General features: G+C 70.2%; 87 protein-coding genes, 1 tRNA gene and 1 pseudogene. 48 read left to right on the top strand and 41 right to left on the bottom strand.

Annotated elements, in window-relative coordinates; all coding sequences use genetic code 11:
- Positions 1-167: 167 nt before the first annotated feature.
- From OU415_RS16125 to OU415_RS16115, 3 genes are all read right to left on the bottom strand, one after another.
- Complete coding sequence (locus tag OU415_RS16125; RefSeq protein ID WP_270949599.1) at positions 168-830, bottom strand: hypothetical protein; 663 nt, start codon at positions 828-830, stop codon at positions 168-170.
- 60 nt (positions 831-890) lie between these two features.
- Complete coding sequence (locus tag OU415_RS16120) at positions 891-1,706, bottom strand: class I SAM-dependent methyltransferase (RefSeq protein WP_270949598.1); 816 nt, start codon at positions 1,704-1,706, stop codon at positions 891-893.
- A gap of 82 nt (positions 1,707-1,788) precedes the next feature.
- Complete coding sequence (locus tag OU415_RS16115) at positions 1,789-2,694, bottom strand: EamA family transporter (protein ID WP_270949597.1); 906 nt, start codon at positions 2,692-2,694, stop codon at positions 1,789-1,791.
- Positions 2,695-2,756: 62 nt separating this feature from the next.
- Here OU415_RS16115 and OU415_RS16110 point away from each other — a divergent pair, with 62 nt between their 5' ends.
- On the top strand, positions 2,757-3,254 hold the full coding sequence (locus OU415_RS16110) for an Lrp/AsnC family transcriptional regulator (RefSeq protein ID WP_270949596.1): 498 nt from the start codon (positions 2,757-2,759) through the stop codon (positions 3,252-3,254).
- A gap of 48 nt (positions 3,255-3,302) precedes the next feature.
- Here the strand turns inward: OU415_RS16110 and OU415_RS16105 are convergent, their stop codons facing one another.
- The gene (locus tag OU415_RS16105; RefSeq protein WP_270949594.1) at positions 3,303-3,746 is read right to left on the bottom strand and encodes a hypothetical protein; all 444 of its coding nucleotides are present in this window, start codon (positions 3,744-3,746) and stop codon (positions 3,303-3,305) included.
- A gap of 93 nt (positions 3,747-3,839) precedes the next feature.
- Here OU415_RS16105 and OU415_RS16100 point away from each other — a divergent pair, with 93 nt between their 5' ends.
- Complete coding sequence (locus OU415_RS16100) at positions 3,840-4,499, top strand: TetR/AcrR family transcriptional regulator C-terminal domain-containing protein (RefSeq protein ID WP_270949593.1); 660 nt, start codon at positions 3,840-3,842, stop codon at positions 4,497-4,499.
- On the opposite strand, the gene OU415_RS16095 is transcribed toward OU415_RS16100, so the two are convergent.
- Both OU415_RS16095 and OU415_RS16090 read right to left on the bottom strand, forming a co-directional pair.
- Positions 4,489-6,444: a UvrD-helicase domain-containing protein gene (locus OU415_RS16095; protein ID WP_270949592.1), complete on the bottom strand. Its 1,956-nt coding sequence runs from the start codon at positions 6,442-6,444 to the stop codon at positions 4,489-4,491. The two genes, OU415_RS16100 and OU415_RS16095, sit on opposite strands and share 11 nt — an antisense overlap.
- Before the next feature lie 127 nt (positions 6,445-6,571).
- The gene (locus tag OU415_RS16090; protein WP_270949590.1) at positions 6,572-8,221 is read right to left on the bottom strand and encodes a DUF885 domain-containing protein; all 1,650 of its coding nucleotides are present in this window, start codon (positions 8,219-8,221) and stop codon (positions 6,572-6,574) included.
- A gap of 145 nt (positions 8,222-8,366) precedes the next feature.
- Between OU415_RS16090 and OU415_RS16085 the strand changes: the two genes are divergently transcribed.
- The 4 genes from OU415_RS16085 to OU415_RS16070 all read left to right on the top strand — a co-directional run bounded on the left by OU415_RS16085 (position 8,367) and on the right by OU415_RS16070 (position 12,663).
- Positions 8,367-9,188 (top strand): GNAT family N-acetyltransferase, encoded by an 822-nt coding sequence (locus OU415_RS16085; protein ID WP_270949588.1) that lies wholly within the window; start codon positions 8,367-8,369, stop codon positions 9,186-9,188.
- 471 nt (positions 9,189-9,659) lie between these two features.
- Entirely contained in the window at positions 9,660-10,913 is a 1,254-nt protein-coding gene (locus tag OU415_RS16080; protein ID WP_270949587.1) for an MFS transporter, read from the top strand.
- Between the two features lie 177 nt (positions 10,914-11,090).
- Positions 11,091-11,330, top strand: a complete 240-nt coding sequence (locus OU415_RS16075; protein WP_270949586.1) for a DUF6158 family protein — start codon at positions 11,091-11,093, stop codon at positions 11,328-11,330.
- Positions 11,323-12,663: an NAD(P)/FAD-dependent oxidoreductase gene (locus OU415_RS16070; RefSeq protein WP_270949585.1), complete on the top strand. Its 1,341-nt coding sequence runs from the start codon at positions 11,323-11,325 to the stop codon at positions 12,661-12,663. The genes OU415_RS16075 and OU415_RS16070 overlap by 8 nt, the downstream gene beginning before the upstream one ends.
- On the opposite strand, the gene OU415_RS16065 is transcribed toward OU415_RS16070, so the two are convergent.
- Positions 12,664-14,004: a phenylacetate--CoA ligase family protein gene (locus tag OU415_RS16065; RefSeq protein WP_270949584.1), complete on the bottom strand. Its 1,341-nt coding sequence runs from the start codon at positions 14,002-14,004 to the stop codon at positions 12,664-12,666.
- 150 nt (positions 14,005-14,154) lie between these two features.
- On the opposite strand from OU415_RS16065, the gene OU415_RS16060 reads away from it, so the two are divergent.
- Both OU415_RS16060 and OU415_RS16055 read left to right on the top strand, forming a co-directional pair.
- Positions 14,155-14,227: transfer RNA gene (locus tag OU415_RS16060), tRNA-Ala, on the top strand.
- Positions 14,228-15,071: 844 nt separating this feature from the next.
- Positions 15,072-15,944, top strand: a complete 873-nt coding sequence (locus OU415_RS16055) for a DUF1266 domain-containing protein (RefSeq protein WP_270949583.1) — start codon at positions 15,072-15,074, stop codon at positions 15,942-15,944.
- Between the two features lie 6 nt (positions 15,945-15,950).
- Here the strand turns inward: OU415_RS16055 and OU415_RS16050 are convergent, their stop codons facing one another.
- Together OU415_RS16050 and OU415_RS16045 are read right to left on the bottom strand one after the other, a co-directional pair.
- A complete protein-coding gene (locus tag OU415_RS16050; protein ID WP_270949581.1) occupies positions 15,951-17,192 on the bottom strand; it encodes a hypothetical protein in 1,242 nt (413 codons plus the stop codon).
- A 117-nt stretch (positions 17,193-17,309) separates the two neighbouring features.
- Positions 17,310-20,429, bottom strand: coding sequence for a BTAD domain-containing putative transcriptional regulator (locus tag OU415_RS16045; protein WP_270949579.1), 3,120 nt, complete (start codon positions 20,427-20,429; stop codon positions 17,310-17,312).
- Positions 20,430-20,582: 153 nt separating this feature from the next.
- Here OU415_RS16045 and OU415_RS16040 point away from each other — a divergent pair, with 153 nt between their 5' ends.
- Positions 20,583-21,770, top strand: a complete 1,188-nt coding sequence (locus tag OU415_RS16040) for a cytochrome P450 (RefSeq protein WP_408641857.1) — start codon at positions 20,583-20,585, stop codon at positions 21,768-21,770.
- Here the strand turns inward: OU415_RS16040 and OU415_RS16035 are convergent.
- A complete protein-coding gene (locus tag OU415_RS16035) occupies positions 21,767-22,813 on the bottom strand; it encodes an Lrp/AsnC family transcriptional regulator (RefSeq protein WP_270949577.1) in 1,047 nt (348 codons plus the stop codon). The two genes, OU415_RS16040 and OU415_RS16035, sit on opposite strands and share 4 nt — an antisense overlap.
- Positions 22,814-22,920: 107 nt before the next feature.
- On the opposite strand from OU415_RS16035, the gene OU415_RS16030 reads away from it, so the two are divergent.
- Positions 22,921-24,111: a M20 metallopeptidase family protein gene (locus OU415_RS16030; RefSeq protein ID WP_270949576.1), complete on the top strand. Its 1,191-nt coding sequence runs from the start codon at positions 22,921-22,923 to the stop codon at positions 24,109-24,111.
- A 21-nt stretch (positions 24,112-24,132) separates the two neighbouring features.
- The gene (locus OU415_RS16025) at positions 24,133-25,431 is read left to right on the top strand and encodes an MFS transporter (protein WP_270949575.1); all 1,299 of its coding nucleotides are present in this window, start codon (positions 24,133-24,135) and stop codon (positions 25,429-25,431) included.
- Positions 25,432-25,493: 62 nt separating this feature from the next.
- Here the strand turns inward: OU415_RS16025 and OU415_RS16020 are convergent, their stop codons facing one another.
- The 5 genes from OU415_RS16020 to OU415_RS16005 all read right to left on the bottom strand — a co-directional run bounded on the left by OU415_RS16020 (position 25,494) and on the right by OU415_RS16005 (position 28,472).
- Entirely contained in the window at positions 25,494-26,018 is a 525-nt protein-coding gene (locus OU415_RS16020; protein ID WP_270949574.1) for a putative immunity protein, read from the bottom strand.
- Positions 26,019-26,044: 26 nt separating this feature from the next.
- Positions 26,045-26,848 (bottom strand): SAM-dependent methyltransferase, encoded by an 804-nt coding sequence (locus OU415_RS16015; protein ID WP_270949573.1) that lies wholly within the window; start codon positions 26,846-26,848, stop codon positions 26,045-26,047.
- Positions 26,849-26,964: 116 nt separating this feature from the next.
- The gene (locus tag OU415_RS38245) at positions 26,965-27,063 is read right to left on the bottom strand and encodes a zinc-binding dehydrogenase (protein WP_333777937.1); all 99 of its coding nucleotides are present in this window, start codon (positions 27,061-27,063) and stop codon (positions 26,965-26,967) included.
- A 35-nt stretch (positions 27,064-27,098) separates the two neighbouring features.
- Positions 27,099-27,854, bottom strand: a complete 756-nt coding sequence (locus OU415_RS16010) for a glucose 1-dehydrogenase (RefSeq protein WP_270949572.1) — start codon at positions 27,852-27,854, stop codon at positions 27,099-27,101.
- Between the two features lie 6 nt (positions 27,855-27,860).
- Positions 27,861-28,472 (bottom strand): TetR/AcrR family transcriptional regulator, encoded by a 612-nt coding sequence (locus OU415_RS16005; protein ID WP_270949571.1) that lies wholly within the window; start codon positions 28,470-28,472, stop codon positions 27,861-27,863.
- Positions 28,473-28,589: 117 nt separating this feature from the next.
- Here OU415_RS16005 and OU415_RS16000 point away from each other — a divergent pair, with 117 nt between their 5' ends.
- Entirely contained in the window at positions 28,590-29,153 is a 564-nt protein-coding gene (locus OU415_RS16000) for a uridine kinase family protein (RefSeq protein ID WP_270949569.1), read from the top strand.
- Positions 29,154-29,210: 57 nt separating this feature from the next.
- Here OU415_RS16000 and OU415_RS15995 read toward each other — a convergent pair whose 3' ends face one another.
- Positions 29,211-30,671: an FAD-dependent oxidoreductase gene (locus OU415_RS15995; RefSeq protein WP_270949568.1), complete on the bottom strand. Its 1,461-nt coding sequence runs from the start codon at positions 30,669-30,671 to the stop codon at positions 29,211-29,213.
- 111 nt (positions 30,672-30,782) lie between these two features.
- Positions 30,783-31,694, bottom strand: coding sequence for an AurF N-oxygenase family protein (locus tag OU415_RS15990; RefSeq protein ID WP_270949566.1), 912 nt, complete (start codon positions 31,692-31,694; stop codon positions 30,783-30,785).
- A 153-nt stretch (positions 31,695-31,847) separates the two neighbouring features.
- On the opposite strand from OU415_RS15990, the gene OU415_RS15985 reads away from it, so the two are divergent.
- The 6 genes from OU415_RS15985 (at position 31,848) to OU415_RS15960 (ending at position 35,387) form a co-directional block, all read left to right on the top strand.
- The gene (locus OU415_RS15985; RefSeq protein WP_270949565.1) at positions 31,848-32,090 is read left to right on the top strand and encodes a hypothetical protein; all 243 of its coding nucleotides are present in this window, start codon (positions 31,848-31,850) and stop codon (positions 32,088-32,090) included.
- Positions 32,091-32,201: 111 nt separating this feature from the next.
- The gene (locus OU415_RS15980; RefSeq protein WP_408641856.1) at positions 32,202-32,630 is read left to right on the top strand and encodes a hypothetical protein; all 429 of its coding nucleotides are present in this window, start codon (positions 32,202-32,204) and stop codon (positions 32,628-32,630) included.
- Between the two features lie 40 nt (positions 32,631-32,670).
- Positions 32,671-33,030, top strand: coding sequence for a hypothetical protein (locus tag OU415_RS15975; protein WP_270949564.1), 360 nt, complete (start codon positions 32,671-32,673; stop codon positions 33,028-33,030).
- A gap of 73 nt (positions 33,031-33,103) precedes the next feature.
- Positions 33,104-33,550, top strand: coding sequence for a MarR family winged helix-turn-helix transcriptional regulator (locus OU415_RS15970; protein ID WP_270949563.1), 447 nt, complete (start codon positions 33,104-33,106; stop codon positions 33,548-33,550).
- 2 nt (positions 33,551-33,552) lie between these two features.
- Positions 33,553-34,272, top strand: a complete 720-nt coding sequence (locus tag OU415_RS15965) for a protein phosphatase 2C domain-containing protein (protein WP_270949562.1) — start codon at positions 33,553-33,555, stop codon at positions 34,270-34,272.
- Positions 34,273-34,370: 98 nt separating this feature from the next.
- Positions 34,371-35,387 (top strand): hypothetical protein, encoded by a 1,017-nt coding sequence (locus tag OU415_RS15960; protein ID WP_270949561.1) that lies wholly within the window; start codon positions 34,371-34,373, stop codon positions 35,385-35,387.
- Here the strand turns inward: OU415_RS15960 and OU415_RS15955 are convergent.
- Positions 35,364-36,236 carry a DUF72 domain-containing protein gene (locus OU415_RS15955; protein ID WP_270949560.1) on the bottom strand — a complete coding sequence of 291 codons (873 nt, stop codon included), beginning with the start codon at positions 36,234-36,236 and terminating at the stop codon, positions 35,364-35,366. The genes OU415_RS15960 and OU415_RS15955 overlap by 24 nt on opposite strands.
- A gap of 344 nt (positions 36,237-36,580) precedes the next feature.
- Entirely contained in the window at positions 36,581-37,741 is a 1,161-nt protein-coding gene (locus OU415_RS15950) for a cytochrome P450 family protein (protein WP_270949559.1), read from the bottom strand.
- Between the two features lie 140 nt (positions 37,742-37,881).
- On the opposite strand from OU415_RS15950, the gene OU415_RS15945 reads away from it, so the two are divergent.
- The 10 genes from OU415_RS15945 to OU415_RS15900 all read left to right on the top strand — a co-directional run bounded on the left by OU415_RS15945 (position 37,882) and on the right by OU415_RS15900 (position 47,083).
- Positions 37,882-38,817 carry a phosphate/phosphite/phosphonate ABC transporter substrate-binding protein gene (locus tag OU415_RS15945; RefSeq protein WP_270949558.1) on the top strand — a complete coding sequence of 312 codons (936 nt, stop codon included), beginning with the start codon at positions 37,882-37,884 and terminating at the stop codon, positions 38,815-38,817.
- A 231-nt stretch (positions 38,818-39,048) separates the two neighbouring features.
- Complete coding sequence (locus tag OU415_RS15940) at positions 39,049-39,780, top strand: GntR family transcriptional regulator (protein WP_270949557.1); 732 nt, start codon at positions 39,049-39,051, stop codon at positions 39,778-39,780.
- Positions 39,777-40,193, top strand: a complete 417-nt coding sequence (locus OU415_RS15935) for a phosphonate C-P lyase system protein PhnG (RefSeq protein WP_270949556.1) — start codon at positions 39,777-39,779, stop codon at positions 40,191-40,193. Before OU415_RS15940 ends, OU415_RS15935 begins: the two co-directional genes overlap by 4 nt.
- Positions 40,193-40,771, top strand: coding sequence for a phosphonate C-P lyase system protein PhnH (phnH, locus tag OU415_RS15930; protein WP_270949555.1), 579 nt, complete (start codon positions 40,193-40,195; stop codon positions 40,769-40,771). Before OU415_RS15935 ends, phnH begins: the two co-directional genes overlap by 1 nt.
- Complete coding sequence (locus OU415_RS15925; protein WP_270949554.1) at positions 40,771-41,880, top strand: carbon-phosphorus lyase complex subunit PhnI; 1,110 nt, start codon at positions 40,771-40,773, stop codon at positions 41,878-41,880. Before phnH ends, OU415_RS15925 begins: the two co-directional genes overlap by 1 nt.
- Complete coding sequence (locus OU415_RS15920) at positions 41,877-43,655, top strand: alpha-D-ribose 1-methylphosphonate 5-phosphate C-P-lyase PhnJ (protein WP_270949553.1); 1,779 nt, start codon at positions 41,877-41,879, stop codon at positions 43,653-43,655. The genes OU415_RS15925 and OU415_RS15920 overlap by 4 nt, the downstream gene beginning before the upstream one ends.
- A gap of 7 nt (positions 43,656-43,662) precedes the next feature.
- A complete protein-coding gene (locus tag OU415_RS15915) occupies positions 43,663-44,391 on the top strand; it encodes an ATP-binding cassette domain-containing protein (protein ID WP_270949552.1) in 729 nt (242 codons plus the stop codon).
- A 130-nt stretch (positions 44,392-44,521) separates the two neighbouring features.
- Complete coding sequence (locus OU415_RS15910; RefSeq protein WP_270949551.1) at positions 44,522-45,706, top strand: alpha-D-ribose 1-methylphosphonate 5-triphosphate diphosphatase; 1,185 nt, start codon at positions 44,522-44,524, stop codon at positions 45,704-45,706.
- On the top strand, positions 45,703-46,536 hold the full coding sequence (locus tag OU415_RS15905; protein ID WP_270949550.1) for an inositol monophosphatase family protein: 834 nt from the start codon (positions 45,703-45,705) through the stop codon (positions 46,534-46,536). The genes OU415_RS15910 and OU415_RS15905 overlap by 4 nt, the downstream gene beginning before the upstream one ends.
- A gap of 214 nt (positions 46,537-46,750) precedes the next feature.
- The gene (locus tag OU415_RS15900; RefSeq protein ID WP_270949548.1) at positions 46,751-47,083 is read left to right on the top strand and encodes a hypothetical protein; all 333 of its coding nucleotides are present in this window, start codon (positions 46,751-46,753) and stop codon (positions 47,081-47,083) included.
- Positions 47,084-47,267: 184 nt separating this feature from the next.
- Here the strand turns inward: OU415_RS15900 and OU415_RS15895 are convergent, their stop codons facing one another.
- From OU415_RS15895 to OU415_RS15880, 4 genes are all read right to left on the bottom strand, one after another.
- The gene (locus tag OU415_RS15895) at positions 47,268-48,089 is read right to left on the bottom strand and encodes an FAD binding domain-containing protein (protein ID WP_270949547.1); all 822 of its coding nucleotides are present in this window, start codon (positions 48,087-48,089) and stop codon (positions 47,268-47,270) included.
- Complete coding sequence (locus tag OU415_RS15890; protein ID WP_270949545.1) at positions 48,086-48,559, bottom strand: (2Fe-2S)-binding protein; 474 nt, start codon at positions 48,557-48,559, stop codon at positions 48,086-48,088. Before OU415_RS15890 ends, OU415_RS15895 begins: the two co-directional genes overlap by 4 nt.
- 84 nt (positions 48,560-48,643) lie before the next feature.
- Positions 48,644-50,902: a xanthine dehydrogenase family protein molybdopterin-binding subunit gene (locus OU415_RS15885; RefSeq protein ID WP_270949544.1), complete on the bottom strand. Its 2,259-nt coding sequence runs from the start codon at positions 50,900-50,902 to the stop codon at positions 48,644-48,646.
- A gap of 253 nt (positions 50,903-51,155) precedes the next feature.
- Positions 51,156-52,160: an LLM class flavin-dependent oxidoreductase gene (locus OU415_RS15880; RefSeq protein WP_270949543.1), complete on the bottom strand. Its 1,005-nt coding sequence runs from the start codon at positions 52,158-52,160 to the stop codon at positions 51,156-51,158.
- A 52-nt stretch (positions 52,161-52,212) separates the two neighbouring features.
- Here OU415_RS15880 and OU415_RS15875 point away from each other — a divergent pair, with 52 nt between their 5' ends.
- From OU415_RS15875 to OU415_RS15845, 7 genes are all read left to right on the top strand, one after another.
- Complete coding sequence (locus tag OU415_RS15875) at positions 52,213-52,869, top strand: TetR/AcrR family transcriptional regulator (protein ID WP_270949542.1); 657 nt, start codon at positions 52,213-52,215, stop codon at positions 52,867-52,869.
- Positions 52,870-52,992: 123 nt separating this feature from the next.
- Positions 52,993-53,277: a hypothetical protein gene (locus OU415_RS15870; RefSeq protein ID WP_270949541.1), complete on the top strand. Its 285-nt coding sequence runs from the start codon at positions 52,993-52,995 to the stop codon at positions 53,275-53,277.
- A 60-nt stretch (positions 53,278-53,337) separates the two neighbouring features.
- Complete coding sequence (locus OU415_RS15865) at positions 53,338-54,138, top strand: hypothetical protein (protein ID WP_270949540.1); 801 nt, start codon at positions 53,338-53,340, stop codon at positions 54,136-54,138.
- Positions 54,139-54,148: 10 nt separating this feature from the next.
- A complete protein-coding gene (locus OU415_RS15860; protein ID WP_270949538.1) occupies positions 54,149-56,047 on the top strand; it encodes a fumarate reductase/succinate dehydrogenase flavoprotein subunit in 1,899 nt (632 codons plus the stop codon).
- Positions 56,047-56,790: a succinate dehydrogenase/fumarate reductase iron-sulfur subunit gene (locus OU415_RS15855; protein WP_270949537.1), complete on the top strand. Its 744-nt coding sequence runs from the start codon at positions 56,047-56,049 to the stop codon at positions 56,788-56,790. The genes OU415_RS15860 and OU415_RS15855 overlap by 1 nt, the downstream gene beginning before the upstream one ends.
- A gap of 69 nt (positions 56,791-56,859) precedes the next feature.
- Positions 56,860-57,444: a TIGR03086 family metal-binding protein gene (locus tag OU415_RS15850; RefSeq protein WP_270949536.1), complete on the top strand. Its 585-nt coding sequence runs from the start codon at positions 56,860-56,862 to the stop codon at positions 57,442-57,444.
- Between the two features lie 125 nt (positions 57,445-57,569).
- Positions 57,570-58,508 (top strand): SDR family oxidoreductase, encoded by a 939-nt coding sequence (locus tag OU415_RS15845; RefSeq protein WP_270949603.1) that lies wholly within the window; start codon positions 57,570-57,572, stop codon positions 58,506-58,508.
- Positions 58,509-58,554: 46 nt separating this feature from the next.
- On the opposite strand, the gene OU415_RS15840 is transcribed toward OU415_RS15845, so the two are convergent.
- The 3 genes from OU415_RS15840 to OU415_RS15830 are packed head-to-tail and all read right to left on the bottom strand — an operon-like array spanning position 58,555 to position 61,601.
- Positions 58,555-59,163, bottom strand: a complete 609-nt coding sequence (locus tag OU415_RS15840; protein WP_270949535.1) for a hypothetical protein — start codon at positions 59,161-59,163, stop codon at positions 58,555-58,557.
- Positions 59,164-59,211: 48 nt separating this feature from the next.
- Positions 59,212-60,351, bottom strand: coding sequence for a tetratricopeptide repeat protein (locus OU415_RS15835; protein ID WP_270949533.1), 1,140 nt, complete (start codon positions 60,349-60,351; stop codon positions 59,212-59,214).
- The gene (locus OU415_RS15830; RefSeq protein WP_270949531.1) at positions 60,348-61,601 is read right to left on the bottom strand and encodes an ATP-binding protein; all 1,254 of its coding nucleotides are present in this window, start codon (positions 61,599-61,601) and stop codon (positions 60,348-60,350) included. Before OU415_RS15830 ends, OU415_RS15835 begins: the two co-directional genes overlap by 4 nt.
- A gap of 616 nt (positions 61,602-62,217) precedes the next feature.
- Here OU415_RS15830 and OU415_RS15825 point away from each other — a divergent pair.
- The gene (locus OU415_RS15825; protein ID WP_270949530.1) at positions 62,218-62,841 is read left to right on the top strand and encodes a VanZ family protein; all 624 of its coding nucleotides are present in this window, start codon (positions 62,218-62,220) and stop codon (positions 62,839-62,841) included.
- Between the two features lie 111 nt (positions 62,842-62,952).
- On the opposite strand, the gene OU415_RS15820 is transcribed toward OU415_RS15825, so the two are convergent.
- Positions 62,953-63,825, bottom strand: coding sequence for an SDR family oxidoreductase (locus OU415_RS15820; protein ID WP_270949529.1), 873 nt, complete (start codon positions 63,823-63,825; stop codon positions 62,953-62,955).
- 155 nt (positions 63,826-63,980) lie between these two features.
- Here OU415_RS15820 and OU415_RS15815 point away from each other — a divergent pair, with 155 nt between their 5' ends.
- On the top strand, positions 63,981-65,300 hold the full coding sequence (locus OU415_RS15815) for an acyl-CoA thioesterase/bile acid-CoA:amino acid N-acyltransferase family protein (protein ID WP_270949528.1): 1,320 nt from the start codon (positions 63,981-63,983) through the stop codon (positions 65,298-65,300).
- Positions 65,297-66,001 (top strand): hypothetical protein, encoded by a 705-nt coding sequence (locus tag OU415_RS15810; protein WP_270949527.1) that lies wholly within the window; start codon positions 65,297-65,299, stop codon positions 65,999-66,001. The genes OU415_RS15815 and OU415_RS15810 overlap by 4 nt, the downstream gene beginning before the upstream one ends.
- Positions 66,002-66,054: 53 nt before the next feature.
- Here the strand turns inward: OU415_RS15810 and OU415_RS15805 are convergent, their stop codons facing one another.
- Complete coding sequence (locus OU415_RS15805) at positions 66,055-66,663, bottom strand: DUF305 domain-containing protein (protein WP_270949526.1); 609 nt, start codon at positions 66,661-66,663, stop codon at positions 66,055-66,057.
- 366 nt (positions 66,664-67,029) lie between these two features.
- On the opposite strand from OU415_RS15805, the gene ctaD reads away from it, so the two are divergent.
- The 8 genes and pseudogenes from ctaD to OU415_RS15765 all read left to right on the top strand — a co-directional run bounded on the left by ctaD (position 67,030) and on the right by OU415_RS15765 (position 76,544).
- Positions 67,030-68,814: an aa3-type cytochrome oxidase subunit I gene (gene ctaD, locus OU415_RS15800; RefSeq protein WP_270949525.1), complete on the top strand. Its 1,785-nt coding sequence runs from the start codon at positions 67,030-67,032 to the stop codon at positions 68,812-68,814.
- A 352-nt stretch (positions 68,815-69,166) separates the two neighbouring features.
- Positions 69,167-70,396, top strand: coding sequence for a phosphoserine phosphatase SerB (gene serB, locus OU415_RS15795; protein WP_270949524.1), 1,230 nt, complete (start codon positions 69,167-69,169; stop codon positions 70,394-70,396).
- The gene (locus OU415_RS15790) at positions 70,396-71,220 is read left to right on the top strand and encodes an aminoacyl-tRNA hydrolase (protein ID WP_270949523.1); all 825 of its coding nucleotides are present in this window, start codon (positions 70,396-70,398) and stop codon (positions 71,218-71,220) included. The genes serB and OU415_RS15790 overlap by 1 nt, the downstream gene beginning before the upstream one ends.
- Positions 71,221-71,267: 47 nt before the next feature.
- The gene (locus tag OU415_RS15785) at positions 71,268-71,666 is read left to right on the top strand and encodes an SseB family protein (protein ID WP_270949522.1); all 399 of its coding nucleotides are present in this window, start codon (positions 71,268-71,270) and stop codon (positions 71,664-71,666) included.
- Positions 71,667-71,739: 73 nt separating this feature from the next.
- Complete coding sequence (locus OU415_RS15780) at positions 71,740-72,027, top strand: hypothetical protein (protein WP_270949521.1); 288 nt, start codon at positions 71,740-71,742, stop codon at positions 72,025-72,027.
- A pseudogene (locus tag OU415_RS38360) lies at positions 72,024-73,037 on the top strand (putative T7SS-secreted protein); the annotation flags it as partial. The gene OU415_RS15780 and the pseudogene OU415_RS38360, both read left to right, overlap by 4 nt.
- A 2,587-nt stretch (positions 73,038-75,624) precedes the next feature.
- On the top strand, positions 75,625-76,287 hold the full coding sequence (locus OU415_RS15770; protein ID WP_333777934.1) for an RHS repeat domain-containing protein: 663 nt from the start codon (positions 75,625-75,627) through the stop codon (positions 76,285-76,287).
- Positions 76,284-76,544, top strand: a complete 261-nt coding sequence (locus tag OU415_RS15765) for a hypothetical protein (protein ID WP_270949520.1) — start codon at positions 76,284-76,286, stop codon at positions 76,542-76,544. The genes OU415_RS15770 and OU415_RS15765 overlap by 4 nt, the downstream gene beginning before the upstream one ends.
- A 303-nt stretch (positions 76,545-76,847) precedes the next feature.
- Here the strand turns inward: OU415_RS15765 and OU415_RS15760 are convergent, their stop codons facing one another.
- The 9 genes from OU415_RS15760 to OU415_RS15720 form a co-directional block, all read right to left on the bottom strand.
- Positions 76,848-77,453, bottom strand: a complete 606-nt coding sequence (locus OU415_RS15760) for an energy-coupling factor transporter transmembrane component T family protein (protein ID WP_270949519.1) — start codon at positions 77,451-77,453, stop codon at positions 76,848-76,850.
- Positions 77,450-78,124, bottom strand: a complete 675-nt coding sequence (locus OU415_RS15755) for an energy-coupling factor ABC transporter ATP-binding protein (protein ID WP_270949518.1) — start codon at positions 78,122-78,124, stop codon at positions 77,450-77,452. The genes OU415_RS15760 and OU415_RS15755 overlap by 4 nt, the downstream gene beginning before the upstream one ends.
- The gene (locus OU415_RS15750; RefSeq protein ID WP_270949517.1) at positions 78,121-79,242 is read right to left on the bottom strand and encodes a thiolase family protein; all 1,122 of its coding nucleotides are present in this window, start codon (positions 79,240-79,242) and stop codon (positions 78,121-78,123) included. Before OU415_RS15750 ends, OU415_RS15755 begins: the two co-directional genes overlap by 4 nt.
- Positions 79,239-80,585, bottom strand: coding sequence for a class I adenylate-forming enzyme family protein (locus tag OU415_RS15745; protein WP_270949516.1), 1,347 nt, complete (start codon positions 80,583-80,585; stop codon positions 79,239-79,241). Before OU415_RS15745 ends, OU415_RS15750 begins: the two co-directional genes overlap by 4 nt.
- Positions 80,586-80,587: 2 nt before the next feature.
- On the bottom strand, positions 80,588-81,172 hold the full coding sequence (locus tag OU415_RS15740) for a biotin transporter BioY (RefSeq protein WP_270949515.1): 585 nt from the start codon (positions 81,170-81,172) through the stop codon (positions 80,588-80,590).
- A gap of 281 nt (positions 81,173-81,453) precedes the next feature.
- Positions 81,454-83,619, bottom strand: coding sequence for an ATP-dependent DNA helicase (locus tag OU415_RS15735; RefSeq protein WP_408641855.1), 2,166 nt, complete (start codon positions 83,617-83,619; stop codon positions 81,454-81,456).
- A gap of 56 nt (positions 83,620-83,675) precedes the next feature.
- Complete coding sequence (locus tag OU415_RS15730; protein ID WP_270949514.1) at positions 83,676-84,059, bottom strand: VOC family protein; 384 nt, start codon at positions 84,057-84,059, stop codon at positions 83,676-83,678.
- Between the two features lie 167 nt (positions 84,060-84,226).
- On the bottom strand, positions 84,227-84,796 hold the full coding sequence (locus OU415_RS15725; protein WP_270949513.1) for a nicotinamidase: 570 nt from the start codon (positions 84,794-84,796) through the stop codon (positions 84,227-84,229).
- 39 nt (positions 84,797-84,835) lie between these two features.
- Positions 84,836-86,131: a nicotinate phosphoribosyltransferase gene (locus OU415_RS15720; protein WP_270949511.1), complete on the bottom strand. Its 1,296-nt coding sequence runs from the start codon at positions 86,129-86,131 to the stop codon at positions 84,836-84,838.
- 145 nt (positions 86,132-86,276) lie between these two features.
- Between OU415_RS15720 and clpS the strand changes: the two genes are divergently transcribed.
- Both clpS and OU415_RS15710 read left to right on the top strand, forming a co-directional pair.
- On the top strand, positions 86,277-86,570 hold the full coding sequence (clpS, locus tag OU415_RS15715) for an ATP-dependent Clp protease adapter ClpS (protein ID WP_270949510.1): 294 nt from the start codon (positions 86,277-86,279) through the stop codon (positions 86,568-86,570).
- On the top strand, positions 86,571-87,134 hold the full coding sequence (locus tag OU415_RS15710) for a DUF2017 domain-containing protein (protein ID WP_270949509.1): 564 nt from the start codon (positions 86,571-86,573) through the stop codon (positions 87,132-87,134).
- 135 nt (positions 87,135-87,269) lie between these two features.
- On the opposite strand, the gene OU415_RS15705 is transcribed toward OU415_RS15710, so the two are convergent.
- The 4 genes from OU415_RS15705 to OU415_RS15690 form a co-directional block, all read right to left on the bottom strand.
- On the bottom strand, positions 87,270-88,178 hold the full coding sequence (locus OU415_RS15705; protein WP_408641854.1) for a TAXI family TRAP transporter solute-binding subunit: 909 nt from the start codon (positions 88,176-88,178) through the stop codon (positions 87,270-87,272).
- Positions 88,178-89,533, bottom strand: a complete 1,356-nt coding sequence (locus tag OU415_RS15700; protein ID WP_270949508.1) for a sensor histidine kinase — start codon at positions 89,531-89,533, stop codon at positions 88,178-88,180. The genes OU415_RS15705 and OU415_RS15700 overlap by 1 nt, the downstream gene beginning before the upstream one ends.
- A gap of 4 nt (positions 89,534-89,537) precedes the next feature.
- Positions 89,538-90,197 carry a response regulator transcription factor gene (locus tag OU415_RS15695; RefSeq protein WP_270949507.1) on the bottom strand — a complete coding sequence of 220 codons (660 nt, stop codon included), beginning with the start codon at positions 90,195-90,197 and terminating at the stop codon, positions 89,538-89,540.
- A 46-nt stretch (positions 90,198-90,243) separates the two neighbouring features.
- Positions 90,244-91,297 (bottom strand): MFS transporter (locus tag OU415_RS15690; protein WP_270949506.1); only part of this gene is annotated, 1,054 nt, incomplete at its 5' end.

Genomic DNA, 91,297 nt, shown 5'->3' with positions numbered 1-91,297 from the left:
CCCCCCGCCCCCCCCACGCCGGGGTCCCGACACGCCCGGGTATGCAGTTTCAATTGAAACTGTGGTCCCTCGTGCCTGGGGATTGCAGTTTCAATTGAAACTGTGGTTACCGGTGCTCAGATGAGCGGGGAGCTGGCCCGGGTTCTGGGGAGGAGTGCGCAGCACTGCTATGTGTTGATGACCGCTCGCGGCTGGAGCGCGCGTTGGCGGCGGATGAGGTGGGCGGTGAGCACGACGAGTTGGCAGAGCGGGGAGGGGAAGCCGAGGACGATGCCGGTGGCGATGTCGATCAGCGGGGCGGCGATCGCTGCGGCGAAGACGCGGTTCGAGGCCGTCGGCGGCTTTTGGGGTGTCGCCCACGGGGTGCGGGGCCAGGGCTTGGCGATCGACAGCCATGCCTGGAAGGCGATCGCCGAGGCCATCAGGGCCGTGCCGAGCAGCAGGGCCAGCGGCGGGGCTGTTGCGCTGGCCGAGGTGACGGAGTCCTGCAGTGCGCCGGAGAGGAGGAAGATCCCGGCGTAGAGCTGGACGACGGTGATCGCGAACTTCACCAGCACCCACCAGTTGCGGAAGAACCCCCAGGCCGTGGACGCGGCGAGCATGAACCCGGTGAACGCGGCGGCGTTCGCGAACGGGCCGAGCAGCCGCACGTCCACCACGTGCGCCATCGACGTCGCGCCGACGCGGACCGCCGGATCGTCGCTGGCGAAACCCGTTGCCAGCAGGGTGAAGAGCACCAGCGCCTGGGCCATCCAACCGACCGAAGTGATCACGTGCAGCCACACGACGGTCTGCCGCCACCGCTGAGAACTCGACTTCGCCACGACCACGAGAATCCGGCACGCACAGGCGCGGCGGATCCAGTGCTCTCCCCGAGAAAACCCTGAGATCTACTTGGTGGCCCAGGCGCCGTAGAGGAAGGGGCCGACCACCGTTCCGTTCTCGTCGGCGATCTCCGCGAGGAGGCGGGTGGTCAGGGTTTTCGGCTCTACCTCTTCGGTTTTGGCGATGCCGAGGCGTTCCATCAGGGGCAGGATCCCCTCGACCACGTTCGCCCAGCCGAACGCCGGGGCGTTCGCGCCGCCTCCGGCCACCGCTTCCATGCGCAACAGCGGATCCGGGGCGCCTGCTTCGCGGAACGTGGCGAACAGGGACAGGCCCATCTTCATGTCCGCGCCGACCGCGGTGAGCGTGTCCATGACCCAGCCGCGGACCTGGCGCCAGAGCGGCGAATCGACGCTGGTCCACGAGTAGGTGAGGTCCGGTTCCTGCATGCACAGCACGCCGCCCGGGCGCAGCAGCGGCAGTGCTCGGCGCAGCGCCTCGGCCGGGTCGGGGAGGAACAGCAACACCAGGCGGCCCACCACAGCGTCGAAAACGCCGTCGACGACGTCCAGCTCCTGAACGTCGCCCTCGCGGAACTCGATGTTGGTGTAGCCCGCCGCGTCCACCAGGCGCTGGGCGCGCTGGACGGCGTCCGGATCGCGTTCGACCCCGATGACGCTGCCTTCCGGCCCGACGATGTCGGCGGCGAGCCGCGCCACGTTGCCCGCTCCGCTACCGAGATCCAGCACCCGCATCCCCGGCTCCAGGCCGGCGGCGTCGAACAGGCGGCGCGTCAGCGGGTCGAGGACCACGCTCTGCTCCAGCAGCCGCCGTTCCTCGAAATCGCGGTCGTTCACGATGTACTCGTGGGTCTCCGACATGTCCACGCCCCCAGTGCGTCCATCCGGCCGGTTCGACCAGCCACTATCCACCGCTGATCGACACCGGGCAAGCATTTCCACACTAATGCTTGAAATTGGTGTCGGGGCGTTGGTGGAGGGCGACGCCCGCGATGACGAGGCCGATGCCGAGCAGGTCCTGCCAGGTCGGGACCTGGGCGAGCAGGAGCAGGCCCATCGCGGTGGCGACCGCGGGCAGCAGGGCGAGCATGAGGGCGAACGAGGCGCGCGGCAGCCGGGCCATGGCCAGCTGGTCGCACACGTACGGGATCACCGAGGAGCACACGCCGACGCCGATTCCCCACAACATCCACAGCGGATGGGTGAACGCGCTCGCGGCGTCGGCGAGGCCGAACGGGCTGATCGCCACCGCGGCGACGATCATGGCCATGCCCAGCCGGTCGATCCCGCTCCAGCTCGCGGCTCCGGTGTTCGCGATCCGGTGCCCGAGGACGACGTAGAGCACGAAACCCGCGCAGTTGGCGAAGGCCAGCGCGAATCCCCAGGGCTCGTCGACCAGCCGGAGCTCGGTCAACGCGACGACGCCACCCACCGCCAGCAGCAGTGCCAGCATGTTGCGCCGGGTGCGGGCGCCGGCCGCGGCGACGACGACCGTGCCCAAGAACTCGATCGCCCCGACCGTGGCGAGCGGCAGCCTGGCCAGCGCCAGGTAGAAGGCGGTGTTCATGGCGGCCAGCACGAGCCCCAGGCCCAGCAGCACCCAGCGCTGGTCGCGGGGCATGCCGCGCAGCAACCGCCACGGGCGTCGCCACGCGGCGAACACTGCTGCCGCTGCGGCGATCCGCAGCCATGTCACGCCCAGCGGGCCGACCTGGGCGAACAGCAGGACCGCCAGCGACGGGCCGAGGTAGTGGAAGACCGCGCTGGTCACGAAGAACGCGGGTGCGGGCAGCCGGCCGACCCAGTCGGCTCCCCGGTTGTCGACCAGTGACGCCGTGCGTTGTGCCATGTGACGATTGTTCGAAGGTGCAGGCCAGATCGGAATGGCCAGATGAAGGTTCAGGAGTCGGAATGCCTGGAGAACAACGGAGCAACAGCCGTTCGGCCTTCAACCGCCGGAGCGAGCTGCTGGACGAGATCAACATCCGACTGCTGGGCGAACTGCGCGAGGCACCGCGCATGAGCATGTCGGAGCTGGCTCGGCGGGTCGGCATGAGCGCCCCGGCCGTCACCGAGCGGATCCAGCGGCTGGAGCGCGTCGGCGTCATCACCGGCTACCAGCTGCAGATCGACCCGGCCAGCCTCGGCCTGCCGGTGAGCGCGTTCGTCCGGATCAGGCCTGCGCCCGGCCAGCTGCCGAAGGTGGCGGCGCTCGCCGAAGAACTGGAGAACGTCAGCGAGTGCCACCGCATCACGGGCGAGGACTGCTTCCTGGTCCGGATCCACGCCGGTGCGGTGGACGAGCTCGAAGAGCTGCTGGACCGGTTCCTGATGTTCGGCCAGACCACCACCTCGATCGTCGTCTCGACGCCCGTCCCACCGCGCCCGCTGCCGCTGCCACCGACGTAGTCCGATGTGGACGTTGCAGGTGTCGCGCAGCAGGGTGGCCTTCGCGGGTCATCGCTGCGGTTGGCGCCAGATCAGGACGACTGCGGCCAGGCCTGCGAGGGCGGGAAGTGCGCCGAGCGTGCTGTACAGCGGCGGGATGACGTTGGTGTACGCGCCGCCGGAGAGCGACATGTTGAGCAGCGCGGCCGAAGCGCCGAGGGCGAACATGATCGTGCCGACCACGCGCACCCAGCGGGCGTGCTTGCGGACTCCGACGATCGTCCACAGCCAGCCGGCGATGCCGAGCACGCCGATGGTCGCCAGGTAGCCGGCGATGGCGTTGCGGTCCATCGCGATCAGGTCGTCCGGCCAGTCGGGGTAGGCGCTGCGCACGTGGTTGCCGAGGCTGTCGACGGTCGCGACGTCGATCAGCGGCGCGAGGCCGGCGAGGACGGTGAGTGCCAGGCCGAGGTGCAGGACGCGGGTCGTCTTCGGCGTTGCCGTGCTGGACATGGTGGAGCTCCCCAGTTGATTCTTACGGTGTAAGTTTCTGCGACCACCGTAGGCTTACGGTGTAAGAAATGCAATCGACCCGTGAGGAGCGGCATGCCCACCAGTCGCACCCGCGGCCAGCGCGCCGGCCTGACCAGGCAGGACGTGCTCGGAGCCGCGTTGGCCCTCGTCGACCGCGAGGGGCTCGAAGTGCTGTCGATGCGCCGGCTCGGCGCTGAGCTCGGCGTCGAGGCGATGACGCTCTACCACTACGTGTCCAACAAGGAAGCGCTGCTGGACGGGCTGGTGGAGCAGCTGTTCGCCGAAGTCATCGCGCCGCAGGACAGCAGTGGCTCGTGGCAAGCGGATCTGCGGAACTACGCGCACGCCATGCGCGAAGCGCTGCTGGCGCACCCGAACGCGATTCCGCTGGTGGTGTCGAGGCCCGCGGTGACCTCGCGCAACCTGGAGATCGTGGAAGGCGTGCTGGCGACCCTGCACGCCGCGGGGTTCACGCTGGAAGTCGGGCTGGACGTGCTGTTCTCGCTGACCGGTTTCGTCCTCGGGCACGTCGTGACCGCGACCAGTCCCGGAGGGGAGCTCGTGGACGCTTCCGAGCAGGTGCGCAATCTGTCCGATGTGGACCCCGGCGAGTTCCCGCTGCTGGCCGCGGCGGCAGCAGGGGCGAGCAGTCAGGCCGGGGCCAAGTCGCGCTTCGACTTCGCGCTCGACGCGATGCTCGCCGGCTTCGAGCAAGCCCGGATCACGAGCTGAGGGTGGCGATCCAGAGGTGGTCGCGGGCCCGGGTCTGCGCGACCAGGCGGTGGCGGTTCGACGCTTCGACCTCGTCCCGGTGGCCGTTGAACTGCAGGCCCTCGTCCGGGAGGAAGACCGCCCGGAACTCCGTGCCCTTGGCCCGGTGCACCGTGCCGATGTGGATCGGACCGGACGTGCGGCCGTTCCAGCGGTCCAGGGAGCGGACGGTGAAACCGGCCTCGCGCAGCACCTGGTCCCAGTGCTGCGCCGCGCTGTTCGTCCTGGTCAGCACGGCTGTGTCGGCGGTGTCGCCGAGTTCGCGGAGCGCGGCGACCAGCGCTTCCTCCTGGTCCGCGCCCTCCCAGCGCACCACTTCGCCGCCGGGTAAGACCGGTAACGCCGAGCGCAGCGCGACCGCGGGACCGCCGTCGAGGTCGTCGAACCGGTTGATCGCGTCGAGCTCCCCGGCCTGCTGGACGATCGACGCCCGGTTCCGGTAGTTGCGGCGCAGCACTTCACCCCTGCCCTGCAACGAGATCCCGGCCTCGGACAGCCGCCAGCCGCCGGGGTACACCTGCTGCTGGCCGTCGCCGATGAGCAGCAGCTGATCGGGACCGTCGCCGCTGATCGCGTGCACCAGGCGCAAGCCGATCAACGTCAGGTCCTGGACCTCGTCGACGACCACCGCCGCGTACTGGCGGGGCAGCGGCCGGCGGTCGAGCTCCGACAGCGCGCGCATCAGCACGTCGTTGTGGTCGAAGGCGTCCCGTTCGGACAGCTCGCGCTCGTACTCGCAGTAGAGCTGCCAGGCGCGGGCGCGGAGTTCGGCCGGCAGCGGCTGGCCGCGGCCCTTGCGCGGAACCGTTCGATAGGTGTCCAGCGTGCGGATCCCGCGACCCTTGATGACCCGGTTGATCTCGTCCTTCCAGTAGCTGCGCGAGTTGCGGAACCCGCGCAGCGGCCCGGTCAGCTCCGAGCGCTGCCACACCGCGTCGAAGGCCTGCTCCACCTTCTGCTCGTCGACGTCGGCGGCGCGTCCGCGCTGGTCCAGGAAGTCCCGCGCCCAGGAGTGCAGGTGGGTGAACTCGATGCGCTGGACCAGGTGCGGGGCCAGCGAGCGGAACTGCTCGGCGGCGATCAGCGGCAGGTTGCGCAAGTGCGTGGTGAACAGCAGCTTCCCGGTCGTGCGGCGGGAGAGGTAGGCCAACCGGTGCAGGGCCAGTACCGACTTGCCGGTGCCCGCCGGGCCGGTGATCCGCGCCGGTCCGGAGTAGCGGCGCCGCACCGCGCCGAGCTGCGTGTCGTCCAGGAAGATCCGCCAGTCCCGGAACGGCCGCTCCAGCGCCCGCTCGACCCGCTCGCGGCGCAGGTCCCGCGTCCCGATCAGGGCGGATTCGCCGACCTGCCCGGGGATGCGCTGTCCCGGGATGCGCTGCGAGTTCCACATGAACGGGGCCAGGTCGAAGGTCCTGCTGTCCAGGTGCCGCGCGATGTTCAGCGCCTCAGCGGGTTTCAGCAGCCGTTCGCCGTGCCGCAGCACCCGGTCCAGCTCGGCCTCGGTGATGGCCAGGTGCTCGCCGGTGTGGCCCTTGCGGCCGCGGTGATCGGCCGGGTGCACCACCACCGCGCGGATCACCGCCTCGGTCACCGCGCCCGCGTCGGTCGACGCGCCGGCCAGCAGCTCCGCCGCCCAGACGAACGCCGCCCGGGCGTCCTCCCACTCCGGTTCGGCCTCCCGGAGCAGGACGACCAGCACGCCCTGCGGGCCCACGAGCACCGCGTCCGGGCGGTTGGCCGGGGTGTGCGGGGCGAACTGGTTGAGCAGCGGGTACCAGCCGCTGTCCTGCTCGACCCCGAACCGCTGCAGGACCCGGTGGTGCCAGGGCGGCAGCAGCCGACCGGCCAGCTCGGCTTCGGCTTCGCGGCGCAGACGTTCCTGGCGGTGGTGGAAAGTCCCGGTCACGGCGCCTCCTGTCTCCACTGGAACCGTCGCCGGCGGAGCCGACCACGCTCGGTATCGACAGTAGTGCGTTGAGTGTCGGTTTCGGGCGTGTGCGCAGCTCATCACCTGGATGTCGCAGGCGCGGAAATCACCGCCGGGGGAGCTCCTCGGCGACCAGCAGGTCCAATGTGGACATCGGTAGGGCGCCGTGGCGCAAGATCGCGTCGTGGAAGCGGCGGATGTCGAAATCGGCGCCGAGCCGCTGCTGCGCGGCGGCCCGGACCCGCTCGATCTCCAACTTCCCCACCAGGTACGACAGGGCCTGCGCCGGGTAGGAGATGTAGCGGTCGATCTCGGAGTCGACCTCCAGCTGCGGCAGGATGGTCTGCTCCCGCAGGTAGTCCACGGCGCGCTGCCTGCTCCAGCCGAACTCGTGCAGCCCGGTGTCGACCACCAGCCGCGCAGCCCGCAGCAGGTCCTGTGCGACCATGCCCAGCCGGGCCAGGTCGTCGGAGTACAGGCCCATCTCGTCGGCCAGCCGCTCGGTGTAGAGGCCCCAGCCCTCGGCGTAGGCGGTGATCGAGATCAGCCGACGCAGCATCGGCAGCTCGGTGCGCAGCTGCGCCAAGCTGATCTGCATGTGGTGGCCGGGCACGACCTCGTGGAACGCGATCACCTCGGAGTTGAAGCGCTGGCGCTCCTCGGCGCGTTCGGTGTTGGCGAAGTAGACGCCCGGGTGCGAACCGTCCAGGGCCGGGGCGTTGTAGAAGCCGATCGGCGTGCTGTCCGTGGTGGGGCCCGGAATCGCGCGCACCTCGCACGGCTGGTCGGGCAGCGTCGCGAACCACTGCGGCGCAGCCGATTCCGCGCGCGCGATCGCGTTGCGGGCGGAGGTCAGGAGCTCCTCGCCGTCCCGCCAGCGCAGTGCGGGATCGGTGCGCAGCCGGTGCAGCACCGCGTCCGGATCGCGTTCGTCCCAGACCCGCCCGCCGAGCTCGGAGAGCTCCCCGCGCAGCGCGGCGATCCGGGCCCGGCCGGTGTCGTGCAGGTCCTGCGGGGTGCGGTCGGTGCTGGTGTTGGCGCGCACGAGCCAGTGGTAGGCGTCGTGGCCGCCAGGGATCCAACCCAGTCCCGGCCGGTCCGCCGGGCGCGAGTGCGGGGCGATCTCGATGGCGAGGAACTCCCGGTACTCGCGCAGCGCCGGGTGGACCTCCTCGGCCAGCACGCGCTTGCGCTCCTGCTCCAGCGCCGGGTCGTGCAGCTCGGGAACGAGCAGCGGGTCCGGATTGGCCAGGTAGTCGCCGAGGTGGCGGACCGCGTCCTCGACCAGCACCCGCACCGGAACCCGGCCGGTCGCGACACCCTCGCGGTGCCGTTGCGCGGTGGCCGCGATGAACTCGGGGAGCTTGCGCAGGCGCTGCACGAAATCCGCGCCCTGCCCCGCATCCGCGACCGACACCTGCCCGAGGTGGAACAGCAGCCCGGCCACCGGCGCGAACAAGCTCCCGACCACGGTGTACTCGGGGGACCGGGCGTCGAACCGGGCGACCACGGCCTGCGCGTGGTGCACCACGGCCGCGATGGTCAGCCGCTGCTCCAGATCGGCGTGCGAGGTGTCCACCGCCATCGCGCGCACCCGGATGTCCTCGGCGCGCTCCCGGAGCGCCAGCTCACCCGCGGCGGAGATGTCGGGCAGCCGGTCGTCCCAGGTCCGGACCCCGTACAGCGAAGCGCTGACCGGGTTCGACTCGAAAATGACGTCCAGCAGTTCATCGGCGAGTTCTGTGGGAGTGCTCACACCCACCCATGTTGCCCCAGTCGACCGCTACTGCGCCGCTGCTGAGCGAACGGACCGTTCGTCCCGTAGAGCGAGGTGGACGGGCCGTTGACTTCATCCGCCCGGGCCTGGCGGACGGTCGCTGCGAAGCGGGGACAATGAACGCGTGGATCCACTGCACGACCCGGACGACGAGGCACTGCTCGACCCGAGGCAAGCTCGCGATCTCGCCGGGCTGGTCGAGACCGCGCGGCTCGCTTCTGCCGTCGTGCGCTACGGGCTGCGCACCAGGGTCGGTGCCGCCACGGTCGTGCTCAACCAGGACAACCCGCTGCCCGCCGCCAACCACGCCTGCGCGCTGTGGGGGACGCTCGCCGAGGTCGCCGGAACCCTGCTGGAACTGGAGCAGGTCTTCGCCGACGCCGGCCACGCCGAGGCCGTCGTGTTCGCCTCGCCGACCACCGTCGCGGAGATCGAGGGCATCGCCGACGACGCCGGATGGCGCGCGGTGGAGGAGCTCGTCGCGCTGCTGCACCGGGTCCGGCAGGACCCCCGCGGCCTGGCGCGACCGGCCGAGGACCGCGACCTGCCCGGCATCGTCGACCTGATCGCCGACGACGCCGGTCTCTCCGAAGAGGGCGAGCGGCGACTGCTGCGCAACCTGGGCCACCGCATCGACGAACCGCGCAGCGTCCTGCGAGTCGTGGACGACCCGGACGCCGACCGCATCGCGGGCTTCGCCCAAGGGTTCATCGAACGCCGCGTCGGCCTGGTCGAGCAGGTGATCGTGCGCCCCGGCCGACGCCGCCGGGGCATCGGCCGCGAACTGGTCGCCGACGTCATCGACGAACTCCGCGAACGCGGCGCCCTGATGGTCGCGGCCCAGAGCGAAGAAGGAGGCACGGCGGAGCGCTTCGCCGAAGCCTGCGGCTTCGACGTGGTCTACGGAGTCACGGCCTACGCCCGCCGAATCGACGACCTCCTCTGAACCTGTCTCCGGTGGTCGTTTTGCGTGGCGGTGCGGGTAGCGGAACCTCAGCGCCCGCCTGGACTCCGGGTGCCCGACTTTATGTATGCCAATACACGGCAGTCGGGCCGTCCTCGCCAGGCGAACGCTGAGAACCCGCGGCGGTGCAAGCGCCGAGGGCGGGCTATTCGCCTGGCGGCGAATCCAAGCAAAAGATCAAGAACCAGGATCAGCGACAGGCTTTGACCGGCATTTCGGCTGGTCAGGACCCGTGAGTACTTTGGGGCGCTATAGCAACCCAAAGTACTCACGGGTCCCCACCTGCGGAAAGGGACGCCCGTGCGCCACGGGTTGCTCGATCCAGGTGGGCGGATCGTCACATCTTCGGTCTTCGGCGGAATAAAGCTCCGGCGGTGGGGGTTCGGGTAGCCGGACCGACCCGGGCATGCTCCGGGCTATTCGTTTAGTTCGGCTAAGCATGGGAGGGCGACGGTGTCGAGCAGCTCGGCAACGGCGGAGAACACCGAGGGCACCGGCATCGGTTCCTTGCCGCGGGAGATCTGGATCCTGGTCACCGGCGGCTTCATCGTCGCGGTGGGGATGGGCATCGTCGCCCCGGCGCTGCCGACCTTCGCCACCAGCTTCGACGTCGGCGTCACCGCCGCATCCTTCGTGATCAGCGCGTTCGCCATGATGCGCCTGGCCTTCGCACCGGTCAGCGGACGACTCGTGTCGTTCTTCGGCGAGCGCTCGATCTACGTCCTGGGCATCACGATCGTCGGGGTGAGCACCGCCGCCTGCGCGTTCGCCGCGTCCTACTGGCAGCTGCTGATCTTCCGCGCCCTCGGCGGCATCGGCTCGACGATGTTCACCGTGTCCGCGGTCGCGCTGCTGGTCCGCCTGTCGCCGCTGCACCTGCGCGGCCGGGCGTCCGGGGTGTGGGCGACGAGCTTCCTGCTCGGCAACGTCTCCGGGCCGATCATCGGCGGCGTCATGATCGGCTACTCGCTGCGGCTGCCGTTCGTCACCTACGGCATCGCGCTGTTCGCCGCCGCGTTCATCGGCTGGCTGATGCTGCGCAAGTCGGAGCTGGCGGCGCCGCAGACCGACACCGGCGAGGCACCGGTGCTGACGGTGCGCCAAGCCCTGCGCCACCGCACCTACCGCGCCGCGCTGCTGTCCAACTTCAGCAACGGCTGGGCCGTCTTCGGCGTCCGCATCGCGCTGGTGCCGCTGTTCGTGGTCGAAGCCCTGCGCTCCACCGAGTCCATGGCGGGCGTGGCGCTGTCGGTGTTCGCGGTCGGCAACGCCGCGGTGCTGCTGCTGTCGGGCCGGATCGCCGACCAGCGCGGCCGCAAACCGCTGGTCCTCGTCGGGCTCGCGGTCTCCGGTCTCGCCACCGCGTCCCTGGGCTTCTCCGACTCCGTCCCGTGGTTCCTCGTCGCCTCGCTGATCGCGGGCATGGGCGCGGGCATCCTCAACCCCGCCCAGAACGCCGCGGTCGCCGACATCATCGGCGCGAAGGGCAAGGGCGGTCCGGTGCTGGCGTCGTTCCAGATGTCGGCCGACTTCGGCGCGATCCTCGGCCCGCTGGTCGCCGGGGTCCTCGCCGACACGCTCTCCTACCGAGCGGCCTTCGCCGTCACCGGCTTCACCGCGGTGCTCGGCCTGCTGGCCTGGGCCGGAGCCCCGGAAACCCGCCCGGCGGACAAACCCGCTCCCCAGCTGGCCGACGACGCCGCCTGAGCGCTCGCCTTCGACCCGCGCGGAACGAGCACTTCAGACAGAAGGTTTTCGAGTCGCCGCCCGGCGCTGCCGGTCGCAGTCTGGACACCCGAGCAGGTGTCCGGTGACCGGCCGCCGGGTATCCCGGCGTTGACCTGACGCGCCGGTTTCGCCTGCCTGCCGAAGCGGGAGGACGACATGAGCACGACGACCGGGATCCCCGGCCACGAGCTGACCGAGGACCTGCTGCTGCAGGAACTGCGCCACCTGCACCGGACCCGCCACGAGACCTTCCTGCACGGCTCGGCCGACTCGCTGCGCGAGCACACGGCGCGCACCTTCGAGCTCGAGCAGGAGTACCTGCGCCGCCACCCCGAACGCGCGGTCGACCCGCGGCGCACCCGGTCCGGAGCGAGGGGGGAGCCGCAGCATGCCTGAGCCGCGCATCGTGATCATCGGCGGTGGCCACGTCGGGCTGACCCTGGCGCTGCGGCTGCAGAAGAAGCTGCGAGCCGGCGAAGCGCAGGTCACCGTGATCGACACCCAGCCGCACATGACCTACCAGCCGTTCCTGCCGGAAGCGGCGGCCGGATCGCTGGAACCCCGGCACGTGGTGGTCCCGCTGCGCGAGGCGCTGCGCAAGTGCCGGGTGATGACCGCGCAGGTGTCGAGCATCGACCACGCCAACCACGAGCTGACCGCGACGCTCGGCGACGGCAAGGTCGAGCACTTCGGCTACGACGTGCTGGTCGTGGTCCCCGGCTCGATCTCGCGCGCGCTGCCGATTCCGGGCCTGGCCGAGCGGGGCGTCGGGTTCAAGACCATCGGCGAGGCGATCTACCTGCGCAACCACGTCCTGTCCAGGTTGGACATCGCGGCCAGCACGCGCGACGAGGAGCTGCGGCGCCGGCTGCTGACGTTCGTGTTCGTCGGCGGCGGGTACGCGGGCATCGAAGCGATGGCCGAGCTGGAGAGCATGGCCCGCGACGCGATCCGCAGCTACCCGCCGATCGACCCGCGGGAGATGCGCTGGGTGCTGGTCGAGGCGATGGGCCGGATCATGCCCGAGGTCAGCCCGCCGATGAGCGAGTACACCCGGCAGCGGCTGGAAGAACGCGGCATCGAGGTCAAGCTGAACACCACGGCCAAGTCCTTCGTGGACGGTCACGCGGTGCTCTCCGACGGCGACGAGTTCGACACAGACACCGTGGTGTGGACCGCGGGCGTCAAACCGCACCCGATGCTGGAGGACAGCGACCTCCCGCGCGACACCAAGGGCCGCCTGGAGTGCACGGCGAAGCTGCAGGTCCGCGGCACCCACGACGTGTTCGCGGCCGGTGACTGCTCCGCCGTCCCCGACCTGACCAGCAGCGACCCGGACGCCCTGTGCAGCCCGTCGGCGCAGCACGCGGTGCGCCAGGCCAAGGTCCTCGCGGACAACATCACGGCGCTGCTGCGCGGCGAACCGCTGGCCAACTACAAGCACCGCTACGCCGGATCGGTCGCCGGCCTGGGCCTGTTCCAGGGCGCGGCGGAGGTCTACGGGATCAAGCTCAAGGGCTTCCCGGCCTGGCTGCTGCACCGCACCTACCACCTGGCGAAGATGCCGACCGCGTCGCACAAGGCGCGCATCCTCGGCGACTGGCTGCTGGAGATGCCGTTCCGCCGCCAGGTCGTCGCCCTCGGCGAGCTCCACGACCCCCGGGCGGAGTTCGTCAAAGCGGCCAACACCCGAGGCCTGCCAGGCCCCAACGGCCGCGCGGCGGGCTAGTCACTCCAGCCCGGGGATCGGTGCGACGCCGTAGTCCCAGCGCACCAGCCGCCTCGCCTTGCCGGTCTCGGAGCGCGGGATGTGATCGGGCGGCAGCACCCGCACGATGCAGCCGAGCCCCAGCCGGGCGTGCAGCGCAACCGTGAGATCGCGCTCCAGCCCTTCCACGTCGCCGTGCGGATCCCGGGGTTCGACGGCGATCCGCAGCTCGGGCCGCGACCGGTCGCGCCGGTCCTCGACGATCAAGTAGTGCGGCGAGACCCGCGGATCGGCCAGCAGCACGGCCTCGACCTCCGACGGGAACACGTTGACCCCGCGGATGATCAGCATGTCGTCGGTGCGCCCCAGCACCCGGCTCATCCGCCGCAGCGTCCGCGCCGACCCGGAGGCCGGCCCGTGCAGCGCGGCGACGTCGCCGGTGCGGTAGCGCAGCAGGGGAGTGCCGGTCTTGGTGAGCGTGGTGAACACCAGCTCACCGGGCTGCCCGTCGGCCAGCGGCTGCCCGTCCGGACCCACGACCTCGGGGAAGAAGTGGTCCTCGGCGATGTTCAACAACCCGCCGGAATCCAGCGACTCGCACGCCACACCGGGCCCGATGATCTCGGTGAGCCCGTAGATGTTGAGCGCCCGCAACCCCAGCAACCGCTCCACGCCCTGCCGCATCTCCTCGGTCCAGGGCTCCGCCCCGAACACCCCGACCCGCAACGACAGCTGCTCGGCGGTGATCCCGGTCGAAGCGAACGCCTCGCCGAGGTAGACGGCGTACGAAGGGGTGCAGCACAGCACGTCCGGCCGCAGGTCCAGCAACAACCGCAGCTGCCGATCGGTGGCCCCGCTCGACACCGGCAGCACGGTGGCCCCGAGCCGAGTCGCCCCGTGGTGCACCCCGAGCCCACCGGTGAACATCCCGTACCCGTAGGCGCAGTGCACGAAACTGCGCCGAGTCACACCAGCCCCACCCAGCGCACGAGCCATCACCCGGGTCCACACGTCCACGTCGTGCGCGGTGTAGGCGACCAGCGTCTGCCGCCCCTGCGTCCCCGACGACCCGTGCACGCACACGACGTCCTCAGCAGCCGCCGAACGCAAACCGAACGGGTAGTGGTCCCAGAAGTCCTGCCGCGACGAGAACGGCAACCGGTGCAAGTCGTCGAGCGAAACATCAGCGCCCCGCCCCACCCCGCAATCCCGCAGCCGCCCGGCCTGAACCCCACCAGCGGCCAGCAACCGGTCCACCAACCGGCGCAACCGCCGCTCCTGCAACTCGCGCCGCCGCTCCGGCGCAGCCCCCTCGACTTCAGGAGCCACCAGCGGCGGCCTGACGCCCTGTGCCGTTGCCACGACTCTCGGTGTACCAGCCCCAGGTCAGAAGGGGTAGATCCAACTAGGGGTACCCCCCTGAAAACGCCCCCCGAGAGGTGTTGTACTGTTATGGCACACGAGATGAGCGGGACGGAAAAACGAACCGAACACCTCGGAACAAAAGAACAAGGGGCTGTGGCGCAGCTGGTAGCGCACTTGACTGGCAGTCAAGGGGTCACGGGTTCGAATCCCGTCAGCTCCACTTCAAGATTGGAAACGCCCTGCTTACGCAGGGCGTTTCGCTTTATCTCTCCGTCATGATTTTGGGGGAGCGACTCCCCCAAGCCCCCTACAGTGCGGTGGTCGGCTTCCGTCGGCTCCTGGCGTTGGGGAGCGTTCCCGGCCTGCTCATCGACCAGCGGTTCTGTGTTCGAGTAAGCCCCCCAACCTCCACGTATAGGTGGCGAGTGCTCGTTGAGCACTCGCCATTTACGTTTCGCGTATCTGTCGCGGGGGCCGAGCCCCCGCGGGCCCCCACGGAGCGGTGGTGGCTTCTCGGTGAATCGGTGCCTGGGGAGCGTTCCCGGCCTGGTCAACGGGTGGGGTCGTTTGATCGATGACTCGTCGCCTTGGGGGCGTTTCCGCACGTTGTCCCGGGGTGGGGGCTTAAGAACTTCGGGGTGAGGTTTTGCGCGGAAATTCTTTGTTCGCCTGTCCGGTGAATGGATCTGCTGCGGTCGTCCTTTGCGGTGGTTGGCTTCGGTGGGCTTGATAATGTTCGCCGTTGTGGTGGACATGATTGCTGGGGCTGGCGGGGCCGGGCCTGGGGGTTCGCCGTTACCGACCGACGTCGAACGTGCGCTGTACGCCGCGAAGGTTCGTGGTGACTGGGACGGTTATCTCCAGGTTCTGCTCGGCAACGAGATCTTCAGCTATTCGTCCAAGGCGCAGATCGACAGCAGCAAGCTGCAGCTGCCGCACTGGCAGTACCTCCGCAGGGCGGATGGTCGGAAGCTCCTCCCCGTGTACACCAGAGGGGAGCTGCTCCCGGCGCGCCCGGACGTGGTGCGCACCCGGTCGAACTCCCGTTGTGGAAGGTCGACGCGATGCTGGCGGAGTGGCGCGGTGTGGTGGTCAATCCGGGGACACCGACGGAAGCGCACTTCCCGAACGTCCACAAGCAGCGCAAGCACTGGAAATCCCTGAAGGAAAGCACCCCGCGGGCCGGCGCGGACGCGATCCTGCGCACCAAGTACACCGGGCCGCTCCGCGGTCCGCTCGCGCACGGCCTGGCGTGCGGCGCCCTCCTCGCCACGCACAACAAGGTGATCTGGAACGACATCGGCGACAGCTACGACCACTACGCGGAAGACGTGCTGGTGCTGCGCGACGCGTGGGGCGTCACCGACCGGGACGGTTGCCTCGAGCAGTTGTCCTTCCTCCTGCGAGGCATGAACAGCCCGGCGGAGATCGAATTCCTGCTCGGCGTTCGCGAGGCGATGGCGCAGCGGTGGCCAGGCACGCAGGACGACGCGGAGGCGTGGCGGAAGATCAGCGCCGACCAGTTCCTGGCGCACGGCAACGACCCCTGCGGGATCCCCGCCATCCAGGAGCTGATCGGGCGAATCCTGCGGTACGAAGCGCGTTTCCGCGCCGACGGCGTGTTGCCGCCGGACGGCCGGATCACGTCGACGCTGGCGTACGACTACGGCCGGGCGGTCAACTTCGCCCGGTTCGGACTGAGCGCCCGGTACCTGACCTCCGCCGAGGCCGAGCAGGCGATCCTCGAAGCGGGCGAGTTGAGCCGGAAAGCGCACCGCACGTGGGCGGACTTCTCGGCCGGCTACATCCTCGGCCGGGTGCTGCGGTTCGACGAGGAGGCGTACGGCGAGTTCTACCACCCCGTGGTCGCAGCGCAGCGGATCCTGCTGAACGAACCGTCCAGCCCCTGGCGCAACATCCCGTTCAACGACGACTGACGGAACTCACGACCGGTTGTTCTGCTGGTCCGGGGGTTGGGGTTTTTGGATCGGGGCCAGGACCTTGTCCAGGGCTGCCGTTACCGGGGGTGGGGGTGGTACCACTCCGCTCAGCAGGGTTATCGCCGCTGAGCCCCACAGGATGAGCTGAGCGTTTCCCGCTACCTCGTCGGAGACGTGGAGGGCGGGGATTCGGACCAGGAAGCCCAGTGCGGCGAGCACCAGCGCCCAGAACAGGTGGCGGAGCAGGGGGCGCAGGCGGTCTGCCGGGGTCACCTCCGGGGAGTTCTGGAGCAGCGCGTCGATGTCGCCCTTCGCCCAGGTGCCGAGCCAGGCGGACAGGGCTCGGCCGACCTGGTCGAGCTCGCTGCTGGTGCCTCTGGCCATCGGTGCCTTCTGCGCGCGGATCGTCGCTGCTAGGCGCATGCCCTCGCGTCGGGCCTCCCGTCGAGAGGCCCTGTCCAGCAGGGGAACCTGGTGCACGGAGAAGGTTTCCGCGGTGCGCGCGGCCCGCTCCAGACCGGCGCTCGCCCTTCGCAGCAGGCGGCGGTTGACCGGTCCGCTCGCGCACTTCCGCACCAGCACGGCCACGGTTGCCAGCTGGCACGCGGTGAGATCGAGCGGCTGCGGGCGGCCCAGCACGCGGCGTTGTTCGCGAGTGCTCGCATTGATCCGCTGCAGCCACATGGGGCCGGTCACCAGGAAGGAAGCCGCCAGCGCTGCCAGGTCCTCGAGGGGCGAGTACGGCAGCCAGAAATAGGGTTGGTGGTACACGGCTGCGTAAACCGGCCAGCCGGCGCAGGCGAGGGCGAGGAACACGGTGGCCGCCCGCCTCGGCACCCAGGCCAGCGCGAACTTGCCCTCCAGGTAGAACGTTCGGGTGTCCACGCCCCAGCGGCGCGCCGTGGCCAGCAGCGTGGCGCCGCAGGCGAGGATGAAACCGGCGAAGATCGAGGCCGTGGTCAGCACGACGGTCGGCGACGAGTGCCCCACCATCTCGTTGACCCGCCACGCCAGCACCGACGCCACGCAGAACATCAGCACCACGCCGAACAGCTGGTTCTTGGCCAAGCTCCACCAGTGCCCGGCGTGGGCGGCATCCCGGCAATACGCTGCGGCAATCCGTTCGACCACCCGTTTCCGGGAGAAACCCCGCATCGGCGGCAGACCGTCCCGCAGCGATCGTCCGTAGTCGGTGTCCAGCCAGTCCCGGACGACCTGGTCCGCGGACACAGCGCTGTCGTCCATCTGTCCCCCAGCCGAGCGCGCGACGGTGAACAAGATCGTAACGGCCCGCCACCCGCGGCGTTCGCGAAAACCGAGCACTCACCGGGAATTTCCGTTTGGCGCGGTTCTTCGGGGGCCTCAGAGAGCGAGGGTGTTCTCGGCGAGGTCTTGCCAGTTCGCTTGGGCGCCTTCTCGGGTTGCTTTGGTGAAACTCGTTTCGCCGAGGGCTTTTTGCGCTGCTTGGTTGATTCGGGGGACGTCTGGTTGGGAGTGGTCGACCAGGCCGCGGACCGTCGCGCTCGCCGAGAGGAGGCGGGTTGCTTGTTCGTGGTTCTGGGTTCGGAGAGCCAGATCTGCCAGGCCGATGAGGATTTGGGCGATCGTGGGGGCGTAGGCCGCTTCGGATGCTGCTCGGTAGGCCGCCGTGTGGTGTTCGCGGGCTTCGGCGAGGTCGTTGGTGAGGTAGGCGCGGAGGTGGTTCGTCATCGCGCGGATGATCGGGCGTTCCGCTTCGTCGCCCAGCACGGTTGTCGCGACGTCGAGTTGGTGGTGGGATTCCTCCGCTTTTCCTTGCCAGCGGGCCAGTTCTGCCTTTGCCAGGGCTAGTTCTGCCAGGGCGTCCGGCCAGGTGACCCGGTTCGCGCAGCGCTGTGCTTCGGACATGGCGGCTTCGCTGGCGTTCTCGTCGCCCAGGAGCCAGTGCAGTTGGGCTTGTCGGGCGCGCATTCGGATGATGTCGTCGGTGGCACCGATTTCAGCGATCACCGCGATTGCTTGGTCGTAGTGGTCGCAGGCGGTGGCGAAGTCGCCGCGGGTCGCGATCCGGTCGGCCAGTTCGCTCAGGGCCAGGGAGATGCCGAAGCGTTCGCCGATCGCGCGGAACTCGGTGAGCGCCGTTTCGAGGTGCTCGTCCGCTTCCTGGCCGGGCTCGCCGAGCGCGATCCGCATCTTGCCGAGGTGGAATCGGGCCAGGGCGCGTGCCCAGGGGTCTTCGTCGTCCAGCAGCGGTTCGAACGCGCGGACGTCCGGGGCGCGCAGCATGCGTTCCAGCGGGGCGACGAAGCCCAGCAGCGGGTGGTAGCGGGACCGGCCCCGATCGCTGAGCCGGTACGCCTGGTGGATCCAGTCCTCCGCTTGGCGTTCGTCGCTCGGGCCGGAGTTCACGAACTGCACTGCGAGCGCGCACACCGTGGCCCGGATCTCGTCGGCCACTTCGCCTGGAGCGCTGGCGGCCGCGGTGATCAGCTCGATTCCTTCGGACTTGTGACCGGCGAGCCACCAGTACCAGCCGGCGCCCGCTGCGAGCCGCATCGCTTCGGGGGCCTCTCCTGCCGCGAGGGCGCCGCGCATTGCGGAACCGATGTTGTCGTGCTCGGCCTCGAGCGTGGCGAGCCATTCGAGTTGCTCCGCGCGGCGGAGGTGCGGTTCCGCGGTTTCGGCGAGTTCGGTGAAGTACGCGAGATGCGTGCGGCGGGCGAGGCGCGATTCCCCCGCTTCCGCGAGCCGGTTTCCGGCGTACTCCTGGATCGTGCCGATCATCCGGTATCGCGGCTCGCCGTCCCCTTCGGCGATCAGCAACGACTTCTCGGCCAGCGCCGTCAGCAGCTCCAGCACCTGATCCGGCTCGACCGCATCACCGGCGCAAACCCGCTCGGCCGCCTCCAGACCCGCCCCGCCGGAGAACACCGAGAGCCTGCGCAGGACCGTGCGTTCGGCGTCGGTGAGCAGTTCCCAGCTCCAGTCGACCACCGCGCGCAGCGTCCTGTGCCGCGGCAACGCGGTGCGGCTTCCGCTGGTCAGCAGGCGGAACCGGTCGTCGAGCCGGTTGGCGAGCTGATCGAGGGACATGGTGCGCAGCCTGGCCGCGGCCAGTTCGATCGCCAGCGGTATCCCGTCCAGCGCCCGGCAGACGCGCGCCATCGTCGACAGCGCGGGGACGTCGACCGCGAGATCGCTGCGCACCGCGCCAGCACGGTCCCGCAGCAGCTGGACAGCCGGTGCGGACTCGATCTCGTCCGGTCCCGCGTCCGGTCCGGGCAAGGCCAGTGGCGCGACCGGCCACAGCGCCTCACCGGTGATGCCGAGCGGTTCCCGGCTCGTCGCCAGGACGCGCAGCCGCCGGCACTCGCCGAGCACGCGATGCGCGAACACCGCCGCCGACTCGATCAGGTGCTCGCAGTTGTCCAGGACCAGCAGCGCTTCGCGGTCGCGGATCGCTGCGACGAGCCGGTCCGCCGGTCCGGCGTCCGGTGCCCCGCTGAGCAGGGCGTCCCGCAGTCCGAGCGCGGCCAGCGCCGCTTGCGCCACGTCAGCGTCCGTGTCGAGGGCGGCGAGTTCGACCAGCCAGGCCCCGTCCGGCAGGTCGTCGAGCATCGCGCGCGCGGATTCCGCGGCCAGCCTTGTCTTCCCCGAGCCACCCGGCCCGATCAAGGTGGTGAGCCGATGTTCGGCGACGAGTTCGCGGACCGCCTCGACATCGGCTTCCTTGCCGACGTAGCTGGTCAGCTCGGCGCGCAGGTTGGTCTTCCGGTTCTCGTCCCGCCGCCCCAATTCGCCCCGCAGCAGCGCGACGTGCAGCGCGGACAGCTCGGGCGAGGGGTCGACGCCCAGTGCGTCGGCCAGAGCCTCCCTCGTGCGCTCGTAGACGAGCAGCGCCTCGGAATCGCGGCCGGTCGCGACGAGAGCGCGCATCAGCGCAGCGGCAAGACGTTCTCGCGTCGGGTGCGCTGCTGCCGAATCGGTCAGTTCCGCGATCACCCCCGCGCTGCGGCCGAGGCTGATCTCCGCGTCGAACCGGTCCTCCACGGCATTCAGGCGCAGCCCTTCGAGCCGGTTGACCGCCGCGTTGAACGCCGCGCTGTCCGGCAGAACGACGTCCTGCATGGCCGCACCGCGCCACAACGCGAGCGCCTCGTGCAACCGCTGCGGATCGTCGCGCGCCTGATCTGCGAGGCGTTCGAACCGCACGGCGTCGACGGAGTCTGGTTCCACGGCCAACAGGTAGCCGTTCGGACGGCCTTCGACGGCTCCGCCCGGTAGCGCCTTCCGCAGCCGGGAAACCAACCGCTGCAAGGCATTCGCCGCATCGGCGGGCGGGTGCTCGCCCCAGATCCAGTCGACGAGCGCCGCTTTCGGGACCACCCGACCCGGTTCGAGCGCGAGGGCGATCAGCAGGCCGCGCAACCGGTCGCCCGAGACGTCGGCCAGGACGCCGTCATCAGCGCGAACCTCGAATGGACCGAGCATCCCGATCTGCACCCGGTCGATCCTGCCACGGCGCCGTTCCGCAGAAGGCCGGAACGTCAGAGCCGTGTCAGCCGCGTGTCAGGTCCGTCGGCGAACGTGGTCGCAACCACGGACGAGAGAGGAAAACCGGTGAGCGAAACGGTTTCCACCCCGCACGGACTGCCCATGACGCGCGATGCGGGCCCCTTCGACCCGCCCCGCGAGATCAGCCGGCTGCGCGAGCACCGCCCGGTCAGCCCCATGATCTTCCCCGACGGCCACGAGGGCTGGCTCGTCACCGGCTACGACGCGGTCCGCCGGCTCATGGCCGACACCCGGTTCAGCTCGCGGCAGGACATCGGCGTCCTCCACGTGCCGTACGAGATCCCCGGCATGCCCACCAGCACCGAACCGTCCCCGCAACTGCCGGGCGTGTTCATCGCCATGGACCCGCCGGACCACACCCGGCTGCGGCGCAAGCTCACCGGCGCCTTCACCGTCAAGCGGATGAAGGTGCTCGAGGAGCACATCACCGACATCGCCGAGCGGCAGCTGGACGAACTGGCGCGCCGCACCCCGCCGGTCGACCTGGTCGAGGCGTTCGCGCTGCCGGTTCCCTCGCTGGTGATCTGCGAACTGCTCGGCGTCCCCTACGCGGACCGGGCGGACTTCCAGGCCAACTCCGCCAAGTTCATGGTCAAGGACCAGCCGATCGACGAGAAGATGGCCGCCTACGGTGCGCTGAACGCCTACCTCGCCGAACTGGTCACGAGCAAGCGCGCGGCCCCCGGCGAGGACATCCTGTCCGACCTGGCCCGCCAGGACGACCTCACCGTCGACGAGCTGACCGGCATCGCCTTCCTGCTGCTGCTCGCGGGCCATGAGACGACCGCCAACATGCTGTCGCTGGGCGCCTTCGCGCTCCTGGAACACCCCGAGCAGCTGGCCGAACTGCGCGCCGACCCGGACCTGATGCCCGGTGCCGTCGAGGAGCTCATGCGTTACCTGTCCGTCGCGGACATCTTCTACCGCTATGCCACGGAGGACATCGAGCTCGGCGGCGAGACGATCCGCGAAGGGGCGACCGTCGTCGTCTCGCTGCTGGCCGCCAACCGCGACCCCCACCGCTTCGACGACCCCGACACCCTGGACGTCCACCGCAAGGCGCGCGGACACCTGTCCTTCGGCCACGGCATCCACCAATGCCTCGGCCAGCAGCTGGCCCGCATCGAGATGCGCGCCGGTTTCGACGCGCTGCTGCGCCGTTTCCCGACCCTCGAACTCGCCATCCCCGCCGAGGAGGTGAAGCTCAGGACCGACATGAACATCTACGGCGTCCACGAACTGCCGGTCACCTGGACGCCGGGGCGCTAGCGGGTTGCGACCGGATCCGCCCAGATGTCCATCGGGACGACCCGGGTGGTCCGGCCGAGGGGGTCGAGGACCCGGCCCATGCGTTTGACGAAGCGCAGGACCACGGTCCGGTCGAGGACGGCGAACTGCGGGACCAGTCGGGCCACGCGGGATTCCAGGGCGCGGGTGTCCTCCAGCGAGCGGGTCCAGACGCTGATGCACAGGTTCGCCTTCGAACCGGTCAGGCTCGCGCAGGCGCGGATCTCGGGGACCGCGCGCAGCAGCGCCGGGACGACCTCGCGGTCGTCGGCGGGCACCTGGCCCCAGAGCCAGGTGGTCACCGGCCAGCCCGACAGCGACTGCGCGATCTCGCAGCGCAGGATGAGGTCCTTGCTGGTCAGGAGGTCGTCGAGGCGACGGCGGACGGTGCTGATGCTGAGCCCGACGTCGTCGGCGAGCGCGGTCAACGACCGCCGGCCGTCCGCGCCCAGGTGCCTGATCAGCTGCTTGTCGAGTTCGGTGAGCTCGCGGCCGCGCGAAGCCTGGCGGTTGCGGTCGCCGGTGCCGAGCTGGCCGCGCTGGTCGGCGTCGAGGGTGCCCAGCTGCCAGTCGCAGCCCTGCGCGTGGACGTGGCTGACCAGGTGGATCCGGGTCGCGAGCACGCCGGGGACCGCACCCATCGACTCCTGCGCGTACCGGGACAGCGCGGCCAGATCGGGCACCGCGATGGTGAGCAGCAGGTCCCGGTCGCCGCTGGTGTGCTCGATGGTCAGCACGTGCGGCCAGTCCGCGAGGACCGCGGCCACCTCGAGGGCGCGACCGGCTTCGCAGTCCAGCTCGACGAACGCGCGGCACAGCTGACCGGCGCGGCAGCTCAGCTGCGCGGTGATCCAGGCGGCGCCGGAATCGGTCAGCCGCTGCCAGTGCCGGGCCGCGGTCACGGGATCGATCTCGAGGGCTTGGGCGATCCGCTTCCACGGGGCTCGCGGGTCGATCTGCAGCGTGTTGATCAACCGGAGGTCGAGTTCGCAGAGCGGCGCAGATTTCTGCAAATCATCGGGCATCGCGAAAAAATCCTGCGGTTCGGGAGGGGGCGGTGCGGGGGCTGCTCATTATGGCTCGAACCCACCGGAGATCGGTGGTGTGGAGCCAGTCGACGAGGAGGCCTTCGTTGTCGGTCCGAGACGATTCCCGAAGCCTGCACGGTGACCTTGTCCAGCTGCGGAGGGACCTGCACGCCGAGCCGGAGATAGGCCTGGACCTGCCGCGGACGCAGGAGAAGGTGCTGGCGGCGCTGGACGGGCTGCCGCTGGAGATCACGACCGGCGACCGCCTGTCGTCGGTGACCGGGGTCCTGCGCGGCGGTCGGCCCGGGCCGACGGTGCTGCTGCGCGGCGACATGGACGCGCTGCCGGTCACCGAGCGCACCGGGGTGGACTACTCGTCCCGCGCGGACGGGCGGATGCACGCCTGCGGGCACGATCTGCACACCGCGATGCTCGTCGGCGCCGGGCACCTCCTGTCGGCCAGGAAGGACGAACTCGCCGGTGACGTGGTGCTGATGTTCCAGCCGGGCGAGGAGGGCTTCGACGGCGCCGGGCACATGATCGCCGAGGGCGTGCTCGACGCCGCGGGTTCCCGGCCGGTCGCCGCCTACGCGCTGCACGTGTCGTCGGCGATGTTCGGCAACGGCATGTTCACCACGCGGCGCGGGCCGGTGATGGCGGCGTCGAACGTCCTGCAGGTGGCGGTGCGGGGCGCGGGCGGGCACGGCTCTGCGCCGTTCAAGGCGAAGGACCCGATCCCGGCCGCGTGCGAGATGGTCAACGCGCTGCAGACGTTCATCACGCGCTCCTTCGACCCGTTCGACCCGGTGGTGATCACGGTCGGCTCCTTTCACGCGGGCACGACCAGCAACGTCATCCCGGACGAGGCGCGCTTCGACGCCACGGTGCGGTCGTTCTCGAGGGCCGCGCACGCCCGCGTCAAGGACGGGGCGGTCCGCGTCTGCCGGGGGATCGCCGAAGCCCACGGCCTGGACATCGACGTCGAGTTCGTCGAGCAGTACCCGGTCACGGTGAACGACGACACCGAGGCCGAGTTCCTGGCCGACGTGGTGCGCGAGGTGCACGGCGAGGAGCGGTTCACCTGGGGTCCGCAGCCGGTCACCGGCTCCGAGGACTTCTCCCGAGTGCTGGAGGAGGTGCCCGGTGCGTTCGCGTTCCTCGGCGCCGGCCCGCCCGGGCAGGACCTCGAGAACGCCCCGTACAACCACTCGCCGCTGGCGCTCTTCGACGACGGGGTGCTGGGCGACGGCGCCGCGCTGTACGCCGAGCTCGCCCTCCGCCGACTCGCGGTCTGACGTGCCGCCAGGGAGGTTCTCGTGACTGACATCTCGCAGTCGACGCAGGTCGACGCGCCCGCGCGGGCCGGTGCGGGTCGCTGGCGCACCGTTTTCGGCACCGGCATCGGCAACGCGCTCGAGTGGTACGACTGGAACGTCTACGCGGTGTTCGCGCCGTTCTTCGCTTCCCAGTTCTTCCCGAAGAGCGACGCCACTTCGGCACTTCTGTCCACTTTGGCCATCTTCGCGGTGGGATTCCTGATGCGCCCGCTGGGCGGACTGTTCTTCGGCTGGCTCGGCGACCGCAAGGGCCGGCGGACGGCGATGGTCGCCTCGATCGCGATGGCGGCCGGGGGCAGCCTGGTCATCGGGATCGCACCGACCTACGACACCATCGGGATCGGGGCGTCGCTCCTGCTGCTCCTGGCCCGGCTGGGCCAAGGCCTCGCGCACGGCGGTGAGCTGCCGGCCGCCCAGACGTACGTGTCGGAGATGGCGCCGCCCGGGCGCCGCGGTCGCTGGTCGAGCTTGATCTACGTGTCCGGCACCATCGGCATCACGGTCGGCACGGCCCTCGGCGCGGTGCTGGCGTCCGCGCTGGTCCCGGCCGAGCTGGCGGCGTGGGGATGGCGGATCCCGTTCGTGGTCGGCGGGATCATCGGCGTCTACGCGCTGGTGATGCGGATGCGGCTGGCCGAGACCGAAGCGTTCGAGCACGACGACGCCGCTCGGACGAAGATCTCGCTGTGGCAGGCGTTCTGGCAGAACCGGATCGCGTGCCTGAAGGTGATCGGCCTGACGCTGGGCGGCACGGTCGTCTACTACACGTGGTTCGTCGCGGCGCCCGCGCAGGCGATCAGCGTCAAGGGGTTCGACCCGTCGGCGACGCTGTGGGTGGCGGTGGCCGCGAACGTGGTGTTCATCTGCGCGCTGCCGTTCTTCGGCGCCCTGTCCGACAAGATCGGCCGAAAACCGGTCCTGCAGTTCGCCTTCATCGGCGGCGCGGTCCTGACGTTCCCGCTGAACTGGCTGGTGCAGGACCAGGTGTGGCAGCTGGCGGCGGCGATGTTCATCGCGATGCTGTTCATGGCCCCGGCCTCGGCGATCCTGCCCGCGGTGTACGCGGAGATGTTCCCGACGCACGTCCGCACCACCGGCGTCGCGATCCCGTACGCGATAGCGGTCGCGGCCTGCGGAGGCAGCGCCCCGTACCTGCAGACCTGGCTCACCAAAGCCGGAGCGGGCAGCGTCTTCCTGACCTACACGGTGGCCCTCCTGCTGCTCGCGGTCCTGGTGGTCCGCGGAATGCCGGAAACCAAGGACGTCGACCTGACCTGACGGTCCAGCTCTCGTGAGCGGCGATGGTGGTTCTAACAACCATCGCCGCTCACGAGTGCGGTTCAGGGGCGGAGGCGGGCGTCCAGGGTGCGGATCAGCTCGCCGATCCGGCCGCCGCCGGACGGGGCCTGGGGGAAGCGCTTGAGCACGTCGACGACGTCGGGCGTGGCAAGCTGGGCTGTTCGTTCGATGTGCTCGGCACCGACGGTTTGATCGTCGTCGGCGACGAGTTCGGCTGCCCTGGCTGCGTGGGCCGCCGACCCGAGGATGTGCTTGACCTGGGTGGCTTTGGCCAGCGGATGCAGGTAGGCGGCGCCTGCCGCGGCCATCGCTGCCCACGCCGCTTCGCGCGCGGCCGCGCTGTTCGTGCACTTGGCGGCTTTGAGCGCTGCCCAAGCCACGTCGCGCAGGGCCTTGCCCCGCTCGCCGCCCCGGGCGAACTCCCACGCCGCACCGATCGCGTCCCGAGGCCGCGTGTCGTCCGGCAGATCAGCCTCGAAGATCCCGAGAGCCCTCTCCGCGCACTCCGCGGCAAAGCCGGTAACAGCACGAAGATCCTGCACGCTCAGAACGATTTCGCTGCCCATGCCCCCATCTTGGCCCACTGCGCTGGTCAGGGTTTTCGGGCTACTGCTGCGTACATGGCTATGTCGGCGTCGTTGGCCTGCGGGGTGGTGTCCGGGCGCCACTTGTGCATTTGGACCAGGCCGGGGTCGACCAGGTCGAGGCCTTCGAAGAAGCGGGCTGCTTGGGCTTTCGTGCGGAAGCGGAGGGTTTCGCCGTGTTCCCGGTAGGTTCGGCGGACTCCTGCCAGGGTTTCCGGGGCGAAGTCGTCGGTGGCGATGGTGGCCGCCAGGTAGCTGCCGGAGGGGAGCACGTCGACGATCCGGCGGGTGGCGGTGAGGGCTTCTTCGTCGTCCTCGATGAAGTGCGCGATCGCGATCAGCATCAGGCCGATCGGCCGGTTCGGGTCGAGGGTTTCGCGGAACTCGGGGGAGTCGAGGATCGTGTCCGGGGCGCGCAGGTCGGCGTCCACGTAGGCGGTGCGGCCCTGCTCGGTGCTGGACATCAGCGCGCGGGCGTGCACGAGGACGATGGGGTCGTTGTCGGTGTAGACGACGCGCGATTCCGGGCGCACCTCCTGCACCACCTCGTGCAGGTTCGGCGAGGTCGGGATGCCCGTGCCGACGTCCAGGAACTGGTCGATGCCGCATTCGGTGGCCAGGTAGCGACCGGCGCGGTGCATGAACTCGCGGTTGGCGCGCATGTGCACCGGGAGGGCGGGCCAGATCTGCAACGTGGCTTCCGCGGCGGCGCGGTCGACGGCGTAGTTGTCCTTGCCGCCGAGGATGTAGTCGTAGATCCGCGCGCCGTGCGCTCGCCCGGTCTGCAGATCGACGTGGGGCCCGTCGTTCATCCTGTTCCTTCCGATCGCGGTGCCGCCATGCTCCCAGCGATCGAGGTCCCCCGTCATCAGGGGTGGACCCGGTGAATCGGACTGTGCCGCCCGATTCACCGGGTGTTCACCGGATTTCAGCGCTGGAGGACGAGCTTCCCCCGGACGTGGCCTTCGGCGGACAGGTCTTGGGCTGCGGCGATGTCCTCGAGCGGGAAGGTCCGGGCGATCGGGATCCGGACTGCGGAGGTCCTCCCGTCGTGGTGGTCGCTCAGTGGCCGGGCATGGGCGGGCCGGCCGTCCAGCCGCCGTCGACGGCGAGTTCCGCGCCCGTCGTGTAGCTCGCGATGTCGCTGAGCAGGTACGTGACCGCTCCGACGAGCTCCTCCGGGCGGCCGACCCGACCGGCCGGGGCGGCGGGGTAAGCGCCCTCGTCGGGGCTGATCCCGGTCTGGGCGGTCATGGGGGTGAGCACCATGCCGGGGTGCACCGAGTTCACGCGGATGTGCTCCGGCGCGAGCTCGACGGCGGCGACCTTCGTCATGCCGCGCACGGCCCACTTGGACGCGCCGTACGCGCCGGTCAGCTCCATGCCCACCAGGCCGGCGGCCGACGAGATGTTCACGATCGATCCGCCGCCGGCGCGCCGCATCGCGGGCACCACGGCCTGGAGTCCGATCTGGACGCCCACCAGGTTGACCTGGATGACGCGCTGGAAGGTGTCCAGCGGCTCGTCGACGAGCTTGACGCCCGATGCGACCAGACCGGCGTTGTTCACCAGCCCGGTCACCGACCCGAACGCTTCCTCGGTCGCGGCGACGACGGCCTGCCAGGACTCGGGATCGGTGACGTCGAGGTGCGTGGCGCGAGCGGCATCGCCCAGGTCGGCGGCCACCGCGGCGGCCTCGGCCTCGAGGACGTCGCCGATCATCACCTTGCCGCCCGCTGCCACGATGCCGCGCGCGAAGGCTTCTCCGAGCCCGCGGGCACCACCGGTGACGATGACGACCTTGTTCGACAGATCCATGATTCCCTACTTCGTCGTAGTTCTCGCGGCGTCGTGCGGCGTCGCGGTCCGGGGTTGTGAGAGCGGGCCGAACAGCGCGGCGGCTGCGGCGCGGGCCGTGTCCGCGAGCGGGGTTTCGTCCCGGATCGAATGCTCGAGGGCGACGATGTTCAGCAGCGCTGCCTGCCCGCACACCGCGGTGGTGCGCAAGTCGTCCGCCGGTGTGCCGAGCAGTGCGGCGACGCTCGGCCTGAGCAGTTCGGTGATCTCGTAGGTGGCCTGCAGCCAGACCCTCCGCAGGACGGCATCGGCGAAGACGACCGCCATGAGCGCGCGCGCCTCTTCATCGCTGCTCGTCGAGTAGGTCAGGTCGAAGGCCCGGAGCATCGCGTCGGCCAGTGCGGTGCCGGGCGGCTGCGCGGCGAGCGCGTCGGTGAACGCCCGGCTGCCGCCGTCGAAGAGCGGCCGCAGGCACTCCTCCTTGGTGGGGAAGTACCGGTAGAAGCTCCGCTGCGACATCCCGGCCGCCTCCGCGAGCCGCGCCACGGTGGGCGAGGAATCGCCGGCATCGGCGAAGACCGCTGCGCAGCGGCGGGAGATCACCAGCAGTTCGTCCTGGTCGAGAGCTTTCCTGGCCACGGATCCAGCGTAGCCCCTTAGTGGCAGAAACTGCCACTAAGGTACCGGGTCGGGGTGGTCACACGCCGGTGGCGGAGAATCCCGGTGCAGTGCTGGAACGGTCGTGCGGAGTGCCAGGTGAGCGTTGGTCCTGACGTGCTGGAAGAGCTCGTCCAGCGGGTGCGGGAGGCGGCTCCGCGGCTCGGGCGCACCCGGCTCGTCCTCATCGACGGGCCTTCGGGTTCGGGGAAGACGACGCTGGCCGACCAGCTCGCGGAGGCGTTGCCCGCGCAGGTCGTGCACATGGACGACCTGTACGACGGGTGGAACGGGATGCTCGCCGGCGTGGACCGGGTCGGTGCGCAGGTCCTCGAGCCGCTCGCGGACGGGCACGACGGTCGGTACCAGCGGTACGACTGGTACGCCGGGGATTACGCCGAGTGGCACGACGTTCCGCGTGCTCCGTACCTGGTCGTCGAGGGCTGCGGCTCGGGGGCGCGGCGGTTCGGCGAGCTCACCGCGCTGCTGGTGTGGGTCGAGGCGCCGGACGACGAGCGCCTCGCGCGGACCTTGGCGCGGGACGGCGAAGGCGCCGAGGAACACTTGCGGGCCTGGATGGCCGCTGAGCGCGTGGTCTACGAGACCGAGGGGACCGCTCAGCGGGCCGACGTGCGGCTGGACGGCCGGGGTGCGATCACCTGACGTGCGAAAAGCCCCGGGAGGGGGCAACTCCCGGGACTTCTCGCTGGGGTGCGTCGGTCATCCCATGACCGCGCGCGTCTTCCCGATCCGCCCGGCGACTGCGTCGTCCAGGAGCGTCCCGACGGTTTCCTGGGCGCAGGTGCGGTTGGCGCCGATGCCGCCCGACGGGCCGCGCTTGATCCAGCCGACGACGTAGGTACCCGGCCGCACCCGACCGCCTTCGTGCGGGATGGTTCCGGTCTCCGCGTCGAACGGCAGGCCGGGGAGTTCGGTGCCGCGGTAGCCGACCGCGCGGATCACGCGTCCCGCCGCGATCTCCACACCACCGGTCACGCGCAGCGCGCGGACCTGCGTTTCGCCGAGGACCTCCTGCGGGGCGGAGTTGAAGCGGAGGACGACGCGGCGGCGGGCGTGGCTCGGCGGTGCGGACCAGTCGACCGATTCGCGCTGGATTCCCTGCAGCAGCGCGGCTTTGGTGCCCGGTTCGGCTGCGTCGATGGTCGCGGCGACCTGCGGGTCGTGGGCGTCCACGACCAGGTCGACGTCCTCGCGCTGGGCCAGGGCGAGCAGCTCCGGCGAGGTGTAGGCGGCCGCGTCCGGGCCCCGGCGGGCCAGGAGCACGACCTCGCGGACCTTGCTGGCGCGCAGCTGGGCCAGGGCGGTGGGCGAAATCGTGGTCCCCGCCAGGGTTTTCGGGTCCGAGGTGAGGATCCGGGCCACGTCGAGCGCGACGTTCCCGTTGCCCACCAGCACGATCCGCTCCGCGGACAGGTCGATCGCGTCCGCCGCGACGTCCGGGTGGCCGTTGTACCAGGCCACGACCTCGGTCGCCGGGACGCTGCCGGGCAGGTCCTCGCCCGGGATGCCGAGGCTGCGGGCCGAAGACGCGCCGACGGCGTAGATCACCGCGTCGTGCTTGGCCGCCAGCTCGTCCACCGAGACGTCCTTGCCGACCTCCACGCCCAGGCGCAGGCGGAGGCGCGGGTGGGTGTGGAAGCGGCGGAAGGTCTCGCTGATCTTCTTCGTCGACGGGTGGTCCGGGGCGACGCCGTAGCGCACCAGGCCACCGGCGACCGGCAGGCGGTCGATCAGCGTGACGCGGGCGTTGGTGTGCAGCAGCAGGTCCTCGACCGCGTACATGCCCGCCGGTCCGGTGCCCACGACCGCGACGTCCAGCGGCGCGAAGTCGCTGGGGATGTTGCGGTGGAACACCGGCGGTCCCCAGCGGTGGAAGTTCGGCGCCGGGTCGTGGTGCTCGACGCTCCGGTCCGCGTAGTAGGCGGCGTTGACCTCGGCGTACGGCTTGAGCTGCGCGGTCAGCTTGTCGACCGGGAAGATCGCGTCGACCGGGCACGCATCGGCGCAGGCGCTGCAGTCGATGCAGGTCGCCGGGTCGATGTAGAGCATCTCGGTGGTGCCGAAGTCCGGCTCGTCCGGAGTCGGGTGGATGCAGTTGACCGGGCAGACCTTCACGCAGGTCGCGTCGCTGCAGCAGGTCTGGGTGATCGCGTACGGCATGGGGTTCGGGGGTCCTTTCGAAGAGCGGCGCGATCCGCACGCGGTCTCCGCCTGCCGCGGAACCTCAAGCCCCCTCGGCCTGAGGTTCCGCTACCACGCAAGACGAGAACTTCAGATCAGGTTCGCGCGCTTGTAGAACCAGTGCGACGCCTTCGTGAGGAGTCCCGCCGAGTTGAGGAACTCCATGAGGCCTGCGCAGCTGGAGCGGAGCATGGACTTGTGGTGCTCGTTGGCCTTCGCCTCGCGGACGGCGCGCTTGACGTCCAGACCGGCGTTCTCGTACACCTTCTTGTTCCACATGCTGGTGACGATGAAGTAGGACGCGCCGGCGACCACGACGGCCTGGATCTGCCGCCGCAGCCAGCTCGCGCCCTCCAGGCGCGCCTTGGTCTCCTCGCGGGCGAACTTCATGTGCCGCGATTCCTCGACGACGTGGATGTTGTTGACGGTGCGCACGAACGGCACCACCCGCTCGTCGCGCATCCAGTCGCGCTGCATGACGTCGAGGACCTCTTCGGCGACCAGGATCGCGGCGTAGGCGGCTTCGCCGAAGGCGATCGTCTTGAACACCCGGCCCAGCTCGACGACCGTGCGCGTCGGCCGGTAGGCGGGGGCGCGCAGCTTCGCGGCGCCGCGGGCGAACATGATCGAGTGCCGGCACTCGTCGGCGATCTCGGTCAGCGCCCACTGGAAGGCCGGGTCGGTCGGGTCCTTGGCGTAGAAGTCCCGCAGCACCATCTGCTGCAGGATCATCTCGAACCAGATGCCGGTGCTGGCCACCGACGCGGCCTCCTGGCGCGTCAGCTCGCGCTGCTGCTCCGGCGTCATCTCCGCCCAGTACGCGGTCCCGTACAGCGTGCTCCACTCCGGGCTGGTGCCGTGGTAGTCGGTGTCGAGCGGAGTCTCCCAGTCCACTTCCTGGACGGGGTCGTAGGACAGGACCTCCGATGAGCGCAGCAGCCGGTCCGCGACGTCCTGGCGGTCGGTCGGCTGCTCGTCGCTCTTGGCGATGCTGCTGGTCATGGGACGCTCCCTGCGGGGGTGATGACGTCGGCGATCCCCACCCGGTGGGTAGGTGTTACCCGAGGTAACGGATCCCAGCATCGGTGACATCGGCGATCGTGTCAATGGTCATTGGCAATATCGGGTCGCCGCGAACCTGGTTGGATGACCGGTATGGGGCTTTTCAAGAACAGCGCGGCCGAGCTGGCCGAGATGGCGGTCGAAGCGCACACCGGCGGGCGGACCAGGTTCGTCGTCCGCCTGATCGCGTTGAGCAGCGGGAAGGACGAGGCGATCGATCCCTGGGCGGAGCGGATCGAGGCGATCGAGGCCGCGGGGTGGGCGGTCGAGCACTTCTCGGTCACCGCCAACGGCAGGGGCGGTGTGGAGGCGTACGTCCTGTTCGCCCGGATCTGATCTCCCGGCGGTCACCGGTTGGGCGGAAAACCGGCCCGGGCGACCGGGCGCCGTGGCACGATCACCGTCGGAAATCGCGCCGGGAGCGCGCTTTGCGACTGGGGAGGTTGCGTGGCGACCTGGGAAGACCTCGCCGAATTCGTCCGGGCCGAGTACGCGGTGGCCGAGGACGCGGAGACCGAGACCGAGTACCGCATCATCGAGGACAGCGGCGACGAGATCCGCGTCCTCGTCGAGTACGAGGACGACCGCAGCCAGATCGTCATCATCGGCCGCGAGGAGCTCGACGGCCGCGAGGACTGGGTGCAGGTGCTCTCGGTGATCGGCCGAGCGGCCGAGGTGGACCTGCAGAAGCTGCTGGTGGAGCTGGGCCAGGTCTCGGTGGTGTGCGGCGCGGTGATCGTCGGCGAGCACGTCCTGCTCCGCCACGCGGTCCCGCTGCTGAACCTGGACATCAACGAGTTCACCGACCCGCTGAACTTCATCGCCGAAACGGCGGACCACCTGGAGGAGATGTTCTACCGCCACGACGACCACTGACCCTTGATCTCCACCGCGGTCGAGGTTGCAGGCTCGGTCCATGACTGAGCCGATCCTGTTCCGGAACCTGATGCAGATCGCCGACGGGCACCTCGAGGAGTTCAAGGCGGCGGTGCGCGCGGCGGTCGACTTCGCCTGCGAGCACGGCCCGCAGCTCCTGGTGGAGGTGTTCATCGACGAGGACCGGATGGAGTGCACCAGCTTCCAGCTCTACCGCGACTCCGACGCGGTCCTCCGGCACTGGGAGCTGGCGGACCCCCACATCCAGGCCGTGATGGAGCACTGCACCGTCAAGGACTTCGCGGTCTTCGGCGACCCGGACGCCCGGGTCCGAGCCGGCCTGGGCCCCGACGTCCCCTTCACCCCGCACCTCACCGGCTTCCACCGCCTGGCCGGCTAGTCGGCGGGCGAGGAGTATTTGCGGGCGCTTCTTGTGGGCGCGCGTTGGTAGGCTTTGGGGGCGGAGGTGCGGGATGGGTATCGGTGACGACGCCGTTGAGGTCCGGGCTCGGGGCTGGCGGACTCTCGCCGCTCTGCACGGCCGGCTCGAGGCTGAGCTGGAGAAGGCGCTGCAGGCCGAGCACGGGTTGTCGGTCGTCGAGTACACGGTGCTCGACGCGCTGAACCGGCAGGACGGGTGGCACATGCGGATGCAGCAGCTCGCCCGCGCCACCGCGTTGAGCAGCAGTGCGACGACTCGGCTGGTCAGCAGGCTGGAGGACCGGGAGCTGCTGACGCGGATCCTGTGCAAGGACGATCGCCGCGGCATCTACACCGAGCTCACCGACGCCGGCCGTAAGCTGCTGGAGAAGGCGCGCCCGACCCACGACGAGGTCCTGGAGAAGTCGCTCGCCGAAGCGGCGGAGACGCCGGAGCTGGCGCCGCTGGTGTCAGCGCTGCACCAGCTCCCGGGCGCCTGAGCGTGCAGGCGACCTGCGCGACGCTGGCAACGCCGGGCCGGGCGAACGAGGACTACTTCGCCGTCGGCCCGAACTGGGCCTTCGTCCTGGACGGCGCCACCGCACCGTCCGGTGTGGACAGTGGCTGTGCGCACGACGTTCCGTGGCTGGTGCACCGCCTCGGCGCTGAACTGGCCGCACGGCTCGTGGCGTCCGGAAAGCCGTTGGCGGATCTCCTGGCCGAGGCCGTCGAGTCGACCTGCGCGGCGCACGCGGACACCTGCGACCTGTGGAACCCGTCCAGCCCGTCGTCGACGGTGTCGATTCTGCGGGCGGGCGACGAAGTCGAGTACCTGGTGCTCGCGGACAGCCCGATCGTCTTCGACCACGGCGCGATCGTCGACGACCGCCTGGACCACCTCCCCAGCTACACGCAGGAAGCGGTGCGAGACCTCCGAAACCACCCGGACGGCTTCTGGGTGGCGAGCACGAAACCGGAAGCGGCCTACGAAGCCCTCCAAGGCTCCCTGAACGACGTCAGCCGAGCAGCCCTCCTGAGCGACGGAGCCTCCCGCTACGTGGAGATGTTCGCCCTGTCCGACTGGCCGAACCTCCTGGACCTCCTGGAACGAGAAGGCCCGACCGAACTCCTGACCAGAGTCCGAAAAGCGGAATCCACCGCCCCGAAACCCGCCAGGGGCAAACCCCACGACGACGCCACCGCGGTGTTCCTGACTTTCTAGTGCTCTGTTCGAGCGCAAATGCGGTTGGACTGTTCGCAGGGGTCTTCGCACCCGGTAATCAGTTGGGTGGCAGCCAACCGGTGTGTGGAGGGAACGGGATGAATCGGGATCAACGCACCGCCGTCAAGGTCGTGTCGGTGATCGGGGCGCTGATCTGGGTGGTGCTCGGGCTGCGCTACGGGTGGCCCGCGTGGTTGTGGATCGGGTTGGTGGGCTTGACGATCGCCGGTCCGTGGGTCGTCAGCTGGTGGTTGTTGGGGCGGGTGGGGCGCAAGGACGTGCCAGCGGCAGAAGTGCCGGTCGAGCAGCCCGCGCTGCCGCAGCCGAGCGAGCAGCAGGTGTCCGGTACTCCGCTGCGCAGCGCTCATCCGGAGTACCGGTTCTCCTTCTCCGGTGCGGTTTTCTGGTACGTCAAGCCCGATGCTCCGGGGTTGCCGCACGCGAATCCGGCCGGGCTCGCAGTGGATATGGTGCTGGAACAGGCCGGGCAGATCGCTGCTGAGACTTCGCCGGAGGACGGGGATCTGGCGCAGTACCGGCTCAACGCCGTGCTCGGGACACCGCGTTCGGACCCGTCCGGGCACGTCGTGGCCTGGGCGAGCGCGGTTCGGTTGGCGCTGCCGGACGCCGACGAGGAGCGGTTGCGGCAGTTGGCCGCCGCTCGCAAGGACGAGGAGCTCTGGGAGCGCCAGCGCGCTCACGAGCGCAACAAGCGCACGTACTTCGCGGAGGACGTGCTGCAGTCGCCGGGCAGTGCTCTGGTCTGGTGGCTCGCGCGGCACGAGGACGGTGACCTGGACGAAGCCGTCCGCCAGATCAGCAACCTGCGCAAGCTGTCCGCCGCCGCGCACGACAGGCAGATTCCGGACAGCGATGCGCCGAACTGGATCCACCCGGTGCACTCGTTCGTCGTGGACGGGTTCGAAGTCGGGGCGGAGCAGCACGTCTTCGCCGCGATCGAACGCCTGGCCACCGGTGACGAACGAGCCGCGCTGGGCCACCGGCTGGCCGAGGCGCTCGACTCCCACGGCCACCGCGACCTGGCGCAACTCGTTCGCGACCGGTTCGGCGACCGGCAGGAGCTGCCCGGTTCAGGTGCAGCGGTCGGCGAGTGACAGGGCGTCTTCCGGTGCGTGCGCCTTCACGTCGTTGTCGAAGTAGGCGTAGATGTCCCGGCGGCGTTTCGAAGCTCGAGGTGGTGGGGCGATCGTGCGGGGTGTTCTCGGGGCCTTGCCCTCGTGCCAGGCGCGGATCAGTTCTGCCCAGCGGTCCAGGTCTTTCGACGAGTAGCCGCTGGCGTAGAGCTCTTCCGCGCCGTGGAAGCGGAGGTAGACGAAGTCGGTCGTGACGTCTTCGAGGTGCGGCCAGTCGCCTGCCGCGTCTGCCACCACCAGGGCGATGCCGTGGGCGCGGAGGAGCTCCACCGGTTCGCGGGCCGCGAAGCTCGGGTGGCGGACCTCCAAGGCGTGGCGGAGGGGGCGGTCGGCGTCGGTTTCGGTGAGGGCCCGGCCCTCCAGGCGTTCGTCGTGGCGAGCGGCGAGCTCGGCCGCTGCGCCGGTGGTGCGGGGGAGCAGGCTGAAGAACTCCGCGAGGCGGTCGGCGTCGAACGGCAGCGACGGGGGGAGCTGCCAGAGCAGCGGGCCCAGTTTCGGGCCCAGGGCCAGGACCCCGCTGGCGAAGAAGTTCGCGAGCGGGGTTTCCGCTTCCCGGAGCTTCTTCATGTGGGTGATGTAGCGGCTTCCCTTGACCGCGAACAGGAAGTCGTCCGGGGTCTGCTCCGCCCAGCGGGCGTAGTGCTCCGGGCGTTGCAGCGAGTAGAACGATGCGTTGATCTCGGTGGAGTTGAGGCGTCGGGACAGGTATTCGAGTTCGGCGCCCCGGCGCAGGTCGCGCGGGTAGAACGGGCCGTGCCACGGTCCGTAGACCCAGCCGGACGTGCCGATCCGAATCGACGTCGAGCGCATCACTTCCCACGGTACGCGCGGCTCCGGGGCGGGGATGACGCAAATTCCATTGAAATCGGACCTTCGATTGAGCCTTTTTCATCCTGTCTGGTCGCGACTGCGAAGCACGACCGGCGCCGCGCGGTGAGGGTCGCATGCGCCGCAGGCGCATAACCCACCTTCGCAGCTGGCACCGCCGCGGGTTCTCAGCGTTCGCCTGGCGAGGACGGCCCGACTGCCGTGTATTGGCATACATAAAGTCGGGCACCCGGAGTCCAGGCGGGCGCTGAGGTTCCGCTACCCGCACCGTCCCGCAGGACGAGGATGGAAAACCCTCATTTCAATGGAATTTGCGGCGGAACCGGTCAGCGGAGGGTGACGGGGAGGGTGCGGAGGCCCCGGTTGCGGAAGGAGTTCCGCCAGTGGAGCTCTTGTTCCGGGACCGCCAGGGCCAGGTCCGGGAAGCGGCTGAGCAGCGTGTTCAGGCCGATCTCGGTTTCCATCCGGGCGAGTGCGGCGCCGAGGCAGTAGTGCGGTCCGTGGCCGAAGGCCAGGTGCGGGTTGTCCGCGCGGTCGAGGTCCAGGTGCTCGGGATCGGCGTAGCGGTCGGGGTCGTGGTGGGCGGAGACCAGGGACAGCAGGACGGTTTCGCCCGCGGGAATGGTCACGCCGCCGATTTCCACGTCCACCAAGGGGAATCGGCGGATCGCGAGCTGCGGTGGCGGGTCGAAGCGCAGCAGTTCGTCCACTGTGGACGATGTGATGCCTTGGCGCGCCCTGGCGAGCGCAGCTGGGTTGGTGAGCAGTGCGGCCAGGCCGTTGCCCAGGACGTTCACCGTGTTCTCGTAGCCCGCGAAAAGCACGAGAAACGCTGCGGCGGTCAGCTCGTCCTCGGAGAGCCGGTCCTCCTCGTCGCGCAGCGAGACCAGCGTGCTGAGGAAGTCCGCGCCGGGGTTCGCGCGCTTCGCCGCGATCAGGTCGAGCAGGTAGCCGTGGAGCGCGCCGAGCGCGTTGCGGGCCTGGTCGGGGGTTTCCGGGGCGAGCAGGTGGTCGGTCCAGGAGCGGAAGTCCGGCCGGTCGGCCTCGCCGACGCCGAGCAGCTCGCAGATCACCGCGATCGGCAGCGGCCCGCAGTAGGCCGGCATCAGGTCCGCTTCGCGCTCGGTCAGGTCGTCCAGCAGGGCGTCGGCGAGCTGCTGGACGCGGGGGCGCAGCGGTTCGATCCGGCGCGGGGCGAAGGCCTTGCCGATGATCCGCCGCAGCCTGGTGTGCTCCGGGGCGTCCATGTTCAGCAGGTTCGCGTCCAGCGCGGGCGGCAGCGAGAAACCGCGGTAACCGCCGGCGGAGTTCTTCTTGTCCAGCGACAGCCGCGGATCGGCCAGCGCGGCGCGGACGTCGGCATAGCGCGTGACCAGCCAGATCGACGTCCCGTCCGGGGCGGTGGCGCGGTGCACCGGGCCCTGCTCGCGGAGTCGGGCGTAGGTGGCGCGCGGTTCGGTGACGAAGGAGGAGTCGATCTCGATCACGTCCCCGGAACCTACCCGAGTTGTGGGGTCAGCTGCCCGAGACCGTCCCGCAGCGTTCCGCCGCGCTTAACCCGAAGCCGACGACTCCTCCACCTGTCGTCCGCACGCTTTCCGCGCAACTTCGCGATCGGAGGACCTGCATGTTCAACGTTTCCCGGCGACTGCTCGCCGTTGTCGCCTGCGCGGTGCTGCCGCTGGGTCTCGCCGCCTGCGGGCCGAGCGCGGCCAGCGACCAGGGCGGCGCGCGCAACCCGGACGAGCTGGTGTTCGCCTCGATCCCGTCGGAGGACTCCACCAGCCTGGAGCAGGAGTTCAAACCGCTGGTCGACATGCTGGCGAAGGAGACCGGCAAGAAGATCCGGGTGGAGAAGGCCACCGACTACGCGGCGGTCATCGAGGGCCAGCGCACCGGCAAGATCGACATCGCCATGTACGGTCCGCTGTCCTACGTGGTGGCGCGCAACAGCGGGGTGCGGATCTCACCGCTCGGCGCGCAGGTCGAAACCCCGGGCACGGCTCCCGGCTACCGGTCCTACGGGCTGGTGCGGGCGGACTCGCCGATCCAGCGCCTCGAGGACTTCCGCGGCAAGCAGGTGTGCTTCGTCGACCCGAACTCGACCTCCGGCTACCTCTACCCGAAGGCGGCGCTGCAGACCGCCGGGGTCGACTTCGAGCGCGACGTGAAGCCGGTGATGGCGGGTGGGCACGACGCGTCCGCGCTGGGCGTGCAGAGCGGGCAGTGCGAGGCGGGGTTCGCCTACGACGCGATGGTGGACAAGCTGCTGCCGGAGAAGGGCAGCGTCAAGCCGGGTGAGCTGCGGGTGGTGTGGCGCTCGGAGCTGATCCCGGGCTCCCCGGCGGCGATCTCCGACGACCTCGACCCGGCGCTGAAGGCGAAGGTGACCGAGGCGTTCCGCACCAAGGCCAACGCCGACTACCTGAAGGCGAACGGGTTCTGCACCGACAAGTGCGACATCGGAGGCTACTGGGGCTTCGTCCCGGCCGACGACAAGACCTTCGACAGCGTCCGCCAGGTCTGCGAAGTCACCCGCGACAAGCAGTGCACCGAGGGCTGATCGGCCCTGGCTGGGGACCGCAGTTTCAATTGAAACTGCGGTCCCCGCTGTGTTTCTGCTGGTCAGGTCCCGTGAGCACTTTGGGTTGCTATAGCGACTCAAAGTGCTCACGGGTTCTCACCTGCGGAAACGCGGACTTTGTGACAAGTGGGCGGGGTGTTCACCTGCGCGGTCCTCGGCGTTGGGTTGACCGAAGTTGTCCGGACAAGCCGGGCGCGCAGGCTTCCTGCCGTGGTCAGGAGCCGGTACGTGGAAATGGCCGATGTGCTCGCCGCCGAACTCGCCGGGCTGCCGGCGGGCACCCGGATCGCCGGTGAGCACGAGATCGCCGCGCGGTTCGAAGTGGGCCGGGCGGCGGCCCGGGCCGCCGTGCAGGAGCTGGAGAAGCGGCTGCTGGTGCGTCGGGTGCGCGGGTCCGGGACGTTCGTGAACAAGCGCATCGACTACGTGATCTCACAGCGCCGGGCGCCGTCGTGGCACCAGACGGTGCGCGAGGCCGGGGCCGAGCCGCGCTCGGTGGTGCGGGACGTGCGGCGCGCGCCGCTGCCCGCCGAGGAGGCGGAACGGCTGGAGCGGCCGGTCGGCAGCGACGCCAGCCTGCTGATCCGCCAGTACCACGTGGACGACCTGCTGCACGGCTGGTCCAACGAGTGGATCCCGGCCGACGTGCTGGCCGACCTCGACATCGCCGTGCACCGGGTCGAGTCGGTCGACGCGATCCTGCGCCAGATGAGCCGCGTGCAGCCGGTCCGCTCCTGGTGCCGGGTCAGCTACGCGCTGCCCGGACCGGACGTGGTGGCCGGGCTGGAGATCGAGTCCGGCCGGCCGGTGTGGCTGGTGGAGAGCGTCAGCCGGGACGCGGGCAGCGGTCGGCCGGTGCTGTGCAGCCGCTCGTGGTCGCGCCCGGATTCCGCCCGGATCGTCGTCGAGATGGACGGGCCGTACCAACCGGAGGACGAGTGAACAGGGAACAGCGGACCGCGTTGCTCGCGGTCGCCGAACCGGACGAGCTGATCGAGCTGGCCGACGCCTGCCTGGCCGCCGGCCCGGCGCCGACGGTGCTGGTGGCACCGGAGGTCGGTTGCGTGTCGGTGCAGGTGAGGGAGCCCATCGTGCGGGACCGGTTCCTGCTCGGCGACGTGCTCGCCTGCCGCGCCGAGGTGGAGCTGGACGGATCGCGGGGCTGGTCGATGCGGCTCGGCGACGACCGGGCTGCCGCACTGGCCGCAGCGATCTTGGACGCCGCGGTGGAGGCCGGACGGGCCGAGGCCGAGGTCGACGAGCTCTGCGCGCGGGTCGCGGAGAGACAGCGCGCGGCCGAGCACGCCGAGTGGGCCGAGCTGGCCCCGACGATCGTCGAATTCGAGGAACTGTGATGACCGCGTCCTTGGCGCCCCAGCAGGCGCAACAGGTGTTCCGAACGGTGCTGGACGCCCTCTCCCGACCTGGCGAGGTGCTCCGGTTCCCCGCAAATTCAATGGAAATCGGACCTCGAAATTCCATTGAAATTGCGGAACCCCGAGTCCCGGCGGCGTTGTTGCCGGTGTTGGCGCTGGCTGATCTCGAGACTCCGGTGCACGTCGACGGCTGGGCCGATCTCGTGCGCACCCGGACCTCCGCGCCGATCGTCGAGCGCGCCGAGGCACGCCTGGTTGCGCTGCTCGATCCGGTCGACGACCTGGCGGGATTCCGCGTCGGGAGCGCCGGTGCGCCGGAGGAGGCTGCGCTGATCGCCCTGGCAGTGCGGGGGTTCGAGGACGGGCCGCTGCTGCGGCTGTCCGGGCCCGGGGTGCCGGGGCGCCGCGAGCTGCGGGTGTCCGGGTTGCCCGCGGACTTCGCCGCGCAGCGGCGCGCCCTGATCGCCTTCCCCGCCGGGTTCGACCTGCTGCTGGTGGGGCCGGGCGGCGAGGTCGTCGGGCTGCCGCGTTCCACCCGAGTCGAGGAAGGTGCTTGATGGGATATTCCGGAGTGCGCGGTGGGATGGAAGCCATCCTCGCCGCCGAAAGACTGGTGCGCCGCTCGCGCGACCACGCGCCGGCGGAGTGGGCCAGCACCGAGCAGATCGTCCTGCGCTTCCGGCTGGCCGTCGACCGGATCATGGGCGAGGCCGGGCTCTACCACGCGCCGACCGCCGCGCACGCGTTCCGCCAGGCGGAGGGCGATGTGCTGGAAGCGGCGCACCTGGTCCGGGCGCACCGCTCGACGTTGCCGCGGCTGGCGGTCACCGAGCCCGTCGACACCGACGAGATGGTGGTGCTGCGCCGGATCGTCCCGGCCAACCGCACCCCGGACGGCCCGCAGCTGCTCGGCCGCACCACCGACTACACGGGTCGTCTGCTGGAACGACCGGAGAACCGCCCGGAACCCGAACAATCCACTGTGGACGAATGCGCCGACCGGACGTCCGAGCAACGGCACCCGCGCCGCTTCTACCAGTTGCTGCGCGACCTGGACCTGGTCGTCGAGCACGGCGAACCAGCCGAGGACCCGGAACCGTTCGACATCACCCGCCGCGCCGCCCGCCCGCCGGCCCCGCGGTCGGCCGTGCTGTCCAGCATGGCCCGCGCCGAAACCGGCGCGCTGGTCGGGCTGTGGTACCGCTCGATCCTCGGCCCGGACGGCGACGTCCACGAGATCACCCTCGGCGACACCCGGCACGGCCGCGTCCCGCTGCGGATCGCCCACCCGCACACCGGGAACCCGGTGGAGATCGGGGAGATCCGGGTGACCGAGGTGGAAGGCATCGAGGACCTCGACGGCGCGGAGGAGGACCGCACCCGCTTCGACGTCGGGTACGGGCTCTGCTTCGGGCACAACGAGCGCAAGGCGATCGCGATGGCGAACCTGGACATCGCCTGGCGCCGCGCCGACGAGGGCAGCCCGCTGGAGCAGCTGCTGCTGCTCACCACCGACGGGCTGGACTCCGGCGGCTTCCTGGAGCACCTCAAGCTGCCGCACTACGTGACGTTCCGGTCCATGGTGGACCGCAAGCTCGCCCGGCGCGAAGCGCGCGGCTCGACCGAGCCGCGCGTGCCGGAGCCGTTCGGGGAGGAGTGCCGATGAGCACCGCGGTGCGGGATCTGCTGGCGGACGACGAGAACGCCGCCGGGATCCTCGACGAAGGCGCCAAGCGCGAGATCCGCCGGGCCGCGCTGGTGGCGGTGTGCGTGCCCGGCTACCAGGTGCCGTTCGGCTCCCGGGAGATGCCGGTGGCCCGCGGCTGGGGTTCCGGCGGGCTGCAGGTGACGCTGGCCGTCATCGGCGAGCCGGACGTGGTGAAGGTGATCGACCAGGGCGACGACGGCGGGGTCAACGCTGTCAACCTGCGCCGGATGATCTCCTCGACCACCGGCTGCTCGGCCAGCACGGACACCCGCGAGGCGACGGTCATCCAGACCCGGCACCGGGTTCCGGAGGAGAGGCTGACCCGGCAGCACGTGCTGGTCTACCAGGTGCCGGTGCCGGAACCGCTGCGCGGCGTGCAGAAGTCCGTCGTGGAGTGCGCCCGGATGCACGCCGAGAACGACTACTCGGCGATGTGGGTGAGCTTGTACGAGGACATGGTCCGCAACGGCGTGATCACCAAGTCCACCGGCTACCCGGTCCTGGTGGACGGCAGGTACGTGCTGGCCACCAGCCCGGTCCCGCGCTGGGACGTGCCCAAGCTGCACCAGTGCGAGCACCTCAACCTCTACGGCGCGGGCCGGGAGAAGCGGATCTACGCGATCCCGCCGCACACCGACGTCGTGCCGCTGACCTTCGACGACATCCCGTTCGAGGTCGAGCAGGTGCCGGGTGCGAGCTGCAAGTACTGCGGCTCCACCACGAGCTTCCTGGTCGACGGCGGCGAGGGCGAGTACGTGTGCAGCGACTCGGACTGGTGCTCCCGCGTCGAGGCCGGCGACGCCGATGTGGCGGGGCACCGGCTGCCCGCCGAGCTGCTGCCGGAGGTGGACCGGCGCCCGGTGGAGGTCGTCGAGCTGTCCCGCCCGGTCGACGGTCCAGAGTGGACGCTGAAGGTCGAGGGCATCGGTCGCGTCTACGGCCCGGGCGGCGCGAATGCCGTGGCCGGGACCGGGCCGGAGCACGGCACCGCGATCAGCCCGAGCACCGGCGCGGTGGTCGCGGCCTGGGACGTCTCCTTCGACGTCGCGCCGGGCGAGGCGCTCGGCATCATCGGCGAGTCGGGGTCGGGCAAGTCGACCGCGCTGCGCTGCGTCATCGGCGACGAGCCCGCGACCAGCGGCAGCGTCCACCTGGCCGGGGTCGACGGCGGGGCGACGGATCTCCTGCGGATGGACTCCGCGCAGCGGCGGAAGCTGCGGGTGGACACCATGGCCGTGGTCTACCAGGACCCGGCCGCCGGCCTGGACCTGCGCGTCACCGCGGGCGGCAACGTCGCCGAGCGGCTGACCGCCGCGGGCTGGCGCGGCTACCGCGCTATCCGCAAGCGGGCCGCTGAGCTGCTCGACCGGGTGGAAGTGCCGCTGTCCCGGATGGACGACCCCGTCGCCACCTTCTCCGGCGGCATGCGCCAGCGCGTGCAGATCGCCAAGGCCTTGGCCACCGAACCGCCGGTGCTGCTGCTCGACGAACCGACCACCGGCCTGGACGCCTCGGTGGCCGCCGGGGTCCTGGACCTGCTGCGCGGGCTGCTCGACGAGCGCGACATCGCGGCGGTGGTGGTCAGCCACGACTTCGCGGTGATCGAGGCGCTGACCGATCGGAGCCTGGTGATGCAGCTCGGCAGGGTCGTCGAGCGGGGCCTCACCGACCAGCTGTTCGCCGACCCGCACCACCCCTACACCCAGCGGCTCGTCGCGGCCGCCCGGAGGTGAGTCCACAGTGGATCCAGTGCTGACCGTCCGAGATCTGCGCAAGACCTTCACCCTGCACACCATCGACGGCCGCACGGTGGTCTCGCTGCGCGGCGTCGACCTCGACGTGCGCGCGGGAGAGCACGTGGCGATCGCCGGACCGAGCGGAGCGGGCAAGTCCAGCCTGCTGCGCTGCACCCAGCGCAGCTACCTGCCGGACGCCGGTTCGGTGGTGCTGCACACCGACGACGGGCCGGTCGACCTCGTCGGCCTGCCGGACCGCACCCTGGCCCGCCTGCGGGGCCGGCAGCTCGGCTACGTCTCGCAGTTCCTCTCCGCGCCGCCGCGCACCGGGCCGCTGGAGGTGGTCGCGACGGCGGCCCGCCGCCGCGGGCTGGACCGGGCCGAGGCGCGGGACGCGGCTGCCGAGTCGCTGCGCCGCCTGGCTCTGGACGAGGCGCTGTGGGACGTGGACTGCGGTGTCCTGTCGGGCGGGGAGCGGCAGCGGGTCAACCTCGCCGCCGGGACTGTCCGGCCGCCCCGGTTGCTGCTGCTGGACGAGCCGGTTTCGGCGCTGGACCCGGAGAACCGCGAACGAGCGCTCGAGCTGATCGCGTCGCTGACCGATCAAGGGGTGGCCGTGCTGGCCGTGTTCCACGACCTCGACGCGATCCGCCGCCTGGCGACCCGCGTGGTGGAGATGGCCGACGGCCGGATCGTCCGCTCCGGAACGGCAGAGGAGGTGCTCGCGGCGTGAGTGCACGGGGTCGTGAGTGCATAGCAGTGCTCCAGCACGGCTTTGCGCTCACGAGGGCGAGTGCAGGTGGTCGTGAGTGCACAGCAGTGCTCCAGCACGGCTTCGCACTCACGAGGAAGGTGGTTCCGGCATGAGCAGTGCAGTTCAGATCCAGAGCTGGCCGCTGGCCAGGACACCGCGGGACTACGTGCTCGGGCACGTGCGGGCCGTGCTGCCGGATCGGGTCATCGACGACAGTCGGGTGGTCGTGCGCAACGGGCGGATCGAGGCGGTCGAGGACCACCCGGCGGGCGCGTCGTGCGACGTCGACGGCGGCGGATTGCTCTGCATTCCTGGGCTGATCGACGTGCACAGCGATGCTCTGGAGCGCGAACGCGCGCCTCGGCCGTCCGCCGTGCTGCCTTGGGACTTCGCGTTGCTGTCGCTGGAGGGCAAGCTGCGCGCGGCTGCGGTCACGACGGTGTTCCACGGCGCGGCGTTCCAGCACAAGACGTCGCGGGGGATGGAGCGGACGGTCGGGAGCGCGGCCGAGCTGTGCGAGACCGTGCGCGCCAGGGGAACCGGGCCGGTGGACCACCGGGTGCTGCACCGCCTCGACGTGCGATCCGAAGAAGGCGCGAAAGCGCTTGCCGCGCAACTCGATTCGGCGGAAACGCCGGTGCTGGTCTCGCACGAGGACCACACGCCGGGCATCGGGCAGTACGTCGACCGTCGGCAGATGGAGCGCTACCTGGTCGGCGCCGACGGCATGACACCGGACGAGGCCGAGCAGCACGTCACCGACATGATCGCCGACCGCGGCGAGCTGCTGGACGTGCGCGAGGAGAACCTGGCCTGGCTGGGCGGACTCGCCCGCGCCGGGCGGATCCGGCTGCTCGGCCACGACCCGGAGTCGGCCGCGGAGATCAGCGCCCTGTGCACCAGGGGCGGCGCGGTGGCGGAGTTCCCGACCACCGAGGCGGCGGCCGTCGCAGCGCGCGAGCACGGCTTGCCGGTCGTCGCCGGAGCCCCGAACGTCCTACGTGGACACTCGCACGCCGGGAACGTCTCGGCCCGCGAACTCGCTTCCCGCGGTCTGGTCACGGCGCTGGCCTCGGACTACCTGCCGTCGGGCCTGCTGGGCGCGGTGTTCCGGCTGGTCGGCGACCTCGGCCTGCCCGCAGCGATCGGCCTGGTGACCTCGGGTCCGGCCGAGGTCGCGGGGCTGACCGACCGCGGCCGCCTCGAACCGGGCTTGCTCGCGGACCTGGCGCTCATCGCGCCGGGAAACCCCTGGCCCCAGGTCCGCGCGGTCCTGCCGGGAGGTGCGGAGTGATCAGGTGGTCGGTACCGGATCCGGAGATCCCCACCGCGGCGCACGCGGTGCTGGCCGGCGCGGTCAAGGCGGCGTCGGCGGCCTTCCGGGACGCTCGCGCGCAGTTCGACCGGGCGCAGCTGGCCGAGACGTCGTCGGTCGGAGCGGACGGCACCGCGTCGATGCGGTTGGACCTGCTGGTGGAGGCCGCGATCGCGGAAGTCGCCGAGGCGCACCGGATCAACCTGCTCAGCGAGGAGGTCGGGTTCGTCGACAACGGTTCGGCGATGACGCTCGTGGCCGACCCGGTGGACGGCACGGCCAACGCCGCGGCCGGGGTGCCGCTCTCGGCGTTCGCCGGGGCGATCGCGGTCGACGGGAAGCCGGTGGAGGCGCTGACCTGCTGGCTGGACACCGGCCGGTGCTGGCACGCGGTTTCGGGCCAGCGCGCGGAGTTCCGCACCAGCGGTCGCCGCGAGCTGGACGGCGCGGCGGTCAGCCTGCTGCGGCCGCACGAGCGCAGCGCGGACGCGTGGTGGCGGGTGACCAAGCGCGCGGCGCGGGTCCGCATCCTGTCCACGTCGTGCCTGGAAGCGATGCTGGTCGCGGAGGGTTCGACGGACGCCTTCGCGGACGCGGACTCCGACACTCACCGGATCGTCGACCTGGCAGCAGCGATGGTGGTCCTCCCCGAAGCGGGCGGCGCGGTCCTGGACGTCCACGGCCGGCCCCTGGAGATCGACCCGGACCTCCGCCGCCGCTGGTCCGGAGTCGTGGCGGCGACCCCGGAACTCGCCGAAGAACTCGCCGAGACCATCAGGGGCTCCGTTGCCGCAGGTCAAGCCCCGTGAGTCTTTTGGGGCGCTATAACACCACAAAAGACTCACGGGTCCCCACCTGCGGAAATGCCAGCCGCGAGGTTCAGCCGAGTTCTCGGGACTGATCAGGGACGTCCCCGGGCGATCCCTGATGTCCCGCGGCACCCGGATCGCGAAAGCTGAGCGGTGTCGGCGGCCGGAGAGCGGCAGCTGATGCGATCCGAACTCATCACGAGAAGGAGAGTGCGTGGCTTTCACGCAGGAGAGCAGTGCCTCGATGCCCGAGGGTGCGCGTGCCGCGGTGCAGGTGACGCCCAATCCGACGACCGAACGGGGCCAGGAGGTGACGATCACCGGTCACTGCGGCGGCGGTACCGGACTGCGGGCCGTCGTCAGCGGTGTCGACGGGCGGCCGGTCCTGGAGGACGTCGAGATCATCGAGTCCGGCCCCGAGCGGTTCGAGGCCAGGGCGAAGCTCCGCGAGACGGTCGGCAACGGGGTGGGACCCGTGCTGGTCGACTGCGGCGGCGAGGCGGGTGTGACCCTGCTCGTCACCCACGTGACGGGCAACCCCGCCTGACACCAGCACGAACGCGACCACGACGGCGGCGACAGCGAGGGCGGACTTCGCCGCCGCCCCGGGACGGGCGCGATTCCAAGAAGTCGAGCGCCTGATTTCCGTTGATATGGCGGGGAAAGGCGTGGTGCTCGCTCGGGGGATGAACGAGGGCACCCGCGACCTGGTCGCGGGTGCCCTCACCTCGTCATGCGCGGCGGGCTGCCGCGTTTTCCAGGGCCCTGCGGACCAGGACCTTCGCCAGGTGCTTGCGGTAGGTCGCGCTCGCACTCGCCTGGTCCGGCGGGGAGGTGTCCTCCGCCGCTCGCTCCGCGGCCTCGGCCGGGCTCGCACCGCTCGCCAAGGCCTCCTCGACACCGCGCGCTCGCATCGGCGCCGGGCCCATGTTCACCAGGGCCACGCGCTGGCCCGCGACGGCCACGCCGACCACGGCCCAGTCGATCGCGCGCTTGGTGAACTTCTGGAAGTCCCAGCCCTGCGCCGGGTTCTTGGCCACCCGGATCTCCACCAGCAGCTCGTCCTCGCCGAGCGCCGTTTCGAAGAAGTCGGTGAAGAACTCCGTCGCCGGGATCTCCCGCGTGCCGGACGGACCCTGCGCGACCAGCACCGCGTCCAGCGCCAGCGCCACCGCGGGCAGGTCCGAGGCCGGGTCGCCGTGCACCAGGGAGCCGCCGATCGTGCCGCGGTGGCGGACCTGCGGGTCACCGATGGTGCCCGCCGCGTGCGCCAGCAGCGGTACTTCCCGCTGCAGCAGCTCGGAGTGCTCCAGGTCGTGGTGCCGGGTCAGCGCGCCGATGCGGATCTGGTCGCCGTCCTCGCGGACGTAGGACAGCTCGCGCAGCCCGCCGACGTCGATCAGCACTTCCGGCACCGCCAGCCGCAGCTTCATCAGCGGCAGCAGGGAGTGCCCGCCGGCCAGCAGCTTCGCGTCGTCGCCGTGCTCGGCGAGCAGGCCCAGCGCCTCCTCGACGGAACCGGCCTTCTTGTAGGTGAACGCGGCAGGGATCATTCCGCGGCCCCCGACTTCTCCTCGGCCGCGCTGAGCACGGCGCGGACGATGTTGTGGTACCCGGTGCAGCGGCAGAGGTTGCCCTCGAGCCCGGCGCGCACGTCGGCCTCCGTCGGGTTCGGGTTCTCCTCGACCAGGGACACCGAAGCCATCACCATGCCCGGGGTGCAGAACCCGCACTGCAGGCCGTGCTCCTTCTGGAACGCGCGCTGCATCGGGTGCAGCTGCTCGCCGTCGGCGAGGCCTTCGATGGTGGTCACCTCCTGGCCGTCCACCTGGGCGGCCAGCACGGTGCACGACTTCACCGACTCGCCGTCGAGCAGCACCGTGCACGCGCCGCAGGACGTGGTGTCGCAACCGATGTTGGTGCCGGTCAGTTCGCAGTTGTCCCGCAGGTACTGGACGAGCAGGGTGCGGTCCTCGACCTCGTGGCTGCGCTGCTCGCCGTTGACGTTGATCGAAACTTGCACGAATGGAACTCCTAAGCACGTGGCGGGATGAGCGGCCGTCGGGAAACGGCTGATCACTTCACCTGAACCAATTCCACCGGTCTTCTATGCCTCGTTGATCGCCCGCCACACCCGTTCGGGCGTGGTCGGCATGTCGATGTGCCGGACGCCGAGGTGGGCGAGGGCGTCCACCACCGCGTTCTGCACCGCGGGGGTGGCCCCGATGGTGCCCGCTTCGCCGATCCCCTTCACCCCCAACGGGTTGAGCGTGGTCGGGGTTTCCATCGTGAGCAGCTCGAAGCTGGGCAGCTCGGCCGCGGTGATGAAGGCGTAGTCGGCGAGGTTGGCGTTCTGCGGGTTGCCGTCGGCGTCGTAGGAGACCTCCTCGAGCAGTGCTTGCGCGGCGCCCTGGGCGATGCCGCCGTGGCGCTGGCCCTCGGTGAGGATCGGGTTGAGGATCGTCCCGGCGTCGTCGACGGTCACGTGCCGCAGGTAGTCGACCTTGCCGGTCTCGGTGTCGACCTCGACGACCGCGAGGTGCGAGCCGAACGGGAACGTCGGCCGGTCCTCGGTGAACCGCACGTCGGAGGCGAGCACCTCCTCGGACTTCTCCGCCAGCTCCGCCCAGGACAGCGCGATGTTCGGCGTGCCGCGCACCTGCCACTTGCCCTCGGTCAGCTCGAGGTCGGCTTCGTCGATCTCGATCAGCTCGGCGGCCAGCTTGCGCGCCTTGTCCTTGACGTCCACGGCCGCCCGGTGCACCGCCGACCCGCCCAGCTGCAGCGACCGCGAGCCCATCGTGCCCACGCCCTCGGGGATCAGGTCGGTGTCGCCGTGCACGACCTCGATCTTGTCCAGGTCGATGCCCAGCTGCTCGGACACCAGCATCGCGAAGGACGTCCAGTGGCCCTGCCCGTGCGCGGAGCTGCCGGTGAGCACCAGGGCGCTGCCGTCCGGGCGGATCTCCACGCGCCCGGTCTCGCCCTCGGTGTTGTTCGGCGCGGTGATCTCCACGTAGCTGGCCAGGCCGATGCCCAGCTGGCGGGTGGAGCCCTCGGCCCGGCGCTTGGCCTGCTCCTCGCGGAGGGCCTCGTAGTCGGCGGCTTCCAGCACCGCGTCGAGGCCCTTGATGTACTCGCCGGTGTCGTAGGTCATCCCGCCCGGCGTGTCGAACGGGAACTGCTCGGGACGCACCAGGTTGCGGCGCCGCACCTCGGCCGGGTCGACGCCGATCTCGGCGGCGAACAGGTCCATCGCCCGTTCGACGGCCGCGGTTGCCTCCGGTCGTCCCGCGCCGCGGTAGGCGCCGATCGGGGTGGTGTTGGTGACCACCGCGCGGGCCCGCGACTGCACCTTCGGGATGTCGTAGACGCCGCTGGTCATGAACCGGGTGAACAGCGGCAGGAACGCGCCCATCCGCGGGTAGGCGCCGACGTCCTGCACGAGGTCGAGCTGGTAGGCGAGCACCGTGCCGTCGCGGCGACCGCCGATGGTCACCACCTGCCGCTGCGCGCGGCCGTGGGTCATCCCGAGCAGGTTCTCGCTGCGGCTCTCCACCCACTTGACCGGGCGCCCGACCTGCTTGGCCAGGAAGGGCAGCAGCGCGGCCTCCTGGTCGATGCCGATCTTGGCGCCGAACCCGCCGCCGACGTCGGGCGTGATCACCCGGACCTGCTCGCGCGGCAGCCCGAGGTTGGCCATCAGCGCGTCGCGGCAGCTCTGCGCGTTCTGGTTGGACAGCCACACGGTGACCTTGTCGCCGGCCCAGGCGCAGGCCGCGGTGCGGACCTCCAGCGGCGCGGCGGCCAGCCGCTGGTTCTCGATCTGCTTGCTGACCACGACCTCGCAGTCGGCGAACAGCGATTCGTCCAGCTCACCGCTGGTGCCGGTGATGTTGGTGCCGGCGTCGGCGAACAGCAGGACCTCGTCGCGCAGGGCGTCGTCGACGTCGACCACCGGGTCCAGCGGGTCGTAGTCGACCGAGATGGCCTCGGCGGCGTCCTCGCCCTGGGCGCGGGTCTCGGTGACCACCGCGGCCACCGGTTCCCCGACGTAGCGGACGACTTCGCGGGCCAGGTGCGGGCGTTCCATCGCCGCTGGTGGCGGGCCGCTGATGCCGCCGTCCGGCGGGAAGGCGGGGAGGTCGACGTCGGCGCCGGTGAACACGCCGAGCACGCCGGGCAGGGCTCTGGCCTCGTCGGTGTCGATCTCGGTGATCCTGGCGTGCGCCAGCGGGCTGCGCACGAAGGTCACGTGCAGCGCCCCGTCCAGCTCTGGCTCGCGCAGGTCGTCGACGTAGGTCCCGCCGGCGGTGAGAAGGCGCGGGTCTTCACGGCGTTCTACCCGGGTGCCGAGAATGCTCAATGCTGCCTCGCAGTCAGAACGATCAGTTTCGGGAACCGACCAGTCAGTCTGCTGGTGCGAATGGCGATCCACAAGACTCGCCACGACTTTTGCCGTCCACTTTGCGCCGTCGTCCCGACGCGTCCGCGCGGCGTTCACCGCGTCGCCGAGCAGCTGGCGCCGTCGATCCGGAGTGCTCCCAGCGTTGCACGCTCCAGCGGTCACCACAACGGATGACCCGCGGCCGCGCGAGTGTCCGAAATGGACCGTCCGGTCAGGGGTGGAACACCTGCGAGGCCGCACGGATCGTGCGCAGCGTTGCTTCGTGGGATCCGGCGCCCTCGGGCATCAGCAGGACGCGGCCGACGCCCAGTTCCGACGCCCGCTCGGCCAGGCGCCTGCGGCATTCCGCGACGTCGCCGGCGATGTGGCAGCCGGTCAGCGCCGCGGCTCCGGCGAGGGCTTGCTCGGCGGTCGGCGCCGGGCGTTCGACCAGTGGTTTGCCGAACTCCGCGATCTGCAGCTCGGCGTCGGCGATGCCGGTGGTCAGCAGCTGCTCCGCGGTCGGGGTGTCGTCGGCGACGGCGAAGTACGCCGAGTCGATGTTGTCCTGCGGATCCAGCTGGTGGCCGTGCTCGGCAGCCGCGGCGGCGTGCGCGTCGAGCACGGTGCGCTTGGTCGGCACGTCGATGAACGGGCCGAGCAGCACGGGGAGTCCGAGGCGGCCCGCCAGCCGGGCTGATTCCGGGGACGAGGACGCCAGCACGAACGGAACCCGGCGGGCAGGCGGTTCCGGCGTGATCGCGACTTCGTCGAACTGGTACCGCTCGCCGCTGCCCTTCGCGCGTCCCTGCCGCAGCGCTTCTTCGAGCAGCGCCACGGGCTCGGCGATGTCGCGGAACCCGGCGATCCCGGTGCCGAACACCTCCTGGTCGATCAGCGGCTGGCCGCGCCCGACGCCCAGCGTGAAGCGGTCGCCGGAGAGGTGCTGGAGCACCGAGGTCTGCTCGGCGAGCGCGAGCGGGTGGTGGTTGGGCAGCACGCACACAGCCGTTCCGACGTGCAGCTTCGTGCGGCCGAGCAGGAATCCCGCCATCGCCAGGGCGGCGGAGTTGAGCGCCCTGGGGTTGAAGTGGTGCTCGGTCGTCCAGAGCTCGTCCCAGCCGTGCTGCTCGGCTTCGCGGGCGTAGTCGAGCGCCCGGTCGTAGGTCTCGCGGCTGCCGGCGGTGCCGAACGAGTCAGTGAACAGGACGAGCCCCGCCGCTATTTTTCGTCGCATGTACGAAAAATAGCAGCGGGGTTCGGGGGGAGTCGAGGGATAAGTTGGGCGGGTGACGACGTCAGATGCCCCGCGCCGCCGTGGTCGCCCGCCGAAGCTGACCCGCGAAGCGGTGCTCGCGACAGCGCTGGAGATCCTCGACGAGTCCGGTCACGTGGGACTTTCCATGCGCGCGGTGTCCGAGCGGCTCGGCGTCGGGAAGATGAGCCTGTACCACCACGTGGCCGACCGCGCGGAGCTGGAACGGCTGGTCATCGAGCGGCTGCTGGCCGAGCTGGAGGTCCCGGACGCGGCGCTGCCCTGGCGCGAGCGGATCACCGCGCTGGCGCACAGCGTTCGGGGGCTGATCGTCCGCCATCCCAACGCGACCCCGCTGGTCGCGCTCCGCGAGTACAGCGACCCGGAGTCGCTGCGGCTGCCGGAAGCGGTGATGCGCGCGCTGCACGACGCGGGACTGCGCGGCGTCGACCTCGTGGGCGGGGCGCGCTTGGTCTTCGGCTACGCGATCGGCTTCGCGCAGATCGACCTGGTCGCGCGGGATTCCCGCAGCGGCGCGGTCTCGCCGATGGAGTCCCTGCCGGAGGAGGACTTCCCGCACGTGGTGTCCTCCGCGCGGCTGACCCGGGGGCTGAGCTTCGACGACCAGTTCGAGTTGGGCTTGCAGCCGTTGCTCGCGGGTTTGGCGGCCATCGCCGACCGCTCGTCCTAGCGCGATGGCTCGAGCGGGGGAACCTGGCCGAGATCAGCTTTGTGGCGCTTGTCACACCATCTGGTTGGGGGCAGAGTCGGTGCAGTAAAGAGCCACCCCTGATGGCGGAAGAGGTGTTCGCCGATGGCCACGACCACCGAACTGGCCGAACTCCAGCGCGTCATGACGCAGCTGCGCAGCAGCGTCGCCGTCCTGCACGCCCGATACGGCGACGCCCCAGCCGTGCGCCGCCTGCACAACGACGTGGAGCGCCTCGACATCGACGTCGCCGAGCTCTCCACCGCTCTGCCGGCCCAGCGCCGCGGCGTCGAGTCCGAGGAAGTCGTGGTCGTGCCCGACACCCCCTACGACCCGTCGCTGTGGCAGGACGCCGACGACGAGGGCCTGGGAGGCCGCGCCGAACAGTAGGACCGCCCGCAACGTCAGGTGAGCACCTCCCCGGACAAAAACTGACAACGAGGTCTTTGAATGTCCGCTCCCCCTTCCGCCACCGGCCGGGCACGGATCTCCGTGCGAACCCTGCGCACCGACCGGTGGTGGGTGCCGCCGCTGGTCACCTTCCTCGCGCTGCTCGCGTTCGTGATCTACGGCGTGATCCGCACGTTCATGAACCAGTGGTACTGGGTTCCCGAGTACCACTACCTGGCGCCGTTCTACTCGCCGTGCCTGTCCACGGCCTGCGTGCCGGGCGCCAGCCACTGGGGTCAGCCGGCCCCCGACCTCGGGCCGTTCGTGCCGCCGCCGATCTTCGTGCTGCCGTTCGTCCTCGGCTTCCGGCTGACCTGCTACTACTACCGGAAGGCCTACTACCGGTCGTTCTGGGCGTCGCCGCCGGCCTGCGCGGTCGCCGAACCGCACCGCCGCTACTCCGGCGAAACCCGCTTCCCGCTGATCATGCAGAACGTGCACCGCTACTTCTTCTACGCGGCGCTGATCGTGGCGGCGGTGCTCACCTACGACACGGTGATCGCCTTCCGCGGTGCCGACGGCGGTTTCGGCATCGGGCTCGGCAGCCTGCTGATGGTGGTCAACGTGGTGCTGCTGTGGTCGTACACGCTGTCCTGCCACTCCTGCCGGCACCTGATCGGCGGCCGGATCAACCACTTCTCCAAGCACCCGGTGCGCTACTGGTTCTGGACCAAGGTCACCTGGCTCAACGGCAAGCACATGCTGCTCGCCTGGTCATCACTGGTTTCGGTCGCCCTGGTCGACCTCTACGTGATGCTGGTGGCCAGCGGCGCGCTCTCAGATCCCCGGTTGTTCAACTAGAAGGACGTAGATGGTGGAGATCGAACGGCACGAGTACGACGTCGTCGTGATCGGCGCCGGTGGCGCAGGTCTGCGCGCGGCGATCGAGACCCGGTCGCAGGGCCTGCGCACCGCCGTGGTGTGCAAGTCGTTGTTCGGCAAAGCGCACACGGTGATGGCCGAAGGCGGCATCGCGGCCTCGATGGGCAACGTCAACTCCCGCGACAACTGGCAGGTGCACTTCCGGGACACCATGCGGGGCGGGAAGTTCCTGAACAACTGGCGGATGGCCGAGCTGCACGCGAAGGAAGCGCCGCAGCGGGTGTGGGAGCTGGAGACCTACGGCGCGCTGTTCGACCGCACCGCGGACGGGCGGATCAGCCAGCGCAACTTCGGCGGCCACGAGTACCCGCGGCTGGCGCACGTCGGCGACCGCACCGGGCTGGAGCTGATCCGCACGCTGCAGCAGAAGATCGTGTCGCTGCAGCAGGAGGACCACGCCGACTTCGGCGACTACGAGGCGCGGATCAAGGTGTTCCAGGAGTGCACGGTCACCGAGCTGCTCAAGGACGACGGCCGGATCTCCGGCGCGTTCGGGTACTGGCGCGAGTCCGGGCGGTTCGTGGTGTTCGAGGCGCCCGCGGTGATCGTGGCGACCGGCGGCATCGGCAAGTCGTTCAAGGTCACCTCCAACTCCTGGGAGTACACCGGCGACGGGCACGCGCTGGCGATGCGCGCCGGGGCGGCGCTGATCAACATGGAGTTCGTCCAGTTCCACCCGACCGGCATGGTGTGGCCGCCGAGCGTGAAGGGAATCCTGGTCACCGAGTCGGTGCGCGGCGACGGCGGAGTGCTGCGCAACTCCGAGGGCGACCGGTTCATGTTCGACTACATCCCCGAGGTGTTCAAGGACAACTACGCCGACAGCGAGGACGAGGCGGACCGCTGGTACGACGACCCGGACAACAACCGCCGCCCGCCCGAGCTGCTGCCCCGCGACGAGGTGGCGCGGGCGATCAACAACGAGGTCAAGGAGGGCCGCGGGTCCGAGCACGGCGGGGTCTTCCTGGACGTGGCGACCCGGCTGCCCGCGGAGAAGATCACCCAACGCCTGCCGTCGATGTACCACCAGTTCAAGGAACTGGCCGATGTGGACATCACGGCGGAGGCGATGGAGGTCGGCCCGACCTGCCACTACGTGATGGGCGGCGTGGAGGTCGACCCGGACACCGCGGCCTCGCGGGTGCCGGGGCTGTTCGCCGCAGGCGAGGTGGCGGGCGGGATGCACGGATCCAACCGCCTGGGCGGGAATTCGCTGTCCGACCTGCTGGTCTTCGGTCGCCGCGCGGGTGCTGGAGCGGCCGGCTACGTGACCTCGCTGGGCATCCGCCCGAGCATCGCCGAGTCCGATGTGGACGTTGCGGCCCGGCGGGCGCAGGACCCGTTCACCGCGTCGTCCCAACCGGTTGGGGAGAACCCGTACTCCCTGCACGCCGAACTCCAGCAGGTGATGAACGACCTGGTCGGGATCATCCGCCGCGGCCAGGAGATGCGGCAGGCGCTGGAGAAGCTGCGCGACATCAAGGACCGCGCGCAGCACCTGGCGGTCGAGGGCAACCGCCAGTTCAACCCGGGCTGGCACCTGGCCCTCGACCTGCGGAACATGCTGCTGGTCAGCGAATGCGTGGCGCGCGCGGCGCTGCTGCGCACCGAGAGCCGCGGCGGTCACACCCGGGACGACCACCCGGCGATGGACGCCGAGTGGCGCCGGAAGCTGCTGGTGTGCGACTTGGTGGCCGACCGGGTGGAAGTGGTCGAGCAGCTGCAGCCGCCGATGCGCGACGACCTGCTGGAGCTGTTCAAGCTGGAGGAACTGCGCAAGTACTACACCGGAGAAGAGCTCGGAGACGTCCAGGTTGGGGAAATCTGATGGGATATCAGGCGCACTTCCGGGTGTGGCGCGGCGCGGACGACGGCGAGCTGCGCGACTACACCGTCGAGGTCAACGAGGGTGAGGTGGTGCTCGACATCATCCACCGGCTGCAGGCCACCCAGTGCCCGGACCTGGCGGTGCGGTGGAACTGCAAGGCGGGCAAGTGCGGTTCGTGCTCGGCGGAGATCAACGGCCGCCCCCGCCTGATGTGCATGACCCGGATGTCCACCTTCGACCGGTCCGACACGATCACGGTCACCCCGATGCGCACGTTCCCGCTGGTCAAAGACCTGGTGACGGACGTGTCCTACAACTACGAGAAGGCCCGCGAGGTCCCGGCGTTCCAGCCGCCCGCGGGCCTGGAACCGGGCGAGTACCGGATGCAGCAGGTGGACGTCCAGCGCTCGCAGGAGTTCCGCAAGTGCATCGAGTGCTTCCTGTGCCAGAACGTGTGCCACGTGATCCGCGACCACGACGACAACAAGCACGCGTACTCCGGCCCCCGCTTCCTGATGCGCGTGGCGGAACTGGACATGCACCCCCTCGACGAAGCGGAGCGCCGCCCGGAGGAGGCCAAGGAGGACCACGGCCTGGGGCTCTGCAACATCACGAAGTGCTGCACGGACGTCTGCCCGGAGAACATCCACATCACCGACAACGCCCTGATCCCGCTCAAGGAGCGGGTGGCGGACCGCCGCTACGACCCGATCCTCGGCCTGTTCCGCCGGAAGAAGGAGTGATCACCCGCCAAAAGTCGGTGGAGTTCCAGTACTGTCCGGGCGAACCGCTGGCCATCGTGGAGGGATCCCATGACCGCTTCGCCCATCGACGACCTCGCGCTGGTCCTCACCGCCACCGGCGAGCTGGTCGCCGGAGTGCAGCGCGACCAGTGGGACGCCGCAACGCCGTGCACCGACTGGAACGTCCGCGAGCTGGTCAGCCACATGGTCATCGGGCACCGGCTCTTCAACGGCATCTTGCGCGGCGAGGTGGCCCTCGCGCCCGGAGCGCTGGACCCGACCAACAGCGACGTCCTCGGCAACGACCCGGCGGCGGCCTACCGGAGCGCGGCTGAAGGCCTGCTCGCCGCGTTCCGCCGACCAGGCGTGCTGGACCAGCGCTTCCGCGTGCCGGCGGGCGACGTCCCCGGCATCGCCGCAGTCCACCTGCGCGCAGTCGAAGAGCTCGTCCACGGCTGGGACCTGGCGCGAGCGACGAACCAGAAACCCCGCTACGCCGACGAAGTGGTCGAGCGCCAACTCGACTTCACCAAGTCGGCGCTCCCCGAGATCCCCCCGGACCGAAGCCCCTTCGCCCCACCCCGAGAGGTCCCGGAAACGGCCCCACCACTCGAAAAACTCGCAGCCCTCCTCGGCCGCGACCCGAAGTCGTGAGTGCGTAACAGTGTTCTAGCCCTGCTTCGCACTCACGACCTCTTGAAATCCGGCAAGCCCTGGTGACGACCCGGTTCCGCGGTGTGCTGGTGCGGTCGGTTTGACAGACTCGTGGTGTGACTGCGATCCCAGAGCGCGATCGACTGCGCGGCCACGTAGCGGTCGTCGCGGGTGCGACTCGTGGGGCCGGCCGTGGTATCGCTGCTGGGCTGGCGGAGGCGGGCGCCACCGTCGTGTGCACTGGGCGCAGCAGTCGCGACGGTGATGCCTCGATCCGGTCGGACTACCAACGAGGCGAGTGCATCGAGGAGACCGCTGAGCTGGTGACCGAGCTCGGCGGAACAGGTGTTGCGCTCCAGGTCGATCACCTCGATCCCGAGCAGGTCCGGGGGCTCGCGGAACGGCTGCGGGCCGACTACGGGCACATCGACGTGCTGGTGAACGACATCTGGGGTGCGGAAGTGCTCAAAGGACCTCCGGCCACGTGGAACACGCCCGTTTGGCAACACGATCTGGACGCCGGACTCCGCATCCTCCGGCTGGCGATCGATACGCACCTCATCACGTCCCACCACTTGCTGCCGCTGCTCGTCGACCGGCCGGGCGGTCTGCTCGTCGAGGTCACCGATGGGACCGCGGCGTTCAACGCGGACAACTACCGGATCTCGGTCTACTACGACCTCGCCAAGGTCGCGGTCAACCGGTTGGCGTTCTCGCAAGGGCACGAGCTCGCACCGCACGGTGCGACTGCGGTCGCGGTCACGCCCGGGTGGTTGCGGTCCGAGATGATGCTGGAGAACTTCGGCGTCACCGAGAGCAATTGGCGCGACGCGCTCGACGGAGCTGTTGAAGGCCATCCGGTTGCCCCGGAGGGGTTCGCCGCTTCCGAATCGCCCCGGTACGTGGGGCGTGGTGTCGCTGCGCTCGCTGCGGATTCGAGTCGGATGCGGTGGAACCAACGATCGGTCAGTTCCGCCGATCTGGCGCGCGAGTACGGATTCACCGACGTCGACGGCACGCAACCCGACAGCTGGAGTGGGACGCGCACCCGCCCGGTCACCTGAGCACGGAGTCGTGAGTGCGTAACAGTGTTCTAGCCCTGCTTCGCACTCACGACCTCTTGGGGCCGCCCGGGTGCCACGACGTCAGGCTGTCCGTCGGGGTTTGGGCGAGCCAGGTGCGGAACTCGTCGTAGGTGCGGACTCCGTGGTCCAGCACCGACTGGTAGACCCACACACCCTGCGTCGCTTCGCCCCGCGCCGCCGCGCCTTCTTTGATCGCGAGGACGGCGTCGCGCGTTGAGTCGTCCAGAGCCGCGCGCACGGGGGCGACGAGGTCCGCTGCTCGGGGACCGGGATGGTCGTCGGGCAGCCACCACATGTCGATCTTCCAGGTCTCTTCGGGTGTGAACTCGTAGTCCAGGCGCCAGTAGAGCCCCTGGTCCGGCAGATCCAGTGCGTTGGTGAAGCGCAGTTTGCGCACCCCGGGCAGCTGCGCGCAGGAGGTGAGGGCGGCGAATCCCTCGGCGATGGACGGGGAGGGGGAGTAGATCTCCACGTCGATGTCGGGCTCCACCACCAAGTCGAGGGCGACGGAACCCACGAGCACCGGAGAACCGAACGGCCGCCACCGCTCGAACAGGTCGAGCCGGTCGAGGATCGTGCGCGCGGTGGCGCAGCGTTGGCGGGCGCGCTCCAGACGCGCGTCTGGGGTGTTCATCCGCGGATTCTAGAGCCGGCTGGCTCTTCTCAAGTGATCGTGAAGGGCTCACACCCGTGCAGGTGCCGGTGAGGGTTGGGGCGTCACCACCGTGAGCCATTGGGCTTCTCGTTCGGCGTTCAGGGCTTTCGTGGCCTTGTTGAGCCTGGAGATCGAGACCCGGTGGCCGATGAAGTTGCCGAGGGCCGCTGCCCAGAACGCCGCGCCCAGGCCCGCCGGACCGATCGGGCCCACCACCATCAGGACCTGGACCACCGCTCCGATCGCCAGGCCGGTCAAGGTGGGGCGGACCAAGCGGTCCCGGCGCAGGACGTTGATCGCCGCCAGGCGCATGGACTCCGGGAAGACGTTGCGGATGCGCAGGACCAGCGCCCACCAGGCGCCCGCTGCGATCAGGGCCCCGCCGACGACGTGGATCGCGACCGAGGCGATGCCGGTGGTCGTGAAGGCCAGGGCGGACAGGACCGCAGTCGGGATCAGCAGGGCGAAGATCCACCAGCGGCCGCGGGAGACCAGGGCCCACACCGCCAGCGGGAGGTTGTGGGCCGCGTCGCCGGACTGCGGGTTGAGCTGCAACGTCGTGATGAACGCGCGCAGCGCCTCCTTGATGCGGCCGGACCGGAGCGCGGCCAGGCCCATGACGTTCCACGCCACCGCTAGCTGCGGGTCCAGGCGCAGGGCGGTTTCCAGCGGCTCGCGGGCTTGGCGGGCGGCCTGCTTGCCGCCCATCGACACCAGGACGGTGCCGAGCACGCAGTGCGTCAGCGCCGCGTCCGGTTCGAGGTCGCGGGCGCGTTGGGCGTGCCAGAGGGCCTGGTCGAGGTGCTTCTCCACGACCGCCAGGCCGTTGGCGATCTGCAGGTGCGCTTCCGCCGAGTTCGGGTTCAGCTCCAGCGCGCGCTGGGCCCACGTGATGCCCTCGCCGATCCGGTCCCACGCGACCAGCACCTTGCACATCAGCAGGTGCAGGTCCTCGTCCTGCGGGTTGAGGGCGAGTGCCTGCGAAACGGCCTGCTGCGCCTCGGCGTGCTCCCGGGAGCCCAGGTGCGCCAGCGCCAGCAGCTGCCAGAGCAGGTAGTTGTCGGGCCAGGCCGCGAGCAGCGGGGCGAGCTGCTGCTTCGCGAGGTCGAACCGCTTGGCCTCCAGCAGGTTCCGGACCTGCTCGACCTTGACGTCCGCGTCGCTCACAGCATCCGCTTCTTCTTCAGGTAGGCGGCCAGGTCGTTGTAGGTCCCGTCCTGGTTGGAGTACAGCACCACGTTGCGGGCGGTGGTGAACCACGACGTCGTCGACGGCGTCACCTCGCCGAGGGCGCCGAGCAGGTCCGGCATCTCGATCATCCGCGGCTCACCGGCCTCGATGGAATCCATCAGGGCTCGCTCGCTGGCCGCCTCGCAGATGTGCGCGAGGTCCGCGCCGGAGAACCCGTCGGTGCGCTTGACCAGCTCGGACAGCTTGATGCCTGCGACCGGCCGGTCCTTGAGGTGGTAGCCCAGGATCGCCTTGCGGGCCTCGTCGTCCGGCGGCAGCACCGCCACCGCGCGGTCGAACCGGCCCGGCCGCAGCAGCGCCTGGTCGATGTCCCACGGGTGGTTCGTCGCGGCGAGCACGAAAACGCCCTCGTTGTCGGACTTCACGCCGTCCAGCTCGGTCAGCAGCTGGTTCACCGTGCCGCGCAGCCCCGAGTTGCGCAGCTGGGACCGGCGCTGGCCGATCGCGTCGATCTCGTCGAAGAACAGCACGCACGGCGCGTTCTGCCGGGCGGTCTGGAACAGCGCGTGCATGTTCTTCTCGGAGTTGCCCATCCACATGTCCAGGACTTCCTGGAGCGTCACCGAGATGAACCGGGCGCCGAGCTCGCCGGCCACGGCCTTGGCCAGGAACGTCTTGCCGCAGCCGGGCGGGCCGTAGAGCAGCAGGCCGCCGCGCAGGCTCTTGCCGAACAGCTTGCGCAGCTTCGCGTTGCGCATCGGCGCGAGGAACGCCGCGTTCAGCCGCTTCTTCACCTCGGTCATGCCGCCGACGTCGTCCAGCCGGACGTCGGAGGTCTCGACCTCGAAGACGGCGCCGTCGGCTTGCGGGTCGCTGGGCACCGCCTCGGGTTCGTCGTCCTGCTCGGACTCGTCGGACTCGATGAAGCGCGGCTGCACCACGTCGGCGAGTTCCGCTTCGGCCGCCGACCAGTCGTAGCTCTTCTTCGGCGCGGGCTCCGGCTCCTCGGGCTCGGTCCGGTCAGCGGGGGCGAGTGCTTGCGCCATCATCCGCGAGGCGGCCGCGTTGCCCGGCTCTTGCTGCAACGCCGCCGCGATGTGCGACACGGCCTCGTCGCGGGCCCCGTCGGACAGCAGCAGCTCCGCCAGGTGCAAGCGCAGGGCGATGTCTTCGGGGGCTGCGGTGACGGCGTTGCGCAGGCTGTCGAGGAGCGGGTTGGAACTCACCTGGCCAGCATAGGTCGCGTTCCCGGGGGAGCGGCCCGGGTTTCGGCCGGTGCCGTCGGGATCACGTCGTCGCGGAGTCCTCATTCGACGTTCATCCGCTGTTCCGCTGAATTCCCAGCAGGCCTCCCGTGGGAATTGTGTGAACAACAGATCTCTATCGGTGGTCCGTCGAATGAAAATAGCTGGTGAGGTGTTGTCGAATCGGTTTTACAGTCCTCTGTGGATGGTGCCGAATGGACTGGCGGGTTTTGGTCACGGAGCTGGTGATCCGTTCTCCGGTCGTTATGTTCAACAGCGACCGGGTCGATTTCGGAACTATTCGGAAAGTGGCGCGGGACGAGTCGGGAGGTGGACGTGCAGCAGACCCCTGCTGGGGCGATGCGATGGCGTCTCACCTGCGGTTTCATCCGACGAGTTTCCGCCCGCGGCCGGGCGTCGTGGCCCCCGAAACGGCGCCCGGCCGCTTCTGAACCCTGACGCTCAGACGAAAGTCGGTCAACGCCGACCGCTGGAGATGTGCATTCCCAACGGTTTTCCGGTTCGCCGGACGATCCACTGTGGATTCTTCGGTGGCCGGGTGTTCCTGGCGATGGCGGCCAGAGGAAGTGCGGCTCACGTGCAGCAGGTTCTCGTGGCATTCGGCGGATTCGCACCGGTGGTGACGATCCTGCTTCCGCTCTCGGTGGTGGTGGCGGTGGCATCAGCGGTGGTGCGCAGCGGCTCCGACCCCCGCGAGCCGTTGCTGGACGGGGCGCTCGCCTACTCGGTGCTCACCGTCGGATACCTGGTGTTCCTGCCGCAACCGCCGCCGCCCGCGGATCCGGTCCGGCCGAGCCTCGGCAACGACGTGTCGATGGCGCTGACGGCGGGCCCCGGCGACCTGCTGCCGTGGGTGCAGTTGGCGGGGAACCTGGTCCTGCTGATGCCGCTGGCGGTGCTGGTCCCGCAGCGCGTGCCGTGGTTCGACAGCGTCGTCAAGATCGCGTTCTTCGGACTGTTGCTGTCGGTGTCCATCGAGCTGGTCCAGTTCCTGGGCATCCCCGGCCGGGTCGCGGCGACCGACGACGTGGTGTGCAACACGATCGGCGCGACCGTCGGCGCGCTCCTGGTGCGGCTGCCGCACTGGCTCGGCAGCCGCCCGCAGCACAGCGCCAGCGGCCGCGCCGGCCAAACGGTGTGGACCCTGATCGCCAAGATCGAACAGGAGCGAGGAGTGCTCAGCGAGCAGCGCTCCCGATGAACCCCGGTGGCCGGGGAAAGCCTTCCGCGTCAGACACCCCCGGCCACCGGTCCCAACTGGCCTTCTCCCGCCCCCGTTTTGCGCGGCGGTGCAACCCCTTGGCCGGGCGGATCAGCCCTGGAGCTTCTGGTTGCGCTCGCTGAGGGAGCGGCCGAGCGCGTCGACCTCCTGCTCCATCTTCGGGATCAGACGCCGGACGGTCGGCCGCATCAGGATCTCGACGACCCCGGACGCCGGGAGGTTGCGCAGCCAGTGCATCAGCGCGACCGCCCGCGGCACGTACACCCGGCGGGCGCGCCGCTCGACGCCGTCGGCGAAGGCCTTGGCGCAGTCCTGCACGCTCGTGGTGGAGCGCATCGGCCACGGCAGGCGCTTGCGCATCTGCTCGAAAGCGCTCAGGTCCTGCGCCACGTCGCGCACCATGTCGGTGTCGATCCACGACGGGTGCGCGCTGCCGACCATCACGCCCAGGTGCGACACCTCCGTGCGCAGCGCGCTGGCCAGCGCCTCCGCGCCGGACTTGCTCGCGGTGTAGGCGGCCATGCCGCCGATCGGCGTGAACGCCGACAGCGACGAGACCACCAGCAGGTAGCCGCGGCGCTCGATCAGGTGCGGCAGGGCGGCGCGGGCGGTGTGGAAGACGCCGTTGATGTTGACGTCGATGGTCTTGGTGAACGCGCGCGGATCGCTCTTGCGCACGGTGCCGATGGGCGCGATCCCGGCGTTGGCGATGACCACGTCGATGCGCCCGAGCTGCTCGGCGGCGGCGTCCACGGCGGCCTTGATCGAGTCGCCGTCGGTGACGTCGGCCTCGGCCCAGAAGTGGCCGTCGCCGAGTTCGGCCGCGACGGCCGCCAGCTCGTCGGGCTCCAGTCCGACCAGGGCGAGCCGGGCGCCTCGGCGGGCCAGCTCCCGGGCGGTCTGCGCGCCGATCCCCCGCGCGGCACCGGTGATCAGGACGACCTTGCCGGACACGTTCGGCATGTGCACTCCCTCGATCGACGTTATCTACTCCGCAGTAGCCTACTCATAGTAGGTTCCCCCGGACCAGCGCGGAAGAGGCTGATGCGGCGGACTTGACCCTCCCGTCGCGGGAGACCGCACAGTCGACCCCACTCGATCTTGGAGTGGAGGCTTCGATGCGAAGTGCGATCGGCCTGCTGGCCGTGGCGCTGCTGCTCGCCGGGTGCGCGGGCACTGCCAGGTCCGCCCCAGAGCTGGACGTCGGCGGCGGTGCGATCGACGAGCCGCTGGCGGTCGTCGTGAGCGGATTGGCGCCGGGGGAGCAGGCTTCGGTGTGGGCGCGGACGACCGACGACCGCGGTCGGCTGTGGACTTCGTGGGCGACGTTCGCGGCGGATCGCGGCGGGCGCGTCGACATCGCCGGGCAGGCTCCGATCACCGGCTCCTACACCGGGACGGACCCCACCGGACTGCTGTGGTCGATGCGGTTGCCGTCCGGGGAACCGGTGTCCGAACCGCGAGCCGCGCTGAGCGGACCCGAGCTCCGGCTGACCATCGGCGTCGACGTCGGCGGGAGCACGGTGGCGCAGGCGCCGCTGGTGGTGCCGCTGCACGCGCCGGGAGTGCGGTCGACGCCGACCGCCGAGGACGGGCTGGTCGGTGATCTCCACCTCCCACCCGGTCCCGGGCCGCACCCGGGCGTGATCCTGCTGGGCGGATCCGAAGGCGGCCGGCCGAACCCCGAGCTGGGGCGGTTCTTGGCCGGGAAGGGCTTCGCGGTGCTCGGCCTGGCCTACTTCGGACTGCCCGGGTTGCCGCCCGCGCTGGACCGGATCCCCGTCGAGTACGGCACCCGTGCGGTGGACTGGTTGCAGGCCCGGCCGGAGGTCTCCGACGGGCGGGTGGGCGTGGTCGGGTTGTCCAGGGGCGGCGAGTTCGCGCTGGTGCTGGGCGCGTTCGCGCCGGGGGTGGGTGCGGTGGCGTCGATCGTGGGGTCCGGGGCGGTGTTCCCCGGAGCGGTGCAACCGGGATCGTCCTGGACGCGTGCCGGTGCCGACCTCCCGCCGCTGGTGATCGCTTCGCCCGGATCCCCGGTCGGCTTCCTGGCCTCGGCTGCGCGCGGACGTCCCGGGCAGTTCGTCGACACCCAGGGCACTACGGCCACGCCGGACGAACTGGACCGCGCCGCGATCCCGGTCGAGCGCAGCGATGCCGCATTCGTGCTGGTGTCCGCCGAGCAGGACGAGTTGTGGCCGTCGCAGCGGCTGCTGGACGTCGCCGCGCGCCGGCTCGGTGGCCGGGCCGAGCACGTGGTCCAGCCGGGAGCAGGCCACTTCATCCTCGACGTGCCCAACCTCCCGACCTCCTACACGACCGCGGCCGCGTTGATCCCGGGCGTGTTCTGGATCGCCGGCGGCGGAACCCCGCAAGCCAACGCGGCAGCCACCGCGGACACCGTGCGCCGGGTCGTCGAGCTGTTCCGGGAGGAGCTGTGACCAGCAGCATTGCTTTCGGGGTGGCCTACGCGGCGTTGATCGCGCTGCTCGGCGTCCTCTTCGGATATCCGGTCGATCCGGTGCTGATCGGGTTGGCGGTGCCCGCGACTCTGGCGTTCCTCGCGGGTCGAAACGCGATCTGCCGGAAGACCTGGGGACCGATGTGGTGTCTCGGCGCTGCCACGGCGCTGGTGGTGCTCGGCGAGCTCGCGGGATCCGGCCAGCGCATCGAGGTGGGTGGGGTGCTCGTCGGCACCGGCCCGCAGTGGATCGGGGCCTTGGCGGCGGGTTGGCCGCGGCTGCTCGTGCTCGTCGGCTTCTGCGCGCTCCGGCGCGCTCCGGAACAGCCGAGCCGCCGGAAAGCGCTCGGACTGGCGGCGGTGCTGGCCGCGATAGCGACCGCCTGCACCGCGTTCGGAACGGCGCTGTCCGGTGGGCTGTTGGTCTGGGCGCTGGTGGGGAACGTGCTCGCGTTCGCGGTGGCGGGCTTCCTGCTGCTCCGGTCCGGGCTGCGACTGCCCGCGCTGCTGCTGGCAGTCGGCGCGTTGCTGGCCGGACTCGACGAGCAGCTCCTCGACGTCGGCACCCCGGCCGCCACGCACCTGCTGCTCTGGCCCGCCTACCTCGTGGCGGCCCTGCTGGTGGCTGCACTGGAAGCTCTGGCCCGGCGGCTGTTCCGCCGACGCCCGGGGATCACCTGAAACGCGAACGGGGCCGCAGGCATGTTGCCCGCGGCCCCGTTCGGTGCTTCAGCTCAGAGCGCGCTGAGCTTGCTGAGGGTGTCCTGCTGGTTCGCCAGGAAGTCCTCGGCCAGCTTGCGCATCGCCTGGGCCTGGCCTTCCTCCTGCTCGGAGCGGGCCAGCTGGCCGGCGCTCTGCTCCAGCGCCTGCACGGCCTGCTTCCACTGCTTGTCGAACTGCTCGCCCTGGAGCTGCTTGAGCTGGTCGAGCTGCTGCGACGGCTGCTGACCCGCGTCGCCGGCCTCGTCGGTGGAGTCCGCCGGGTCGCTGTCCGACGGCTGCCCGGCCGCGGAGGCCAGGAACGCGTCGAGCTGGGTGACCTGCAGCTGCGCCGACTGCTGGAGCTGGGTCGCGAGCGCCTTGGTCTCGGCGCTCTGCCCGTTGCTCTGGGCCAGCTGCGCGAGCTCGACGACCTGCTTGCGGTTCGCCTGCAGCTGCTGGGCGAACTCGCGGTCGGTCTCGCTGTGCTGGCCCGCCTGCTGCTGGCCGCTGTGCTGCTGGGCGGTCGCCGACGGCGGCGTGCCGGGGGACGGGGGCTGGTCGCTCGGTCGCTCGGCCGGCGTGCAGCCAGCCAGGGCGAGACCGCCGATCAGCACCGCACCGATGATCGTGCTCCTCCGCACGTGCTTCCCCTCCAGGATCTGGTGGACGTCGTCCCAGGGCGGCCCGTCTCGCAGGTGGGCTGCCGGACCTGTTGATCCGTAGGCTAACCGGCGCCCTCCCGTCGGGTTCGGGCGACATGTCCGTGATCGCCGCCTGTCGGGTCGATCTCACTCCTGGTGACCGGGAGCGCCCCAATGAATAGGGTGGCTACGGCCCGGCCGAACTACGCCGGGGCGTCGGGACTAGTATCCGCAGTCGGCAGGCATCGCGACTGGCTCATCCTGCAGTCGCCCTGCGGGGTGTCGCATGCTGTCACCCGACCCACCCGGGTCGGGGGCGGATCCAACCGGATCCGACGAAGGATTCGAGGGAGTGCAGGAGGCACCGTGACGGCCGTCGCGCCACAGCCGATCGCCACGCGCCCCTATCCGGTGCGCAAAACGGTCAAGGGTTCGTACCTGGCGCGGATGTTCCGCACCACGGACCACAAGCAAATCGGCATCATGTACATGGTCACGTCGATGACGTTCTTCCTCATCGGCGGTCTGATGGCGATGCTGATCCGCGGCGAGCTCGCGGTCCCGGGGATGCAGTTCCTGTCGCAGGAGCAGTACAACCAGCTGTTCACCATGCACGGCACGGTGATGCTGCTGATGTACGCGACCCCGATTCTGTTCGGCTTCGCCAACTACATCCTGCCGTTGCAGATCGGCTCCCCGGACGTCGCGTTCCCGCGGTTGAACGCCCTGGGGTACTGGCTGTTCACCTTCGGCAGCCTGGTCGTGCTGTCCGGCTTCCTGCTGCCGGGCGGTGCCGCTGACTTCGGTTGGTTCGCCTACACCCCGCTGTCGGACGCCCTGCACTCGCCGGGCCACGGCGCGGACATGTGGATCGCCGGTCTGGCCGTCTCCGGTCTGGGCACGATCCTCGGTGCGGTCAACATGATCACCACCGTGGTCTGCCTGCGCGCGCCCGGCATGACCATGTTCCGGATGCCGATCTTCACCTGGAACATCCTGGTCACCAGCGTGCTGATCCTGATGGCGTTCCCGATCCTGACCGCCGCGCTGCTGGGCCTGATGGCCGACCGGCACCTGGGTGCCCACGTCTTCGACCCGGCCAACGGCGGCGTCATCCTCTGGCAGCACCTGTTCTGGTTCTTCGGCCACCCCGAGGTCTACATCGTCGCGCTGCCGTTCTTCGGCATCGTCTCCGAGATCTTCCCGGTGTTCAGCCGCAAGCCGATCTTCGGCTACTCGGGCCTGGTCTACGCGACCCTGGGCATCGCGGCCCTGTCGGTCGTGGTGTGGGCGCACCACATGTACGCGACCGGCGCGGTGCTGCTGCCGTTCTTCGCGTTCACCACGTTCCTGATCGCGGTCCCGACCGGTGTGAAGTTCTTCAACTGGATCGGCACCATGTGGAAGGGGCAGCTGACCTTCGAGACGCCGATGATCTTCAGCGTCGGCTTCCTGGTCACCTTCCTCTTCGGTGGTCTCACCGGTGTCCTGCTGGCCATGCCGCCGGTCGACTTCCACGTCTCGGACACCTACTTCGTGGTCGCGCACTTCCACTACGTGCTCTACGGCACGATCGTGTTCGCCACCTTCGCCGGCATCTACTTCTGGTTCCCGAAGATGACGGGCCGGATGATGGACGAGCGGCTGGGCAAGCTGCACTTCTGGCTGACCTTCATCGGCTTCCACGGCACCTTCCTGGTCCAGCACTGGCTGGGCAACGAGGGCATGCCCCGCCGGTACGCCGACTACCTGGAGTCCGACGGCTTCACCATGCTGAACACGATCTCCACGATCGGCGCGTTCATCCTGGGTGCCTCGATGCTGCCGTTCCTCTACAACGTGTTCCGCAGCTACCGCTACGGCGAGGTCGTGGACGTCGACGACCCGTGGGGCTACGGCAACTCGCTGGAGTGGGCCACCTCGTGCCCGCCGCCGCGGCACAACTTCACCGAGCTGCCCCGGATCCGCTCCGAGCGCCCGGCGTTCGAGCTGCACTACCCGCACATCTCCGAGCGGATGCGGCTCGAGGCGCACCTGAGCCTGACCGGCAAGACCATCGCCCACAAGCACGAGGGCGGCGGTACCGCCACCGCGGTGATCGACAAGCCGGTCACCGAGGAAGAGTCCGGCAAGGACGACTCCGAGAAGTGATTTGGGCGCTAGCCCCACACCGAGCACCTGTGCCAGGGTGGGATTAGCTCGACGAAGAGCCCCGGCGGGCCTGCTCGCCGGGGCTCTTCGCTTGCCGAGGTGTTCAAGAACCTGGCTGAAGAACTCGTTTTGCGTGGCGGTGCAGGTAGCGGAACCTCAGCGCCCGCCTGGACTGCGGGAGCCCAGACTTATGTATGACCAATACACGGCGTCAGGGCTGTCCTCGCCAGGCGAACGCTGAGAACCCGCGGCGGTGCAAGTGCCGTAGGTGGGCTAAGCGGCTGCGCCGCTTCACAGACAAAGATCAAAGCCAGGATCGAAGACAGGCATTCAGAGAGGAAGAACCGCTGCCGTGAGTGCCGCGAATGCGACCACCGTGCTGATCACCGTGACCGGGAAGGACAAGCCCGGCGTCACCTCCGTGCTGTTCGCCGCGCTGACCCGGCACGGCGTGGACATCGTCGACGTCGAGCAGGTGGTGATCCGAGGTCGTCTGGTGCTCGGCGTCCTGGTGTCCACCGAGCACGACCCGGAGCAGCTGCAGGAGGCGGTGGAGCAGGCGATGGCCACCGTCGGCATGACCGTCGACGTGGCGATCGGCGCCGAGGACGGCGACGCCAGCAAGCTCGCCTCCAGCCACGTCGTGGTGGTGCTCGGGCAGCCGGTGACCGCGCGCAACTTCAGCGAGGTGTCCCGCGGCCTGGCCGAGATCGGGGTCAACATCGACTCCATCCGGCGCGTCGCCGACTACCCGGTGACCGGGATCGAGCTGCAGGTCAGCGCACCGGAATCGGACGACGACACGGCGCTGACGCAGGCGATGGCCGACATCGCCGCGCGCGCCGGGGTCGACCTGGCGGTGGAGCGGACCGGGCTGTCCCGGCGGGCCAAGCGGCTGGTGGTCTTCGACGTGGACTCCACGCTCATCCAGGGCGAGGTCATCGAGATGCTGGCCGCGCGCGCCGGCTGCGAGGACCAGGTCCGCGAGGTCACCGAGCGGGCCATGCGCGGCGAGCTGGACTTCTCCGAATCGCTGCGGCAGCGGGTCGCCGTGCTGGAGGGCCTGCCGGCGACGGTGCTGGACGACGTCGCCGCGGAGCTGGAGCTCACCGCGGGCGCGCGCACCACGATCCGCACCCTGCGGCGGCTGGGCTTCCACACCGGTGTGGTGTCGGGCGGGTTCACCCAGATCATCGACCAGCTGGTGGACGAGCTCGGACTGGACTTCAGCGCCGCCAACGAGCTGGAGGTCGTGGACGGCAAGCTGACCGGCCGCGTGATCGGCGAGATCGTGGACCGGCCGGGCAAGGCCAAGGCGCTGCGCCGCTTCGCCGAGTCCTTCGGCGTCCCGGCCGCGCAGTGCGTGGCCGTCGGCGACGGTGCCAACGACATCGACATGCTCTCGGCGGCCGGTCTGGGCGTGGCGTTCAACGCCAAGCCCGCGCTGCGCGAGGTCGCCGACACGGCGCTGTCGCACCCGTTCCTGGACGCCGTGCTGTTCGTGCTGGGCGTCACCCGCGCCGAGATCGAGTCGGCCGACGCCGAGGACGGGGTGCTGCGCCGGGTGCCGCTGGAGGCGTGATGCAGCCGGGGAATAACGGTGCTCCGGAAACGGCTGATCGAGGTGTGCTGGACACCGCCGTGCTCGATCCGCTGATCACCCGCTACGCGTCCTGGCTGGCCCTGCCGGGCGCGGCCACGGCGGACACCTCGGACGAGGATCCGGAGAACGTCGTGCTGATGCCGATGGTCCTGCGGATCGAGCGCCGCGACCCGCCGGACCGCACCGCGCTGCTGGAAGCGGCGGCCGCGGCGGCGCTGGCGGTGTGCCTGGACGAGCGCTGCAAACCGGGCGGTGAGTGGCACGAGGCCATGAGCACCTGGATCGCCGGACGGATCCGGAAGGTGTCGCGGCGAGCCCGCGGCGCGCACTGGGAGGCGGTGCAGTCGCTGCCCGGCCGCACCTTCAAGGTCGGCAACGCCGAGGTCCGCGCCTTCCTGCCGATGCGGGTCGCGGACATGCCGAAGGAGCTCAGCCGCCTGCAGATCTCCGGCAGCGAACTGGACTCCGACGAACCGGGCCCGCCCCTGCCGAACGCACCGGTGCTGTGGCTGAACCCGGACGTCCCGATGAGCGCGGGCAAGTCGGCGGCGCAGGTCGGCCACGCGACGATGATCCTGGCGTCCCTCCTGCACGGCGAAGGCATGCACGCGGAGCTGGAGAGCTGGGCGGCGAACGCCTTCCGCTGCTCGGTCCGCCAAGCCGACGCCGAAACCTGGTCCAACCTCCACCCCGGAGACAACCCGGAAAAGGCCTGGCGAGAAGCGCGAGTGGGCATGGTCCGAGACGCCGGCTTCACCGAAGTGGACCCGGGCACGGTCACCGTCCTGGCCCAGTGGCGATGACACCGACTTCCTGACAGTTCGCCCCATGCCTGGGTAATGTCCCCGGCGTGTCCGTGGGGGAATCAGAGTTAGCCGCCTTGGCCCAAGCCGTATGCGCGGATAAACGTCCGATCAAAGCGTTCTACGCGGCGTTCGCGAAAGCGGTCGTTTATGCCCAGCGACCGGAGAAACCCGGTGTGTTCGTCACGGACGCCGAGAGCTGGGGCCGGTGGACGGTGGTGTTCTCCAGCCCGGAGCGACTCGCCGCCTACGCAGGTGAATGCGACTACATGTCGATGCCGGGCGCGGTCTTCCTGGAGTTGGTGCCGGCCGGCGTGGGCGTGATGGTCGATCCCGAGGATGACCACCGACTCCCGCTGGTGGCGAGGGTGGACGACTTCTTCGCGCTCGAGCGGGAGTGGAAGCGCACGGCGCCAGCACGCCAAGCGGCTGCTCGCAAGGCATGAACGGTGGGGGTTGAGCTTGGACGGCAATGGATTCCACGTCGAAATCGAGTTGCTGGAAACGGCGTCGAGGAACATGGACGAACTCGTCGCCGGGCAGGACAACTCGGAGTTGAGCGAGTTGCCCGGCGCTAGCGAGTCGTACGGGCACGCCGATCTGCTGTCGGCCTTGACGGAGTTCTGCGACCGGTGGTCGGTCGGCCTGGACGCGTTGTGCGATCGGGCCACCCGCATGAGCTACTCGCTCGGTGAGACCGCCAAGGCGTACCGCGAAGCAGATCAGGCCGGTGCGGACGCGCTTTCGGTCGATCCGGGGATCGATGTGGTGCAGCCGGGCCCGACGATCCCGGGGATGTCTCGATGACTTTCGAACTGGGGGAGGCCACGGAGCCGACGCTGCTCGTGCCCGGAGACCCGGACGTGATCGAGTCGAACGCTCGGTTCATCCGGGAGCGAGCGGTCAAGGCGTCCGAGACCGGTGAAGCGCTGAAACGAATCGATGCCGGCGGGTGGAGCGGTGAAGCCGCAGACCTCTGGCACGAGCAGCACGAGACGGATGTCCCGCGCTGGTTCGATGGTGGGGATTCGCTGGAAGCCGGGGCTGCCGCACTCGAGGAGTACGCGCGCGTGCTGCGGTGGGCTCAGGGCGAGGCCGCTGAGGCCGCTCGGTTGTGGGCGGAAGGGGAGGCTGCCACCGAGCAGGCGAAGCTGGACTACGAGCGAGCTGTCGCCGACGCGCAAGGTGGTGAGATCGCACCATTCGTCGATCCTGGTGGGGAGAGCCGGCAAGCCGCTCAGGACATGCTGCGGCTGGCTCGGCAGGAGCTGATCGCAGCGGGCGACAGCGCTGCTTTCGCGCTGCGGGAAGAAGCAGCCGTAGCGCCTCAGGATTCGCAGGCGCAGATCGATTCGAACTTCTACGGTGCGCTCTGGGAGGGTTTCGCCGGCACGTTCACGGCGTTCTACGACGCGTTCACCGACCCGCTGGGGACGGTGAAGGCGATGTACTACGCCGCTACCCATCCCGTCGAAGCGTTCAAGGAGATCGTCTCCTGGGACGATTTCGTCAACGGGCGCGGTGAGGTCGGGCTGGGAAGGCTCACCGGTGAGTTCTTGGGGGGACTCGTCACCGGTGGGGTCGGCAAGGTCCTCAAGACGCTCAGGAAGCTTCCAGACGCCCCCGAACACCGGGTTCCTGTTGCCGAGAAGAAGACGACCGGTGACCCGATCGATGTCGCCACGGGCAGCATGGTGCTCGCACAAACGGATGTCGAACTCCCGGGCGTGCTCCCCCTGGTGCTGAAGCGACTGCACCTCTCATCCTTCCGGGCCGGACAGCACTTCGGCCCAACGTGGACTTCGACGTTGGACCAGCGGCTGGAGGTGGACGAGACCGACGTGTGCTTCGTCGCCGACGACGGCACGCTGTCCCTCTTCCCGCAGCCTGCGCCCGGCTCGTCCGTCGTCGCGGTGACTGGACCGCAGCGGAGCTTGGCGCGATCCGAGGACGGCAGTTACACGATCACCGACGCGGCGCAGGGCAGAACGCTGCACTTCGGTTCCGCAGGCGAAATCCTGCCGTTGATCGCGATCACGGATCGCAGCGGTCACCGCATCGACTTCGAGCGCGATGCCGATCGAACACCGGTCGAGGTGCGTCATTCCGGCGGCTACCGCATCCGCGTGGAGTCCGAAAACGGCCTGGTGACCGCGTTGTTCCTCCGCGAGGCGGACAACGGCGACGACGTGCTGCTGATGCGCTACGGCTACCAGGACCGGCGGCTCACGGAGGTGGTCAACGCTTCCGGTCTGCCGCTGAAGTTCACGTATGACGAGGCTGGGCGGATCACGAGTTGGACCGACCGCAACGACAAGTGGTACCGCTACACCTACGACAGCCGTGGTCGGGTCGTGGAGGTGGAGGGCTCGGGCGACTTCCTGAGCGGCACGCTGGAGTACGACGACCGGATCACTCACTGGACCAACTCGCAAGGCGCCCGCACCACCTACCACCTCAACGAATACGGTCAGACGGTCCGCGAGGTCGATGCGCTGGGCGGCGAAATCCGGTGCGAATGGGATGAGCGCGACCGCTTGCTCTCCCGGACCGACCAGCTCGGGCGCACGGTCCGCTACGAGTACGACGACGGCGGCAACCCGGTCGCGATCTCGCGTCCGGATGGCAGCCAGGCCCGGTTCGAGTACAACGACCTTCGACTTCCCACTGCGATCGTCGCTCCGGACGGCTCGGTGTCGCGCCGCGAGTACGACAGGCGCGGGAACATCGTCAGGGCGGTCGATCCGCTCGGTGCCGTCACCAGCTATTCCTATGACAAGCGCGGTCATCTGGTGAACTTCACCGATGCGCTGGGCAACGTGCGTCGGGTCGAGACCGACGCGGCGGGCTTACCGGTCGTCCTGACCGATCCGCTGGGAAACATCACGCGTTATGTGCGGGACGGATTCGGCCGCGTCGCGGAGGTGGTGGATCCGCTGGGTGGCACCACGCGGTTCGGCTGGACCGTGGACGGCAAACCGGCGTGGCGAACCTTGCCGGACGGGGCGACCGAGCGCTGGCGGTACGACGGGGAAGGCAATCTCCGAACCTTCGTCGACGCGCTGGGGCAGGAGACCCGCACGGAGGTCACGCACTTCGATCTGCCGTCGGAGGAGATCCGGCCGGACGGGACGCGCCTGCAGTTCGGCTACGACACCGAGTTGCGGCTGGTCAGCGTCACCAATGAGCAGGGTTTGGTGTGGCGCTACGACTACGACGTCGTGGGCAACCTGGCGCGGGAGATCGACTTCAACGGTCGTGCGGTCACTTACCGGCACGACGCGGCGGGCCAGCTGATCGAACGCACCAACGGAGCAGGCGAGGTCACTTCGTTCACCCGCGACGTGCTGGGCAGCGTGATCGAACGCCGCAACGGCTCGGTGACGTCGACCTTCAGCTACGACCCGCTGGGCCGACTGGTCGAAGCGATGGACGGCGATACCCAGGTCAGCTTCGACCGCGATCCAGCTGGGCGCGTGCTGGCCGAAACGATCAACGGCCGCACCGTGGCCTCGGTGTACGACCCGCTGGGCCGCAGGATCCGTCGCCGTACACCGTCGGGTGCGGAGAGCGTGTGGGAGTACGACCCGAACGGTCGGCCGACCGCGCTGCACACCGCCGGCCGGACCCTGCGCTTCGGCTACGACCGCGCAGGCCATGAGATCCAGCGAGACCTGGGGCCCGACGTCGTCCTGGCCCAGGCCTGGAACGCCAACCACCAGCTGCTCTCGCAAACCCTCACCGGCGCGACCGGCCAGCAGATCCAGCAGCGTTCGTACACATACCGCGCCGACGGCTTCCTGACCGGGCTGGACGACAAGCTCACCGGCCCGCGCACGTTCGACCTCGACCGCGTCGGCCGCGTCACTGCGGTCACCGGGCCTGGCTGGACGGAGCGCTACGCCTACGACGCAGCGGGAAACCTGGCCCACGCGTCCTGGCCCACCAACGATGGCGAGGAGCTCGGCGATCGCGAGTACAGCGGCACCCTGATCCGCCGAGCGGGCAAGGTCCGCTACGAACACGACGCCCAAGGCCGGGTGGTGCTCCGCCAGCGAAAACGCCTGTCCCGCAAGCCGGACACCTGGCGCTACTTCTGGGACGCCGACGACCGCCTGGTCGAAGTCCTCACCCCGGACGGTGCCCGCTGGCGATACCGCTACGACCCCCTAGGTCGCCGAGTCGCCAAACAACGCCTCACCCCCGACGGCTCCCGGGTCCTCGAGCAGATCGAGTTCATCTGGGACGGCACGGTCCTGGCGGAACAAGCCCACACCGACGGCTTACCCAACGGCCCCAACTTCACCGACGCCCGAGTAACCGTCTGGAACTACGAACCCGGCACCTTCCGCCCGGTAACCCAAACGGAGCGCTCAGCCCTCCGCAACGCCCCCCCAACAGTGGATCGACGAACAGTTCCACTCAATCGTCACCGACCTCGTCGGCACCCCAACAGAACTGGTCAACGACCAAGGCGCCGTCGCCTGGCACCAACGCACAACCCTCTGGGGCGTAACCACCGACCAACCCCGCGCGGGCGCCTACACCCCACTTCGCTTCCCCGGCCAATACCACGACCCAGAAACCGGCTTCAACTACAACTTCCACCGCCACTACGACCCGGCTATTGCGGGGTATTCGAGTAGTGACCCAATTGGGATGGAAGGAGGGTATGCACCCCAAAAATACGTTGACAATCCGATTAGTTGGTATGACCCGCTGGGCTTGAACCCGTGCTATGACCGTTTTATTCAAAGCGCTAACGAACTGCATAAGGGCGGTGAGTACACGGTCGCTGGTAGGGCGCTACAAAAGAAGCTCGGGCGTCCTGGTGAAGCGTATTTATTTGAAGAGTACCGTCCGAGTAAAGGTGATCCGGCTGGTTACAACGAGGCAGCTAATCGGTTTGTGGAAGACGTGATGGCGAATCCGTCCACTGTCGTCCAGGAGGAGTACGGGAGAGTTGCTGGAAAGTATGAGGAGTTGATATCATTTAGGCTCGATGGCGGTCAGGGGGTCGGTCTTCGGTTCACCAAAGCGGGAGAATTCGTAGGTTTCGTGGCATGACTCAGGTGTGGCTCGCTGGAAATAATTATGACGTTGTTTCCGCTTCTGATGTGGCAGCCGATGCGGAGACTCTGGAGTTCAGGAAAGCGGATGATGTTTCTCGTGTTCTTGAAATAGCAATAACACAAGTGGGCGATTACGGATCGCCAGACCTGCGCATCATTGTATTTCGAGAGCTTTCCCTGGCTGTCGTGGAAGATGCTGTCTACTATGCGCGAAAGCGTTTCGGGGTGCCTTCTGGCATGAACTCCGGCTGAACTAGCAGGGAGTATTTGAAACTGTAGATCCCAGGTGCGGCGGATCGCAGTTTCAATTGAAACTGCGGTTCTGGGGTGCGGAGGGCCTGGTTGGGAGGGCTGCGAAACGGGTCCAGACATGGGCCGAGCCCGAGAATGTTTCGTGATCTTTCGATCACTAGGTCTTTTGGCGGCCTGATCGGTCGTCAAGGCCACTGCATCCTCGGGCCGGTCGACCGGGTTTCCCCGGTACCCATCAATGTGCCCAGGGCGGGGGTGTTCGCACCAGGGGCTAAAGTCCCGGATTTCCGCGGGCAGGGGCGGTCAGTCGTCGCCTACGCCCCGGGCTGCCAGGGCTTCGCCGAGGTCGTCGGCGTGGCGGAGGGTTCTGACCAGGAACGGGACCGCGAAGGCCGAGATGGAGCGGTCGGCGCTTCGGGCTCGTTGGGCTTCGCGGACCTGGGTTGCGATGGTCGACAGGGCCGCGACCGCTTGCAGGGTCAGGCCGACGAGGAGGCCGATGCGTTCCGGGCGGACGCCGAGGCGGCGGGTCGGGCCCAGGCCGCGTTCGATCGCGGTGACCAGGTCGTCGACGCGGGTGGTCAGGGTGAACAGGTTCGCCATGGCGAGGGCCGCCAGCAGGCGGAGGCAGACCACCGCCGCGTTGTCGAAGCCGAGCATCCACCACTGGAGCAGGAACACGATCACCAGCAGCGGGATCAGCAGTCGGGAGATCTGCCAGCACCGGCGTGCCGGGATCCGCGCGACGGCGTAGAGCAGGGCCACCGCCAGCGCGCAGCCGGTCAGCGCGAGCGGTGAGCTCAGGACGAAGATCACCACCGCGAACACCAGCAGCGCCAGGAACTTCCAGCCCGCCGCGGCCCGGTGCACCGGGCTGGTGCCCGGTTCGTACAGGCCCAGCGGGTTCATCCGACCAGCTCCCGGTAGTACCGGACGGCCGGGCCGGGTTCGTCGTCGGCGACGACCTTGCCGGACTCCAGCACCACCACGCGGTCGAAGTCGTCCAGCAGGTCCAGGTCGTGGGTGACCAGCACGACCTGCTGGCGCAACCCGGCGAGGACCTCGGCGAAGTGCCGCTTGTTGCGCAGGTCGAGCAGGGTGGTCGGTTCGTCGCAGACCAGCACGTCCGGGTCCAGCACCAGCATCGAGCACAGCGCCAGCAGCTGCTTCTGCCCGCCGGAGAGCTGGTGCGCCGGGTGCTCGGCGTAACCCGCCAAGCCGTGCTGGGCCAGCACTTCGGCGGCCCGGTCCTGCCGTTCGGCCTTGGACAGGCCCTGCTTGCGCAGCGAGAACGCGACGTCCTCACCGGCCGTGGGCATCACGATCTGGCTGTCCGGGTGGGTGAAGACGAAGCCGACGCGGCGCCGCACCGCGCGGCCGTTGCGCACCGGGTCGACGCCGTCGACCAGCACCCGGCCCCGCGACGGGTGCACCAGACCGTTGATCATCCGGGCCAGCGTGGACTTGCCGGACCCGTTCGCCCCCACGAACGCGACGCGCTGCTCGCCCAACCGCAGGTCCACGCCGTCCAGCACGGTGCGCTCGTCGTAGCTGTGCCCGACGCCCTCGAACTCGATCAACCCACTCGCTCCCACATCGTCGCCACTCCCAGCCCGCCGCCGGACGAGAGCGCGGCCAGACCGGTGCGCGGCCCGTCGGCGCGCACCATCCGGCTGAACAGCCGCACCACCAGCACCGCGCCGGACGCACCCCACGGGTGGCCGAGCGCGATGGCGCCGCCGTCCGGGCTGACCAGCTGCTCGTCGATCCCCGCGGCGTCCAGGCAGGCCAGCGCCTGCCCGGCGAAGGCCTCGTTGAACTCGACCACTTCCGGGGTGCGTTCCGCCAGCAGTTCCCGCATCGCGGGCGCCGCGCCGAGGCCGAGCCGGTTCGGGTCGACCCCGGAGTTCCGCGAGCCCACCAGTCGCAGGCCGGGCACGCCGAGCCGGCGCCGCTGCTCCTCGGTGGTGATCAGCACGGCTGCCGCGCCGTCGTTGATGCCGCAGGAGTTCGCCGCCGTCGCGGTGCCGTCCGGGGTGAACGCGGGCCGGAACCGGGCGAGCCGTTCGGCGGTGAAGCCTGCGCGCGGCCGTTCGTCGGTCGTGACCCCGTTGAGCTGCACCAATTCGGCGTCGAACCGGCCGGCTTCGCGCGCGGCGACGGCACGCGCGTGGCTGCGGGCGGCGAACGCGTCCTGGCGTTCCCGGGAGATCCCGGCCTCGGCCGCGACCAGGTCGGCTGCCGGGCCCATGTCCGGATCGCCGATCTCGGCCGGCGCGAACGGCGCGCGCTGGTAGAAGCGGGGCGGCTCGGTCGCCGAACGCGGGCGCCACGCGCGCCACGGCGCGGTCGACGGGCTTTCCGCCCCACCTGCGAGGAACCAGTCGCCGGCACCGGCGCTGATCAGGGCGGCTGCGGTGGTGATCGCGCTGAGCCCGCTCGCGCACTGCCGGTCGACGGTCATGCCGGGCGTGGACTCCCCGAGCCCGGCCCGCAGCGCCGCCACCCGAGCGGGATTTCCGCCGGGGCCGAGGACGTTGCCGAGGAGCACATCGTCCACAGTGGTCACACCGGCGTCGTCCAGCGCGGCGCGCAGCACCGGGGCCGCGAGCCGGTCGACCGGCAGGTGGCGCAGAACGCCCCCGGCCTCGCCGATCGGCGTCCGCCTCGCCGCGATCACCACAGGAGTTCGGTTCACAACGCCTCCGCAGCGAGCGTTCCATCGCGCAGCTGCTCCGCGACCAGGGCGCGCGCCGGTTTGCCGGACGCGGTCCGCGGCAGCTCGCCGATCGCCAACCAGCGCCGGGGTCGTTTGGCGGGCTCCAGCGCATGCCGAGCCCTGGCGCGCAGGTCGCGCCGCGACGGGGGATCGGCCGGATCGACCTCCACCACCGCGGTCACCAGCTCGCCGAAGCGGGGATGCGGGGTGGCCGCGACCAGGACGTCCTTCACGCCGTCCGCGCCGCGCAGCACGGACTCGACCTCCTCGGCGCCGACCAACCGCGCTCCGGTGTTGATCACCGCACTGGCCCGACCGAGGACCTCGAGCGACCCGTCGTCGTGGAGGATCGCCCGATCGCCCACGGTGGACCAGCCGTCGTCGGTGCTCGGCGGGATGACGACGCCGTTGCTCAGGTAGCCGTCGAAGGTGAGCTCGGAGCGGACGCGGAGCTCGGTGTCGCGCACCTCGACGTCGACGACGGGACGCAGGCGGCCGCCGCGCCGCACCGCGATCAGCGAATGCTCGGCGGACCCGTAGTACTCGACGAGCTCGCAACCCGGCAGGACCTTGGCCAGCCGTTCCTCGAGCTCCTGGTCCACCCGGGCGCCGCCGCAGACCACCAGCCGCAGCGCGCATTCGGACCGGAACACCGCGTCCCGCTCCAAAGTGGACACGAGCGCGCTGAGCATCGCGGGCACGAGGTGGACGACGGTGCTGCGCCTGGCCGCGTCGACAGCGTCCTGGGCGGACCACTTGTCGAGCAGGTGCACGTCGGCGCCCGCGTGCAGGGAGTGCAGGGCGCCGAAGAGGAACAGCGAGGAGCTCAGCGGACCCGGGATCAGGACCTGGTCGTGCTGCTCCAAGCCCAGGTCCAGCGCGTCGAAACTCCTCAACCAGGAGCGCCGCGACCGCACCATCACCTTCGGGCGACCGCTGCTCCCCGACGTCGTCGGCAGGTAGAACTGCGTCGCCTCGTCGCCAGTGGGGACGGAGCGAACGGTCCGTTCGTTCCGGTCGGTGAGGTGAACAGGCCGTTCACCCAGGTCCAGGACCACGTCCACGGCGGCGTCGGCGAGGACGGCGGAGCGGTCGCGTTCTGTCCACGTCGGCTCGAGGACGAGCGTGGCGCAGCCCGCGAGGTCCGCGCCGAGGAAGTGGATCAAGCGCGTCAGCGCGTCCCCGCCGTCGAGCGCGACGCGCGAGCCCGGGCGCAGCAGCCGCGCAGCGCTGCGAGCCCGGGCGAGCAGCTCCGGCGCGTCGAGCGCGGCGCCGGAGTGCGCGACCCGCGAAGCGGGGGAGCGGCCGAGGATCGGGAGCACGGTCAGCCCTCGGCGGGCGAGCGGCGCGCAGCGCCGGTGAGCGCCGCCGGGACGGCGCGGTGGACCGCGACGGCGACCAGCGAGACGGCGACGAGCTTGACCGCGTCACCCGGGACGAACACCAGGGACTGCGTCGCGGCGGCGCCCAGGTCGCCGATCATCAGGCCCCAGTACGGGATGCCGATCAGGTAGTCCGCGGCGACACCGGCGACGTTGGCCGTGAGCAGCACCAGCAGGCCCGGCTTCGGCGAGCGCTGAACGATCAGGCCGACGACCACCGCCGACAGGATCCAGCCGAGCACGAAACCGCCGCTCGGGCCGATGAACGGGGCGATGCCTCCGCGACCGCCCGACAGCAGCGGCAGGCCGATCGCGACCAGCGCCAGGAACAGCAGCACCGATGCGCCGCCGCGGCGGGCGCCGAGGATGCTGCCGGCCAGGAGCGGGCCCATGTTCTGCAGCACGATCGGCACCGCGGCGCCGCCGAGGTAGAAGCCCGGGAAGATGCCGAGGACGGCGATGAACGCGGCGAAGACCACAGTCCTGGCCAGGTTCGCGGCGGGCGCGGCTTGGCGCGGTGCGGACACGACGGCTCCCTAGCAGTTGATCGACAACGTCCACCGGTCGGCGTCGACGTCGGACCGGGGCCTCGGCGCGAGCCGCGGCCACCCCGGATCCGCATCCGTCTGCGGCGCTGTGACCAGGTGTTATCCCCGATTTGGGCAGCTCAGGCGCGGCCCGATCGGCACGACGGACCCAACCTACCCGGCGACCCCGCGAAAACAGAAAGCCCAACGCCGAGTTGTCGATCACCGACAAAACCACCGAACGCCGGAGGCGAGCTCCGTCACCCGGGCGACGGAGGTGGTCAGGTCGCGGTGCCGGTGAGGCGCTGGAGGGCGCCTCGGACGATCTGGGGGTTGTGGGTGGTCCAGAACGGGGGGAGGGACGCGCGGAGGAAACCGCCGTAGCGGGCCGTGGCCAGGCGCGGGTCCAGGACCGCGATCACGCCGCGGTCGTTCGGCGCGCGGAGGAGGCGGCCCGCGCCCTGCGCGAGGAGGAGCGCCGCGTGGGTCCCGGCGACGGTGAGGAACCCGTTGCCGCCGTGCTCGGACACCGCTTTCTGCCGCGCCGACGCGAGCGGGTCGTCCGGGCGGGGGAACGGGATCCGGTCCATGATCACCAGCTGCAGCGAATCGCCCGGCACGTCCACGCCCTGCCACAGCGACAGGGTGCCGAACAGCGAGGTCTCCGGGTCCTCGGCGAACTGGCGGACCAGCAGCGCCGTCGTGTCGTCGCCCTGGCACAGCACCGGCGTCGACAGCCGCTGCCGCAGCTCCTCGCTGGCCTGCTTGGCCGCCCGCATCGAGGAGAACAGGCCCAGCGTGCGCCCGCCCGCGGCCTGCACCAGCTCGGTCAGCTCGTCCAGGTACTCCGGCGGCAGGCCGTCGCGGCCCGGCGGCGGCAGGTGCTTGGCGATGTAGAGGATGCCGCTGCGCTGGTGCTCGAACGGCGAACCCACGTCCAGCCCGGTCCACTTCAGGGCGCCGGAATCCGACGGGGCCTCCTTGGCGGTGGCCATCCCGTCGACCTGCTGGGCCCGCTGCTGCCCCGGCAGGCCCCACTGGCGGGCCAACGTGTCGAACGAGCCGCCGAGCGCCAGCGTTGCCGAGGTCAGGACCGTGGTGCGCTGGCCGAACAGCCGCTCGCGCAGGAGCCCGCCGACGCCGATCGGTGCGATGCGGATGGTCGTCGGGCGGTTTGGATCTGCCGAGATCCACACGACCTCGTGCTGCTTCTCGTCCTCGAACGCTTCGAGCAGCCGGACCGCCGTGTCGTGGACTTCTTCGGTGATGGCGTGCGCGAGCTTGCGCGCGGTGCTGCCGTCGGTGTCCTCCTTGCGCTCCGGGCCGAGCGCGTTGATGCACGCCCACGCCGCATCGCGCAGCGCGGTCAGGGCACCGCCGAGGTCCTCCGGGAGTTGTTCCAGCCGACCGGGATTCGCCGCCTGGAGCACCAGGTCCAGGCCCTCGGAGGCCTCTTCGAGCCGGTCGGCGGTCTCCTCGTCGATGGCCCGCCCGCAGCGCCGAGCCGCGAGCCGCACCGAGGTCGCGGTCAGCTCGCCGGTCGCCGCCGAGGTCACCCGGTCCACCAGGTCGTGAGCCTCGTCGACCAGCACCACGTCGTGCTCGGGCAGCACCGGGCGGTCGTCGAGGGCGTCGATGGCCAGCAGCGCGTGGTTGGTCACCACGATGTCCGCGCGCCCGGCCTCGGCGCGGGCCCGTTCGGCGAAGCAGTCGACGCCGACCGGGCAGCGGTGCACGCCGAGGCACTCCTTGGCGGTGACCGACAGCTGCCGCCACGCCTGGTCGGTCACGCCGGGCACCAGCTCGTCGCGGTCGCCGGTCTCGGTTTCGGTGGACCACTCCTGGACGCGCTTGACCTGTCGCTCCAGCGCGGAGGCGGCGAAGGCATCGAACAGCGCGCCCTCGTCGGGCTCTTCCGGGGCGTTGCCGTGGATCCGGTTCAGGCACAAGTAGTTGCGGCGGCCCTTGAGGATCGCGAACGTCGGCCGGCGGCCCAGCGCATCGGCCAGCGCACCGGACAGGCGCGGCAGGTCCCGGTCGACCAGCTGGCGCTGCAACGCGATGGTCGCGGTGGACACGACGACCGTGGTGCCCTCGGCGACGGCGTGCCGGATCGCCGGGACCAGGTAGGCCAGCGACTTGCCGGTGCCGGTCCCGGCCTGCACGGCCAAGTGCTCGCCGGAGGTGATGGAGTGCTCGACGGCCTCGGCCATCCGGGCCTGGCCCTCGCGCGGGACGCCGCCGACCGCCTCGATCGCGACGTTCAGCAGCGTCGGCAGGTCCGGGATGTCCTTCTTGGCCTTGGCCGCCGCCAGCGGCAGCGCCGGTTCGGCCGGGCCGGGCCCGCCCGCCTTCGCGAGATCGTCGGCGATCTCCGGTGGGAGCACGTCGTCTTCGTCGGGCTCGAACGCAACCGGGTCGGACCATCGCGGGACAGAGGTGGGCACGAGGAGAAACTACCGCCCACCCCCGTCGAAGAGCCCCGATGCCCCCGGGTGGGCGCTCAGGACTCCATCGCGGCTCGTTCGGCGGCGCTGCGCAGGACGCAGAACTCGTTGCCCTCGGGATCGGCGAGGACCGCCCAACCCGAGCCGTCGGGATTCCGGAGGTCGGAGACGAGGGTGGCGCCGAGGCCCAGCAGCCGCTCCACCTCCTGCTCGCGCGACGTCTCGGGGCGCAGGCACAGGTGCAGCCGGTTCTTGCCGGACTTCGGCTCGGGCACCTGGTTGAAGTGCAGCACCGGCCCCTCCGCCAGCATCACCTCGGTCTCCGGATGGCCCGGCTCGGACTCCGGGTGCACCGGACGACCGGTCACCTCGCTCCAGAACCGCGCGAGCGCATAAGCGTCCGCGCAGTCGATGGCCACGTTCTGCAACACCGAAACCATGCGCACGAGCTTCCCGGCCCCCACACCGAAAAGCCACCGAATTACGCGCTGCGAAGCGTTCCCGAAGTGACGCTCTCACGTCCATTTCCGCAGGTGGGGACCCGTGAGTACTTTGGGTTGCTATAGCACCCCAAAGTACTCACGGGTCCTGACCAGCTGAAACTTTGCTATCGGACGACGGGTTCGCCGATGAGGTTGATGCCTGCGGTGTCGAGTTCGGTGAGGGCCGCGTCGACGGTTTCGCGCGCCACACCGGCCGTCAGCTCCAGCAGGACCGTGGTGTCCAGGCCGTTGCGCACCGCGTCCAGTGCCGTTGCGCGGACGCAGTGGTCGGTGGCGATGCCCACCACGTCGACCCGGCGCACACCGCGCTCGGCCAGCCAGTCGTGCAGCGGCCGGTCGCGCGGGTCGATCCCCTCGAAGCCCGAGTAGCCATCGCTGTACTGGCCCTTGGAGAACACCGCCTCCACCGGGCCCACGTCCAGCGCCGGGTGGAACGCCGCGCCGGGCGTGCCCGCGACGCAGTGCCGCGGCCAGGAGCGCACGAAGTCCGGTTCGTCGCTGAAGTGCGCACCCGGGTCGATGTGGTAGTCGCGGGTCGCCACCACGTGGTCGTGGTCGAACCCGGCGAGGTACTGCGAAATCGCCGCGGCCACCTCGGCGCCGCCCGACACCGCGAGTGCACCGCCCTCGCAGAAGTCGTTCTGCACGTCCACGATGATCAGCGCTTTGGTCATCCCGGCTCCCTCGGGTCGCGTCCCCATTGTGGTCGGTCGTCAGGCGGTGTGGAAGACGGTCGGGATCGCCGGTTCACCCTTGGAGAGCGTCAGACCTTCCCAGGGCAGCGTGACCAGCGCGTGCCGCAGCCGCTGGCGGTTGTCCTCCAGCGTGGGCAGGTCCGCGACGCGCTTGCCGTCGCGGATCAGCGGGATCTGCAGGAACCGGTCGTGCGGCCCGAGCACCGGTTCGGACGCCCCCGGCGCGACCTGGAACACGACCTCCTCCACGGCGGTACCGGTCTCCTTGTACCGGCGCACCGCGGCCTTGCGCCCGCCGCGCGACTCCTTGTGCGAGCTGCGCTTGGCGACCGGTCGGCCCTCGACCTCGACCAGCTTGTAGACCATCTCCGCGGTCGGCGCCCCGGAACCGGTGACCAGCGAGGTCCCGACGCCGTAGCCGTCGACCGGTTCGGCGCGCAGCGCGGCGATCGCGTACTCGTCGAGGTCGCCGGAGACGACGATCCGGGTGTTCAAGGCACCCAGCGCGTCCAGCTGCTCGCGGGCCTGCCGGGCCAGCACGCCGACGTCACCGGAGTCGATGCGGACCGCGCCCAGCTCCGGGCCTGCGACCTCGACCGCCAGCTCGATGCCGCGGGTGATGTCGTAGGTGTCCACCAGCAGCGTGGTGCCGGTGCCCAGCGACGCGACCTGCGATTCGAAGGCCTCGCGCTCGGAGTCGTGCAGCAGCGTGAAGGCGTGCGCCGCGGTGCCCGTGGTGGGGATGCCGTAGCGGCGCCCGGCCTCCAAGTTCGAGGTGCCGGTGAACCCGGCGAGGTAGGCGATCCGGGCGGCGGAGACCGCGGACTCCTCGTGGGTGCGCCGCGAACCCATCTCGATGATCCGCCGGCCGTTGGCGGCCGAGACCATCCGGGCCGCCGCCGCGGCGATCGCGCTGTCGTGGTTGAGGATCGACAGCACCAGCGTCTCCAGCACCACGGCCTCGGCGAACGTGCCGCGCACGGTCAGCAGCGGGGACCCGGGGAAGAACAGCTCGCCCTCCGGGTAGCCGTCGATCTGCCCCTGGAACCGGTAGTCGCGCAACCACGCCAAGGTCGACTCGCCGACCACGTCGTGCTCGGCGAGCTGGGCCAGCTCCTCCTCGCCGAAGGTGAAGTTCTCGATCGCGTCGAGCACGCGGCCGATGCCGCCGGCGACCCCGTACCGGCGCCCGTTCGGCAGCCGCCGGGTGAACACCTCGAAGGTGCACGGCCGGTGCGCGGTCCCATCGCGGAGCGCGCTGTCGAGCATCGTCAGCTCGTAGTGGTCCGTTAGCAGCGCAGTGCTGGTGCTCATGGAGCAGAGATTACGTGGTCCCCGATCAACCGCGGCAGATCGGCCGAACCCGGTCGGGAGCCGGGGTCCCGCTGCTCGCGCCGCCGGTCGAACCGGCCCGAGAACCACAAACAATGTTGTGACGGGGGCGTGCAACGATAGGGGTATGACCTCGCCCGCTGAGATCGAGCGCGCGCAACTCGAAGCGGACGCGCTCGGCACCGAGGACAAGCCGTGGGTGACCGTGGTCTGGAACGACCCGGTCAACCTCATGTCCTACGTCACCTACGTGCTGCAGAAGATCTTCGGTTACACCCGGGACCACGCGACGAAGTTGATGTTGGACGTGCACCACAAGGGCAAGGCGGTGGTGTCCTCGGGGTCCAAGGAGAAGGTCGAGGGCGATGTGGCGAAGCTGCACGCCGCCGGCCTGTGGGCGACGATGCAGAAGGATTCCTGAGTGGAAGGCTGGACCCGCAAGAACGGGAACGTGCAGGCCGAGCTGTCGCAGCAGGAGGCCGCGGTCATCCGGGGCCTGGTCGGGCAGATCAAGGACATGCTGACCGCGCGCTCCGCGGAAGCTCCCGCCGACGAGCTGGCCGAGCTGACCGGTATCCGCACGGGCCCGACGACGGCGCCCGAGGACCGGGTGCTGGCGCGGCTGCTGCCGGACTTCTACCGCCGCGACCCGATCACCGGTGAGACCGACGAGGAGCAGGTGGATGCGGCCGGCGCGATGCGCTCGCTGCACGAACCGTCCCTGCTGGAGGCCAAGACCGGAGCGGCGCGGCTGGTGCTGGAGACCTGCCCGCCGGACGGCGGCCGGGTGAAGCTGACCGGTGAGCAGGCCGACGGCTGGCTGACGGCGCTCAACGACGTCCGCCTGGCGCTGGGCACCGCGCTGGACGTGGACGAGGACATGCCCGAGGACCTCCCCGAGGACGACCTGCGCCGTGAGCACCTGGGTGTCTACCAGTGGTTGACCTGGGTCCAGGACAGTCTCGTCACCGCCCTCATGACCTGATCGGTCCCGCAGTTTCAATTGAAACTGCAGTCGATCCCACATGGTGGACCACAGTTTCAATTGAAACTGCAGATCCCAGGCACGCCGGATCACAGTTTCAATTGAAACTGCGGAATCGGGCGGAGCGCTCCGGGCTCAGCCGTGGAGGTCTCGGTAGGCGCGTTGGGCTCCTGGGTGGAGGGGGACCTTTCCGGTGCCGATGAGGTTGCCGACGTCGAGGAACTGGGTTCCGACCGTCGGCTGGGGGACCAGGAACGGCGCGCGCAGCACCAGGACTCGGACCACCGCTTCTGCCACGTCGTCGGGTAGTTCCGGGGTGCACGCCAGGATGTTGGCGACGCCGACCGTGGGCACGCCGGCCGCGCGGAGGTAGGCGCCCGGCGGCACTTGGAGCTGGTCGCAGGATGGGCCGCAGCCGGCCATCTCCGGCTCCAGCGGCAGCAGCCGGATGCCGATCCGGTCGTCCAGCGCCCGCAGCGCCGGGGTCGGGATCCCGCCGGACCACAGCAGCGCGTCGATGCTGCCGTTCTCCAACGCCGCGATCGCTTCGTCCAGCGGCAGCGCGGTGGTCCGGACGCCTGGTCGCGCGGCGAGCAGCCGCCGCCCGAACAGCGCGGTGCCGGACTTCGGCGCGCCGATCGAGACCGTTCGCCCGGACAGTTCGTCCAGCGCGCGCACCGGGCTGTCCGCGCGCACCACCAGCTGCGCGTAGTTCTCGTAAACCCTGCCCAGCGCGCGCAGCTCGACCGGTGGCCCGAGCTCGCCGGCCTGCACTGCGGCGGCGGTGCCCGCGAGCACCATGCCGAGGTCGGTGCCGCCGTCCCGGAGCAGTTCGACGTTGCCCACGCTGCCCTGCGTGTTCAGCACCTCCATGCGGTTCCCGGGCGTCGCCGCCGACACCTCGGCCGCCAGCAGTCGCGCGAACGAGGTGTAGAAACCGCCGGGTTCACCTGCGGCGATGCGGATCGTGCGGGCGGGCGTGCCGCTGGTGCACGCGGTGAGCAGCCCAACGCCCGCCATCGCGAGGAAGTCGCGGCGGCGCATCAGCAGTCCCCCGGAAGTTCCAGCCGCACCGACAGCCCGTGCGGCTCGACGCTCTCCAGCCGCATCGCCCCGCCCCGGGCGCTGACCAGCCGGTCGACGATGGCCAGGCCGAGCCCGGAGCCGCGGCTGCCGCGATGCCGGTCGGCCCGCCAGAACCGCCGCGCTGCCTGCGGGATCTCCGCCTCGGACAGCCCGGGACCGGTGTCGCGGACGATCAGAGCGCACCCCTCGGCGCGCACCTCGACCGAGGAGCCGCGCCCGGCGTACTTGATCGCGTTGTCCAGCAGCACGTCCAGGACCTGCGTCAACTCGTCCGGCGGGACGTCCACGAGCGCTTCGTCCAGGCGGGGCGCGGACAGCGCGACGCCCGCCGCTTCGGCGGCCGACCGCCACGCCTCGACGCGGTCCACCGCGACCGCCGCCACCTCGCTGGTGTCCGAAGTGGACGGTTCTGGTTCGCGGTCGGCGGTGGCCAGCGCCAGCAGCCGGTCCAGCAGCGACTCCAGCCGGTCGACCTCCGCCACCGCGGACCGGTAGGTCTTGGTGCCGTCCGGGGTGATCCGCCGCTCCAGCGAGTCCACCCGCAGCCGCAGCGCCGCCATCGGGTTGCGCAGCTGGTGCGAGGCGTCGGCGACCAGCCGCCGCTGCTGCTCCTCGGCGTCGGCGACCGCCTCCGACATCCGGTTGAACGACATCGCCAGCTCCCGCAGCTCCGGCGGTCCGGCATCGACCGGAACCCGCGACCGGCGCGAGCCTGCGCCGACCGCCCGGACCCCGGCGCGCAGCTCGGCCAACGGCCGCAGGACCCACCTGGCCAGCACCAATGCCAACAACCCGCACACCAGCAACGCGCTGAGCGCACCAGCGGCGATCAGCGCCCAGCTCCGGCCGATGTCGTCCGTCGCGCGCTGCACGGACGCCTCCACCACGACTGCTCCGGTCACGCGCGTCCCGTCGCCGACCGGCCGGTAGCGCACCAGATCCCCCCTGGACCACGGCCGCAGCCACGGCACCGGCCCGGCGAGCTCGTTGCGCAGCGCTTTCTCCGTCGCATCGGCAACGTCGGCGGCGTGCAACCCGCCGGTCTCGACCACCGGAGCGCGTGCGGCGTCGACCACGACCAGCGGTTCGCCGTAGAGCTCGGTGTAGCGGGTGGCCTCGTCGATCAGCTGCGCGCGGTCACCGGTGCTGAAGGCGTGGTCGGCGAGCGCGGCGAACCGGTCCAGATCGGCGGAGCGGGCCAGCACGAGCTGCTGCGTCCGCTCGGCGGCGGTGGCGCGCAGCAGCGGAGCGGCGAACCCGGCGACCGCGACGATCGAGAACCCCAGCAGCACCAGCAACAAGCGCCTGCGCACCGGCTCAGCTCTCCCCGAACCGGTAGCCGAAGCCGCGGATGGTCACCAGGAGCTCCGGGCGCCCGAGCTTCGCGCGCAGCTGCGCGATGTGGACGTCCAGGGACCGCGAAACCGCCAGGTAGGCATCGCCCCACACCTCGTCCATCAAGCGCTGCCTGCTGACCGCGCTGCCCGCCTCCCTGGCGAGCACCGCCAGCACGTCGAACTCCTTCGGCGTCAGCTCCACGTCGTGCCCGGCGACCCGCACCCGCCGGGTGCGCAGGTCCACCTGCACGTCGTCGACCTGCACCTCCTCGGCGTCGGCCGCCAGCGGCCGCCCGCGCCGCGCCACGGCCTCGATGCGCGCCACCAGCTCCGCCATCCGAACCGGTTTGACCAGGTAGTCGTCCGCGCCGGAGCGCAAACCGCGGACGACCATCCGCTCCTCGCCGCGCGCGGTCAGCACCACCACCGGGACCGGCCCGATCCGGCGCAGCTTGCGCAGCACGTCGAGCCCGTCGGCGTCGGGCAGGCCCAGGTCCAGCAGCACCAGGTCGTGGTCGCGGTGCCTGGTCAGCGCATCCGCGCCGCGGGTGACGCGGGTGGGCCGGTGCCCGTGCGCGGCGAGGACGTCGACGAGTGCGTCGGCGACACCGTCGTCGTCCTCGACGAGAAGCACGCGCACCGGCCACCTCCAGCAGATCCGACTGCGAGTATGGCCAGCCGGTGGATCATGCTTCGATGCGGGAGTCCTTCGAGGTCTCGCGCATCCGGACGTAGACCAGCAGCGAGATCAGCACGCAGCCGGAGACGTACCAGAAGAAAGCGCTCTCCATGCCCGCCTGCTTCAGCCACAGCGCGACGTACTCCGAGGAGCCGCCGAAGATCGCCACGGTCAGCGCGTAGGGCAGGCCGACGCCGAGCGCGCGGATGTTGGTCGGGAACAGCTCGGCCTTCACGATCGCGTTGATCGAGGTGTAGCCGGTGACGATCACCAGCCCGCCCAGCATCAGCGCGAAGGCCAGGAACGGGTTCTGCGTGCCGCCGAGCAGCGTCATGATCGGCACCGTCAGCACCGTGCCCGCGATGCCGAAGGTCAGCAGCAGCCAGCGGCGGCCGATGCGGTCGGACAGGGCGCCGGCCAGCGGCTGCAGGAACAGGAACACCAGCAGCGCGAAGAAGTTGATCCAGGCCGCGGTCGGCTTGCTGATGCCGGCCGTGGCGACCATGTACTTCTGCAGGTAGGTCGTGTACGTGTAGAACGCCACGGTGCCGCCGAGGGTGAGGCCGACGACCAGCAGGCACTCCTTGGGGTGCTGCAGCAGCGCCTTGATCGTGCCGCGCGACTCGCCGCCGGAGGAGTTCTTGTAGCTCTCGGTCTCGTCCATGCCGCGCCGCAGCCACATCACGATGATCGCGCCGATCGCACCGATCACGAACGGGATCCGCCAGCCCCACGACTCCATCTGGTCGTTGGTGAGCACCAGCAGCAGCAGGATCTGCACGCCCAGCGCGGTGAGCTGGCCGGCGACCAGCGTCACGTACTGGAAGCTGGAGTAGTAGCCGCGCTTGCCCGGGGTGGCGACCTCGGAGAGGTAGGTCGCGGAGGTGGAGTACTCGCCGCCGACGGAGATGCCCTGCACCAGTCGGGCCAGCACCAGCAGCAGCGGCGCGCCGAGCCCGATCGTCTCGTAGCTGGGGGTCGCCGCGATCACCAGCGAACCGCACGCCATCAGCGTCACCGACAGCGTCAGCGCGGCGCGGCGGCCGAACCGGTCGGCGTAG

Origin of the sequence: Saccharopolyspora oryzae (genome assembly GCF_027853915.1) — a bacterium.
Classification (GTDB): Bacteria; Actinomycetota; Actinomycetes; order Mycobacteriales; family Pseudonocardiaceae; genus Saccharopolyspora; species Saccharopolyspora oryzae.
The sequence above is the reverse complement of the archived record's forward strand: the minus strand, read 5'-3'. Positions and strand labels throughout refer to the sequence as shown.

What these genes read in the sequence shown, in the direction of transcription:
- OU415_RS16120 (WP_270949598.1), bottom strand. Translation starts at nt 1,706, where the DNA reads ATGTCGGAGACCCACGAGTACATCGTGAACGACCGCGATTTCGAGGAA.
- OU415_RS16115 (WP_270949597.1), bottom strand. Translation starts at nt 2,694, where the DNA reads ATGGCACAACGCACGGCGTCACTGGTCGACAACCGGGGAGCCGACTGG.
- OU415_RS16110 (WP_270949596.1), top strand. Translation starts at nt 2,757, where the DNA reads ATGCCTGGAGAACAACGGAGCAACAGCCGTTCGGCCTTCAACCGCCGG.
- OU415_RS16105 (WP_270949594.1), bottom strand. Translation starts at nt 3,746, where the DNA reads ATGTCCAGCACGGCAACGCCGAAGACGACCCGCGTCCTGCACCTCGGC.
- OU415_RS16100 (WP_270949593.1), top strand. Translation starts at nt 3,840, where the DNA reads ATGCCCACCAGTCGCACCCGCGGCCAGCGCGCCGGCCTGACCAGGCAG.
- OU415_RS16075 (WP_270949586.1), top strand. Translation starts at nt 11,091, where the DNA reads ATGAGCACGACGACCGGGATCCCCGGCCACGAGCTGACCGAGGACCTG.
- OU415_RS16070 (WP_270949585.1), top strand. Translation starts at nt 11,323, where the DNA reads ATGCCTGAGCCGCGCATCGTGATCATCGGCGGTGGCCACGTCGGGCTG.
- OU415_RS16055 (WP_270949583.1), top strand. Translation starts at nt 15,072, where the DNA reads ATGCTGGCGGAGTGGCGCGGTGTGGTGGTCAATCCGGGGACACCGACG.
- OU415_RS16050 (WP_270949581.1), bottom strand. Translation starts at nt 17,192, where the DNA reads ATGGACGACAGCGCTGTGTCCGCGGACCAGGTCGTCCGGGACTGGCTG.
- OU415_RS16040 (WP_408641857.1), top strand. Translation starts at nt 20,583, where the DNA reads ATGACGCGCGATGCGGGCCCCTTCGACCCGCCCCGCGAGATCAGCCGG.
- OU415_RS16035 (WP_270949577.1), bottom strand. Translation starts at nt 22,813, where the DNA reads ATGCCCGATGATTTGCAGAAATCTGCGCCGCTCTGCGAACTCGACCTC.
- OU415_RS16020 (WP_270949574.1), bottom strand. Translation starts at nt 26,018, where the DNA reads ATGGGCAGCGAAATCGTTCTGAGCGTGCAGGATCTTCGTGCTGTTACC.
- OU415_RS16015 (WP_270949573.1), bottom strand. Translation starts at nt 26,848, where the DNA reads ATGAACGACGGGCCCCACGTCGATCTGCAGACCGGGCGAGCGCACGGC.
- OU415_RS16010 (WP_270949572.1), bottom strand. Translation starts at nt 27,854, where the DNA reads ATGGATCTGTCGAACAAGGTCGTCATCGTCACCGGTGGTGCCCGCGGG.
- OU415_RS15995 (WP_270949568.1), bottom strand. Translation starts at nt 30,671, where the DNA reads ATGCCGTACGCGATCACCCAGACCTGCTGCAGCGACGCGACCTGCGTG.
- OU415_RS15990 (WP_270949566.1), bottom strand. Translation starts at nt 31,694, where the DNA reads ATGACCAGCAGCATCGCCAAGAGCGACGAGCAGCCGACCGACCGCCAG.
- OU415_RS15985 (WP_270949565.1), top strand. Translation starts at nt 31,848, where the DNA reads ATGGGGCTTTTCAAGAACAGCGCGGCCGAGCTGGCCGAGATGGCGGTC.
- OU415_RS15975 (WP_270949564.1), top strand. Translation starts at nt 32,671, where the DNA reads ATGACTGAGCCGATCCTGTTCCGGAACCTGATGCAGATCGCCGACGGG.
- OU415_RS15970 (WP_270949563.1), top strand. Translation starts at nt 33,104, where the DNA reads ATGGGTATCGGTGACGACGCCGTTGAGGTCCGGGCTCGGGGCTGGCGG.
- OU415_RS15960 (WP_270949561.1), top strand. Translation starts at nt 34,371, where the DNA reads ATGAATCGGGATCAACGCACCGCCGTCAAGGTCGTGTCGGTGATCGGG.
- OU415_RS15955 (WP_270949560.1), bottom strand. Translation starts at nt 36,236, where the DNA reads ATGCGCTCGACGTCGATTCGGATCGGCACGTCCGGCTGGGTCTACGGA.
- OU415_RS15945 (WP_270949558.1), top strand. Translation starts at nt 37,882, where the DNA reads ATGTTCAACGTTTCCCGGCGACTGCTCGCCGTTGTCGCCTGCGCGGTG.
- phnH (WP_270949555.1), top strand. Translation starts at nt 40,193, where the DNA reads ATGACCGCGTCCTTGGCGCCCCAGCAGGCGCAACAGGTGTTCCGAACG.
- OU415_RS15925 (WP_270949554.1), top strand. Translation starts at nt 40,771, where the DNA reads ATGGGATATTCCGGAGTGCGCGGTGGGATGGAAGCCATCCTCGCCGCC.
- OU415_RS15920 (WP_270949553.1), top strand. Translation starts at nt 41,877, where the DNA reads ATGAGCACCGCGGTGCGGGATCTGCTGGCGGACGACGAGAACGCCGCC.
- OU415_RS15910 (WP_270949551.1), top strand. Translation starts at nt 44,522, where the DNA reads ATGAGCAGTGCAGTTCAGATCCAGAGCTGGCCGCTGGCCAGGACACCG.
- OU415_RS15895 (WP_270949547.1), bottom strand. Translation starts at nt 48,089, where the DNA reads ATGATCCCTGCCGCGTTCACCTACAAGAAGGCCGGTTCCGTCGAGGAG.
- OU415_RS15880 (WP_270949543.1), bottom strand. Translation starts at nt 52,160, where the DNA reads ATGCGACGAAAAATAGCGGCGGGGCTCGTCCTGTTCACTGACTCGTTC.
- OU415_RS15870 (WP_270949541.1), top strand. Translation starts at nt 52,993, where the DNA reads ATGGCCACGACCACCGAACTGGCCGAACTCCAGCGCGTCATGACGCAG.
- OU415_RS15865 (WP_270949540.1), top strand. Translation starts at nt 53,338, where the DNA reads ATGTCCGCTCCCCCTTCCGCCACCGGCCGGGCACGGATCTCCGTGCGA.
- OU415_RS15860 (WP_270949538.1), top strand. Translation starts at nt 54,149, where the DNA reads ATGGTGGAGATCGAACGGCACGAGTACGACGTCGTCGTGATCGGCGCC.
- OU415_RS15855 (WP_270949537.1), top strand. Translation starts at nt 56,047, where the DNA reads ATGGGATATCAGGCGCACTTCCGGGTGTGGCGCGGCGCGGACGACGGC.
- OU415_RS15850 (WP_270949536.1), top strand. Translation starts at nt 56,860, where the DNA reads ATGACCGCTTCGCCCATCGACGACCTCGCGCTGGTCCTCACCGCCACC.
- OU415_RS15840 (WP_270949535.1), bottom strand. Translation starts at nt 59,163, where the DNA reads ATGAACACCCCAGACGCGCGTCTGGAGCGCGCCCGCCAACGCTGCGCC.
- OU415_RS15820 (WP_270949529.1), bottom strand. Translation starts at nt 63,825, where the DNA reads ATGCCGAACGTGTCCGGCAAGGTCGTCCTGATCACCGGTGCCGCGCGG.
- OU415_RS15815 (WP_270949528.1), top strand. Translation starts at nt 63,981, where the DNA reads ATGCGAAGTGCGATCGGCCTGCTGGCCGTGGCGCTGCTGCTCGCCGGG.
- OU415_RS15790 (WP_270949523.1), top strand. Translation starts at nt 70,396, where the DNA reads ATGCAGCCGGGGAATAACGGTGCTCCGGAAACGGCTGATCGAGGTGTG.
- OU415_RS15780 (WP_270949521.1), top strand. Translation starts at nt 71,740, where the DNA reads ATGGACGAACTCGTCGCCGGGCAGGACAACTCGGAGTTGAGCGAGTTG.
- OU415_RS15765 (WP_270949520.1), top strand. Translation starts at nt 76,284, where the DNA reads ATGACTCAGGTGTGGCTCGCTGGAAATAATTATGACGTTGTTTCCGCT.
- OU415_RS15760 (WP_270949519.1), bottom strand. Translation starts at nt 77,453, where the DNA reads ATGAACCCGCTGGGCCTGTACGAACCGGGCACCAGCCCGGTGCACCGG.
- OU415_RS15730 (WP_270949514.1), bottom strand. Translation starts at nt 84,059, where the DNA reads ATGGTTTCGGTGTTGCAGAACGTGGCCATCGACTGCGCGGACGCTTAT.
- OU415_RS15725 (WP_270949513.1), bottom strand. Translation starts at nt 84,796, where the DNA reads ATGACCAAAGCGCTGATCATCGTGGACGTGCAGAACGACTTCTGCGAG.
- OU415_RS15720 (WP_270949511.1), bottom strand. Translation starts at nt 86,131, where the DNA reads ATGAGCACCAGCACTGCGCTGCTAACGGACCACTACGAGCTGACGATG.
- clpS (WP_270949510.1), top strand. Translation starts at nt 86,277, where the DNA reads ATGACCTCGCCCGCTGAGATCGAGCGCGCGCAACTCGAAGCGGACGCG.
- OU415_RS15705 (WP_408641854.1), bottom strand. Translation starts at nt 88,178, where the DNA reads ATGCGCCGCCGCGACTTCCTCGCGATGGCGGGCGTTGGGCTGCTCACC.